Source organism: Methylophilus sp. 5 (assembly GCF_000515275.1).
In the GTDB taxonomy this organism is placed as follows: Bacteria; Pseudomonadota; Gammaproteobacteria; order Burkholderiales; family Methylophilaceae; genus Methylophilus.
The window spans coordinates 2,585,567-2,700,909 of the sequence record NZ_KI911560.1 but is presented as its reverse complement, the minus strand read 5'-3'; the positions used below and the strand labels follow the sequence as shown (position 1 = coordinate 2,700,909).

General features: G+C 49.7%; 108 protein-coding genes and 5 tRNA genes (2 of these 113 running past the window's edge). 37 read left to right on the top strand and 76 right to left on the bottom strand.

Annotation, left to right across the window (positions count from 1 at the left end):
* From METH5_RS15045 to flhD, 4 genes are all read right to left on the bottom strand, one after another.
* Positions 1-46, bottom strand: the 5' portion of a protein-coding gene (locus tag METH5_RS15045) for a bifunctional diguanylate cyclase/phosphodiesterase (RefSeq protein ID WP_051412961.1). 2,066 nt of this gene lie to the left of the window's left edge; 46 of the gene's 2,112 nt are visible here — the first part of the coding sequence; the start codon lies at positions 44-46; its stop codon lies beyond the left edge, outside the window.
* A 193-nt stretch (positions 47-239) separates the two neighbouring features.
* Positions 240-1,091: a class I SAM-dependent methyltransferase gene (locus METH5_RS0113145; protein WP_232411047.1), complete on the bottom strand. Its 852-nt coding sequence runs from the start codon at positions 1,089-1,091 to the stop codon at positions 240-242.
* Positions 1,092-1,140: 49 nt separating this feature from the next.
* On the bottom strand, positions 1,141-1,707 hold the full coding sequence (gene flhC / locus METH5_RS0113140) for a flagellar transcriptional regulator FlhC (RefSeq protein ID WP_029148944.1): 567 nt from the start codon (positions 1,705-1,707) through the stop codon (positions 1,141-1,143).
* A 41-nt stretch (positions 1,708-1,748) separates the two neighbouring features.
* Complete coding sequence (gene flhD, locus METH5_RS0113135) at positions 1,749-2,069, bottom strand: flagellar transcriptional regulator FlhD (protein ID WP_029148943.1); 321 nt, start codon at positions 2,067-2,069, stop codon at positions 1,749-1,751.
* Between the two features lie 612 nt (positions 2,070-2,681).
* On the opposite strand from flhD, the gene flhB reads away from it, so the two are divergent.
* From flhB to METH5_RS0113100, 7 genes are read left to right on the top strand one after another with little or no spacing between them, the layout of a single operon-like run.
* A complete protein-coding gene (flhB, locus tag METH5_RS0113130) occupies positions 2,682-3,854 on the top strand; it encodes a flagellar biosynthesis protein FlhB (protein WP_029148942.1) in 1,173 nt (390 codons plus the stop codon).
* A gap of 21 nt (positions 3,855-3,875) precedes the next feature.
* On the top strand, positions 3,876-5,963 hold the full coding sequence (flhA, locus tag METH5_RS0113125; protein ID WP_029148941.1) for a flagellar biosynthesis protein FlhA: 2,088 nt from the start codon (positions 3,876-3,878) through the stop codon (positions 5,961-5,963).
* Between the two features lies 1 nt (position 5,964).
* Complete coding sequence (gene flhF / locus METH5_RS0113120; protein ID WP_029148940.1) at positions 5,965-7,317, top strand: flagellar biosynthesis protein FlhF; 1,353 nt, start codon at positions 5,965-5,967, stop codon at positions 7,315-7,317.
* Positions 7,310-8,101 carry a hypothetical protein gene (locus METH5_RS0113115; RefSeq protein WP_029148939.1) on the top strand — a complete coding sequence of 264 codons (792 nt, stop codon included), beginning with the start codon at positions 7,310-7,312 and terminating at the stop codon, positions 8,099-8,101. The genes flhF and METH5_RS0113115 overlap by 8 nt, the downstream gene beginning before the upstream one ends.
* Positions 8,102-8,118: 17 nt before the next feature.
* Positions 8,119-8,853: an RNA polymerase sigma factor FliA gene (locus METH5_RS0113110; protein ID WP_029148938.1), complete on the top strand. Its 735-nt coding sequence runs from the start codon at positions 8,119-8,121 to the stop codon at positions 8,851-8,853.
* Positions 8,853-9,605: a flagellar motor protein gene (locus METH5_RS0113105; RefSeq protein WP_029148937.1), complete on the top strand. Its 753-nt coding sequence runs from the start codon at positions 8,853-8,855 to the stop codon at positions 9,603-9,605. Before METH5_RS0113110 ends, METH5_RS0113105 begins: the two co-directional genes overlap by 1 nt.
* Positions 9,605-10,501: a flagellar motor protein MotB gene (locus METH5_RS0113100; RefSeq protein ID WP_029148936.1), complete on the top strand. Its 897-nt coding sequence runs from the start codon at positions 9,605-9,607 to the stop codon at positions 10,499-10,501. The genes METH5_RS0113105 and METH5_RS0113100 overlap by 1 nt, the downstream gene beginning before the upstream one ends.
* Here the strand turns inward: METH5_RS0113100 and METH5_RS0113095 are convergent.
* From METH5_RS0113095 to smc, 9 genes are all read right to left on the bottom strand, one after another.
* On the bottom strand, positions 10,498-12,813 hold the full coding sequence (locus METH5_RS0113095) for a bifunctional diguanylate cyclase/phosphodiesterase (RefSeq protein WP_029148935.1): 2,316 nt from the start codon (positions 12,811-12,813) through the stop codon (positions 10,498-10,500). The two genes, METH5_RS0113100 and METH5_RS0113095, sit on opposite strands and share 4 nt — an antisense overlap.
* Before the next feature lie 207 nt (positions 12,814-13,020).
* A complete protein-coding gene (locus METH5_RS15550) occupies positions 13,021-13,305 on the bottom strand; it encodes a DoxX family protein (RefSeq protein ID WP_029148934.1) in 285 nt (94 codons plus the stop codon).
* A gap of 72 nt (positions 13,306-13,377) precedes the next feature.
* Complete coding sequence (locus tag METH5_RS0113085; protein WP_036308299.1) at positions 13,378-13,992, bottom strand: sulfite oxidase heme-binding subunit YedZ; 615 nt, start codon at positions 13,990-13,992, stop codon at positions 13,378-13,380.
* A 22-nt stretch (positions 13,993-14,014) separates the two neighbouring features.
* Positions 14,015-14,962, bottom strand: a complete 948-nt coding sequence (gene msrP / locus METH5_RS0113080) for a protein-methionine-sulfoxide reductase catalytic subunit MsrP (RefSeq protein ID WP_029148932.1) — start codon at positions 14,960-14,962, stop codon at positions 14,015-14,017.
* A gap of 181 nt (positions 14,963-15,143) precedes the next feature.
* The gene (locus tag METH5_RS0113075) at positions 15,144-15,737 is read right to left on the bottom strand and encodes a PEP-CTERM sorting domain-containing protein (RefSeq protein ID WP_232411046.1); all 594 of its coding nucleotides are present in this window, start codon (positions 15,735-15,737) and stop codon (positions 15,144-15,146) included.
* Between the two features lie 157 nt (positions 15,738-15,894).
* Positions 15,895-16,716 carry a hypothetical protein gene (locus METH5_RS0113070; RefSeq protein ID WP_029148930.1) on the bottom strand — a complete coding sequence of 274 codons (822 nt, stop codon included), beginning with the start codon at positions 16,714-16,716 and terminating at the stop codon, positions 15,895-15,897.
* 58 nt (positions 16,717-16,774) lie between these two features.
* A complete protein-coding gene (gene ligA / locus METH5_RS0113065; RefSeq protein ID WP_029148929.1) occupies positions 16,775-18,862 on the bottom strand; it encodes an NAD-dependent DNA ligase LigA in 2,088 nt (695 codons plus the stop codon).
* A 4-nt stretch (positions 18,863-18,866) separates the two neighbouring features.
* A complete protein-coding gene (locus tag METH5_RS0113060; protein WP_029148928.1) occupies positions 18,867-20,378 on the bottom strand; it encodes a cell division protein ZipA C-terminal FtsZ-binding domain-containing protein in 1,512 nt (503 codons plus the stop codon).
* A 52-nt stretch (positions 20,379-20,430) separates the two neighbouring features.
* On the bottom strand, positions 20,431-23,940 hold the full coding sequence (gene smc, locus METH5_RS0113055; protein ID WP_029148927.1) for a chromosome segregation protein SMC: 3,510 nt from the start codon (positions 23,938-23,940) through the stop codon (positions 20,431-20,433).
* Positions 23,941-24,030: 90 nt separating this feature from the next.
* Here smc and queF point away from each other — a divergent pair, with 90 nt between their 5' ends.
* Positions 24,031-24,477, top strand: a complete 447-nt coding sequence (gene queF / locus METH5_RS0113050) for a preQ(1) synthase (RefSeq protein WP_029148926.1) — start codon at positions 24,031-24,033, stop codon at positions 24,475-24,477.
* Positions 24,478-24,809: 332 nt separating this feature from the next.
* Here queF and METH5_RS0113045 read toward each other — a convergent pair.
* From METH5_RS0113045 to METH5_RS0113030, 3 genes are all read right to left on the bottom strand, one after another.
* A tRNA-Glu gene (locus tag METH5_RS0113045) sits at positions 24,810-24,885 on the bottom strand.
* A gap of 88 nt (positions 24,886-24,973) precedes the next feature.
* Positions 24,974-25,049, bottom strand: a tRNA-Ala gene (locus tag METH5_RS0113040).
* Between the two features lie 181 nt (positions 25,050-25,230).
* On the bottom strand, positions 25,231-25,743 hold the full coding sequence (locus METH5_RS0113030) for a glutathione peroxidase (RefSeq protein WP_036307930.1): 513 nt from the start codon (positions 25,741-25,743) through the stop codon (positions 25,231-25,233).
* Between the two features lie 240 nt (positions 25,744-25,983).
* Here METH5_RS0113030 and METH5_RS15815 point away from each other — a divergent pair, with 240 nt between their 5' ends.
* Positions 25,984-26,157, top strand: a complete 174-nt coding sequence (locus METH5_RS15815) for a hypothetical protein (protein WP_198290700.1) — start codon at positions 25,984-25,986, stop codon at positions 26,155-26,157.
* Positions 26,158-26,262: 105 nt separating this feature from the next.
* Positions 26,263-26,709, top strand: a complete 447-nt coding sequence (queD, locus tag METH5_RS0113020) for a 6-carboxytetrahydropterin synthase QueD (RefSeq protein WP_029148924.1) — start codon at positions 26,263-26,265, stop codon at positions 26,707-26,709.
* Here the strand turns inward: queD and rfbD are convergent.
* The 7 genes from rfbD to METH5_RS0112985 all read right to left on the bottom strand — a co-directional run bounded on the left by rfbD (position 26,706) and on the right by METH5_RS0112985 (position 32,224).
* The gene (gene rfbD, locus METH5_RS0113015) at positions 26,706-27,623 is read right to left on the bottom strand and encodes a dTDP-4-dehydrorhamnose reductase (RefSeq protein ID WP_029148923.1); all 918 of its coding nucleotides are present in this window, start codon (positions 27,621-27,623) and stop codon (positions 26,706-26,708) included. The two genes, queD and rfbD, sit on opposite strands and share 4 nt — an antisense overlap.
* An 18-nt stretch (positions 27,624-27,641) precedes the next feature.
* Positions 27,642-28,193 (bottom strand): dTDP-4-dehydrorhamnose 3,5-epimerase, encoded by a 552-nt coding sequence (gene rfbC, locus METH5_RS0113010; protein ID WP_029148922.1) that lies wholly within the window; start codon positions 28,191-28,193, stop codon positions 27,642-27,644.
* Positions 28,193-29,074, bottom strand: coding sequence for a glucose-1-phosphate thymidylyltransferase RfbA (gene rfbA, locus METH5_RS0113005; RefSeq protein ID WP_029148921.1), 882 nt, complete (start codon positions 29,072-29,074; stop codon positions 28,193-28,195). The genes rfbC and rfbA overlap by 1 nt, the downstream gene beginning before the upstream one ends.
* Positions 29,074-30,159 carry a dTDP-glucose 4,6-dehydratase gene (gene rfbB, locus METH5_RS0113000; protein WP_029148920.1) on the bottom strand — a complete coding sequence of 362 codons (1,086 nt, stop codon included), beginning with the start codon at positions 30,157-30,159 and terminating at the stop codon, positions 29,074-29,076. The genes rfbA and rfbB overlap by 1 nt, the downstream gene beginning before the upstream one ends.
* Positions 30,160-30,276: 117 nt before the next feature.
* Entirely contained in the window at positions 30,277-30,957 is a 681-nt protein-coding gene (gene dnaQ, locus METH5_RS0112995; RefSeq protein ID WP_029148919.1) for a DNA polymerase III subunit epsilon, read from the bottom strand.
* Positions 30,958-30,969: 12 nt separating this feature from the next.
* Positions 30,970-31,395, bottom strand: a complete 426-nt coding sequence (gene rnhA / locus METH5_RS0112990; RefSeq protein ID WP_029148918.1) for a ribonuclease HI — start codon at positions 31,393-31,395, stop codon at positions 30,970-30,972.
* Entirely contained in the window at positions 31,385-32,224 is an 840-nt protein-coding gene (locus METH5_RS0112985) for a class I SAM-dependent methyltransferase (protein ID WP_232411044.1), read from the bottom strand. The genes rnhA and METH5_RS0112985 overlap by 11 nt, the downstream gene beginning before the upstream one ends.
* Positions 32,225-32,267: 43 nt before the next feature.
* Between METH5_RS0112985 and gloB the strand changes: the two genes are divergently transcribed.
* The 8 genes from gloB to METH5_RS15040 all read left to right on the top strand — a co-directional run bounded on the left by gloB (position 32,268) and on the right by METH5_RS15040 (position 40,391).
* The gene (gene gloB, locus METH5_RS0112980) at positions 32,268-33,047 is read left to right on the top strand and encodes a hydroxyacylglutathione hydrolase (protein WP_036307927.1); all 780 of its coding nucleotides are present in this window, start codon (positions 32,268-32,270) and stop codon (positions 33,045-33,047) included.
* A gap of 236 nt (positions 33,048-33,283) precedes the next feature.
* Complete coding sequence (locus tag METH5_RS0112970) at positions 33,284-34,831, top strand: transglycosylase SLT domain-containing protein (RefSeq protein ID WP_029148915.1); 1,548 nt, start codon at positions 33,284-33,286, stop codon at positions 34,829-34,831.
* A gap of 14 nt (positions 34,832-34,845) precedes the next feature.
* Complete coding sequence (locus METH5_RS0112965) at positions 34,846-36,546, top strand: peptide-binding protein (RefSeq protein WP_198290699.1); 1,701 nt, start codon at positions 34,846-34,848, stop codon at positions 36,544-36,546.
* Between the two features lie 2 nt (positions 36,547-36,548).
* Positions 36,549-37,574 carry an ABC transporter permease gene (locus tag METH5_RS0112960; protein WP_029148913.1) on the top strand — a complete coding sequence of 342 codons (1,026 nt, stop codon included), beginning with the start codon at positions 36,549-36,551 and terminating at the stop codon, positions 37,572-37,574.
* A 14-nt stretch (positions 37,575-37,588) separates the two neighbouring features.
* On the top strand, positions 37,589-38,413 hold the full coding sequence (locus tag METH5_RS0112955; RefSeq protein WP_029148912.1) for an ABC transporter permease: 825 nt from the start codon (positions 37,589-37,591) through the stop codon (positions 38,411-38,413).
* Between the two features lie 35 nt (positions 38,414-38,448).
* Positions 38,449-39,234 carry an enoyl-ACP reductase gene (locus tag METH5_RS0112950; protein WP_029148911.1) on the top strand — a complete coding sequence of 262 codons (786 nt, stop codon included), beginning with the start codon at positions 38,449-38,451 and terminating at the stop codon, positions 39,232-39,234.
* Positions 39,235-39,460: 226 nt separating this feature from the next.
* Positions 39,461-39,847, top strand: a complete 387-nt coding sequence (locus tag METH5_RS0112945; RefSeq protein WP_029148910.1) for a VOC family protein — start codon at positions 39,461-39,463, stop codon at positions 39,845-39,847.
* Positions 39,848-39,926: 79 nt separating this feature from the next.
* Complete coding sequence (locus METH5_RS15040) at positions 39,927-40,391, top strand: DUF1294 domain-containing protein (protein ID WP_232411043.1); 465 nt, start codon at positions 39,927-39,929, stop codon at positions 40,389-40,391.
* 67 nt (positions 40,392-40,458) lie between these two features.
* On the opposite strand, the gene METH5_RS0112935 is transcribed toward METH5_RS15040, so the two are convergent.
* The 10 genes from METH5_RS0112935 to METH5_RS0112890 form a co-directional block, all read right to left on the bottom strand.
* Positions 40,459-42,357 (bottom strand): SurA N-terminal domain-containing protein, encoded by a 1,899-nt coding sequence (locus tag METH5_RS0112935; RefSeq protein WP_029148909.1) that lies wholly within the window; start codon positions 42,355-42,357, stop codon positions 40,459-40,461.
* A gap of 345 nt (positions 42,358-42,702) precedes the next feature.
* Positions 42,703-42,779, bottom strand: a tRNA-Asp gene (locus METH5_RS0112930).
* 163 nt (positions 42,780-42,942) lie between these two features.
* A tRNA-Val gene (locus tag METH5_RS0112925) sits at positions 42,943-43,018 on the bottom strand.
* A gap of 61 nt (positions 43,019-43,079) precedes the next feature.
* Positions 43,080-43,352 (bottom strand): HU family DNA-binding protein, encoded by a 273-nt coding sequence (locus METH5_RS0112920; RefSeq protein WP_019882242.1) that lies wholly within the window; start codon positions 43,350-43,352, stop codon positions 43,080-43,082.
* Positions 43,353-43,471: 119 nt separating this feature from the next.
* Positions 43,472-45,907 carry an endopeptidase La gene (gene lon, locus METH5_RS0112915; protein ID WP_029148908.1) on the bottom strand — a complete coding sequence of 812 codons (2,436 nt, stop codon included), beginning with the start codon at positions 45,905-45,907 and terminating at the stop codon, positions 43,472-43,474.
* Between the two features lie 135 nt (positions 45,908-46,042).
* Positions 46,043-47,332 (bottom strand): ATP-dependent Clp protease ATP-binding subunit ClpX, encoded by a 1,290-nt coding sequence (gene clpX / locus METH5_RS0112910; protein WP_029148907.1) that lies wholly within the window; start codon positions 47,330-47,332, stop codon positions 46,043-46,045.
* A gap of 27 nt (positions 47,333-47,359) precedes the next feature.
* On the bottom strand, positions 47,360-48,007 hold the full coding sequence (gene clpP, locus METH5_RS0112905) for an ATP-dependent Clp endopeptidase proteolytic subunit ClpP (RefSeq protein WP_036307922.1): 648 nt from the start codon (positions 48,005-48,007) through the stop codon (positions 47,360-47,362).
* 3 nt (positions 48,008-48,010) lie between these two features.
* A complete protein-coding gene (gene tig / locus METH5_RS0112900) occupies positions 48,011-49,321 on the bottom strand; it encodes a trigger factor (RefSeq protein WP_029148905.1) in 1,311 nt (436 codons plus the stop codon).
* Between the two features lie 304 nt (positions 49,322-49,625).
* The gene (locus METH5_RS0112895) at positions 49,626-50,000 is read right to left on the bottom strand and encodes a Rid family detoxifying hydrolase (protein WP_029148904.1); all 375 of its coding nucleotides are present in this window, start codon (positions 49,998-50,000) and stop codon (positions 49,626-49,628) included.
* A gap of 144 nt (positions 50,001-50,144) precedes the next feature.
* Positions 50,145-50,229, bottom strand: a tRNA-Leu gene (locus METH5_RS0112890).
* A 146-nt stretch (positions 50,230-50,375) separates the two neighbouring features.
* On the opposite strand from METH5_RS0112890, the gene METH5_RS0112885 reads away from it, so the two are divergent.
* The 4 genes from METH5_RS0112885 to METH5_RS0112870 are packed head-to-tail and all read left to right on the top strand — an operon-like array spanning position 50,376 to position 56,308.
* Positions 50,376-50,612: a hypothetical protein gene (locus METH5_RS0112885; RefSeq protein WP_198290698.1), complete on the top strand. Its 237-nt coding sequence runs from the start codon at positions 50,376-50,378 to the stop codon at positions 50,610-50,612.
* Between the two features lie 45 nt (positions 50,613-50,657).
* Positions 50,658-52,076: a TolC family protein gene (locus METH5_RS0112880; RefSeq protein ID WP_029148902.1), complete on the top strand. Its 1,419-nt coding sequence runs from the start codon at positions 50,658-50,660 to the stop codon at positions 52,074-52,076.
* Positions 52,073-53,137: an efflux RND transporter periplasmic adaptor subunit gene (locus tag METH5_RS0112875; RefSeq protein ID WP_029148901.1), complete on the top strand. Its 1,065-nt coding sequence runs from the start codon at positions 52,073-52,075 to the stop codon at positions 53,135-53,137. Before METH5_RS0112880 ends, METH5_RS0112875 begins: the two co-directional genes overlap by 4 nt.
* A 36-nt stretch (positions 53,138-53,173) precedes the next feature.
* Positions 53,174-56,308 carry an efflux RND transporter permease subunit gene (locus METH5_RS0112870; RefSeq protein ID WP_029148900.1) on the top strand — a complete coding sequence of 1,045 codons (3,135 nt, stop codon included), beginning with the start codon at positions 53,174-53,176 and terminating at the stop codon, positions 56,306-56,308.
* 19 nt (positions 56,309-56,327) lie between these two features.
* Here the strand turns inward: METH5_RS0112870 and METH5_RS0112865 are convergent, their stop codons facing one another.
* From METH5_RS0112865 to METH5_RS0112850, 4 genes are read right to left on the bottom strand one after another with little or no spacing between them, the layout of a single operon-like run.
* The gene (locus METH5_RS0112865; RefSeq protein ID WP_029148899.1) at positions 56,328-56,984 is read right to left on the bottom strand and encodes a hypothetical protein; all 657 of its coding nucleotides are present in this window, start codon (positions 56,982-56,984) and stop codon (positions 56,328-56,330) included.
* 16 nt (positions 56,985-57,000) lie between these two features.
* Positions 57,001-58,446: an aminodeoxychorismate synthase component I gene (gene pabB / locus METH5_RS0112860; RefSeq protein WP_029148898.1), complete on the bottom strand. Its 1,446-nt coding sequence runs from the start codon at positions 58,444-58,446 to the stop codon at positions 57,001-57,003.
* The gene (locus METH5_RS0112855) at positions 58,437-59,507 is read right to left on the bottom strand and encodes a hydantoinase/oxoprolinase family protein (protein ID WP_029148897.1); all 1,071 of its coding nucleotides are present in this window, start codon (positions 59,505-59,507) and stop codon (positions 58,437-58,439) included. Before METH5_RS0112855 ends, pabB begins: the two co-directional genes overlap by 10 nt.
* Positions 59,504-60,568, bottom strand: a complete 1,065-nt coding sequence (locus METH5_RS0112850; protein ID WP_029148896.1) for an ATP-grasp domain-containing protein — start codon at positions 60,566-60,568, stop codon at positions 59,504-59,506. Before METH5_RS0112850 ends, METH5_RS0112855 begins: the two co-directional genes overlap by 4 nt.
* Here METH5_RS0112850 and METH5_RS0112845 point away from each other — a divergent pair.
* Positions 60,563-61,270 carry a HisA/HisF-related TIM barrel protein gene (locus METH5_RS0112845; RefSeq protein ID WP_029148895.1) on the top strand — a complete coding sequence of 236 codons (708 nt, stop codon included), beginning with the start codon at positions 60,563-60,565 and terminating at the stop codon, positions 61,268-61,270. The genes METH5_RS0112850 and METH5_RS0112845 overlap by 6 nt on opposite strands.
* A gap of 48 nt (positions 61,271-61,318) precedes the next feature.
* Here the strand turns inward: METH5_RS0112845 and hxlB are convergent, their stop codons facing one another.
* From hxlB to tal, 3 genes are all read right to left on the bottom strand, one after another.
* Positions 61,319-61,855, bottom strand: a complete 537-nt coding sequence (gene hxlB, locus METH5_RS0112840) for a 6-phospho-3-hexuloisomerase (RefSeq protein WP_029148894.1) — start codon at positions 61,853-61,855, stop codon at positions 61,319-61,321.
* Between the two features lie 102 nt (positions 61,856-61,957).
* Positions 61,958-62,590, bottom strand: a complete 633-nt coding sequence (gene hxlA / locus METH5_RS0112835; RefSeq protein WP_019882222.1) for a 3-hexulose-6-phosphate synthase — start codon at positions 62,588-62,590, stop codon at positions 61,958-61,960.
* A 173-nt stretch (positions 62,591-62,763) separates the two neighbouring features.
* Entirely contained in the window at positions 62,764-63,717 is a 954-nt protein-coding gene (gene tal, locus METH5_RS0112830) for a transaldolase (RefSeq protein ID WP_029148893.1), read from the bottom strand.
* A gap of 274 nt (positions 63,718-63,991) precedes the next feature.
* Between tal and METH5_RS0112820 the strand changes: the two genes are divergently transcribed.
* On the top strand, positions 63,992-65,143 hold the full coding sequence (locus METH5_RS0112820; protein ID WP_029148892.1) for an aromatic ring-hydroxylating dioxygenase subunit alpha: 1,152 nt from the start codon (positions 63,992-63,994) through the stop codon (positions 65,141-65,143).
* A 7-nt stretch (positions 65,144-65,150) separates the two neighbouring features.
* On the top strand, positions 65,151-66,050 hold the full coding sequence (locus METH5_RS0112815; RefSeq protein WP_036307919.1) for a DMT family transporter: 900 nt from the start codon (positions 65,151-65,153) through the stop codon (positions 66,048-66,050).
* 75 nt (positions 66,051-66,125) lie between these two features.
* Here METH5_RS0112815 and METH5_RS0112810 read toward each other — a convergent pair whose 3' ends face one another.
* From METH5_RS0112810 to typA, 5 genes are all read right to left on the bottom strand, one after another.
* A complete protein-coding gene (locus METH5_RS0112810) occupies positions 66,126-66,746 on the bottom strand; it encodes a response regulator transcription factor (protein ID WP_029148890.1) in 621 nt (206 codons plus the stop codon).
* Between the two features lie 30 nt (positions 66,747-66,776).
* A complete protein-coding gene (locus METH5_RS0112805; RefSeq protein WP_036308298.1) occupies positions 66,777-68,078 on the bottom strand; it encodes an ATP-binding protein in 1,302 nt (433 codons plus the stop codon).
* 127 nt (positions 68,079-68,205) lie between these two features.
* Positions 68,206-69,021, bottom strand: a complete 816-nt coding sequence (locus METH5_RS0112800; protein ID WP_029148888.1) for a polyphosphate kinase 2 family protein — start codon at positions 69,019-69,021, stop codon at positions 68,206-68,208.
* Between the two features lie 152 nt (positions 69,022-69,173).
* The gene (locus METH5_RS0112795) at positions 69,174-69,431 is read right to left on the bottom strand and encodes a hypothetical protein (RefSeq protein WP_029148887.1); all 258 of its coding nucleotides are present in this window, start codon (positions 69,429-69,431) and stop codon (positions 69,174-69,176) included.
* 268 nt (positions 69,432-69,699) lie between these two features.
* Complete coding sequence (typA, locus tag METH5_RS0112790) at positions 69,700-71,505, bottom strand: translational GTPase TypA (protein ID WP_029148886.1); 1,806 nt, start codon at positions 71,503-71,505, stop codon at positions 69,700-69,702.
* Between the two features lie 383 nt (positions 71,506-71,888).
* Between typA and METH5_RS0112780 the strand changes: the two genes are divergently transcribed.
* Together METH5_RS0112780 and METH5_RS0112775 are read left to right on the top strand one after the other, a co-directional pair.
* Positions 71,889-73,466, top strand: a complete 1,578-nt coding sequence (locus METH5_RS0112780) for a DEAD/DEAH box helicase (RefSeq protein WP_029148885.1) — start codon at positions 71,889-71,891, stop codon at positions 73,464-73,466.
* A gap of 9 nt (positions 73,467-73,475) precedes the next feature.
* Complete coding sequence (locus METH5_RS0112775) at positions 73,476-74,924, top strand: DEAD/DEAH box helicase (protein ID WP_029148884.1); 1,449 nt, start codon at positions 73,476-73,478, stop codon at positions 74,922-74,924.
* A 56-nt stretch (positions 74,925-74,980) separates the two neighbouring features.
* On the opposite strand, the gene METH5_RS0112770 is transcribed toward METH5_RS0112775, so the two are convergent.
* The 8 genes from METH5_RS0112770 to dnaE form a co-directional block, all read right to left on the bottom strand.
* Positions 74,981-75,406, bottom strand: coding sequence for a group II truncated hemoglobin (locus tag METH5_RS0112770; protein WP_029148883.1), 426 nt, complete (start codon positions 75,404-75,406; stop codon positions 74,981-74,983).
* A gap of 10 nt (positions 75,407-75,416) precedes the next feature.
* The gene (purT, locus tag METH5_RS0112765; protein ID WP_198290697.1) at positions 75,417-76,613 is read right to left on the bottom strand and encodes a formate-dependent phosphoribosylglycinamide formyltransferase; all 1,197 of its coding nucleotides are present in this window, start codon (positions 76,611-76,613) and stop codon (positions 75,417-75,419) included.
* Between the two features lie 156 nt (positions 76,614-76,769).
* Positions 76,770-77,339 carry a PEP-CTERM sorting domain-containing protein gene (locus METH5_RS0112755; protein ID WP_232411042.1) on the bottom strand — a complete coding sequence of 190 codons (570 nt, stop codon included), beginning with the start codon at positions 77,337-77,339 and terminating at the stop codon, positions 76,770-76,772.
* A gap of 128 nt (positions 77,340-77,467) precedes the next feature.
* On the bottom strand, positions 77,468-78,883 hold the full coding sequence (locus tag METH5_RS0112750; protein ID WP_029148880.1) for a sigma-54 dependent transcriptional regulator: 1,416 nt from the start codon (positions 78,881-78,883) through the stop codon (positions 77,468-77,470).
* A gap of 22 nt (positions 78,884-78,905) precedes the next feature.
* Positions 78,906-81,308, bottom strand: a complete 2,403-nt coding sequence (locus tag METH5_RS0112745) for a TonB-dependent receptor (RefSeq protein WP_029148879.1) — start codon at positions 81,306-81,308, stop codon at positions 78,906-78,908.
* Positions 81,309-81,520: 212 nt separating this feature from the next.
* Entirely contained in the window at positions 81,521-82,969 is a 1,449-nt protein-coding gene (tilS, locus tag METH5_RS0112740; protein ID WP_029148878.1) for a tRNA lysidine(34) synthetase TilS, read from the bottom strand.
* A 1-nt stretch (position 82,970) separates the two neighbouring features.
* On the bottom strand, positions 82,971-83,966 hold the full coding sequence (locus METH5_RS0112735; RefSeq protein ID WP_029148877.1) for an acetyl-CoA carboxylase carboxyltransferase subunit alpha: 996 nt from the start codon (positions 83,964-83,966) through the stop codon (positions 82,971-82,973).
* A gap of 34 nt (positions 83,967-84,000) precedes the next feature.
* On the bottom strand, positions 84,001-87,480 hold the full coding sequence (gene dnaE / locus METH5_RS0112730) for a DNA polymerase III subunit alpha (protein WP_029148876.1): 3,480 nt from the start codon (positions 87,478-87,480) through the stop codon (positions 84,001-84,003).
* Positions 87,481-87,662: 182 nt separating this feature from the next.
* Between dnaE and tpx (METH5_RS0112725) the strand changes: the two genes are divergently transcribed.
* Positions 87,663-88,163 (top strand): thiol peroxidase, encoded by a 501-nt coding sequence (gene tpx, locus METH5_RS0112725; protein ID WP_029148875.1) that lies wholly within the window; start codon positions 87,663-87,665, stop codon positions 88,161-88,163.
* A gap of 95 nt (positions 88,164-88,258) precedes the next feature.
* Entirely contained in the window at positions 88,259-88,762 is a 504-nt protein-coding gene (gene tpx / locus METH5_RS0112720; protein WP_029148874.1) for a thiol peroxidase, read from the top strand.
* Positions 88,763-88,825: 63 nt separating this feature from the next.
* On the opposite strand, the gene fabF is transcribed toward tpx (METH5_RS0112720), so the two are convergent.
* From fabF to METH5_RS0112675, 8 genes are all read right to left on the bottom strand, one after another.
* Positions 88,826-90,058 (bottom strand): beta-ketoacyl-ACP synthase II, encoded by a 1,233-nt coding sequence (gene fabF, locus METH5_RS0112715; protein ID WP_029148873.1) that lies wholly within the window; start codon positions 90,056-90,058, stop codon positions 88,826-88,828.
* A gap of 52 nt (positions 90,059-90,110) precedes the next feature.
* Entirely contained in the window at positions 90,111-90,347 is a 237-nt protein-coding gene (acpP, locus tag METH5_RS0112710; protein ID WP_019882196.1) for an acyl carrier protein, read from the bottom strand.
* An 86-nt stretch (positions 90,348-90,433) separates the two neighbouring features.
* Positions 90,434-91,174, bottom strand: coding sequence for a 3-oxoacyl-ACP reductase FabG (gene fabG, locus METH5_RS0112705; RefSeq protein WP_029148872.1), 741 nt, complete (start codon positions 91,172-91,174; stop codon positions 90,434-90,436).
* A gap of 12 nt (positions 91,175-91,186) precedes the next feature.
* Positions 91,187-92,110, bottom strand: a complete 924-nt coding sequence (gene fabD, locus METH5_RS0112700; protein ID WP_029148871.1) for an ACP S-malonyltransferase — start codon at positions 92,108-92,110, stop codon at positions 91,187-91,189.
* A gap of 90 nt (positions 92,111-92,200) precedes the next feature.
* Complete coding sequence (locus METH5_RS0112695; RefSeq protein WP_029148870.1) at positions 92,201-93,142, bottom strand: beta-ketoacyl-ACP synthase III; 942 nt, start codon at positions 93,140-93,142, stop codon at positions 92,201-92,203.
* 48 nt (positions 93,143-93,190) lie between these two features.
* Positions 93,191-94,243, bottom strand: coding sequence for a phosphate acyltransferase PlsX (plsX, locus tag METH5_RS0112690; RefSeq protein WP_029148869.1), 1,053 nt, complete (start codon positions 94,241-94,243; stop codon positions 93,191-93,193).
* Positions 94,244-94,399: 156 nt separating this feature from the next.
* Positions 94,400-94,579 carry a 50S ribosomal protein L32 gene (gene rpmF / locus METH5_RS0112685; protein WP_018985326.1) on the bottom strand — a complete coding sequence of 60 codons (180 nt, stop codon included), beginning with the start codon at positions 94,577-94,579 and terminating at the stop codon, positions 94,400-94,402.
* A 189-nt stretch (positions 94,580-94,768) separates the two neighbouring features.
* Entirely contained in the window at positions 94,769-95,275 is a 507-nt protein-coding gene (locus METH5_RS0112675) for a DUF177 domain-containing protein (RefSeq protein ID WP_029148868.1), read from the bottom strand.
* A 334-nt stretch (positions 95,276-95,609) separates the two neighbouring features.
* On the opposite strand from METH5_RS0112675, the gene METH5_RS0112670 reads away from it, so the two are divergent.
* From METH5_RS0112670 to METH5_RS0112650, 5 genes are all read left to right on the top strand, one after another.
* On the top strand, positions 95,610-97,028 hold the full coding sequence (locus tag METH5_RS0112670) for an acetyl-CoA carboxylase biotin carboxylase subunit (protein ID WP_029148867.1): 1,419 nt from the start codon (positions 95,610-95,612) through the stop codon (positions 97,026-97,028).
* A gap of 39 nt (positions 97,029-97,067) precedes the next feature.
* A complete protein-coding gene (oadA, locus tag METH5_RS0112665) occupies positions 97,068-98,918 on the top strand; it encodes a sodium-extruding oxaloacetate decarboxylase subunit alpha (protein ID WP_029148866.1) in 1,851 nt (616 codons plus the stop codon).
* Between the two features lie 51 nt (positions 98,919-98,969).
* Positions 98,970-99,566: a Maf family nucleotide pyrophosphatase gene (locus METH5_RS0112660; protein WP_029148865.1), complete on the top strand. Its 597-nt coding sequence runs from the start codon at positions 98,970-98,972 to the stop codon at positions 99,564-99,566.
* Between the two features lie 90 nt (positions 99,567-99,656).
* On the top strand, positions 99,657-101,096 hold the full coding sequence (locus METH5_RS0112655) for a DUF4139 domain-containing protein (RefSeq protein ID WP_029148864.1): 1,440 nt from the start codon (positions 99,657-99,659) through the stop codon (positions 101,094-101,096).
* A gap of 100 nt (positions 101,097-101,196) precedes the next feature.
* Entirely contained in the window at positions 101,197-101,910 is a 714-nt protein-coding gene (locus METH5_RS0112650) for an SAM-dependent methyltransferase (protein WP_029148863.1), read from the top strand.
* 69 nt (positions 101,911-101,979) lie between these two features.
* Here METH5_RS0112650 and METH5_RS0112645 read toward each other — a convergent pair whose 3' ends face one another.
* Together METH5_RS0112645 and METH5_RS0112640 are read right to left on the bottom strand one after the other, a co-directional pair.
* Positions 101,980-102,561, bottom strand: coding sequence for a PEP-CTERM sorting domain-containing protein (locus tag METH5_RS0112645; protein WP_029148862.1), 582 nt, complete (start codon positions 102,559-102,561; stop codon positions 101,980-101,982).
* 188 nt (positions 102,562-102,749) lie between these two features.
* Positions 102,750-103,190, bottom strand: a complete 441-nt coding sequence (locus tag METH5_RS0112640) for a helix-turn-helix domain-containing protein (protein WP_029148861.1) — start codon at positions 103,188-103,190, stop codon at positions 102,750-102,752.
* Between the two features lie 217 nt (positions 103,191-103,407).
* On the opposite strand from METH5_RS0112640, the gene METH5_RS0112635 reads away from it, so the two are divergent.
* Positions 103,408-103,824, top strand: a complete 417-nt coding sequence (locus METH5_RS0112635; protein ID WP_232411041.1) for an ester cyclase — start codon at positions 103,408-103,410, stop codon at positions 103,822-103,824.
* Positions 103,825-103,865: 41 nt separating this feature from the next.
* Here the strand turns inward: METH5_RS0112635 and METH5_RS0112630 are convergent, their stop codons facing one another.
* The 11 genes from METH5_RS0112630 to mutL all read right to left on the bottom strand — a co-directional run bounded on the left by METH5_RS0112630 (position 103,866) and on the right by mutL (position 110,637).
* Complete coding sequence (locus METH5_RS0112630) at positions 103,866-104,168, bottom strand: type II toxin-antitoxin system RelE/ParE family toxin (protein ID WP_029148859.1); 303 nt, start codon at positions 104,166-104,168, stop codon at positions 103,866-103,868.
* A 2-nt stretch (positions 104,169-104,170) separates the two neighbouring features.
* The gene (locus METH5_RS0112625; RefSeq protein ID WP_029148858.1) at positions 104,171-104,455 is read right to left on the bottom strand and encodes a CopG family ribbon-helix-helix protein; all 285 of its coding nucleotides are present in this window, start codon (positions 104,453-104,455) and stop codon (positions 104,171-104,173) included.
* A gap of 75 nt (positions 104,456-104,530) precedes the next feature.
* Positions 104,531-104,788, bottom strand: a complete 258-nt coding sequence (locus METH5_RS0112620; RefSeq protein ID WP_157381522.1) for a hypothetical protein — start codon at positions 104,786-104,788, stop codon at positions 104,531-104,533.
* Positions 104,789-104,847: 59 nt separating this feature from the next.
* Positions 104,848-105,423 carry a hypothetical protein gene (locus tag METH5_RS0112615; RefSeq protein ID WP_029148856.1) on the bottom strand — a complete coding sequence of 192 codons (576 nt, stop codon included), beginning with the start codon at positions 105,421-105,423 and terminating at the stop codon, positions 104,848-104,850.
* A 58-nt stretch (positions 105,424-105,481) separates the two neighbouring features.
* Entirely contained in the window at positions 105,482-105,931 is a 450-nt protein-coding gene (locus METH5_RS0112610; protein WP_029148855.1) for a hypothetical protein, read from the bottom strand.
* 153 nt (positions 105,932-106,084) lie between these two features.
* Positions 106,085-106,423, bottom strand: coding sequence for a hypothetical protein (locus METH5_RS0112605; RefSeq protein ID WP_029148854.1), 339 nt, complete (start codon positions 106,421-106,423; stop codon positions 106,085-106,087).
* A 63-nt stretch (positions 106,424-106,486) separates the two neighbouring features.
* On the bottom strand, positions 106,487-106,708 hold the full coding sequence (locus METH5_RS0112600; protein ID WP_157381521.1) for a hypothetical protein: 222 nt from the start codon (positions 106,706-106,708) through the stop codon (positions 106,487-106,489).
* A gap of 117 nt (positions 106,709-106,825) precedes the next feature.
* Positions 106,826-107,260: a hypothetical protein gene (locus tag METH5_RS0112595; protein WP_036308297.1), complete on the bottom strand. Its 435-nt coding sequence runs from the start codon at positions 107,258-107,260 to the stop codon at positions 106,826-106,828.
* 79 nt (positions 107,261-107,339) lie between these two features.
* The gene (locus METH5_RS0112590; RefSeq protein ID WP_029148851.1) at positions 107,340-108,065 is read right to left on the bottom strand and encodes a hypothetical protein; all 726 of its coding nucleotides are present in this window, start codon (positions 108,063-108,065) and stop codon (positions 107,340-107,342) included.
* A 61-nt stretch (positions 108,066-108,126) separates the two neighbouring features.
* Positions 108,127-108,492: a hypothetical protein gene (locus METH5_RS15545; protein WP_081726744.1), complete on the bottom strand. Its 366-nt coding sequence runs from the start codon at positions 108,490-108,492 to the stop codon at positions 108,127-108,129.
* A gap of 264 nt (positions 108,493-108,756) precedes the next feature.
* Positions 108,757-110,637 (bottom strand): DNA mismatch repair endonuclease MutL, encoded by a 1,881-nt coding sequence (mutL, locus tag METH5_RS0112585; protein ID WP_029148850.1) that lies wholly within the window; start codon positions 110,635-110,637, stop codon positions 108,757-108,759.
* A gap of 181 nt (positions 110,638-110,818) precedes the next feature.
* On the opposite strand from mutL, the gene METH5_RS0112580 reads away from it, so the two are divergent.
* Entirely contained in the window at positions 110,819-112,342 is a 1,524-nt protein-coding gene (locus METH5_RS0112580) for a helicase-related protein (RefSeq protein ID WP_029148849.1), read from the top strand.
* Between the two features lie 609 nt (positions 112,343-112,951).
* Here the strand turns inward: METH5_RS0112580 and METH5_RS0112575 are convergent.
* Positions 112,952-114,280 carry an N-acetylmuramoyl-L-alanine amidase gene (locus METH5_RS0112575; protein WP_029148848.1) on the bottom strand — a complete coding sequence of 443 codons (1,329 nt, stop codon included), beginning with the start codon at positions 114,278-114,280 and terminating at the stop codon, positions 112,952-112,954.
* Positions 114,271-114,729, bottom strand: coding sequence for a tRNA (adenosine(37)-N6)-threonylcarbamoyltransferase complex ATPase subunit type 1 TsaE (gene tsaE / locus METH5_RS0112570; RefSeq protein ID WP_029148847.1), 459 nt, complete (start codon positions 114,727-114,729; stop codon positions 114,271-114,273). The genes METH5_RS0112575 and tsaE overlap by 10 nt, the downstream gene beginning before the upstream one ends.
* On the opposite strand from tsaE, the gene queG reads away from it, so the two are divergent.
* Positions 114,728-115,343: the 5' portion of a tRNA epoxyqueuosine(34) reductase QueG gene (gene queG, locus METH5_RS0112565; protein WP_029148846.1), read on the top strand. The gene runs 485 nt beyond the window's last position; only the first 616 of its 1,101 coding nucleotides appear in the window; its start codon is at positions 114,728-114,730; its stop codon lies off the right edge, out of view. The two genes, tsaE and queG, sit on opposite strands and share 2 nt — an antisense overlap.

Below are 115,343 nucleotides of genomic sequence, written 5' to 3'. Positions count from 1 at the left end.
AAAAGGATGTCGCTACCGGTTTTTGCTGCGAATCTGCCAATTGCATCTCTCCCACAAACCAACGTTACATGGTTATATCGGCTGTTCTTTGTATTTATGAACAGTTTTTTGCGTGGCAGGCCATACCTGGCATCAGCGCAAAGCGTCAGGCTTGCCATCTCACATGACAGGACGGTGTTGATATCAAAACAGAAATGCGTGGTGCATGTACATCACCCGCGATGTAAAGTTTAATTAAACTATTTTTTGAGGTAGACGTATAAAGCAGGCGAATGGGCGCTCGGAAACACAATATGGTCGGCATGACTGTCTGGCACCGGAAACTCGGAGGTGACGAACAAGCTGCCTGGCCGCATTTCCTGTTGCACTTTTTGCCAGACATCGGGCATGACGGCAGGCGACAGATAAGCAAAGATCACGTCTAAACTGGCAAAATCAATACCACGATAATCACCCAGGGTAAATTTGACACTGGTGCCGGAAAACACCGCGCGCACGGCGCTCACCGCCCACGGCAAGGGTGCAATTTCGATACCGGACACGTCGTCATGAATACGCTGTTTAGCTAAAAACATGGCAATATCGCCAATGCCGCTGCCAATATCCAGCACTTTGAGCGACTGGTCACCGGCATGTTGTTCAAGGATGCGCTGCAAAGCACGCCAGGTGGCAGGAAAAGATGGATAAAACGGGACGCGCGTATTGTGCACTGACCAGTAAAGGGCCAGCGTAATGACAAAGCCTGCAAAGTAAACACTGGCAGGCAAGGCAACTTGCTGCATGAACACAACCGCGAGTGGAAATATAAGGTGGATCCAGCGCCACCAGACCGGCATGCGCACGGCTTTTGCCAGCACACTCACCACGCATATATGCGGCAATAACCAGAACCATATAGAGTCGAACGCAACGCCTAAACGACTCAGTTCAAACGCAAATACACTGTTGATCACGCCAGACGCCAGGCTCGTCATCAACAGTATACTCACACACTGGATCAGCAATGCCTGACACCATAATCGTTTGGGCAAGAGACGCTGCATCCATGCTTGCGATGGTAACGCCTCTGCCGGCAATTTTATAGAGTGCATGCTAAATCCTTCATCTCACAGGTGATCATCATCCCCTGCTTGCAACCAGTTAAGCTGTCATCGACACCAGTTTGTAGCTGAGTTCTTTGGCTTTTTTGGTTTTACCGGCACGTGAAGGCACGTGGCACAGGTTGCACACATAGTTTTGGTTTAAATCGTAGCTGTTCACGATGTATTGGCCGCCGCAGCAATGACAGACTTTCGTTGTCAGCATTTTGCTTTCAATAAAACGAACCAGTGTCCAGGCGCGTGTCAGTGACAAGACTGGATCATCTTGTTGTGCAGCATCCGGGTGTTGTACTTGCTGCATGTAGAGCGTATAGGCTTTGATAATGGCCTGAATACCGTCTACGCCAGCATAATCCACCATAAAGCGATAGATATTGTAGAAAATAGAGGAGTGAATGTTTGGCTGCCAGGTCAAAAACCAGTCGGTTGAGAATGGCAACATGCCTTTGGGTGGAGAAACCCCTTTCATCTCTTTGTACAGCTTGATCAAACGCTCACGTGACAAAGTAGTTTGAGACTCTAGCAATTGCAGGCGTGCGCCCAGCTCAATCATTTTCATTGCCAGTTGAATTTGTTCTGCTTCGTTAACTACACTCTTCTTTTGCATGATAACCCTCTTTTCTCTTTTTTATCGCCAGATGGAAATGTCTAGATTGTTGACTCTGCAGCCTGGGCAGACATCAATACTGCAGTATGCAGATGCGCTTGGGCCGGATCTTTGGAGTAGCTGGTCAACATGCCGAGGATTTCGCTGTCATCAAAACGGAAGCGAGTCAGCAACATATTGGTATTACAGAGTTTGAGTAACTGCAGGTTGGTCAGGCTTTCCAGCAAATCTGCGATTTCCTTATTAATACCAAGGCGAAAAATGGCAGTGGCTTTGTCAGCGCGGATCAGTTGTTGTGCCAACATCAGATAGTTCAGATTGGCATCCTTGATTTCAGCGAGTAAATCGTTTTGCATGTTCATGATCTTTTCTCCGTTTTTTTAGCGTTAATTTAAGTCCGCCTGAGCGTTAGGCGTACTTTGCGCGTAATCATGAATAGCAACAATCAGGGTTTGTCGGTTTCTTTTGTAAGACAGACGAAAACAGCCACGTAGGTGTTTGTCTTACAAACCCCTACGTGGCAATCACCATTTCTATAAATATCAATAACTTATGGCGTAAATTTTATGTTACATCACAACAATTTCAAGTCTATGTTGGCAGCATTGCTATCAATCCAATTCAATAAATAATTAAAGTTTTCTTGTTGTATTCCGTAAACAACTGTTTTTTGCGTGTTTAGTCTGCGTTTAAGGCCTTCATAAAAACTATTTGTGCTATCCCGGTTAACGACAGCACAAACTAAAACTTTAGGTCGCCTGCTCAAAAAAAGTTAATTATTTAATTAAGTATTTGTTTTATATAAATAAATAATTTTTAGTTTTGCACTTCTTAACAAGCAACAAGCCGCAACTGATAGAAAGCGGTCAATAAGCCCTTTTATTCCAACTATAAAAAAGCCTTTTTCTAGCCAATAATCACTCACAAGAAATACAACGTGTGTGTTGTATCCGGCAAACGAGAGAGTTTAGGACATGGCAGCTGAAGACAGCGATATGGAAAAAACCGAGGACGCGTCCCCCAAGCGATTGGAGAAGGCACGCGAAGACGGCGATGTTCCGCGCTCACGCGAACTGGCTGCGTGTGCGGTGCTGTTTACCACTGGCATGGCGATCATGATGCTAAGCCGCCCAATGGGCGAAGCCATGAAGAATGTATTAAGACAAGGCTTGAGCATAGACCACGCGATGGCATTTGAGCCGCAGTTGCTGATTGTGCATACGATGAAAGTGGTCGAGCAGGCGTTATGGGGATTTTTGCCGCTGGCGGTGATTATTGTGTCAGTGGCCGTCGCCTCGCCGATTCTGGTCGGTGGCTGGGTCGTATCACAAAAATCATTGGTGCCTAACTTTGGCAAGCTCAACCCAATGAAGGGCCTGGCCAACATGTTCTCCAAGAACTCATTGGTAGAACTACTCAAGTCAGTGGCCAAAACAATTTTGGTGGCCTCGGTGGGCTACACCATTGTGAAAAAAGATTTGCAGCCAATGCTGAGCTTGTCGCAGATGCCACTGGAAACCGGCATCAGCACCATCAGCGATTATATGGTGACCGGTTTTCTGACCATTGCATCTGCCCTGGTGTTAATTGCGGTGATTGATGTGCCCTACCAGCTTTATCAATATGCGCAAAAACACAAAATGACCAAACAGGAGCTAAAAGACGAAGCCAAAGAGTCTGAAGGTAGCCCTGAGATTAAAGGCCGTATCCGCCAGCAACAACGTGAGATGGCGCGTAGAAGAATGATGAGTAACGTACCGCAGGCAGATGTGGTGATCACTAACCCAACCCACTATGCGGTGGCGATACGTTATAAAGAAGGTGAAAACGGCGCACCGATTGTGGTGGCTAAAGGTGCAGATGTGATTGCGCTAAAAATTAGAGAAATTGCAGCGGAACATGAAGTGATGACACTGGAGTCACCCAAACTGGCCCGTGCCTTATATGCACATGCAGAACTTGAGCATGAAATTCCGCAAACACTTTATGCCGCCGTGGCTGAAATTCTGGCTTATGTGTTCCAGCTACGTGTGTTTAAACAGCATGGTGGCGTGCGCCCGGTGATGCCAGCCAATGTGCCCGTGCCAGATGCGCTGGATCCACATGCACTGACTGCTGCGCCAGCAAACGCGGCAGCGATCGAATAATTGCAGTTTTAGGAGCTTAAGATGAACAATTGGCAACAATGGATGGGGAAAATGGACGGACGAGCAATCGCCGCGCCACTCATTATTGTTTTGCTGCTGGCGATGATGATCCTGCCGTTACCGGCCATCATGCTCGATGTGTTCTTCACCTTTAATATTGCACTGTCTATTCTGGTCTTGATGATAGGCCTGCAAACCACCAAGCCACTGGACTTTATTGCTTTTCCTACCGTATTGCTGATGACCACCATGCTGCGCCTGGCGCTCAACGTGGCATCGACCCGAGTGGTATTAACAGAGGGCCATGCCGGCCCGGATGCCGCCGGTAAAGTGATTGAAGCCTTTGGCCACTTTTTGATCGGCGGCAACTACGCAGTCGGTATCGTGGTGTTTGTGATTCTCACCATTATTAACTTTACCGTCATCACCAAAGGTGCGGGCCGTATTGCTGAAGTGGGCGCCCGTTTTACCCTGGACGCAATGCCAGGTAAACAAATGGCGATTGATGCCGACTTGAACGCTGGCCTGATTGGTGAAGATGAAGCCCGTCGCCGCCGTAAAGAAGTTGGCCAGGAATCAGAGTTTTACGGCGCGATGGACGGTGCCAGTAAATATGTGCGTGGTGACGCCATTGCCGGTATTTTAATTATCATCATTAACATTGTCGGCGGCCTGATTGTGGGCATGGTGCAGCACGATTTAGCCTTTGATGAAGCGGTGAAAAACTACACCATGCTGGCGATTGGTGACGGCCTGGTGGCACAGATCCCTTCGCTGGTGATTTCAATCGCGGCCGGGGTGGTGGTTTCACGCGTGGCCAACAATGAAGACATTGGCGGCCAGCTGATTAGCCAACTGTTTGAAAACCCACGCGTCCTATCGGTGACCGCAGGCATTATTGGCGGCATCGGTTTGATTCCTGGTATGCCACACCTGGCTTTTTTAGGCTTGGGCGCATTACTGGGTGGCATTGCTTACAACGTGAAACAAAAGCAGGAAAAAGCCAAACAACAAGCCGTGCTTGAACCACAGCCAGAAGACAAACTGGCCCCAGCGAGTGAAGCAGAAGAAGCCACCTGGAATGACGTATTACCTGTTGACACCATTGGCCTCGAAGTCGGCTATAGATTGATTCCACTGGTAGATAAAGGCCAAGGCGGCGAACTACTCAAACGTATTAAAGGCATTCGCAAAAAGTTTGCGCAAGAAATCGGCTTTTTGGCCCCGACTGTACATATTCGCGACAACCTGACCCTGAAACCGAATGCGTATCGCATTACGATGAAGGGCGTCGAAATGGCAACGGGTGAATCTAACTACAGCCAGATGCTGGCGATTGACCCGGGCGCGGTCACTGGCGAACTAGACGGTGCCAAAACCACAGACCCAGCCTTTGGCTTGCCTGCCGTGTGGATTGAGCCAGACCGTAAAGAATATGCGCAAGGCCTGGGCTATACCGTGGTGGACGCCGGCACCGTGATTGCCACGCACCTTAACCATATTATTTCGCTGAATGCAGGCGAGCTGCTGGGCCGCCAAGAGGTACAGCAATTGCTGGATCACCTCGGTAAGGAATCCAGCAAGTTGATTGAAGAAATCGTGCCAAAAATGATTACGCTCTCCAGCCTGCAAAAAGTGTTGCAAAACCTGTTGAATGAAGGCGTGCATATTCGTGACATGCGTTCTATTTTGGAAACGCTGGCTGACCATGCACAATATACGCAGGACACCAATGACCTGACCTCTATGGTGCGCATCAAGTTAGGCCGCGCCATCGTGCAAGACTTGTTCCCCTACAGCAATGAAATCACCGCCATGACGCTGGATGGCCAATTAGAAAGACTGTTGCTGCAAGCCTTGCAGAATAACCAGTCTAACCAGAACGTGATTGAGCCCGGCATTGCCGAGAGATTGTCACAGCAGACAGAAGTCGCCGCCAGACAGCAAGAGCAAATGGGCCTGACGCCAGTATTGCTGGTGGCTGCCCCGCTACGCCAGGCGTTGTCCAGATTTTTAAGAAGAACCGTCCCGCATCTCAGAGTGTTATCACATGACGAGCTGCCAGATAACAAATCCATTCGTGTCACCAGTTTAATCGGAGCGCAATAATATGAATATCAGAAGATTTTTTGGCAAAAATGCACGCGAAGCTTTGGCGCAAGTCAAACAGGCATTAGGTGACGATGCCATTATTGTTGCGAACCGCAGCGTGAATGGCGGCACCGAAATCATGGCCATGCTGGAAACAGACATTGCCGCCGAAGCCGGTGCAACGACGACCGAGATGGGGATGGATCAATCTCGCAGCCTGCTCGACTTTGTCACGACAAAGGATCAGCCTCGCCAGGCATCGCCACAAGCGGCCATGCCTGCCGCCAGCGCGCAACATCACACGCCAGCAGCGGATGAGCCTGTCGCGCATGAAGGCGCGATTATGGACATGCTGAAACAGCATAGCGAGCAGCAAGGCCAAGCTTACCAGGTGGCGACACAAACGCTGGAAGACAAAATGATGGGCATGATGCAGGAAATGCGTCAGATGCGTAGCCATTTTGAAACCCAGATGAGCGCCATGACCTGGCAGCATCATTTGCAACATAGCCCTGCCAAGTCAAAAGTGCTGAGCACCCTGCTCTCTGCCAACTTTAGCGCATCGCTGTCACGTCAGATTGCCGAAAAAATGCCACAGCATATTGATGTGCACAAAGCACCGCTGTGGGCAAAAGAGGTGATTAGCCGCAACCTGCATACGCTGGATGACGAAGACGCGCTGCTCGACCGTGGCGGCATTTATGCGCTGGTTGGCCCGACCGGAGTAGGCAAAACCACCACCACGGCCAAACTGGCAGCGCGCTATGTGATGAAACATGGTACGCAAAACCTGGGGCTCATCACCACCGATAGCTACCGGATTGGTGGTTACGAACAACTGCGTATTTACGGCAAGATTTTAGGCGTGATGGTGCATGCGGTTAAAGACGAAGAAGATCTGAAAATTGCACTCAATGAGCTAAAAAACAAACACATGATTCTGGTAGACACCGTGGGTGTCAGCCAGCGTGACCAGGCCGTGACCGAGCAGTTGTCGATGTTAAGTCGTGCCGATTCACCAATACAGAAACTGTTGTGCCTGAATGCGACCTCGACTGGCGACACCTTGACCGACGTCATGCGCAGCTACAAAAAACACGATATTGCCGGTTGTATTGTCACCAAACTGGATGAAGCTGCTGCCATTGGTAATGTGCTGGATGTATTGATTCGCGAACGTATGCGTTTGTTCTACACGACGAGCGGCCAGCGCGTGCCAGAAGATATTGAAGTCGCTGATAAGCAAGCCTTGATCGAACGCGTGTTAACGCCGCATCAGGCCAGCTTGCCTTATCAATACCTGGATGAAGAGTTACCGCTGGTAATTTCTAGCATGATGCAAACAGCCAGCCAGGAGCAGCAGCATGTTTAATTACCGCGACCAAGCCGATGGCTTGCGCCGCATCATGGCCAAGACCTCTGCACGCATTATTAGTGTGATTGGCGCCAATGGCCAGCCTGCTACACCGTGGATGCGCAATCTGGCATTGAGTATGCTAGCGCCCGAGCAGCGTTTGTTGTTAATACACGCCAACCGCCAGCCTGCCATTGCACACTCTTTGCAGTCGATTGTGACGCACAATACGGCACTTAAACGCGCCATGGTCAAACATCCGCAAGGCTATGACCTGGCATGTTTGACCGAAAATGACCTGTTAACCTCGCCTTTATCTCAAGATTTAAAAGCGCAACTGGACGGTATAGTGAAACAACTTTCGTACGATTACGATACCGTCATGATTGAAGCACAGCTGGATACGCAAGACCATAGTTTGATCATGCCATTGATCGCCGAGCATGAGCTGGTGATTCAAATGGATAGAACTGAAGCTGCCATTAAAGCCGCCTATGTGACGATCAAGCACATTAGCCGCCAGCATGGTCAGATTCCGTTAGGTGTCGTTGTCACAGGGGCGAATAACGATCAAGGTCAACAATACTTTATGCGTTTGAACCAGGTATGCAAACAGTTTTTGGGCGTCACGCTGGACTTTATTGGGGCCATGCCGGCAGAAGAAGCCGCACCAGCCAAAGCCAGTACCGCGCGTAGCAAGCCAGAGGTTTCCAAGCCTGCACAGACGGCGTTGGCGTTTAAATCAGTGGCACATCGACTCGAAAAACAACGGATTACCACGCCATCACTGGCCGTTGCCTAAAGTAAAAGAGGAAAAACATGTATACCGCTAAAGGCAAGACTCAAAATACAGATCAGATGCTGAAACAGCATAGCGGCTTGGTCAAAAAAATGGCTTATCAATTAAAAGCCAAGCTGCCCTCCTGTGTCGAGCTCGATGACTTGGTACAAGCAGGCATGATAGGCCTGATGGATGCCATTCAGCGCTATGAGGATAACCACGGCGCGCAATTTGAAACCTACGCCTCACAGCGCGTGCGCGGTGCCATGCTGGATGAGTTGCGCGGTGCCGACTGGCTGCCACGTGGCATTCGCAAAAACATGCGTGATATCGAAGTGGCTGTGCAGCAACTGGAACAAAAGCTTAGCCGCCCGCCAACCGAGTCTGAAATTGCCAAGCACATGAACTTCACGCTCGAAGACTACTATGATGTCTTGAGCGATTGCCAGGGTCATCAGCTGATTTACTACGAAGACTTTCAGGATGACGATGGTGGCGAGCACTTTCTCGACCGTTATGTCGATGACGACACCAGTGATCCGGTCAAGTCTTTGCTAGAGAGTGATTTCCGCGAGGCGTTGATTGACTCGATTGATCACCTGCCTGAACGCGAAAAAATGCTGATGGGCTTGTACTACGAAAAAGAGCTTAACTTAAAAGAAATCGGCGCCATCATGAGTGTCTCCGAATCTCGTGTCTGCCAGCTGCATAGCCAGGCCGTAGCCCGTTTGCGCGCGTCTATGCGTGACAAGTCCTGGACCGGAGTGGCCTGATGGATTGGGGTAGTATCGCCGGGCTTGTCATTGCCCTCGCCGGGCTTGTATTTGGGCAAGTGATTGACGGTGGTCGTCTTAATTCTCTGATGCAACCGGCTGCGTTTGCGGTGGTGATTTTAGGCACCACGGGTGCCGTGTTGTTGCAAACCGAATTCAAGCTGTTTATAAGAGGCTTGCGCATGCTGCGCCTGGTGTTTGTACACCCGCAGGACGACAGAAAAAAACTCGCCATTAAAATCAATCAATGGAGCCTGCAGGCACGCAAAGAAAGCGTGTTGTCGCTGGAGAGCTACATCAAACGCGAGCAGGATCCGTTTGTACGCAAAGGGTTGCAATTGCTGGTTGACGGCACCCCTGCCGACCGCATTCGCGAAGTGTGTGCGATTGATATGTATTACTATGAGCTGCAAGAACGCGAAGCGGCCAAAATCTGGTCGGCTGCCGGTGGCTATGCACCAACCGTCGGCATTTTGGGCGCAGTATTGGGCCTGATCCACGTCATGGAAAACCTGTCGGACCCGGCTAAAATCGGTAGTGGCATTGCGGTGGCTTTTGTCGCCACCATTTACGGCGTAGCGTTAGCCAACCTGGTTTTTTTGCCGATTTCTAACAAATTAAAAGGCCATGTGCAGCACGAAATGTCCAGGCGCGAGATGTTGCTCAATGCCTGGGTGTCGATTGCCCGTGGCGATAACCCCAAACTGGTCACCGAGCGCCTTGAGTCGTACCTGCATTTGCGGGAGTCGTAATGTACAGGCGCCGCAAGCTGGATGAAGACGATGAAAGCCACGAACGCTGGTTGATTTCTTACGCCGACTTTATCACCCTGCTATTTGCATTTTTTGTGGTGATGTATGCCACCTCGACCATTAACCTGAATAAGTACCGTGTACTGTCAAGCTCGGTGGTGACGGCGTTTCAAGGCAAGCCTGGTGAGGTCGACGCACCAGAAGCGCAAACACAAGCCACCTTGCAAAACCAGAGCGCAGTGCTTAAACCGCTGCCATTAAGCTATTTGTATCAAGAGAAAAAGCTGCGCGACCAGGAAAAGGTACGTGCTATCGGCCAGCAAGTCGCTAATGCCCTCACGCCCTGGATTGATCAAAAGCTGATCACGGTGTATCAGTCTGACTTAGGCATTGAGGTCGACATTCAAAGCAGTCTGCTGTTTAACCACAACCAGACCACTTATACCGCGCAAGCGCTAGCCGTATTAAGCGCGCTAAGTGCACAACTTAAAAATGAATATCGCACCATACAGGTCGAAGGCCACAGCGATAAACAGCTATTTAGTGGCCAGGCCGATGCCGACACCAAACGCTGGGAATTAACCGCCGCGCAAGCCGCCCATATTGCTGCCAGCCTGGTGGCGCAAGGCATTGCCAGTAAACAATTGACCGCGATAGGCATGGCAGAGACCAAACCAGTTTCTAGTAGTGACAACGCGCTGGCGCAAGCGATGAATACCCGCATGACGATACGTGTGTTAACGGCTGAAAGCAGCGCGCAACAAACCAGCAATGTTGCCAACCGGCAAGAACTCGCCGCCGCAATCGCAGAGGCCGCGCCATCAATTGAGGCTGTACCTGCTGAGGCTGTACCCGCTACATTGCCAGCAGCAGCGTCCAGCGAAACCGCACCTTAAACCAGCGCGCCTTGCAACCAGTCGTTAAACTGCTCTATGGGCATGGGTTTGCCAAACAAAAAGCCTTGATAGCGACGGCAGCCATTATTCAATAACAGTTCCATCTGCTCTTGTGTTTCTACCCCTTCTGCAATCACGCTGAGGTACATGCTCTGTGCCATGGCAATAATGGTGCGCACAATCGTGCGATCGTGGCTATCGGTGACAATATCATTGACGAACGAACGGTCAATTTTGAGTTGATACAACGGTAGCTTTTTCAAATACTGCAACGATGAATAGCCAGTACCAAAGTCATCGAGCGAAAATTGAATGCCCAATTGGCTGAGTTCGGCCATGATGCGCACTGCATCATCCACATTTTCCAATAAAACGCTTTCGGTGAGCTCTAAACGCAAGGCATTCGGATTAATCTGATGGCGCTGAATACAGGCTTTGACCATGGCCACAAAATTGGCCTGGCAAAATTGGCGCGCACTGATATTGACGGATAAACTCAGTTCGCGGGTGTTTAATGATTGTTGCCACAATGCAATCTGTGCACAAGCCTGATCTAGCACCCACATACCGATTTCAATAATCAGGCCGCTGGTTTCGGCCACGGCGATAAATTGCAATGGCGAGATCAAGCCGCGTTCCGGATGCAGCCATCTTAACAAGACCTCTGCCCCAAATGGCCGACCGGTGTGATCCACCTGCACTTGGTAATGCAAGCGCAGCTGTTGTTGCACGATGGCTTCACGCAACTCAGTTTCAAGCATGACCTGTGTCGCAATTTCAGTCTGCATGCCTGGCTGATAGACGCAGGCATGATTGCGCCCGCCCTGCTTGGCTTTATGCATGGCAATATCAGCCGCTTTCACATAGTCGGTATCCCCTATGCTGATATCATTAAAGCTGCATAAACCCATGCTGGCCGTAATAGACAGCTTTTGGCTACCTATTTTAAACGGGCGCTCAAAGACTTTTTGCAGTTTACGCTGCGCGGACAATACCTGCTGCAAGGCTTTGTCCGAAGATGCGGCGAGGCCGGAAAGCAACACCAGAAACTCGTCGCCGCCCATACAGGCAATAAAGTGTGGCTCGGCGATTTTTTGCAAGCGTTCAGCAACTTGCTGCAACAAGCTATTGCCTGCTGCATGGCCATGCGCCTCATTAATCCATTTAAAATGATCGAGGTCGATATACACCACGCCCCTATGTTCACCTGTTGCAGGCTGCGCGCGCAATTGCTGCAACACCTCATATACCCTTTTGCGATTAGGCAAGCCAGTCACAGGTTCCAGGTAAGACAAGCTTTGAATCGACTCTTGTGACAAGTGCCTATCAATCACCAGGCTCATCAATTTAGTTGCTTGCTCGATCATGGACTGCTCAAGCGCACTTGGGGTTTGTGGCTGGCGATAATAGATCGCAAACGCCCCCAGCACCTCACCATCAGCGGTTAAAATAGGCTCAGACCAACCGGCCTGTACGCCCGAGGCCAATGCTGCCTCACGATGATTGCCCCAATAAGGATGCGTCATCACATTTTCAACGATCACCCGCTGCTTAATCGCGATGGCGGTTGCCAGCGAGCCATTGCCCGCCTCCAGATGCAGTTGGCGCAATGTTTGCAGCAATGCGTGCGGCAACGAGGGCGCAATCACCGTCTGCACCAGCTTGCCCAGGTTTTGCGTCAGCACCAGCGCGCAATACACCTCTTCGTGCATGGCCTCAATATCACGCACCATTTTTTCTAAAATCCTGACGGCATCTTGTTCTTTTAAGATTAACTCCAGAATTGAAAACTGGAAGCGCTCATAGGCAATCGCGCGTAACTTCTCTTGTTGAAACACCAGTAGAGCCTGTTGCTCATGTGTCGTCTCTCGTACCAGCAACAGGCTGCGTGGCTCGCCTGAGGCCAGGCTAAAATAATGCACACTGCATTCCAGCCAGCGGCACTGGCTATCATGGCAGGCAATCTGTATGGTACGCTGAGTGATTTCGGGCGAGGGCTGGGTGAGGATGGATTGAATCGGTGCATGTGTGATGCGTGGCAGGCAGGCCCACAAGTCACAGCCAGACTCAAGTGTATGACAGACCAGCACAGACTGGCAATTGCCAAGATGATCCGTCTCTGCTGCAATATAAAAACCGGAATCATCGACCAGCGCGCGCCATTGTTCAAAGGCGCGACTTAAGTCAGAACGAGCACTCAGGTCAATCGAAGTGCTCAAACTCGCTGTAGCCTCCAAACTGCATGAAGCGCTCAAGGGCTGACCTGCCAATGCCAATGCCAATGCATTGGGCTCGAGATTTACTATAGACATCGCATACTTTCACAACCGCAGTGCAAAATCTAACTGCCGACAACTAGGCACCCTCTGCCTGTCGGTTGTTAAGATGACACACCCCCGAAGAATTTTAGTTGGGAGTCAATACAACATGGATTGCTCCCTTTTATATTTACGATGATGTGTCAAAAAGCAAATTGGTGTCAAGACAAATTCACGCCCAGACAACGACATTAACAACTGTCATCGGCGACCGTCACATAGATGTGACAATAGGCGGTCAAAACCCCACTTTCCGGCGCCTTTTGTCACCAAAGGTGACAACATCCGCAGCAGGCTAAGTCTGAAAAAACGCGTGAACAGTCCCAATAGCAAGGCCACGGCAACGACCAATTCAAAAGTCATGACCAGGTTACAGCTGACTTCTGCAGGCAACAAATTAAACGGAAAAGCAAACTGCAAACCCGTTTTGACCGTGTTCAGAAAATCAGTCTGCGATTGATAATTGCCAACGAAATGTTGAATCAAGGGTGACTGCTTTTCCGGGATTGAAGTCGTATGGCTTATTCTTCAATCTCGAAAATACCTTACATAACAGCGCTAACTTTTTCTATTTTTTATAAAAACAGGCCAGCGAAGTATGATTAACAGCGCAAATACCAGGCTGTAAATCACTGGCTCAGTCACATCTTTTTTGACCAGCCACCAGAAATGCAGCAACACCAGCACGCCAATCACATAGACCAGTTTATGCAGGCTTTTCCAGCGTTGCTTGAGGGCTTTTATTGCACGCTGGTTAGACGTGGCGGCCAGCGGCAAGGTCAGCAACAAAGCGGCTGCCCCCACTAAGACATAAGGATGTTTGACGACATCTTTGACAATGTCAGCCCAATCAAACTGGTAGTCGAGCCAGAGATAAGTCGTCACATGCAGGCAGGCATAAGCAAACATCCACAACCCAAGCAAGCGACGGGCCGCGATCAGCCAAGCTTGTTGCGTGAGATAGCGCAGTGGCGTGATGCCAAGTGAGAGCAATAAAAACACCAGCGCCCATGTGCCCGTAGAACGTTCAATAAACTCGACCGGATTTGCGCCAAGCCCGTCAGTGAACCCCAGATAAATCAAGCGTGAGACAGGAATAAATGCCCCCAACCAGATCAAGACTTTCAGCCGTTGAATCAAGGTTTTTGCGGGTTGCGCAGCTACCCATTGCATCAGAGATTGCATCCTAGGCATGTTAGAAGTTTTTCTGTAAATCCATGCCTGCATATAACTGCCCTACTTCATCATAGCCATTAAACATTTTGGTTTTAATACGTCCGGCAAACAAACCAGACCCGATACGTTTTTCTGAGGACTGCGTCCAGCGCGGATGATCCACCGCCGGATTCACATTGGCATAAAAGCCATACTCACGCGCACTGGCTTTCATCCAGCTGGTATGCGGCATGTGTTCTACAAAACGGATTGTACTAATCGCCTTGGCACCTTTAAACCCATATTTCCATGGCACCACCAAACGCACAGGCGCACCATTCTGGTTAGGCAGCACCTTGCCATACAAGCCCACCGCCAGTATCGTCAATGGCTGCATGGCTTCATCCATGCGCAGCCCCTCAATATAAGGCCAATCCAGCACTGGCATACGGGCACCCGGCATATGACGCGGATCGTTGTAAGAGATAAACTCAATATATTTGGCATTTCCCGTTGGCTGCGCCCAATCAATCAGCGCCTTCAATGGCAACCCTACCCACGGAATCACCATAGACCAGCCCTCGACACAGCGCATGCGGTAAATACGCTCTTCTAGAGGGGCGAGTTTCATCAACTGCTCAATGCTGATGGTTTTGTTTTGCTTAACCGCGCCTTCAATCTTGATCGTCCACGGTGTGGGTTTAAACAACACCGCCTCTCGTGCCGGATCCTCCTTGCCAGTGCCAAACTCGTAATAATTGTTATAACTGGTCACATCCTCAAAGCTGGTCAGTTTCTCCTCTTTGCCATACGCAGTCTTTTGAAAGTCTAGCATTTGCGCTGCCTGCACCTGTGATGGCAACCATAGGCTGGCGGCAGCGGCACCTGCCGCTTTCAGCACCGTGCGGCGTTGCTCAAATATGGCTTGTGGCGTGATCTCAGAGGGCAAAATACCGCTAGGATTACGGCGATTGTTATCGAGTAGCATAGAGTTTCCAGTCAAGTGATGATGTATGCCTATTTGTCGCATATGACAGGAAAACCTTACAGGGGATTCCAGCGAAAAGGTAAATCTTTTGCAAGTTAAGCGTTAGGGACGATAAAGCTGACCTCCAAAAACACAAAAGGCGCACCAGGCGCCTTTTGACAGAGCTTAATTCGTAATCTAGTTAAGCACGTTTGCGTTGAACTAAAGAAATGACCGCCAGGCCTGCCAGCAAAAAGCCTAAGGTATCTGGTTCAGGCACCACGCTGTTGCTCACAGTCGCCTCGGTATTAAGGCCTAATGCAATAGAGCCCAGACCAGCAGGCACTTCATTTTTCACAATCAGTGCCAGCGAATTGAATTCGCCAGAGATTGCTGCAAAGGTATAGCTCAGGTATGTCATGCCGGTACCGCTGGTGCTCGTCCAGGTCCAATCACCAACATCCACACCATTGACCAGCACATCCCAATCCACTGACGCGCCTTGTGACAATACATTCTGAGTGATATTCAACTCCAGGTCCAAACTCGTTGCGCCAAACAGGCCTGACCCGCTAAACGTTTCACTCACTTGATCACCATGTGAAACAGACCAGAAATAGCCGATATCTGTTGCAGACAGAGCACCGACAGAACTCACCACATTGGAACTGTAGCTTGGGAAATTAAAGTTGTATGTGGCAGCCTGTGCCATGCCTGTACCTGCCAGCATGCATGCAGACAACGCCGCGCCTACCATGCTTTTCATAGCGATCGCTTTGATTGCGATTGATTTCATTGAAAGTCTCCCCTGATATATATGCATTAATTAAATTGATGTGGGCGCAATGCTAGAGCATTTTAATGACGATGTCGAGTGACACGCAGACTAGTGCATATCAGCTATTTTTTATAAGAAATATGCTGAAATAACGACTTTGATTTTTGTGCCTAAATTATTTCGCTTTCGCCAGCAACGCATCCAATTCAGCATCTTTCAACTTGGCCGCGATCGTTTCAGCTTGTTGAATCAATTGGTTTGCGGCGGTTACATCGCCTTGCGCGCGTTTGTTTTCTGCCCAGTAAATGGCAGTTTTGGCTTCGTAGAATTCACCGCCATTGTCATGCGCGTACTCCATCAGGCGCTGATAGGTTTTGTCGGCACTGACGTAATCCTTTTTCTCAGAAAATAACTTGCCAAGTGTCAGGCTGGCGTCTGCATACTGGTCAGGTGTACCTGACTTGCGCAGCATCATGACGCCTTTGAGCTGATATTCAATCGCTTTGTCAGCTTGCTGCAGTTGCTGGTAAGCCATGGCTTCATGGATGCAACTATCCGCGCGCTCGTCGTCATTCATGGCGAGTTTTTCGCCTGCTTCAAACGCTTTGAGCGCATTTTCATATTGACCGATGTCAAAATAGGCTTCGCCGATCAGGTTATGTGCAACGCGTGTGTAACGGCGCATGTTTTGCTGCTCGCTAAACTTGAGCGCTTGCTGGTAGCTTTCTAGCGCAGCGTCATGCACTTTGGCTTCAAGCTGGGCATTGCCTAACAACATATGGGCAGAGATCAAGTCCAAGCCTTCCGGTTTCAAGCTAATGGCCTGCTTAAAGCTTTGCTGCGCGGCGGCATTTTGCGCTAAACCAGACTGTGCACGCCCCTTACACAACCAGAACTCAGCCTGATTGGCGTGTTTGTCAGCCACCTGTATCGCTTGTGTATATTGGCGGTTGCGCACAGCTGCATCACAAGTCTCCAATGCCGCATCTTTAGCCATAGACTCATTAATAATCAATAAATTAATCGCAACTATTAAAGTAATTTTTAAATTCATTTTAAAATAAATCCGGTTGGGTTGATGGAGCTTGTAGCGATGATTGCACGGTTTCCTGGGTCGCCACAGGTGTTTGTTTGGATGATTGCAGCATGGCGATCAACGCCGACTCGTCCAGCACGGGAACATTGAGCTGTTGTGCTTTTTCAAGCTTGCTACCCGCCTCTGCACCCGCCACAACATAGCTGGTTTTGGCTGACACGCTACCGCTGACTTTACCACCCACAGCTTCAATCATGGCTTGTGCCTGGTCGCGCTTGAGGGTGGGCAGCGTGCCAGTGAGCACAAAAGTTTTTCCGGCAAAAGCGGCAGATGCGGTGGTAATCTCTATGTCGGCCCAATGCACACCCAGCTTACGCATGGCAGCAATTACCTCACGGTTATGCGGCTCCTGAAAAAACTGATAGGCTGCCTCAGCCACAATCGGCCCCACATCATTCACTTGCATCAACGCCTCAACCTCGGCGCCCATCAAGGCGTCTAAATGCCCAAAATGCTGCGCCAGTTCTTTAGCCGTGGCTTCACCGACATTGCGGATGCCTAGCGCATAAATAAAACGTGGCAGCGTAGCCTGCTTGCTTTTACTAATGGCGGCCAGCACATTCTGCGCAGACTTTTCGGCCATGCGCTCCAGCCCACACAAGTCGGGCAAGCTTAGTTTATAAATATCATCCAGGTGATGTACCAGATCACGCTCAACCAGTTGATCCACCAGCTTTTCACCCAGGCCTTCAATATCCATGGCGCGGCGGGAGGCAAAATGCGTAATCGCCTGTTTGCGCTGCGCCGGGCAAATCAGGCCGCCCGTACAACGCGCCACGGCTTCGTCTTGTGGCCGCACCACATGCGAGCCGCACTCGGGGCAGGACAACGGCATGACAAACACGCGAGCATCTGCCGGACGTAATTCAGGCTTGGCCGATACCACCTCCGGGATCACATCCCCTGCCCGCCTCACAATCACAGTATCACCGATGTGAATATCTTTGCGTCGCAACTCGTCCTCGTTATGCAAGGTGGCATTAGTCACGGTGACGCCGCCGACAAATACCGGTTTCAGACGTGCCACTGGTGTAATAGCGCCAGTTCGGCCCACTTGCACCGTAATGTCTTCTACCACGGTGACAGCTTCTTCGGCGGGGAATTTATGTGCAATGGCCCAGCGTGGCGCCCGTGACACGAAGCCAAGCGCATCTTGCAGCGCAAAAATATTCACCTTATACACCACGCCATCAATATCAAACGGCAAGCGGCTACGCTTTTCGCCTATCTCGGCATAATAATCGCGCAAGCCCTGTGCGCCTGTTTTAACGCCACGTAGCGCAGACACCGGAAAGCGTAAATCGGCCAGGTATTGCATGGCCTCAGCATGCGAATGCAGCTCGGGCGCACCATCACTGGCTCCCAGGCCATAGGCAAAGAAATGCAGCGGCCGCTTGGCGGTGATTGTTGAGTCTAGCTGGCGTAGGCTACCGGCCGCCGCATTACGCGGGTTGGCAAACAACTTGGCACCAGCCGCAGTTTGTTGCTGATTAAGCTTTTCAAAGTCTTTTTTAAGCATCAACACTTCACCGCGCACTTCAAGTAATGCCGGCGGCTGGGCAATACTCAAGCGGCTGGGAATCGCGCGGATGGTTTTCAGGTTGTGTGTGACATTTTCGCCGGTATAGCCATCGCCACGGGTCGCCCCTTGTACAAACACACCGTGTTCATAAGTCAGGGTAATCGCCAGGCCGTCGAATTTAGGCTCAACGGCATAGTCCACTTGCGAGACGTCGGCGCCTTCACGCACGCGGCGATCAAAAGCATCTATTTCTTCGTCACTAAACGCATTATTAAGCGACAGCATGGCTTGGCGATGCTGCACGCTGTCAAACGCAGACAAAGCCAGACCGCCGACACGCTGGCTTGGGGAGTCTGCGGTAATCAGTTCAGGATATTGTTGCTCGAGATCAAGCAACTGACGGTATAAGCCATCGTACTCACTATCACTCACCAGCGGCGCATCAAGCACATAGTAGTGATAGTCGTACTCGGCAATGCGTTGCTTAAGCTGTTGTAAAAGCAGCGCAGCTTCTGGAGCAGACATAAGATCAGGAGAACAGGCGTTTAGCGTGGCTACTGCCCGGCGTGATGCCTTGCGCCGCCATGGCATTAGAGATATTTTTTAATTGCTGACGGATTTTATCCAGTTGCGCATCACCGATAGCCTTGCGGTTGACATCAATCATGCTCCCACTCAAGCTGCTTGCCATGTTTGCTGCAATATCAACCATGTGGTCAAACACTTGCAAGCTGTTAGGCGTGGTCGGAATATCCAGTTGAAAGGTGACACCAGTCATCACCGCTGTTTTCAGCATCTCGGCCGAAAACGGTTTACCTTCATAGTTACGCACAGAAAACGCAAGCTGGCCGTCTGTGTTAAATAGCTCAAAACGGCCATCCGCACTCAGTTGCATGCCGCAAGCCTCAGCCAGCCCACGCAACTTGGTCGCATGAAACATGCCCTGGTTTGCCAGCACATGAAACTCAACCGCTTTATCAACCTCAATACAAAATCCATCAATCGACTGTGCCTGCTCAGAAGGCTCATAGCCACCTTGCCAGCCTACAGTTAAGCCCAGCGCACGCGCAAGGGTCTCCATCGACTTTTGAAACCGTTTCAGTGTGTCTTCATCAACCGGGCCACCACGGTCAGCCAATTGCAAACTACAGGCAACCTGGCTGGCTGGTGTTTGGTCTTGCATCGCTTTGGCATCCAGCGCCAGCACATCTTGCCAATCGCCGCTGGTTGAGCTTTGCGCCCACAAGGTCGCATGTTGCTGAAACGTTCTGACTTCTGCTTGCATGTCTTCCAACTCTGCCAGCATCACGCCTAGCGGCGCATCAATCAAGCCTATCCAATCCATACAAGAATTCACCGCCACCGGCAGTGCTGGCTCTTCAATCTGCACAGGGTGGGCAAAAGCGGCCTCATCTTCGTCTGCTGCCAGCGCTTGGGCAAAGTCTAATGCTGGCGGTTCAAAAGCAGGGGCTTGGTCAATGTCATCAAAAGATTGTGCTACCGGGGCGGTTGGCTCTGGCCTGGCAAACATCGCTGGTTCAACCTTTTGGCGCTCAACTTTTGGCGGTTCAACGTTTACAGGCTCAGCCTTGGCTTGAGTCACTTTCGCAGCCACAGATGCTGGCGCTTGACTGGCTGGTTTATTTAAATTGAGGCCATTTTTATCGAAGGTCGCCGTGGTCGCCGCATTAATTTTCGCTTTAGCAGATTCACCCAGCGTAAAATCGGGCTCAACCTTACTGGCCTGACTGATCGTTGATTGGCGCACGCGTGGCTCAGACATCCAGCCTTCGACGTCTTCTGACACCGTATTTTTTTCAGTGCTGGCTTTTTTCAGCGGCTCTTTTTTAGCAGCATCCGTGTTGGGAGAATCGCTCGCTTTGGCAGCCGCAGACTCAGTTTCCAGCACATCACCGCGGGTATGGCTAAAACGATACTCAACGTCTCTGCGATATTTTTTCTCCTGCCACCAGTTAAAAACAACCACTGCCAGAACGATGCTGACCCCAAGCAACACCAATATCATCCACAAATCAGACATGTGACCTTACAATCCTTAATAACGCTTGCATAATAATACAGCAAAACTGGCATTAAGCCGCATGCATGCGTATCGCCTCGTCGATATCGACATCCACAATACGCGACACGCCCGACTCTTGCATCGTGACGCCAATTAACTGTTGAGACATCTCCATGGTAATTTTGTTGTGCGACACAAACAGAAACTGGGTTTTTTCTGACATCACGCGCACCAGCTGGCAAAAACGCTCAGTATTGCTGTCATCCAGCGGCGCATCCACTTCATCCATCAGGCAAAATGGCGCCGGATTTAATCTAAACAAGGCAAACACCAGTGCCATTGCTGTCAGTGCTTTTTCACCACCGGAGAGCAACTGTATCGTGGTGTTTTTTTTGCCTGGCGGCTGCGCAAAGACCTGCACGCCGGTATCCAGAATCTCATCCCCCAGCAACTCGAGCTTGGCATTACCGCCATTAAACAAGGTTTGAAACAACTCACCAAAATTGCGGTTGGCCTCATCAAACGTTGCCCGTAGCTTGCCACGCGTTTCGCGGTCTATTTTCTGGATCGCCTCTTCCAGCGTCTCACTCGCAGTGAGTAAATCGTTAAGTTGGCTATCCAGATAGCCTTTACGCTCTTTTTCAACCGACAATTCTTCAATCGCCGCCATATTGACCGCGCCTAATTGCTGTATCTGTTGCTGCAATTTTTGTGTCGTTTGCGCTAGCGCCTCTACTTGACTATCCATATTGAGGCCATGCTGTATCAAGGCATCATCCAGCCCGGTCTCTGCCAGCGCTGACTGACACTGCTCAACCTGCAAACGGCACGCTTGCTGCTTGAGGCGTCGCTGCTCAACCGCATCCCTGAGTGGATGCAGTTGTTGCTCAATCTGCAAGCGGTGGCGCTCTTGTGCCTGCAAGGTGTTTTCTTGCTCAGCGACTTGATGACGCACTTGCGCCAGCGCTTGCTCGCAGTCGTGCTGCCGCGTCAACGCATGCGCCAGATTCGCTTTGAGCGCCTCCATATTGCTAATCGCCAGCGCCTGCTCGGTCTCGACCAGGTGATGCTGTAAATTTTGAGTCTCTTGCTCGTTATTGGTTAAGCGCTGCTGTAAATCGCTAACGGCATTATTGAGTAACGTATGCTCAAACACTTGTGACTGATGCGCTTTTTCGGCTTGTTGTACGGTGTCGCGCAAATTGAAATAAGCTTGTTCGGCTTGTTGTTTTTGCGCCTGCGTGTCGCGCGCCGTTTGCTCCAAGCCTGCAAATTGCGATTGATGGCCCGCCATACTGGCTTGTGCTTGGGCGATTTCTGCATTTAAACCCGCTTGGCGACTTTCAGCCTGTGCAACATCTTGCTGTAACGCCTCTTGGCGACGCAACGCATTGTCATGCGCTTGTTGTAGGCGTGATACCTGCATTTGCGCCTCATGCATGCTACCGGTAAATTGTTTAATCTGCTGGTGAGCTTGCTGTTGTTGCTGACGTACGGTTTGCAAACCGGCCTCCAGCGATTGCACTTGCTGCTGTGCGGCGTTAACCTCTTGCTGTAAGTCACTTAAACCAGCGTGTAAGTGATCCAATTGCTGTTGCCGCTCGAGCACACCTTGCATTTGATTTTGACGGCCGTAAAAAACGGCGCTATAACGCTGGTAAACATCACCCGTTTGGGTCAGCAAACTCACACCCGCTGGCAAGTGCACCTGATAATGCGAAAGCTGCTGCACATCCTCCAGCACATAAACCCCGGCCAGCCAGTGCTGCAAAGCAGCGGCCGCTTCTGCTTGTTTAATCGTCAACAAACTATACAGGCTAGGCAAGCCATGCCATTGTGCTGGCAAGGTCTCGGTAGCTACCGCGGCCTGGGCGACGGCTAAAGCGGCCTGCGGATGCGGCAATTGCGACCAGTCAGCCAGGTTTTCGGGCAACAAAGCATTTAACTTGTGGCCAAGAAACACTTCTAAAGCCGGTTGCCACTGGCTATCCACCTGTATGGCTTGCCACAAGCGCGGTGCCGATTGCATGCCTGTTTTTTGCAGCCACGGCCCTAATTGCTGATCTTGCTTGATGCTTTGCTGCAACTTGTGCAGCGACTGAATTTCAGCCTCTAACTGATGCAAAGCCCGTTGCGCCTGCTGCCAGCGAGTGCGCGCCTGCTGTAAAGCTTGTTGCTGCGTGCTTTCCTCTGCCCGATGCTGCGTCAGTTGCAGCTCTTCGTGCTGCATAGCTGCCTGTTGCTCAACAAGCTGTTGCTGATACGCGCCCAATGCCTGCATGTCTGGCAATGCCCACTGCCGCAGCTCGTTTTGCAATTGCTGCAAGCGCTGTGCGACCTCGGCCAGATTGCGCTCAATAAAATTGATATTGTTTTGTTCCAGCTGCATGTGCTGGCGGCTTTGCTGGACAGCAAATTGCGCTTGATTGGCGGCTTGCTGGATGGCCTGCAATTGGCTAGCCTGCTCAGGCAAGCCTTGCTGCATGGTTTGTAACTGCAGCGCATGCTGCGCAACCGCACTTTCAGCGCTGCCCAACGCGGTGGTTTTTTCTGCCAATTGTGTTTTTAACTGCTGCTGTTGCTGGGCTCTATGCTCCATCTGCCGCAACAACTGATGCTGTTCTTGCAACAAACGATCGCGCCCCTCTTCAGACTGCTTCACCTGTAAACCAAGGGTAGAAACCTGGGCGTTTGCCTCGTAAAATGCCGCCTGTGCCGTATGCAACTGGCTAGAGGTTTGCTGATGTTGCTGCCGTGACTGCTCAAGTTGCAACTCGTGATGACGTAAACTCGCCATTTGTGCTTCCAGCGCATTCACCGCCTGCTCAACGGCTTGCGAAGCAGCCTCATGCTCGAGCACAGCATCACGTTTACGCAGCCACCAGCATTGCGCGTCGGCTAATTTATGTGCTTGCTGCAGCGCATGAAACTGTTGCGTGACCACGGCTTGCGCTTCCAGCTTAATAATGTGCTTGTTCATTTCACGCGAAATATCTTCTACCCGCTCAAGATTTTCGCGCGTATCGCGCAGCCGTAGCTCGGTCTCGCGCCTGCGTTCTTTATATTTGCTGATGCCGGCCGCTTCTTCCAGAAACACGCGCAACTCTTCCGGCCTTGCCTCTACAATACGTGAAATGGTGTTTTGGCCGATAATGGCATAGGCGCGGCCACCCAAACCGGTGCCCAAAAATAAATCTGCCACATCGCGGCGGCGCACAGCCATATTATTGATGTAATAAGTCGAGCCCTTGTCGCGCTCAATCACCCGCTTCACGGCAATTTCGGCGTACTGGCTCCACTCGCCATTCGCGCCGCCCAGGCTGTTATCAAAAATCAGCTCAACACTGGCACGTGAGATCGGTTTGCGATTGGCAGAGCCGTTAAAAATAACGGCATCCATGGCGTCGGCACGCATTTCCTTGGCGGATGACTCCCCCAGCACCCAACGCACCGATTCCATGACATTCGATTTGCCACAGCCATTAGGCCCAACCACGCCCACACGTTGCCCATGCAGGTGTATGGTGGTCGGATCAACAAAAGACTTGAACCCCGCAAGTTTTAAATGTGTCAGACGCAAAGTAAGAAAAACGCTTATAAGAATTTGAATAGTAGCTTAAGCGTTATAATACCCATTTTTATCAAGAAACAACCAAGAAACGTGAGTGCAATGAGCGAACATTTACTCGGTGGCAAACCAACTACCCAACCAGTGAAGACACTGGAAACTTTTGACAACCCGAATCCAAGCCGTGATTTCCATATTCATATGGAAATTCCAGAGTTCACCTGCCTGTGCCCGAAAACTGGCCAGCCTGACTTTGCGGTGATTTACCTCGACTATATTCCCAACAAATTGTGCGTGGAATTAAAAAGCCTAAAACTGTATATGTGGTCATTCCGCGACGAAGGCTGTTTTCATGAAGCCGTCACCAACCAGATTCTCGACGACCTGGTCAGCGCCATTGATCCGAAATTTATGCGCGTCACCGCCAAGTTTTATGTGCGCGGCGGTATCTTTACCAACGTCGTGGCAGAACACCGCGCCGCAGGCTGGCAGCCACAGCCCTATGTAGAGTTATCGCAATTTTCTGCGCAAAGTAATATCCGCGGATAAGCGTACACAGAAATAAAAAAACCCGGCCAGGCCGGGTTTTTTATTGCACTGGCAAATGGCTACATTAGCTGCAATGCCTAACTTGCTTTTATTGGGTTTAAAAGGCAAGGCATGTTGCGAAGGTGCCTTAATTCAACCCTAGCACTTCAACACAAAAAACTAAAGAGACTCTGCAGCTCACAATAACGGATGCTATGCGTGCAATCATTTGAATTTGGCATGGGTGTATTGCACCAATGAAAAAACCTCACATGTAACAGTTATCTGTCACATGTGAGGTTTCATATATATGAATCATTACTCCTGCCATGATTCAACCACTTAAGTGGATTTGGCGTCCCCACGGGGATTCGAACCCCGGTCGCCTCCGTGAAAGGGAGGTGTCCTAGGCCTCTAGACGATGGGGACCTAAGAAATTTAACAACCTGCGCATTATACCAGTTTTTCAAATAATTTAAATATTTATTTAACAAAAAATTCAATATTTTCAATCACTTGGTGGAGATAAGCGGGATCGAACCGCTGACCTCTTGCATGCCATGCAAGCGCTCTCCCAGCTGAGCTATACCCCCGAATCTCTGGTAATGCCGCTCTTCGTTTTGCAGTGCAATTCAAAGAAGGCGCCATATTAATGATGGCTTGAAGTCTTGTCAACGGCTTTCACCATAAATATTGAAAAAACTTCATATCGTTTTGTTTTTAATAAATGCCTGCTGCCCTCTTTAGCCGGCAACCATGGCAACGAATACAATTTTATTTGAGGTAAGGTTTGATTTTGCCCATGATGTCTTCGCTCTCGGGCCGCGTCATGCTATTAAATGAATAGACTTTTTGACCACCAGGCAGGATGACATACTTATAAAAGTTCCATTGCGGCGCTTGGCCGGTTTGTTTGATCAGCTGCTGATACAACGGATTGGCAGCACTGCCGGCCACGCTGGATTTTTCAACCATCGGAAACTTGACGGAATACGTCAGTTTGCAGAAATCACCAATCTGCTTGTTATTGCCAGGCTCTTGCCTGAAGTCATTGGACGGAAAACCAATCACGACCAGGCCCTTGTCTTTATATTGCTCATATAGCGCTTCCAGCGCTTCAAACTGGGGCGTAAAGCCGCATTTGCTGGCAGTGTTGACAATGAGGATAGGTTTGTCCTGAAATTGACAAAAATCGACAGTTTGCCCCTGTAAGGTTTTAAATTGGTGTTGATATAAAGGTAAACAGTCAGCCTGCGCCAATGAATAGCCGCCTAAGCTTAATAACATGAATATCACACCTCGCATTGCATCTCTCCTGAAACTTATGTTTATGTTATGCCTTTACAGACAGTCAGTTAGCTTGATTGTTCTGCATGAATGGCGCATATTTTACTTTTTTTAATAGTTGCCGTTAATCTAATTGTAAGAAACAAAAAGCATGATTGGCATAGTCTATGCTAATGCTTATGTTAAGAACATTAAGGACTGACATGTTTGAGTAAATTAACGATGTAATGGGAGACCACCATGTTACAAAAAGCAACGCCAACCGACAAATTTAAAAAAATTGATCAAATGCTGGAAGATTTTGCCGGTGATGAAGTCGATGATTTCGAATCCAGCTATGGCAGCTATGAGAAAAGCCACAAGCACTACTCTGCTGACGAAGATGTGTTGATGAATATCGACGACTTGTATTAATCTGCGCGACTGCTGTCATACCGCAGGCTGAACCAGCCTGATGCACTCACCACACACTGTGTGCGCCATGGTTACTGATATACGGTTGCCTGATATAATATCGGGATGGAAATTACTACACGCTTGGAGTTCGATGCCGGACATCGTATTCCTGATCATAAAAGCCAATGCCGCAATTTGCATGGCCATCGTTACGCCATAGAGATTACGCTCTCGGGCGACATTATTCACGCTGAACACGCTTCAGAAAACGGAATGGTGATGGACTTTGCCGATGTTAAGCGCATTGCCCGTGAAACCATTGTTGATCGCTGGGACCATGCCTTTCTGGTCTATCAGGGAGATGGCGCTGTTTTAGACTTTTTAAACAGTTTGCCCAATCACAAAACGGTGATTTTTCCAACGATTCCAACGGCAGAAAATATGGCGGCACAAGCATTTAAATTGCTTAAGGCACAATATACAGACAGCTTTGGCAATCATCTCAAGCTGGTAAAAGTCAGGCTGTATGAAACGCCAAACAGCTGGACAGATGCGTTTGACCAGCTTTAGCTCGCCTCAATAGACAACGCAGCCATCACTTGATTTAAAGCCACAGACCACTCAGGCAAACGCACGCCAAAATGCTGCCCAAGTTTGGCAGTAGACAGGATTGAGTTTGCAGGCCGTTTGGCAGGCGTTGGATATTCAGCCGTGGCAATGGGCTGAATCTCTTTAACCGCCAAGTCTGGCCAGCCGCGCACAGTGGCCAAGGCCTGGTATTGCGTCACGATCTCACTGGCAAACCCAAACCATGAGGTTTCCCCCGCATTAACCAGATGATAAACGCCTGTTTGGGCCTCACTTTCAGGCTGCCACACAGTGACTAATTCTGTCACTGCCTGCGCAATCGAAATAGCGGAGGTTGGCGCCCCATGCTGATCAGCCACAATGCGCAACATCTCACGCGCTTGCGCAAGCCGGATAATCGTTTTTAGAAAATTATTGCCGTAGCTACCATACACCCAACTGGTACGTAAAATGAGGTGCGGCAGGCCAACTTGCCTAATCGCCTCTTCACCGGCCAACTTACTGGCGCCATAGACGCTCACCGGGTTAGCACTGTCGGTTTCCACATACGCGGACAACTTGGTGCCGTCATACACATAGTCAGTTGAAAAGTGAATCAGGGCTGCATTGAGCTTGGCAGCCTCTTCGGCCAGTATGTGTGGCGCGGTGGCATTAATGGCATAAGCCATTTCGCGCTCAGACTCTGCTTTATCTACCGCCGTGTAAGCCGCCGGGTTAATAATCAGGTCTGGTTTAACCTCACGCACCACGCGCCTGATCTGCTCAGGCTGTGTCAAATCGAGTTGCTGACGATCACAGGCAATCACCTGCCAACCATGTGCAGCCGTTAAAGCCAGTTGTTGCTGCAAGGCATGGCCGACCTGGCCACTAACGCCGGTTAACAGAATTTTTTTCATCGCAATGGTGACAATACTTTAGAGGGCATCAAATTTAGGCGCATCTGCCCAGGACAAACCCTGCTGGTCTTTGGCCGATAGACTGGGGGGCATAGCCAGTGGCCAGTCTACGCCCACAGTTACATCATTCCACTGCAAACACGCTTCGTGCTGCGGCGCATAATAGTCGGTGGTTTTATACAAAAAATCTGCCGTATCAGACAACACAACAAAACCATGGGCAAACCCGGCAGGCACCCACAGTTGGCGGTGATTCTCAGCGCTCAAATGCGCGCCTGCCCACTGCCCAAACGTGGGTGAATTGCGCCGCATATCAACTGCCACATCGAACACTTCACCCTGCACCACGCGTACCAGTTTGCCCTGTGGCTGCTGTATCTGGTAATGCAGCCCCCGCAACACGCCTTTGCCTGAGCGCGAGTGGTTATCTTGCACAAATTGCACATCCAGGCCGGTGCAGGTTTTAAAGGTGTTAGCGTTAAAGCTTTCCACAAAAAAGCCGCGTGCATCCCCAAATACTTTAGGCTCCAGAATCAACACGTCTGGAATCGCCGTTGCCACCACCTGCATTAAAATACCCGCTCTTTAAGAATCTGTTTCAAATATTGCCCATAACCATTTTTGGCATATTTATCCGCCAACTTATCTAATTGCTCAGCCGTAATAAAGCCCTGGCGGTATGCAATCTCTTCGAGGCAGGATACTTTTAAGCCTTGGCGTTTTTCTATGGTTTGAATAAAGCCACTGGCTTCCAGCAAAGATTCATGTGTGCCGGTATCCAGCCAGGCCATTCCACGGCCCATGACTTCAACATTGAGGTCGCCCCAGGCCAGATACTGTTTATTGACGTCGGTAATCTCAAGTTCACCACGCGGTGAAGGCTTGAGGTTTTTGGCAATATCTACCACACGCTGGTCGTAAAAATAAAGGCCGGTCACCGCATAACGGGATTTAGGCTGTGTCGGTTTTTCTTCGAGGCTAATAGCAGTACCGCTACCATCAAACTCAACCACGCCGTAGCGCTCAGGGTCATTTACTGGATAAGCAAACACGGTAGCGCCCTGCTCGCGCTGACCCGCGGCCATCGCCATTTCGCCTAATTCGTGCCCATAAAAAATATTGTCGCCCAGTACCAGCGCACTAGTATCGTTGCCAATAAAGGACTCACCGAGAATAAACGCCTGTGCCAAGCCATCTGGCGAAGGTTGCACCTGGTATTCAATGCGCATGCCCCACTGGCTGCCATCACCCAGCAACTCTTTAAAACGGGGCGTATCCATAGGCGTAGAGATAATCAGCACTTCGCGTATGCCTGCCAGCATCAGTGCCGACAACGGGTAGTAAATCATCGGCTTGTCGTACACCGGTAACAACTGTTTTGAAACCACTTGTGTCACTGGATACAAACGTGTGCCGGAGCCTCCGGCCAATACAATGCCTTTTCTTGCCATTATGCGAGCTCCTCTCCACGTTCGTGGTAATTTTTGTTGAGCCAATGCTGATATTCGCCGCTGGTAACATGCGCCACCCATTCATGATGCTGCAGATACCAGCGCACTGTTTTACGAATGCCGGTTTCAAAGGTTTCTTGCGGCTTCCAGCCAAGCTCTTGCTCAATTTTGCTGGCATCAATCGCATAGCGCGCATCATGGCCCGGGCGGTCTTTAACAAACGTCATCTGGTCGCGGTAACTGCCTTGCGCTTTGGGTCGCTCCTGGTCGAGGATGTCACACAAAGTATGCACTACGTCCAGGTTGGTTTTCTCATTCCAGCCGCCGATATTGTAAGTTTCACCGGCCTGGCCATTGGCCAATACCTCACGAATCGCACTGCAATGGTCTTCTACATATAACCAGTCACGAATATTGCTGCCATTGCCATAAATAGGCAGCGGCTTGCCAGACAAAGCATTGTGAATCACCAGTGGAATCAGTTTTTCCGGAAAGTGATATGGACCGTAATTGTTGGAACAGTTAGTGGTCAGGGTTGGCAAACCATAGGTGTGGTGATAAGCGCGCACCAGATGGTCAGAGGCCGCCTTTGACGCCGAATACGGACTATTCGGCTGATAGGTATTGGTTTCTTTAAAAGCGGGGTCATTCGGCCCAAGTGAACCGTACACTTCGTCGGTAGAGACATGTAGAAAGCGGAACTGTGCTTGCTCATCCACCGGCAGCGCTTGCCAAAATGCACGCACTTCTTCCAGCAAATGAAAGGTGCCGACGACATTGGTTTGAATAAACGCATCCGGGCCATGAATAGATCGATCTACATGGCTCTCGGCGGCAAAATTAAGCACCGCGCGTGGCCTATGCGTTTCAAGCAGGGCTTTCACCGCTTCGCGATCACCAATATCGGCATGCACAAATATATGGTCAGCGTTCTGGCTAATACCAGCCAGGTTTTCCATGTTGCCGGCATAAGTTAATTTATCCAGGTTAATCACTTTGCCCAGCTTGTGCCCCACCCAGGCATTCACAAAGTTGCTGCCAATAAAACCGGCACCGCCGGTGACTACAATGGTTTCTGTGAGCATAAAAGACCTAAATTCAAAGTGATTTTACTGATTGATACATTTCATACTAGCGCATTAACAGGCCATTCAAAGACGTGATTAACACATATGACACCGCGTTAATCAGCTACTCAGCGGCTACCAGGTGCTTGCGCCAGCCTTGGCCAAGCTTGCAATATATTGCTGATGTGCGTTTAACTCTGCTTCATCAGCCGTCACCAGTTTTAATGCAGAAAAGTCTACGGCCAGATTCGCCTGCGTCGCTTGCTCCACCGGACTAGACAACTCCATGAGCAGGCTTTCCTGGCCACGCGTCATGGCGATATAGACTTCGGCCAGCAACTCCGCATCCAGCAAGGCGCCGTGCAAGGTACGCTGCGAGTTATCAATGCCAAAATGGCGGCACAAAGCATCCAGGTTATTACGTTGGCCAGGGCGCATTTCCTTGGCCATTTTCAAGGTATCTATAATGCCGCTAACATAGGTTTCCAGCTTATCCTGACCGAGCTTGGCAAGCTCCATATTCAAAAAGCCAATATCAAACGGCGCATTATGAATAATCAACTCGGCGCCACGTACAAACGCGACAAACTCTTCGGCAACACTTGCGAACAAGGGCTTGTCTTGCAAAAACTCCAGTGAAATACCATGCACTTCTTGCGCGCCGGGGTCGATTTCCCGCTCGGGATTGATATAAATATGAAAGTGGCGCTGGGTCGGCCTGCGGTTAAAAATCTCAACCGCGGCAATTTCAATAATACGATGTCCCTGGTCCGGGTATAAACCGGTGGTTTCCGTATCGAGAAAAATCTGTCTCATGCAATACCCCTCTTAACTCGCCGCAACCGTCAGCACGCCCTGATTAGCCAGTGCATCTGCGCGCTCATTGCCTTCATTACCGGCATGGCCTTTTACCCAGATCCATTCGACCTGATGCGTGACCGCCAACGCATCCAGCATTTGCCATAAATCGGCATTTTTAACTGGCTTTTTATCTGCGGTGCGCCACTGCTTCTTTTTCCAGCCTGCCAGCCACTCTGTCATGCCTTTTTGTACATAACTGGAGTCTGTATACACCTTCACCTGCGAGGGGTTTTTCAATGCTTGCAGCCCTTGAATCACCGCCATCATCTCCATACGGTTATTGGTGGTCAGTGCTTCACCGCCAAACAGTGACTTTTCGTGTTCACCCGCTTTGAGCCAAACGCCCCAGCCCCCAACGCCTGGGTTACCTTTGCAGGCACCGTCAGCGTACATTTCTATCCATTGTTGAGTCGACATCCGCGCATTCTAACTGTTTTTGCGCCTGTTTTTGTATGCTGGACTGGCCTTTTCGCACTTGCAAAGCATGGTTAAGTGGTGACTTCTTCCATTCAGGCTTGAGCAAGCGTGCATTCAATACTCTTTTCTTTGCGATCAAAAAGTACACGCCGCCGGTCATGCCACAGGTGTGCCGCCCCCAGCGCTCGAGGCAAGACTGCCTGGCCAACCATAGCGGGTCATTCACCGGCAAGGCATGAATCAAGCTCCCACTGTGTACGATTTCAAACCCCAGCACATTTAGCCAATCGCGTATCCGCCAGGCGGTGAACAGGCGTTCAAAATGTCCGGCCTGCTTAAACTGGCCAACGCGGGCGCGCATACCTAATACGCTGACTGGCGTGACGCCGGTTAGCATTAGCGTGCCTTCTGGCACCAGCACGCGAAACACTTCGCGCAGTGTCTGCTGCGGGTCTGCGCACTGCTCCAGCACATGCGGCATACACACCAAATCAACCGAGTGTTCAGCAAACGGTAAAAATTCGCTTTCACATAACAGCGAAGCATTCGGCGCGGCTGCGAGCTGCAAAGAGTGCTTATAAGGCATGCGGCAATGTTCAAGCAAATCATGTGTTGGCCAGCCAATTTGCAGGGCATGAAAACCAAACACATCGGCCACCGTTTGCGCATACAGCGGGATTTCTCGCTGCGCAATATACTGGCCCAGGGCCATGGCCTCAAAGGCTGTCGTATTTAAGCTAACAGGCTGGCTGGATTGCAAGGTAAGCTCCCAAAAATGCCAGTGATCAAACAGGCGGTTAAACACGATTGCGCCTTGACAATAATCACCAATTTTTCAATGATGCGGGATGCACGACACTTCTGCAAGCATAGACATCACCGCTTTGCCCGCTTTTAGCGATAATTACTTATGGCTGATTGCGTATAACGGCCATGCACTAATCGTTGACCCAGGCGATGCCGAGGTGGTTGAGCAAGCGTTAGCAGCGGCGCAGTTACAGCTGGATGGTATTTTATTAACCCATCACCATGCCGATCATGCAGGCGGTGCGCCAGCCCTGCAACAACACTGGCAGTGCCCGGTCTACACCCCAGACAGTGACCACCCGGCTTACCAGGCATTACAGGCAACCCGCGTTAAACAAGGTGACCACATCACGTTTACCCACTTTGGCACCCTCACCTGTGAAGTGCTGGCCTTACCAGGCCATACACTGGACCATATTGCTTATTACCTCAATCGCCAGCACCTGTTTAGCGGAGACGTGCTGTTTGGCGCGGGCTGTGGCCGCCTGTTTGAGGGCACGCCTGCGCAAATGCACGCCTCATTGCAACACATTGCCGCCCTGCCGCCTGACACACTGATCTACGCCGCACATGAATACACGGCCCACAACATTGCCTTTGCGCAAACGGTAGACCCTGATAACCAGGACTTGCAACAACGTGCGCTAGACACCGCCCGCTTGCGTGCACAGCAGTTGCCAACCTTACCAACCTCACTCGCATTAGAATTAGCCACCAACCCTTTTCTGCGTTGCGAAGCGCTGTCGCACCAACCCGCATTTCAACATTGGTCAGCCCTTGATGTCTTTACCGAGCTGCGCGCACGGCGCAATCACTTCTAGCTTCAATCCATGCCTAGGCCTTAAGGTGCAGCGCATGCACAGCGCTTGCGGCTTGGCAAGGGCTTGTCTCACTGAAAAATTAACGTAGAATGATGTCCTCCTTAAAGCGCATGTATGCGTTACGTCAATCACGTGCTGGTTGGCATGGCCACCTGGCCGCCCGGTTTCATCAATGCATGTGCAGGCTTTTTGATCTAAGGCCTTGCGCAACAGTCTCAGGATTAAGTATTACCGTCATGCGTTTTAAAAAAATACTGCTATGGTTCACTCTTTCGGCCTCGCCATTGTTGGCCTGTGCTGAATACATAGAACCGGCCACCGTGTCAGACGACAACGGCAGTTATGATGAAAGTTATGGCGCACCGGGCACAGAAAGCTATAGCTCTGGTTATCAGTTCGAAGACTCACTAACCCTGCAAGACAGCCTGTGGGATCGCGTACGCGATGGCTTTAACATGCCGGACATAGACTCCACTTACACCAACAAACACGAGCAATGGTATGCCTCGCGCCCCGACTATGTGTCACGCATGTTAGAGCGCAGTAAAAAGTACCTTTACCACATTGTGGTTGAAGTTGAAAAAAGAGGCATGCCGACCGAAATTGCGCTGCTACCGATGATTGAAAGCGGCTTTAACCCGAAAGCGTTGTCTACCAGCAAAGCGTCTGGCATCTGGCAATTTATTCCGTCTACCGGCAAAGACTTTGGCCTCAAGCAAAACTACTGGAAAGACTCCCGCAAAGACGTCACCGCCGCCACACAAGCCGCACTCAATTATCTGCAAAAACTCTACACCATGTTTGGTGCCTGGGACCTTGCACTGGCGGCCTACAATGCAGGTGAAGGCACGGTGGCGCGCGCAATTGAGCGCAATCGTCAGCTGGGTTTACCCACTGATTACCAGCATTTGTCATTGCCGGACGAAACGCGTAATTACGTGCCTAAATTGCAGGCGATTAAAAACATTATTTTTCGCCCCGAAAACTATGGTTTAACGCTTAATGAGATTCCTAACAAACCGTATTTCACTACGGTGCAAGCGCCCAACAAGATTGACGCCAAACTGGCAGCTGAGCTGGCGGGGATTTCACTAGAAGAATTTAATGCGCTGAACCCCAGCTTTACGCGCCCGGTGCTGATTACCGAAAACAGCTATCAAAAGTTACTGCTACCCACCTGGGCCGCCAGCAACTTCACTACCAACCTCAATAACTATAACCGCCCGCTCTCTAACTGGCATAGCTACCAGCCCAAGCGTGGCGAACGGCTGGGCGCCATTGCCAGCCAGTTTGGTATCAGTATTTATGAATTGAGCGCTACCAACAACCTCAAGCCCAACCGTAACCTGATTGTGCGCAGGCAGCTATTGGTCCCTGCCAGCGTGCAATCCAGCCTGACCCGGCCGATTGATGTCGCCGCCATGGCGCAATTGCCAATTGAGATGCCTGTAGAGAGGGAATCAAAATCTGTATCAGTCTCCCACAAGGTAAAACAAGGTGATACATTGGCAAAACTGGCTAAACGTTACGGCATCAGCAGCAAACAGATCATGCAGCAAAACCACTTAAAATCGAAAAGCCTGGCCGTTGGCCAAGTATTACAGCTGGAAAAACAGGAAAGTAGCGCAAGTAACAGCAGCCAGTCACGTAGCTCAAAAACCAGCGTAAAATCTAACCATCAAAAAACATCGGCTTCAAATAAAAAACAAACGAGTACGCAGTCATCCGCGCACAAAAAAACGACCACTACACACAGTAAAAAAACTAAATCGACTAAACACTGACACGGCCTGAACCCATGACCAATCGACACTTGTCCAGCCTGCATGAGATTTGCACCAAGCGGCATGCATCGACAATTCAACGAACGATCATCGGCGTGTTATGTAGTGGGCTGATGGCTTGCAGCCCAGAGAGCGAAAACCAACGTTCACCAGCACTTAACCAGGTGTACCCTGCCCAGCCTGGCGGCACCATGATCAGCGCCATGCCCTCAGACCCCGCTAGCATGATAGGCATGGTGGCGGGTGAGTCGGCCTCGCTGGCGATTGGCAGCTATTTGTTTAACTCTTTGCTTAAATACAACCAGGACCTGGACCTAGCAGGTGAATTGGCAGAGTCATGGCAGGTCTCTGACAACAAGAAAACCATTACCTTTAAGCTGAAACCTGGCTTGCAATGGGCGGATGGCAAGCCGCTCACCAGTGCTGATATTCTGTTTACCTGGCAGTTGATCACCGATGAAAAAACACATAGCCCGTATGCTTCGGATTATCAATTGGTGACCAAGGCCGAAGCACCGGATGCACACACATTTATTGTGCACTATTCACAGCCGTTTGCCCCGGCGCTCGAAAGCTGGGCCAGCCTGCAAGTGCTGCCCAAACACAAGCTGGCCGGGCAAGATGTTCACACCACCAGCTTTGCGCAAAAACCGCTGGGCAGCCACTACTACCAGTTAAAAGAATGGCGGCATGGCGAGTATATCAAGCTGGAGAAAAACCCTAAATCGGTGCTGGGACCTGCCTATATTGATCATTTGATTGAGCGTATTATCCCCGACCCGGCGGCGCAGTTTTTAGAGCTGATGGCGGATAACATAGATAGCATGAACCTGGATCCGATTACCTATGCACGGATTATCCCATCGCGCCCAACGCTACAAGCCAAGCTCAACCAATATAAAGAGCTCGGCAACAGCTACACCTACCTGGGCTTTAACCTTAAGCGCAAACCGTTTGATGACGTGCGTGTGCGCAAAGCGATTAATTACGCCATAGACAAGCAAGAGATTATCGACGGCGTGTATCTGGGCTTGGGCATTACCATTGCCTCACCCTACAAACCCGGCACGCGCTGGAGCAACCCGCACTTGACGCCCTACCCGTTTGACCCGGCCAAAGCCAGGCAGTTACTGGCCGAAGCAGGTTATACCGACACGAATGGTGACGGCATTGTCGAGCGTAACGGTAAACCACTGTCGTTTGAAATGCTGACCAACCTGGGTAATAAGCAACGTGAAAAAACCGCAGTGATTATCCAGCGCCGCTTAAAAGAAGTGGGCATTGAAACGCGTATCCGCACTTTAGAATGGGCCAGCCTGCTCACCAACTTTATTAAACCTAGTAATTTTGACGCGGTAGTGATGGGTTGGGGCTTGGGCCTGGACCCGGACCAGTATTCCATCTGGCACTCGAGCCAACAAGGCCCGGGCCAGTTTAACTTTATTGGTTACAATAACCCTGCCGTCGACAAATTATTAGAACAAGGCCGCCTTGAATTTAACCCTCAACAACGCATGCAGATCTATCACGACTTTGCCAAGGTTTTATATGATGACAGCCCGCTGGTATATTTATCTGCCGGGTATGGCCTGACCGCCATCCACAAACGCGTTCAAGGTATTATGAACCCGGTGCCCCCCGCCGGTGTGAGTTATGACTCACAAAAATGGTACATGCCTGAGCCGCTCAGACGCACGCAAATACAGGCAGAATAAGCATGCTCAATTACCTGATCAGACGTATCTTGTGGATGATTCCGATGTTAATCGGCATCAGTCTGATTTCCTTTTTAATCATGCATTTGGCACCAGGCGACATCACCAGCACCGAGGCCGCGTTTGATCCAAAGTCATCTGAAGAGTCCCGCCAAAAGCTGCGCGAACTTTATCACTTAGATAAACCGATTATTGTGCAATATGGCCTCTGGCTCGAGCGCATCGTACACCTGGACTTTGGTCACTCCTTTGCCAGCCACCAAAAGCCCGTGTTTTGGGCAGAAACCGATAAAGAAGGCAACACCACGCCCGGCATGATTCAAGAAGCACTGCCCATCACGCTAATGATGAATATGGTCGGCTTGCTGCTCACCCTAACCCTGGCCGTACCGCTAGGCGTCATCGCGGCAAAAAAGTACGGCCGCTGGCCAGACCGTAGCATTACGCTGTTTAACTTTATCGGTTTTTCTATTCCTGGTTTTTGGTTATCGCTGTTATTGATGTACTGGCTAGGCGTCATTCACCCATGGTTTCCAATTTCTGGCCTGCATAGCCTCAACTACGCACAACTAGATGGCTGGCAAAAAGCATATGACCTGTTGATGCACTTATGCCTGCCGGTGGTGATTCCCGCCCTCACTGGCCTGGCCGGTGTCACCATGTTTGTTAAAAACGGCATGTTGGACGTACTCAGCCAGGACTTCGTCACCACCGCACGTGCCAAAGGCCTGAGCGATCGCGCGGTCACCTACCGCCATGCCTTGCGCAATGCACTGCTGCCACTCATTACACTGGTCGGTTTATCGTTGCCCGGATTAATCGGCGGCTCAGTCATTGCCGAAACAATTTTCGCCATCCCCGGCATGGGCAAACTATTTTATGACGCCGTCATGATGCGTGATTTTCCGGTGGTTATGGGCATACTCACCATCGGCTCAGCGCTCACTTTAATGGGCAACCTGCTGGCAGACCTCGCTTACGCCTGGGCAGATCCGCGCCTGCGCAGAGGCATCATGCCACAACGTTAAGCAGACAACACACTATGCAAAGAATCCTGCAAAATCCTCTGGCAGTCACCGGGCTCTGTTTAATCGGCATCATTTTATTGCTGGCACTGCTCGCGCCGTGGATCGCGCCTTACGACCCCGACGCCGTGCAAGTCAAACAAATCCTGATTGGCCCCTCAGCCGAACACTGGATGGGCACCGATGGCCTGGGTCGCGATGTCTGGAGCCGCATGTTGTTTGGTGGCCGCGTGTCCTTATTGGTTGGCCTGGTCGCCGTCGGCATTTCCACCATGATTGGCGTGATTTTAGGCGCGCTGGCCGGTTATTACCGTGGCTGGGTAGACACTGTCATCATGCGCCTGGTCGACATCATGCTGTCTATCCCCAGCTTTTTCCTCATCCTCGCCGTGATTGCTTTTTTGAGCCCCTCTATCACCAATGTCATGATCGTGATCGGTCTCACCTCCTGGATGAGCGTCACCCGTTTAGTCAGGGCCGAGTTTTTAAGCCTGACCCAACGTGAATTTGTCGCGGCCTCCACCGCATTGGGTGCACCTGACTGGCGCGTCATTTTTAAACACTGCCTGCCCAATAGCTTAACACCGGTATTAGTCAGCGTCGTGCTGGGCATCGCCAGTGCCGTGCTGCTCGAATCCGGCTTGAGCTTTCTCGGCCTGGGCGTGCAGCCGCCACAAGCCTCCTGGGGCAACATCCTCACCGACGGCAAAGAGTATATCCAGTTTGCCTGGTGGCTCTCGCTCTACCCCGGACTTGCCATATTAATTACCGTGTTAGGGTATAATCTGCTCGGCGAAGGTCTGCGTGACGTGTTTGACCCACGTTCTAACACCACACGCTAGCCGATTAACTAACTACCTACCAAACAGGAACACGCATGGCATTTCTTGCTGGAAAAAAAATTCTGATTGCCGGTTTGCTAAGCAACCGTTCAATCGCTTATGGCATTGCAGCCGCGATGAAACGTCAAGGGGCCGAACTAGCCTTTACCTATCAAGTCGACAAACACGAAAAACGTGTACGCGACCTGGCTGCTGACTTTGAATCTGATATCGTCTTACCCTGTGACGTGGCCGAAGATGCTCAAATTGACAACTTGTTCGTAGAACTGGCCAAAGTCTGGGATGGCCTAGATGGCTTGGTGCACTCTATTGCCTTCGTACCAAAAGTCGCCCTTGATGGTGACTACCTGGACAATATCAGCCGCGAATACTTCCACATCGCGCACGACATTAGCTCCTACAGCTTCTCTGCCATGGCTAAAGCCGCCTACCCAATGATGCAAGGCCGCAACGGCAGCCTGCTGACACTAAGCTATCTTGGCGCAGAGCGCACCATGCCTAACTACAACGTCATGGGCGTTGCCAAAGCCAGCCTGGAGGCCAACGTCCGCTACCTGGCACAAAGCTTGGGCCCACGCGGCATCCGCGTCAACGCAATCTCTGCCGGCCCAATCAAGACTTTAGCCGCTTCCGGCATTGCTGACTTCGACAAAATGATCGGCTTTAACGAAAAACACGCCGCCCTGCGCCGCAACGTCACTATTGAAGAAGTCGGCAACGTCGCCGCCTTCTTATCCAGCGATTTAGCTTCTGGTGTCACTGGTGAAATTACCTACGTAGATGGCGGCATGAATATCACCGCTGCGGGTCAAATCGACTAAGTCTACCGCTGCAAACAAAAACGCCTGCTCTGTAAAGACAGGCGTTTTTTTATAGCTGATAGACTCTCAAATCCTAGGCGCGACCAACCGTATTTATAAAAAATAGGTGCAATAAAAATTAAAAAAATCATTGTTTTAATTCATAAAAAAATTTAAAAAATCATTTATAAAACCATATTTAATAATCATTCAGGTGTGCTTCAGCTCCCTGCAACAGGAGGCCTTCATGATAGACCATATAGGCTTAACAGTAAGTAATATTGAAAAAAGTAAGGCTTTTTACACACATGCACTTGCGCCACTTGGCTTCAAACTATTAGCAGAAGTGCCGGCGTCGATGTCAGGAGGTAAAGACTTTGCTGGGTTTGGCGAGCCGCCTAAACCCGAATTTTGGCTAGGTAGCGGTACGCCCAATCAGCCGCCAGTGCATATTGCCTTTCGGGTAAACTCACGTGCGCAAGTAGATAGATTTTACGTCACGGCCCTGGCCGCAGGTGGGCGAGATAATGGTGCACCTGGTGTGCGTGCACATTACCATCCCCACTATTATGCTGCATTTATCCTAGATGATGATGACCATAACATTGAAGTAGTTTGTCATGAGCCAGCATAAGCGCCGCAGCGACCGATCAGGCAAAACAGACTAAAGTGCACCATACCTACTTAAGCGTTATAACTTAAAGCGAGCGATTGTGGCCAATCATAAAAATATCCATAAAAAGATGCGCAATACAAATCCAGCAAGGCCTCAACAGATTGAACGACCTGCGCGATCAAATAACGACATGCTGCTACTGGTTTTTGCAATTGCTTTTCTTGCTTGCATGACGATATCCATGCTGGCTGGCCAACTGCCTGAACTGGTTTTTTGGGTATATTGGGTGGCAAGCGCTATGGCATTCATCGTTTACAAGCTAGATAAATCAGCTGCCATGCGTCACCAAAGGCGCACACCAGAGAAAACACTACATCTACTCGCATTGGTTGGCGGCTGGCCGGGCGCGATACTGGCGCAAAGACTATTTCGCCACAAATCAAAAAAGCTTTCTTTTCAAATCACCTTTTGGGCGACGATCATTCTTAACTGTCTGGCACTTGCCTGGCTGCTTTCGCCTCAAGGGGCTACTTTGATTGACTTTATAGTTCGTACCATTTAGAAAACAGCAAACACACCAATAAAAAAAGGAGGGCAATGCCCTCCTTTCTTTGTTTCAGCCAGCTCAATTATTCGTTATTTTTGGATAACAATACTTTTGCGTTGAACTGAATATCTTTTTTAGCTTTAAGTGAGCCGACATAGGCATGCGACATTTCATCACCCAAGGCTGCCTGATAGGCTTTAAAGGCTCTGTCAGCGACGTCCGGCTGGTCTTTGAGCTTCTGACTTACCGCAATCACTTTAATCACGGTGTAGCCCTTATTTACCTCGTTAAAACCATAGTAGGCTGGTAAGGCGTGTGTGTTAACTTTAAATACGTTACGCATCACGCCATCGCTTAAACCTTGTGCATTTCTGCGATCAATCGTCACTGGGGTGATCCAGTCAGTGTCGGTTGCTTTGCCTGCTTTAAGGTCTGCCAGCAGCGCTTCACCTTTTTGCTGTGCCAGTTTGCCCGCTGCTTCGGCTTTTAACACGGCTTCAATGCCACCTTTTACTTCATCAAAACTACGTGGCGCTTCTGGCGCGTATTCAACCACACGACCAGCAACCAGGTTGTTTGGGGACACTTCAACAGCCTCTGTATTGCGCTTTTCTTTCAGGACTTCGTCAGAAAATAGCAACGTCGCAAAACGATCACTCTTAAAGAACTTGGAAACTTCTTCTTTGCTCATGGCAGGAGAAGTTTGAACTTGCACATTAAACTTCTTGGCCACAGGATCCAAGCTGCCTGATTGCTCGTAAACAGTGTTACCAAAGTCGTCTGCCAGCTCTGCATATTTGGCTTGTGCTTTTTGAAACAGCAATTCGGCTTTAAGTTTGAGTTTTACAGAATTAAAGTCTGAAGACTCACCGGTTACGCCAGTCAGTTTAATGATGTGATAACCAAACTCGGATTCAACCAGCTCACTGATATCGCCCACTTTCATTGAGAAAGCAGCTTCTTCAAATGGCTTTACCATGGCACCACGGCCAAAACTACCCAAGTCGCCACCTTTACCGGCAGAACCTGTGTCTTGCGAGTTTTCAATCGCCAGTTTCTCAAAGTTCTTTGGGTTGGCTTTAACTTGTTTAAGAATAGCTTCTGCTTTTTCTTTGGCAGCAGCTTTGTCAGCAGGCGTTGCCGTGCTGCTAAAGCCGATCAGAATATGGCTAGCTTGACGCTGCTCATCACCTTGTAGCTTGGCAGCATTTTCGTCATAGAACTGCTTCACCTCTTCGTCAGTCACATTCACTTGGCCCATCAAGCCCGCGGCGGTTAGCAAAGCAAACTGCAGCTTTACCTTGGCAGGCGCGATGAATTTGGTTTTGTGCTGGTTGTAATAGGCTTGTACCTGCTCTGGTGTCACGTTTACCTGACCCATAAAGTCAGATACTTTGACATCAGCAACGGTAACGTCACGTTGCTCAAACTCTGACATCAGTGATTGCTCGGCCACTTTTTTCGGCATGAACACGAGGTTAGTCAAGCCATCCCGTACTTGTTGTACAGCCAGGTCCTTGCGCACGCTTTGTTCAAACTTGGCTGGAGTCAGCTTATTTTGCGTCAGCAGCTGATTATAAGTTTCTTCAGAAAACTTACCATTACTCTGAAACTCAGGCATACCCAATATGTGCTGGCTCAATTGCTCATCACTAATTCTAAAGCGGTAATCCTGAACAGCGGCCTCGACCAGGCGGCGGGTAATAATGCCGTCCAGCACCGACTGCTTGAATGCCGGGCTTTCCAGCATGGCTGCATCGACTTTTTGTCCTTGTGACTGCAAATAGTTACGCGCATTCTCTACCGCATTTGAATACTCTTGCAGCGAGATTTTTTGACCATCGACTTTAGCCACGGCCACTTGGCCACCAGCCTGATTTAAATAGGAGTCGATACCAAACAACGCAAACGGCACCACAATCAGCGCCAGAATGATTTTTGCCATCCATCCTTGTGTGTGTTTTCTTAATGCTTCCAACATTTTATAGTTTCCATTACCTGATTTTTGCAACAGCAAACTATACCATAAACCCGCCAATATAGACGGATTCAAGCCCTGTGATCACACGTTGAGGATGACTTTACAGGTGAGGTGAAAGCAATGTGGCACGATAGGAATTTATCAGCCCTGCGTTGATGAATGCATTCACTAGGATACGGTACACATCACTGAATGCATGATCAGTCAGATTTACCATAAACGAAATTTAATAAAGCCAAACCAGATGAAGTCATCTCATTCCAAATTTGGAATATAACGATGTTTAAAGATATTGAATTGATTAGGCAGAAAAGAAAAAAGCCCTGATAAATCAGGGCTTTAATTTGGCGGAGCGGACGGGACTCGAACCCGCGACCCCCGGCGTGACAGGCCGGTATTCTAACCAACTGAACTACCGCTCCCGGTAATCGTTAAGCTGAAATTATAACACTGTTTATTATAAAATCAACAACTATTTTTTAATTATTAACTTGTACTTAGCTTCACTTGTTAAAGTAACTTCTTAAGTACAGTGTCACTCAAAAAATTAAGAGCGCATACTTCGCACTCTTAATTTAAATTGTTTGGTGGGTGCTAACGGGGTCGAACCGCTGACATTCGCCTTGTAAGGGCGACGCTCTACCAACTGAGCTAAGCACCCGTAACAACCACTGTGTGGTGCTACTACTGGTAGAGCAACTTAGCTGCTCAACCAAAGAATGCTAGTTTACAGCATCTTTAAGACCTTTACCAGCCCTAAATTTAGGAGATTTAGCAGCTTTGATGTTAATTGTTGCACCGGTACGAGGGTTACGGCCAGAACGGGCAGAACGCTCACCTACATAGAATGTACCAAAACCAATCAAGGTTACCAGATCACCTTTTTTTAATGCGCCGGAAATAGCTTCAGTTGTTGCATCCAGAGCACGAGCCGCTGCCGCTTTAGAAATGCCAGCTGCACTTGCAATATGATCTATCAATTCTGATTTATTCACGTGTTTCCCCTATTACTAGTTAAAAAGACAGGTACATCCTGTACCGTCTTTATATCAAGCCGCAAAACGAGCTGTCAAGCGCTAATCCGGCCTTTTGACAATAATTCGCATCAATTTTACTAATGCGTGACAGCTTGCTCTGGATTTGCATCACCAGAAGCCACAATCTCCACCGCTGGCGCATCTGCTGTCAACGGCTTAGGAGCACTTTCAAGGGCCAAATCCAGCACCTGATCTATCCATTTGACGCAATGAATCTCGAGGTCTTTTTTAATATTGGCCGGAATATCCACCAAATCTTTTTCATTGGCTGAAGGAATTAGCACTGTTTTAATACCACCACGGTGAGCAGCCAACAGTTTTTCTTTCAATCCGCCAATCGGCAATACTTCACCGCGCAAGGTAATTTCACCCGTCATCGCAACATCTGCGCGCGCCGGAATCCCAGTGAGTACAGACACAATCGCAGTAGTCAGGCCAATACCAGCACTTGGGCCATCTTTGGGCGTCGCCCCTTCTGGCAAGTGAATATGGATGTCTTTCTTCTCATAGAAGTCAGTTGGAATGCCCAAGCCTTCTGACCGGCTACGGACAACGCTCATGGCAGCCGTCACCGACTCCTGCATCACGTCACCCAGCTTACCGGTGGTAATGGTCTTGCCTTTACCAGGCAACGTCACGGCTTCAATCGTCAGCAATTCGCCGCCCACAGAGGTCCAGGCCAGGCCAGTCACCTGCCCTACCTGGTTGTCTTTGGCTGCAACGCCAAAATCGTAGCGTTTCACGCCCAGGTATTGCTCAATGTTCTTGCTGGTGATATTGATTTTTTTAACTGTTTTACTCTTGCCCGTGGCCAACAATTGCTCTTTCACCGCTTTACGGCAAATTTTAGCGATTTCTTGCTCAAGGCGACGTACACCGGCTTCACGCGTGTAATACCGCACAATATCGCGCAAAACGCTTTCAGCCACGGCAATTTCTGTTGCCTTGAGTGCATGCGCTTTTAATTGCTTAGGCAACAGGTAGCGCTGCGCAATGTTAATCTTCTCATCTTCTGTGTAGCCAGACAAACGAATGATTTCCATACGATCCAGTAATGGTTCGGGGATGTTCATACTATTTGCGGTCGCCACAAACATCACATCGCTCAGATCATAGTCGACTTCGACATAGTGATCGGCAAAGGTGTGGTTTTGCTCCGGGTCCAGCACCTCCAATAAGGCAGAAGACGGATCACCACGCATGTCCTGCCCCATCTTGTCGACCTCATCGAGCAAGAATAACGGGTTTTTTACACCAACCTTGGTCATGCTTTGCAGCACTTTACCAGGCATAGAGCCAATGTAGGTGCGACGATGGCCGCGAATCTCGGCTTCGTCACGCACACCGCCCAAGGCCATGCGCACAAACTTGCGGTTCACCGCTTTAGCGATACTTTGCCCCAGGGAGGTTTTACCCACCCCTGGCGGGCCTACCAGGCATAAAATCGGCGCCTTCAGCTTACCCACACGCTGCTGCACAGCCAGATACTCGACAATCCGCTCTTTCACTTTGTCCAGGCCATAATGGTCGGCATCCAGAATCGCTTCTGCGGCTTGCAGGTCTTTGCTGATTTTGGTTTTCTTTTTCCAGGGCAAATTGAGCAAGGTATCAATGTAGTTACGCACAACCGATGCTTCGGCCGACATTGGCGACATCAATTTGAGTTTTTTCAGCTCAGCAGTGACTTTGGCCAGCGCCTCTTTAGGCATGGCGGCATTTTTGATGCGCTGCTCCAGCTCTTCCATCTCGGCATTTTCATCTTGCTCGCCCAGTTCTTTCTGGATGGCTTTCACTTGCTCATTCAGGTAGTACTCGCGCTGGCTTTTCTCCATCTGGCGTTTCACACGGCCACGGATACGTTTTTCTACCTGCAGGATGTCAATTTCAGACTCCATCAGGAACAGCAAATGCTCTAAACGCTCAATCACACTGAGCATTTCCAGCACTTTTTGTTTTTCTTCCAGCTTAAGCGTCAGATGGGCAGAAATGGTATCTGCCAAGCGACCTGGCTCATTAATCGTTGCTAATGAGGTCAAAATTTCTGGTGGAATTTTTTTGTTCAGTTTGACGTATTGGTCAAATTGGGTCATTACAGTGCGCATCAAGGCCTCAGCCTCTTTGTCGTCCTGATCAGTTTGCTCAACCTCTTCACCCAAAGCCATAAAGCAGTCATCGGTCTCTACAAAATCAGACACACGGACGCGATGCAGGCCTTCAACCAGTACTTTAACGGTGCCATCAGGCAACTTCAGCATTTGCAACACCGTTGCCAGCGTGCCGATCTCATACAGGTCTTCTGCAACCGGATCGTCCTTGTTGGCCGACTTTTGGGCAACCAGCAAAATCTTTTTATCGCCTTCAGAGGCGCGCTCTAACGCTTTGACCGACTTGGTGCGACCAACAAACAACGGAATAACCAGATGTGGGTAGACGACGACATCGCGCAATGGCAATAACGGGATTAAAGCGGATTCTTCGGGGATCTCGGAGTCAAGCAAAGTGTGTTCTGTCATAGCGTCTTTCAAAAAGTGTCAAAGGAGCCAGTCCTTTGCATTTAGATGGGAACATTCTTTGAGAATTCAAGAGAGCAGGCATCTAATGTTGTAGATGCTATCTTGCAATAGCCGGACGGCTATTGCAAGTGTGATTTAGTGTGCGTTTTCAACGCGTTTTTGCGCATCCTGATAAATCAGAATTGGTTCGGAAGTGTGTTCAATCACGCCAGCATCGACAATGACTTTAGACAAGCCTTTGAGTGATGGTAATTCGTACATGAGGTCGAGCAACGAGTGCTCCATAATAGAACGCAAACCACGCGCACCCGTTTTACGCTCAAGTGCTTTTTTAGCGATCAACAGCAGTGCAGAATTTTCAAACTCAAGTTCTACACCTTCCATCTTGAACAACTTCATATATTGCTTGGTTAAAGCATTTTTTGGCTCAACCAGAATCGTCATCAAGGCGGCTTCATCCAGAGACTCTAAGGTTGCTACCACTGGTAGACGACCAATAAACTCAGGAATCAAGCCAAACTTGATCAAATCTTCCGGCTCAACTTCACGCAATACCTCACCTACCGCACGAATATCTTCCTTGCTCTTTACTTCAGCGCCAAAACCAATGCCGCCTTTTTCTGAGCGATGACGAATGACTTTTTCCAAGCCATCAAATGCACCACCGCAAATGAACAGGATGTTAGTCGTGTCCAGTTGTACAAACTCCTGATTAGGGTGTTTGCGGCCGCCTTGTGGCGGCACAGAGGCAATCGTACCTTCGATCAGTTTCAGCAAGGCTTGTTGCACGCCCTCGCCAGAAACGTCGCGGGTAATAGATGGATTGTCAGATTTACGTGAAATCTTGTCCACTTCATCAATGTAAACAATACCGCGTTGTGCTTTTTCAACGTCGTAATCGCATTTTTGCAGTAATTTCTGCATGATGTTTTCAACGTCTTCACCAACATAACCCGCTTCAGTCAATGTCGTGGCATCGGCCATGACAAATGGCACATCCAGCAAGCGCGCCAATGTTTGGGCCAGCAAAGTTTTACCGGAGCCGGTTGGGCCAATCAGCAAAATATTGCTTTTTTGCACTTCAATATCGTCTTTACCTGTCTGGCTACCGTCAGACAGCGGGTTGTAACCCAGGCGCTTGTAATGGTTGTAAACCGCCACTGCCAGGTTCTTCTTCGCTTGCACCTGGCCAATGACGTATTGATCCAGAATCAGGCAGATTTCCTGTGGTGTCGGCAGTTTTTTATCTGCGGACTTGATTTCGTTCAGGCTCTGGATCTCTTCACGAATAATGTCGTTGCACAAGTCAACGCACTCATCGCAAATAAACACAGATGGACCAGCAATCAGTTTTTTGACTTCGTGCTGGCTTTTGCCACAAAACGAGCAATATAAAAGCTTTTCGCTATCAGATTTGTTTGCCATGCTCTTCCCCTGCTGGTTGCTCGCTGATTAAACAGCGCTACGTGCGGCAATCACCTGGTCTACCAGGCCATAAGCCTTGGCAGCGTCAGCACTCATAAAATTGTCACGATCGGTATCGTTGGCAATGGTGTCGATATTCTGACCCGTGTGATGTGCCATGATGCCATTTAACTTGTCTTTCAGATACAAAATTTCCTTGGCATGAATCGCGATATCAGAGGCCTGGCCCTGGAATCCACCCAGTGGCTGGTGAATCATCACGCGTGAGTTGGGCAGGCAGAAACGCTTACCCTTCGCACCTGCGGTCAACAGAAATGCGCCCATGCTGGCTGCCTGGCCAATACATAAGGTACTGACATCTGGCTTGATAAACTGCATGGTGTCATAAATCGACATCCCGGCAGTCACAGAGCCACCTGGAGAGTTAATGTACAAGGAAATATCTTTGTCTGGGTTTTCAGCTTCCAGAAATAACAGCTGCGCCACTACCAGGTTAGCGGTCATGTCATTGACAGGCCCAACCAGAAAAATGACGCGCTCTTTCAGTAAGCGTGAATAGATGTCATATGAACGCTCACCCCTGCCACTTTGCTCAATGACCATGGGAATATACCCAAGACCTTGCGGCTCCATTCTTTCTTGCATCATGCCCTCGTTCGCGTTCATATAATTCATGGTTTAAGCACCTGCCATCATCAATTCATCAAATTTAATTTTTTTGTTAGTGACTTTGGCCTTATCCAGCACCCAAGCCACCACGTTTTCTTCTGTTGCCAATGCTGCAGGCTCATCCAGACGTTTCACATCGGCATAATACCAGCTCACCAGTTCGTCTGGTCTTTCAAAGCTTTGTGCAAAACTGTCTACCATGGCACGCACTTGGTCTGCCGTGGCATGCAACTCGTTTGTGTTGACCAGTTCAGTCAATACCATGCGCAATTTGGCGTTGCGTTGTGCCTGTGTTTCGAACACAGCAGGTTCCATCGGTACTTGCGTTGGGTCTACACCACGCTGACGCAGGTTTTGTGCGGCAGCTTGCATCAGGCGATTAGTTTCAGCTGACACAATTGCTTTTGGCAATTCAAAACTGGTTTCATCAACCAGCGCCTGAAACACAGACTCTTTCACACGCGCTTTGATACGTTTGTCGACTTCTTGCACCAGACTTTGCTTGATTTCAGACTTCATGGTGTCGAGGTTACCGTCTTCCACACCCAGGTTTTTAGCAAATTCGGCATCAATTTCCGGGTAAACAGGTTGTGACACAGACACGAACTTCACGTCATAAGTCACTGTTTTACCAGCCAATTGCGCTGGGTTATGGTCTGCTGGATAAGTAATATCGAATGTTTTCTCGCTACCAGCTTTACCGCCAAGCAAGGCATCATCAAACTCGCTCACACGGCCAGGCTCGCCAATCACCAGGTCAATGCCACGGTCGCCGGTGCTTTCAACTTGTTGGCCATCAATAGACGCCGTCAAGGTGATGTTGATACGATCTGCTTTTTTAGATGCGCGCTTCACAGGCTCGTAACTCACGCGCTGTTTTACCAATACATCCAGTGTCTTTTCAACGTCAGCATCGGACAATTCCAGTGCTGGACGTTCGATTTTAACTTTACTCAAATCACCCACTGCCACTTCAGGAAAAATCTCAAAAGTAGCAATGTATTCAAATTCTTCGGCAGCATCTTTAAATGGCAGATGCTCAATATTAGGAAAGCCAGCAACGCGCAGTTTGTTTTGCTCAACGGCATCACCAAAGCTGGTTTCAACCGCTTTGGAGTAAACCTCGTCACGCACCTGGTCACCATAGTGCTGATTAACCAGGCCAATAGGCGCTTTACCCGGACGGAAACCAGAAAATTTGGCTGTGCGAGAAATTTGCTGTAAACGTTGTCTGATTTGCCCTTCCAGCGGAGCCAAAGGGACTTTGATAGTCATACGACGTTCCAAGTTGCTGACTGTTTCAACAGATACTGCTGCCATGCTGAACTTCCTGTAAAAATCGTTTTAATAACGATGGGTTATGTAAGTAGACGCATGCTTGTGCGTCTCAATAAATGTTTAAACACAACCTGACCACACTCTAAAGGCTTTTGAATACGATCAAATTATGAAAAAAGAGCCTAAAAATATAACACAACTCTGAATTGAAATAAACTTCAAGCCCATGCGCATGCAACAAGCCGATCACTTAGCTTCAACGAATAGACACAAGCCCACAAAAAAGCCTGCGTTTAAAATCAATATGGCGCCACAAAGCCAGACTTCAAGCACCTGCTTTATACATTTAGCTTAAAGCAACAATCGCTTCAATTTCTACCAGCACATCGCGCGGCAGCTTGGCCACTTGTACCGTAGAGCGCGCAGGCGTATGCGCAACAAACGCTTCAGCGTAAATCTGGTTCATCGCGGCAAAGTCGTCCAGATTTTTAAGAAAAACCGTGGTTTTCACCACTTGCTGCAAGTTGCCGCCTGCTGCTTCAATAATCGCTTGCAGGTTCGCCAGTACCTGACGGGTTTGCGCAACAATGTCGCCATCATTCAGACTACCATCCGGGCGCAATGCAATCTGGCCTGAGGTATACAGTATATTACCAACCACAACGCCTTGCGCATAAGGGCCAATCGCAGCGGGTGCATTTGGTGTTTGTACGATATTCATGTGCAATTTCTTTCTGCTAGCCGCCTGGCTGCCAGTCATCCAACGCTAAAAACAATAAAGGCCTCCTGCAACGGAAGCCTGTTATTTCATTCATACATCACCTGACTATTTATTTTTATATAAAACCTATCAATAAAATGCAGGTGGTGCGAAAGGAGAGACTCGAACTCTCACGCCTCGCGGCGCTGGAACCTAAATCCAGTGCGTCTACCAATTCCGCCACTTTCGCATATTGCCAGCCAAAACCAGCAATTCGCTATTATAGCCCATTTTTAGCCTCGCCCACAAACTTGTAGCGTTCACATTGACAAGCCTGGCGTTCAACTGCAAGATGCTGGATTAAATATCAACGATAAGTTGTTCATGGGACAGGATATGCATTCAGCCGAAGAAAACATGCTTAGAGCCGAGCTTGAGCTTTTAATGCGAGAGCGCGAAATTTTGCTGCAAATTACTGGTGTGGCTGCCGGTTTAATCGCAGAACTCAATACCACTGACCTGCCAATTCGTACGGTCGAAGCTGCCGACTTGTTGGCAACCACCATCAACCAGCTGCCAGAAGAACTATTGCAAGACGCGCTGGATGCGGTCCACGCGACCATCGTCGAATAAATTTTCGCTGGGTGCCGGTGCGTTTGCACCACGCCTGCCAACGCTATGCGTCTGCTCGCTTACCTTTCTCCGCTGCTGTTAACGGCGTGTGGCCTCGCCTTTCAGGCCAAGCCTATTGCGCAACAACAAAATATTGACACCATTTTGCAGGCGACGCCTGCCGCAGATGGCTTTAAAAGTTTTGTGCACACGCAATCGCCGCCAACACAGTGGCCGATTAGCGCGTGGGACTTAGATAGCCTGACACTGTCGGCGCTCTACTTTCACCCTGCCCTTAAGGTCGCCAAGTCTGACTATGCAGTGGCCTTGGCTGGCATCACCAGCGCGGGCCTGCGGCCGCAAGTAGGCCTAAATGGTCAGTTATCGCACAGTAATCGTGCCAATGGTGACATCAATCCATGGTCTTACGGTTTGCAGGTTGACATTCCGGTCATCACGGCCAACAAGCGACAAATTAATATCAACATCGCGCAATACCAGGCCGACATTGCCAAGATATTGATCTCGGAAACAGCCTGGACCTTGCGGCAACAACTGAGCCTCGATTTAATTCTGCTGGCAGAGCAACAAGCCATGCAGGCAAGCCTGACCAGACTACAAACCTCCCAGCAGACCTTGCTCGCGGCCTACCAGAAACGGCTCGATTATGGCGTGGCGGGTAAATCGGATGTACTGCCTATTCGATTACAGCATGATCAGTCTGCATGGCAATTGCAGCAGCTGACATTGCAAATCAAGCAAACCGAGCTAAAAATTTTGCATGATGCCGGCTTGACCGAACAGCATAACCTGCCGCTCAACATCGCCCCGCTACAGTTGTCGCAAATACTCAAGGCCCGCTTTGCGCAATCGCAAGCTTACGCCGATGCGCCGACGATCCAGAATACGGCCTTAACCAACCGCATGGATATTCAGCGCGGGCTGGCACAATACGCCAAAGCCGAATCGCAGCTCAGGCTTGAGATGGCCAAACGTTACCCGGACTTATCACTGAACCCAGGCATGATTTATGAATATGGCGACAAAATCTGGTCTTTAGGCATAGGCACCATGTTAAACCTGCTCAACAAGTCTTCAGACCTGTGGGCACATGCCGAGCAAGTACGGCAGAATGAAGCCGTGCGCTTTTATGCATTGCAGCATCAGGTGATCCAGCTTTCTGAACAGGCGTATATTAAATACCGTGATTCGGCCAACTTGCTGATCACACTCACACGCGAATATGAACAACAAACACGCCGTAAAGCACAGCTGGAGAACCAGTGGCACCAGGGGCTCATAGACAAAACTGAATACCTGCAAACAGAAATCCAGTTTTATAGTGCACAGCAACGCCTGATTACGCAGCAGGCCAATGTGATGCGTGCCCTGCAAGACATTGAAAATGTGATGCAAAAACCAATCGCCCTCTCACAACGGGCGACGGCATTTGCCAACCAGACACAAGAGGCGCCAGCAAAATGAATAAAAAAGCACTCTGGATTATCGGAGCTCAGATTGTTTTAATTGTGATCCTGATTTGGACCATTGTGTTTGTTGGTCGCGATGAATATGAGTCAATTCAAGAGGATAGCGAAGAAGAAATTGAAGGCCCGGTGCGCGTCACAGAACAACATGGCTTGCAGGTGGTGCAACTCAACCTGGCCACACAAAAAAATAGCGGCATCAGCGTACAGCCGCTGCAACCTTATGATTACCACGGCAATATCAAAGTACTGGGTTCAGTGATTTCGATACAAACGCTGGTCGACTACAATAGTCAATACCAGCAGTTAAAGTCACAGTTGGCGCTGGCTGAGAGTGTCCTACCGAACCACCAACTGCAATATCAGCGTTACAAACAACTCAACGAAGACGATAAAAACGTTTCTGACAAAGCCGTACAAGAGGCGCAAGCACTGCTGATTAGTGACCAGACGCAGATTAAAGCCACTCAAGCCCAGCTCAAAGCGCTCACTGACACCATTATTGCGCAATGGGGGCAGCCGCTGGCCATGCTGGTAACACAGCACCCCTCTTCCGGCCCGTTGCATGAATTGCTGATGCAAAAAAAAGTGCTGGTACAAGTCAGCTTTCCATTGAAATTTAAAGCGCCGGAGGGTAATTCCAGCCTGTATATTTCGCCGATTCAGGATGAAGTGACGCCGATTCAGGCCGATTACGTGTCGCAATCGATTCAAACCGACATCAGCAATATCGGTAAAACTTACTTTTACAGTGCGCCTGCCGATTATTTACGCGTGGGGATGCGCGTCAATGTAGTGCCTGCGCAATCCTCTTCTGCTACCCTGAAAGGCGTGATTGTGCCTAACCAGGCCATTGCCTGGCATGGCGGCATGGCCTGGATTTACGTTAAAACCAAGCCAGATACCTTTTTGCGCAAACCAGTGGCATCTGACATTGAGCTGGATAACGGCTGGTTTGATAACAGCATTGCCCCCGGCACCGAGGTGGTCACGCGTGGCGCGCAGTTGTTGCTGTCAGAAGAATTCAAGTTTCAGATTAAAAACGAAAATGAAGATTAATCTGCACCCGCTGATTAGCAAAAGAGAGCGTCAAGCATGATGTCGGCGCTGGTCAGGTTTGCTATTCGTTTTTATGGGGTGATGATAGGCCTTGCCCTGCTGGTGATTGTGTATGGCAGTTATAGCTTAACCCAGAGTGATTTAAACGTTTTCCCGGAGTTTGCACCGACGCAAGTGGTGATACAAACTGAATCTGCTGGACTCTCCGCCAGCCTGGTTGAAAAGCTGGTCACGCAGCCGATTGAGAATGTAATTTCTGGTGCCATAGGCATTAAAAGTCTGCGCTCGCAGTCGATTCCTGGCTTGTCTATTGTGACGGTCATTTTTCAGGATAAATCAGACATTTACCGTAACCGGCAAATTGTGGCTGAGCACCTGAATATGCTGGGCAGCCAGTTGCCGCCTGGCATCGTGCCCAACATCACCCCACTCACCTCCTCGGCCAGTACGGTGATGGGCATAGGCGTGACGTCGGACAAACTATCGCTGATGCAATTGCGTACACTGGTGGACTGGCACTTAACGCCGCATCTGATGGCGATTCCCGGTGTGGCAGACATCAACGTGTATGGCGGCGAAGTGCGTCAGTTCCAGATTAAAGTGGATCCACGCAAACTCATGTTGTACCAGTTAAACGTGCAAGATGTGGTAAATGCGGCCAGCCGCGCCACCGGCGTACGGGGCGCAGGCTATATTCAAAATGACAACCAGCGCATTATTTTAAATAGCCAGGGGCAAACCACTACCCCGCAACAGCTGGCCAATATCACCTTATTACGCAAACTGGGCCGCACCATTCGGATCAGCGACGTCGCTGAGGTGGCTGAAGGCGCAGCGCCCTCTATTAGCGCTGCGGCCATCAATGGCCACCCGGCGGTTTACCTGTCGGTGCAAGGCCAGCTCGGTGCCAATGTTTATGCGCTGACCAAGTTGCTGGAACGTAAGCTGTCAGACATCAAACCCAGCCTGACCGCGCAAAAAGTGACGCTGCATGAAGGTTTGTTTCGCCCGGCCAACTTTATTGAAACAGCGATTCATAGCTTGCGTACCGATATTTTAATCGGCTCATTTTTAGTCATATTGGTGTTGTTCGCCTTTTTGTTTAATGTCCGCACCGCGGTGATCTCGGCAACAGCAATTCCGCTGTCACTCCTCACCGCCATTGTCGTGCTGTATCAATATGGCGTCGGGCTCAATATCATGGTGCTGGGCGGTCTGGCCATCGCGCTGGGCGAAGTAGTCGATGATGCCATTATTGATACGGAAAATATTTTCCGCCGCCTGCGCGAAAACCGGCTGTTAGCGCACCCGCTGCCTGCAGCACAAGTGGTATTTCAAGCCTCGATGGAGGTCCGTAGCTCAGTGGTCTATGCCACCATTATTGTGGCACTGGTGTTTTTACCGCTACTGACCTTGTCTGGCGTGGCTGGTAAATTATTTGCTCCATTGGGTTACGCCTATATTGCGGCCATTCTGGCTTCACTGGTGGTTGCCCTCACACTCACGCCAGCGCTGTGCTATGCCTTGCTGGCAAAAGCACCGCTCACAAATGAAGACTCGCCCGTGTTGCGCTGGTTAAAACAGCGTTACGTCAAACTACTGCACCAGATTGAACATCGTTATCAACTCATATTAATCACCAGTTTTGTCTGTATTGCACTGGGCCTGGCCATTTTGCCGTTGTTTAGAAGCCAGTTTATTCCAGCCCTGCGCGAAGGCCATTACATTTTGCACATGACCACGGTGCCTGGCACCTCAGAAGTACAGTCATTGAAACTAGGCAATCAAGTCACCAAGGTGCTGCTAGAGATTCCGGGGGTTAAAAGTGTGGCGCAATGGGTGGGCCGTGCGCCCAATGCAGCAGATACCTTTGGCACCCATTACAGTGAATTTGAGGTCGAAATTGGCACGGTGTCTGGCAAAGAACAAGAACGTATTTTTCATGATATTCGTGAAGAACTGGCTGGTGAAACAGAGGATGACGATGGTGATGGTAAAGTCGAACTAGGCTTTGTTGGTGCCAACTTTGCTATTAATACGTTTTTAACCGAGCGCATTGAAGAAACCATCTCTGGCTACGCCGCTGGCCTGGTGATCAATATTTTTGGCCAGGACCTGGACGCCTTGGACAGAGATGCACAAAAAGTGGCCAATCTGTTGGGCACGATACGCGGTGTCCGCGATGTCATGGTGCAATCGCCGCCAGAAACACCTGAAATTGTGATCCGACTCAAGCAGGAAAAACTGGCGCTATGGGGGCTACAGCCGGTTGATGTGCTGGACACGGTGAAAGCTTGCTATGAGGGCGTGCCTGTGAATCACGTGTTTATGGGCAATCGCTCCATCGGCGTCAGCGTGTTGCTTAACGATGCCTCGCGCGATGATATTGCAGACATGCGCAATATCCCGATTTTTAACCCCGAAGGCCAAATGCTCAAGCTGTCAGATGTGGCCTATGTGGCACAAGAAGGTGGGCGCTCCAAGATTTTGCACTCGGGTGCCAAGCGCATTCAAACCATTACTGCCAACATTGTCGGGCGTGATCAGGCCTTGTTGCTTGAAGACATACGCAGCACTTTGCACAAAAAACTGCAATTAAACAGCGGCAACTACCTGGAGTTTTCGGGTGAGGCAGAAGCCAATGCACAATCGCGCCAAGATTTGATTATTCATTCACTGGTGGCAGGTGTAGCGATTTTTCTCATGCTGTATATTGCCTTTGGCCGTTTGCGTAACCTCATGCTCACCTTCGCCAACCTGCCGTTTGCCTTGATAGGCGGCGTGGTTGCCACTTTTTTTACCGGTGGCTGGATTTCTGTCGGCACATTGGTTGGCTTTGTCACGTTATTTGGCATCACCCTGCGCAACTCGATCATGATGGTGTCGCACTTTCAGCATCTGGTGGATAAAGAAGGCTATCAATGGAACCTTGAAACCTGCATTCGCGGCGCTTCTGAGCGCCTGCCTTCTGTGTTGATGACGGCATTGGTTACAGCATTAGGACTGTTGCCGCTAGCAATAGGCAGTGGTGAACCGGGGCGTGAAATTGAGGGGCCGATGGCGACCATCATTGTCGGCGGCCTCATCTCCTCGACCATCCTCAACTTGCTGATTTTGCCAACCATCATGCTGCATTTTGGCCATTTTGAAAAAAGTGACGTGACTGATTAACACTCAGCCGCTGTGCTATTTAGTCATTTTGTAATAAGTGGTGCGTTAACGCCGCCGTTTTAAACCCCTGCTGAAACAGCGCATGCTCGCTCTGATGCACGACCCATGTTTGAAATGTGGCCTGCACAAGCAAGCCTGACAACCCCTGGTCTACAATACCCATAGATTGAAGCGTTGCTAGCGCCAGGCCAGCGTGAGTTTCTAGTAGCCAGTGATCTGACTTAACCAGCAGTAAATGGTCCGCTTCGAGCTGCCACGCTAACCAGGCGGCCAGGCTGTCAGAAGTGACATCCCAGCTTTCTGGCAACACATGCTCATTGGCAAACGTGGTGTTTAACGCCATTTCACTCGGCAGCCATACCAGGCCGCGATGCTGCCAGCCGCTTTCTGCAATCTCAAGCGGGTTTCTAACCAGTGCCAGCTCAGGCACCATAGCAACCAGGCTGCGCGCCATTTGGTCCATGGCATAAATAGCCAATGCATGCGCTTGCTGATCATGAATATGGCCGTCAGGCAAAGCCGCGCGCATATGCTGAAAATCCCGCACAGCGTCAGCATACAAGCCACCACCGGGCACAATAATGACTTTGCCATCCCCCCAGCGAACAACCAGCCGCAGCCACTGCACCAGGCTGCTGTAGTGTGTCACGCTGCCCCCTAGCTTGATCACCCACATATCTATGCCCCGAGTATTAGTTTTTAGTTTTAAAGTGTGCAACCAACTTGAAAAATTGCGAAGCTTTATCAAATGTTTCTTGATACTCTTTGGCGCAATCCGAATCTGCCACCACACCACCGCCGGCAAAAAAAGTCATACGGTCATTGCATATCACGGCGGTTCTTATTGCGATATTGGTATCCATACTACCATCAAAGCCAATATAGCCAATGCTGCCACAGTAAATGCCACGCCGGTGTGGTTCCAGCGCTTCGATAATCTCCATCGCGCGCAATTTGGGCGCACCGGTAATCGACCCGCCAGGAAAGCAGCCGCGTAATAAATCCAGCGCATGAAACTTAGGGGCCAGCAAGCCACGCACAATACTCACCAGATGGTGCACATTGGTAAATCGTTGTAATTTGAACAAGGCATCCACCTTGACTGACCCGACTTCACAGACCTTACCAATGTCGTTACGCAGCAAATCGACAATCATCAGGTTCTCTGCCCTATCTTTAATGCTATGCACCAACTCCTCAGCTGCTTGCGCGTCGGCAGTTGCGTCGGCATGCCGTGGCCGGGTGCCTTTAATTGGCCGGGTTTCGACCTTGCGATCAATCACCTGCAAAAACCGCTCTGGCGACATCGACAAGACCGTCAATGGTGCCCCGGCATTATCCTCAACCTGCAGGTAAGCCATAAATGGCGCACGACTCAATTGGCGGAAGTGGTCGTAGGCCTGGCTGGCATCACCAGCCACGCTCACTGCAAACCGTTGCGCAAGATTAATCTGGTAGCAATCGCCCGCGCTGATATAGTCTTTGACTTGCTGAAACGCCTGAGCATAAGCCGCTTGATCCATATTTGGCTCAATCTCGCCGGTCACTTTAAACGCAGGTGTCTGATATGTAATTTGGCGCTCAATTGGCACTTGCAATAGTTGCTGATGTAGCGTGGTCAGCGCCTGCTGGTCAATAAAACGGCAATGCGATACCAGCTTGCTGTTACCGAGATGATGATCGACAATAATCGCCCAATCGTAAATACCAACCAGCATGTCAGGCAATGGCATGTCCGCAGCAGCCAGCGCTGGCAAGATTTCGATACTACGGCCAAGATCGTAGGCAAAATATCCCAGTGCGCCGCCTGCAAACGGAATATCCGTCACCCGTTCAACCACATGTGGCGACAACCATTGCTGAATCACCTGAAAAGGGTCTTGCTCTGTCTGTTTGACCACTTGATTGGCATGCACTTCGGTGATCGGTTGGCGGTGGATGATTTTAGCCACAGGCGCGGCAACCACGATATCGAAACGGGCGCCCAAACTGGTCTCTTCATCTACCCCGTTTTTTGCCTGCGTGTGCGGAGTCTGTACCCGCCCGCTCTCGAGCAACATTGGCCAGGCCAGATGCTTGACTTGCTGTAGCCAATGCATGCCTTCGGCATAAGGTAAATCAAACTGCGTTAATGCCATGCTTGCCATAACCTCGCAACCGCATAGGCCGGAAAACAGACCTCTGCATCTTGTTTTAATTGTAAATCGCCTGCTGGCATAAATGCCGTGGCAGGTTGATAAGCCAACGCCAGGCGCTGCGCCAACGCTGCGACCAGAAAACTGCCCGCGCCTAAACCAATCAATGTCACAGGCGGCTTTGGTGCCTGCACAATGATAGACTGTACGGCCTTTTGCAAGCTATCGAGTTGCGCGGCTTTAAACGCAAGCGCCAACGACTGCCAGACGTCATCTGCTTTATCTTCAACATCATGCCCCACCATACGCGCCAGGCGCCGCATACTGTCAACCATAGAGCGCCCTTGACCATCTGCCGTCTCAGCCAGGTCATAACTGACTGGTAACTCGCCAAGCAAGCGATAAACATCTGCGGTCGTTGCAAAATACTCTGCAGCAATATGGCGCAGCACAGGTTGCGTTTGCCCAGGTGCTGTCCAAGCAATCAACGGCCCCAGTGCCATCAATGGCGTGCGCACCACACCGGTATACAACAAGCCCTGGCTTGCCATTCTTTCGGCATCAGACCAGCCTGAGGCGAACACCTGCTGTTGGTCACAGAGTGTGATGTCACTGGTAGTGCTACCAATATCAATGACCAAAGCGGGTAAAGCCGCAACGCTGGTAGCCAGGCATTGCGCTGACGCGTGCCAGTTCATGGAGGCAATCTGCGGCTCGTGACCGATAACCTTGGCAGTAAAACCTGCGCCGTCTGTCGCTGAGGCCCAGTAAAACGCGGCCTGTGGCAAATAGGCCTGTACGGTCTCTGCAATCGCCCTTACGCCCTGCCAGCGATTATCAAACAAATCGACCAGCTCGCCAGTCATGGTGACTGCATGATCGCAATCTTCGGGCGTTATTTGCCAGCGATGCAATACATGCTTGATCGCCTCTTCAAGCAATGGCAGGCCTTTCCATAACGCACATGCCTGCTGTAACACACACACAATGTCACCTTGCGCATCCAGCATCACCGCTTTCACATGCGCGCCGCCAATATCCCAACCGATCACAGCCCGTTTCATCGTGGCAAAGACTCCTGGCTAGATGCAGTAGTTAATGTCACTGCGCATGATGACTGCGCACGAACAGAATTCAAATGATTGTTCAAAATGGTATCCAGGATCATTTCAGCAGGATTTTCTGTGAGTAATTGCGATAAGCCGATATAAGGCGTGGTTAACCGGGGATTCACCTCAACCAGCATTAATTGATTGTCTTGCGTCAGTATCATGTCAGCGCCCCAGTAGCCGACCAGGCCAGGCATGGCACGATGAATCTGCTCAGCCAGTTGTTGCATGGCTGGTAAATACATAGCAGCTTCATTCACACCCGCGCCATGAAAGTGAAAATGCCCTTCGTCGATCGCTATTTTTTGCTGATGTCCGGCCAGCACTTGCACCTGATCATGCGTCGCGACTACAGACATGCTTAAAGCGGCCCCGGGCACATAAGGTTGCAACAACAAGCGGGATAACAACAGTGCATCTTTTATAATTAATTTATTTTTAAATTCAAATACTTGAATAACACTTTTAAAGTAATAGGTAAACTCACAACCAGCCCCATCGTCAGGCTTGACCACCCAGCCGCAGTCGGCTGAAACAAAGGCTATTGATGGATCAGCCTGGGCTAAAAATACATGCGGCAAGACGGCAATGCCTGCTTGTTGGCAAATATCTGCCATCACAGATTTCGCACTCGTCTGTTGTATCGCTGCTGCCGTGCAGCCTATCCAAACCTTGCCCGCGCTTTGCACCAGTTGCTGCATCTGCGCTAACAGGCCACCGGTCTCGGGCGCAATCACCCAGCAGGCATCAATATCACTAGCGGCTAATTGTTGGTGCCAAAGGGCATAAGCATCATCCCCGGCCTGCAAAGGCTGGCTCTCAGCATGCAGGGGCGCAGCAACGCGATAATCATGGCTAGTGATACAATCAACGCCCAGCGCAGATAAGTCGGCCAGCAGCGCATTACGCATCAGCAAGCCCTCTTGTAACAAGCTGGCAGGCAGCGGCTCTGAGGCCAAGCCACCAGCGCTGACATATTCACAGACCCAGATTTTCAAGCGAGATTTATTGTGCATATTATTCCCGTCATCGACTTGATGCATGGCCAGGTAGTGCAGGCCATACAAGGGCAACGTCAACACTACAGCGCGATTCAATCGCAGCTAACAGATAGCCATGCCCTGCTCGATGTGGTGGCTGCTATTTTACAAGTTTATGCGTTTGACTGCCTGTATATTGCCGATTTAAATGCAATCACCGGCCAACATGAAATGCCCAATCATCTCTCGTTGATCAAACAAGCCATGGCGAGCTTTCCAGCCCTTACATGGTGGGTAGATGCAGGACTAAACAGCGCAGAGACACTCAAACCATGGTTAGACGCTGGTGTGACCCCTATTCTCGCCAGTGAAACGCTAGCAGACCTTCAGACCTATCAATCCATGCGCAAACTGACTGCGCGCAGTATTTTATCACTCGACTTTTTTCAGGATGGATTTCATGGCCCGGCAGAGCTGTTGACCAGCAACACACACTGGAGCCAACCAACGATTCTGATGAGCCTGCCCAAGGTCGGCGCCAATCAAGGGCCAGACCTTGAAAAAATCACCTCACTCAAGCAGCAATATCCAACACAACCGCTGTATGCCGCAGGTGGTGTGAGAAATATGGCTGATATAACCATGCTGGCACAAGCAGGTGCCCAAGGGGTATTAATCGCCAGCGCCCTGCATCAGAAAAAAATCAGCACCGAAGACCTGATGACAGTCAGGCAATAAAAAACCGGCCAACAGGCCGGTTTTTAACAGGAACGTCTCCGTAGAAACTTATTCCAGGTTCGCGTGCAATGCGCGCATACCTTCTTCAGTCAGGCCTTTGGCGTGAATCAATTCAGAAATTGCGCCTTCCAGGAACACCAGGGTAGACAATTCAAATTGACCGCCCATAGGCATGCCTTGAACCAATGGGAAGCTGTCGTCTTGACCAACTTGAACCACCAGGTCAGCCACATCCGCCATGGCTGAAGTTTTCTTCATCGAGATTACTACCAGTTTGGCGCCGACTTCTTTGGCTTTTTTCACAAATGGTAACAAGGTGGCTGTGCCGCCTGAACCTGAAACCAGAATCAGCAAGTCACCTTTTTTGATGGCTGGCGTAACTACTTCGCCGATCATGTAAACGCTATAGCCAGAATGTACCAAACGCATTGCAAAGAAACGTGACACCAACAGTGAACGACCTGCGCCACCAATAAATGTTGAACCCGCTTCTGCAACCAGCTTCAGCAATTCAGCCGCTTTTGACTTATCAGTCACGTCTAAAATACGCTTTAAGTTGTCCAGAATAAATTGTTGATGATCCATGTTTTGTCCTGTATTCAAAATGTTTAATAAAAAACCCGACACATTGCTGGGTCGGGTTTTTTGTCTCGCTGATCAATAATTACTTATTGATGCTTAAATGAATTAAGCGTGAGCGATAGCAGTGATTTCTGCAGCAGCAGCAGCTGGGTCAGCAGCGCCGTAGATAGCAGCACCAGCAACGATGATAGTCGCGCCAGCGTCACGTACTTGACCTGCAGTAGCGGCTTTAACACCACCAGCAACAGAGATTTCAACGCCCAGGTTCAAACCAGCAACAGCAGCCAGGTCAGCAAAAGGAGTTTGGCCAGCAGCTTGTTGGTCCAAACCAGTGTGGATACCGATGATGTGAGCACCAGCAGCAGCAACTTCTTTTGTTTTAGCAACTTTGTCTTCAACGCTGATCAGGTCAACTTGAGCTTTTTTGCCGTATTTGTTAGCAGCTTTGATTACGCCTTTGATTGTACCGATGTCGGATACGCCCAAAACTACGCAGATGTCAGCACCGGCTTTGTAGAATGGCTCAGACTCGTACTCACCTGCATCCATAGTTTTCAGGTCAACCAGGATCTTGTTGTTTGGGAACTTAGCGCGCAAAGTTTCCAGCAATTTGATACCGTTGTGCTTGATGCATGGTGTACCGATTTCCAGAATGTCAACGTGTGGAGCAACTTTTTCTGCCAAAGCGATAGTTGCGTCGAAATCCAATGAGTCTAATGCCATTTGAGTTAATGCCATGTTTTTCTCCAAAAATTAAAAATTTAAATGCTATTGCTAGCGTACTACCAATTCAAGCTGGTCGCTTATAGTAAGCTGGCAGCCAAAATAAGTCAATGTTGCAGGCCGATTTATGCCTGACTTAAAAGTCAAACGGGCAGGTTTCTGCCCGTTTGAATTATCGCACCGCGATATTACAGTTTTGCGGCTAATGCAGCTTCCAGTTTATTTTGGTCAGCTACGAAACCACGGATACCTTCAGCCAATTTTTCTGTGGCCATTGGATCTTGATTAAGTTCAAAACGGAACTGCTCTTCTGTCAATTTAGCAGGCACGTCTTTAGTTTTACCGCCATCTTTCAACACTTGAACCAATGTACCTTCAGTCGCAGCCAGGTCTTGCAACAGGTTTGGTGACACGGTCAAACGGTCACAACCAGCCAATGCAATCAGCTCGCCAGTGTTACGGAAAGAAGCACCCATCACAACAGTTTTGTAACCGTGCTCTTTGTAATATTGGTAAATAGCACGTACAGAAACCACACCTGGGTCTGTTTCTTGTGTGTACTCAGTGCCTGGGTTTTTAGCTTTGTACCAGTCAAGGATACGGCCAACGAATGGGGAAATCAGGAACACGCCAGCTTCAGCACATGCACGTGCCTGACCGAAACCGAACAACAACGTCAGGTTACACTGAACGCCTTCTTTTTCCAGAATCTCGCCTGCTTTGATACCTTCCCAGGTAGAAGCCAGTTTAATCAGAACGCGGTCTTTGCTGATGCCAGACTCTTGGTACAGGCTGATCAGTTTACGGCCTTTAGCGACCATCGCGTCGATATTGAAAGACAAACGCGCATCTACTTCTGTAGAAATACGGCCTGGAACCTCTTTAGTGATTTCAGCGCCAATCAACACAGCCAGTTTGTCAGCTGCGTTTTCAATTTGTTGCTCTTTAGAACCACCTTGTGCTTTTGCATAAGCAATGGCAGTTTCAATCAACGGTGCGTATTCTGGAATTTGGCTAGCCTTCAATACCAGAGACGGGTTTGTGGTTGCATCCACAGGTTTAACACTTTTGATTGCTTCAACGTCACCAGTGTCAGCCACGATGGTTGTGATTGCTTTCAACTGATCTAATAAATTTGCCATGCGATTGCTCCTAAAAATTGCAATAATCGTTTACGTATAGTTATACATAGAAACCTTCAACATTATAACTGAATTTACTCGAGTTAGTTAAGCGTCCTTTGCACATTCAAGCGTGTGTATTGCTTGCACCCAAGCCTGGAGGCAGGATGTTTTATTGATTAAAATCAAACAATTGCTGCTGTTAAGGCAGGCATTTTTGGCTGTTTTGGCTTTTCAACACCCCCCTTTTCGGGCACAATTCACCTTTTTTGCAAGTGATTAATCAGTTGGTCATATGGGTTCTGTCACCGCTTTAAATAAAGAACAAAGCCAGACTCGCTTCGCACAATTACCTGTTGACTGGTATCTCCATCCAGAGATGTATGCACTGGAGCAGGCGCATTTGTTCACCCTGCTACCCCAATACCTAGGGCATGCTTGCATGGTGCCTAACCCAGGTGACTATCGCGCACTGGACTGGCTCCACAACGCCATGGCCCTGGTCAACCAGCAAGGTCAGCCGCAACTCATCAGCAACATCTGCCGCCACCGCCAAGCAGTCATGCTCAATGGCCAAGGCAATACGCAGCACATTGTTTGCCCGTTGCATCGCTGGACTTACGATTTAAATGGCCAGTTACTGGGCGCACCGCACTTTGAACAAAACCCGTGCCTGCACCTGGAACAGCAAGCGCTCAACACATGGCAAGGCCTGCTGTTCAAAGCCAGCGACACCGCAGCCAAACAAAAAGGCCTGCACATTGGCCAGGTGCTCAAACAGCTGGGATGCAAACAGGACTTTGACTTTACTGGCTATCACTTCGACTCAGCCATTGTCGACCATTACGATTTCAACTGGAAAACCTTTATCGAGGTTTATCTCGAAGACTACCATGTTGGCCCTTTCCACCCTGGCTTAAACCAGTTTGTGGATTGTGGCGAATTAAACTGGGAGTTTGGCGAGCATTACAGCGTGCAAACGGTCGGCTACAAACCGCTACCTGATTATAGTTTGTCACCGGTGTACAAGCAGTGGCAACAAGCCGTCACCAATTACCAGCAAGGCACTGCACCTAAATATGGCGCTATCTGGTTCGTGCTTTACCCGTTTTTAATGATCGAATGGTATCCCAACGTGCTGGTGGTTTCGCACCTGATTCCAACCGGGGTTGAGTCTTGCCAAAACGTAGTCGAGTTTTACTACCCGGAAGACATTGCCTTGTTTGAGCGGGCCTATATTCAAGCCCAGCAAGCGGCATACTTTGAAACCGCCGTAGAGGACAAAGAAATTTGCCAGCGTATGCAAGACGGCCGCAAAGGCCTGTTCATGCTAGGCAAGGATGAGCGCGGCCCTTACCAGCATCCAATGGAGACCGGCCTGGAACACTTCCATCGCTGGTATCGCAGCCAGATGGAGCCGCATCTGCCCGAACATTTTCAGCGTTAGCGCCACCTTGTTCAAACATCGCAACGCTTTCAGCTGGAATCCCAAACACTGGCAACTAGGCAGCTACTGGATGCTGCTGGCCGGCCTGGGCTTTGCCATCATGGGCGCCTTTGTTAAAGCTGGCGCTGCACGCTTTAGCGCCAGCGAGCTGGTGTTTTATCGCTCTGCGTTTGGCTTTTTGATGATTGCCGCCATCGTCTGCTGGCAAGGTAAGCCCATAAAAACACCATTGTTTGCCATGCAGATGCGTCGTGCGGGTGTTGGCTTCACTGCCCTGCTGCTGTTTTTTTATGCCATTGCGCACTTACCTTTGGCCACGGCCATCACGCTCAACTACACCTCGCCCATGTTTTTAGCCCTGCTCTCGCCCTGGCTATTGCGCGCAGAGTTACCACTCAGTCGCCGTCAACGGCAGTGGCTAAATGCATGTGTGATAGGCGGGTTTGCCGGTGTCTGCCTGTTATTGCAGCCAGCTTTTCAGAGCAATCAACTACTGGCTGGTGGCATAGGCTTATTGTCAGGCATCGGTGCAGCCTTTGCCTATGTGCACGTCAAACAGCTGGGCCTGGAGGGTGAACCAGACTGGCGAACCGTGTTCTACTTTACATTGCTCTGCACTATCGCCAGCGGTTGCTGGATGCTCATCGACCACATGACCGCATTACGCTGGCAAGACTTACCCCTGTTATGCGGGCTCGGTTTATCAGCTACCTTTAGCCAGCTCGCACTGACGCGCGCCTACCGCACTGGCAACACCCTCACAGTCGCTAGCCTGGCTTACAGCACGGTCGTTTTTGCTACCTTGATTGGCGTGATTATTTGGGGCGAAACCTTAAGCGCACACGAAATTACGGGCATGTTGCTGATTGTCGCTTTTGGTATCTTAAGCGCTCGAAATTCACGATAGCATACTGCTTGAAATAAAGATGAAATAAAAAAGCCATTCTTTAAAAGAATGGCTTTTTTATTTCATTGGTGCGGCTTAAGGCTCCAGCAAGCCACATCGCATAGCAATCAAGGCAATTTCTGCCGAGTTTTGTGCGTTGAGTTTTTGCTTGATATTGTACAAATGCGTGCCGACTGTGCGCGGACTCAAAAACAAGGTTTCTGCAATCTCGTTGGTAGATTTGCCCCGAGCCAGTGACATAAATACCTCAAACTCACGCTCACTCAATACATCTACCGGGTTTTGCTCACCAGACAATTGCTGAATGGCCATTTGCTGGGCCACACTCGCTTCAATATATTTCTTACCCATCGCAACACTACGGATGGCTTTAATCAGCTCTTCTGCCGCGCTACGTTTGGTGACATAGCCCATGGCCCCTGCATTGAGTACGCGTTTGGGGTGCACTGAATCTTCATGCGCAGACAACACCAGGATGCGCGCATGGTTATCTTTGGCCAAAATACGTTCTATCGCCTCCATGCCGCCTATGCCTGGCATGGTAATGTCCATCACCACCACTTGCGGGTGGTGCTCAACATAGGCTTTAATCGCGGCTTCACCACTCTCAGCCTCAGCAATCACTTTAATTTCCTGGTCTGACTCGAGCAGCATTTTAAAGCCCATCCTGACCACTGCATGGTCATCTACCAGCATCACACTAATCACGCTTGTTTCTCCCTTGTTTTATGCTGATTGTATAGGCAATCGAATGTCCAATGTGGTTCCACGGCCAACCTCCGGCTGCGACACTACTTTAAACTGTCCATGTAAGGCCTGCACGCGCTCGCGCATACCAAGCAGGCCAAAATGCTGGGTCTGGTCAACGGCATCCAGTTGCATGCCGACGCCATCGTCACAAACCATCAGCCGCAAACCTGCGGCATCTGTCAGCATATGCACGTTGATACATTGCGCATGCGCATGCTTAATCGCGTTATTCACCGCCTCTTGCACGATGCGGTAAAGATTAATATTCACATTTTCGCCCATAGGCAGAAACTCGCCTGAGACATGCAATTGAATATTTAACTCAGGATGCTGCGTCTGATAGCCGGACACCATATCACGCAGCGTTTCTACCAGCCCCATATTGTCCATCGCCGCCGGGCGCAACTGGCGAATAATGTTATGCATGCCATCGTAGATATGATTGGCAGCAGCCACAATGGTTTGCGCATTGGCAGCAATGTCCGGCGTGCTTTGCTTGGTTTTGTTGACGATAGCCACCGCAAACGTTTTAATCGCAGTGACATATTGCCCCAACTCATCATGCAACTCACGCGCCAAACTGCGGCGCTCGTCTTCAATATGCTGTTGAATCAGCTGCGTCAATTGGCGGTTTTTTTCCAGCTCGCGCTCGGCATCCAGTGACAAAGCCATCTGGTTTAAACTGAGGCCAATTTTGTCAAACTCGGGCACCGAAAAACGCTCCAGCCGCGTGGTTAAGTCGCCCTGCTCTATGCGATTAATGGCATGCAATATATGCCTGACTGGGCGCAAAGCATGGCTCAGCAAGCCATACACCAGCAAGTTGAGCAAGACAAAAAAGCCTATACCCATAACCATTAGCTGTAAAAAACCTGACCAGGCTTCACGGATAGAGCCTTCAGCATTAGAGGTGATAATTAATACGCCATAGCGCACCCGGCGCGTGACGGTTTCAACCTTGGGTGCCACCAGCCTCACAAACCACTGCGGCGGATTAATCTCGGACTTAAAGGTGGATCCGGGGGAAATATACAAGGGGTTGTTGGCATAATCATAGAGCTCGATGCGACTACTGCGCACATAGCCCAGCGAGCGCAAAAAGTCTTGCAGCACATAATGGGTCGGACCCAGGCTAGGGTTCATCGCCGAGCTGACAATCACAGTATCCAGCAATTGCACCGTGACACGCGTGGCAGCCTCTACCCGCTCACGGATACTGTCTTTGGTATCGCGCACCAACACCACGGCAGCGGCCACCAGAAAGGCCAGCGACAGCATGGTCACCAGCAAGTTGAGTCGAAAGCGTAAGCTCATTTTGGGTAGGGAGTTAAAATCAAGCATTATTAAACTGTAAACCGGCTATCAATTCACAGCGTAAAATCATTAAAGTTTGGCTGCCCGATGACTAATCTTTAATCGTAAGCTGATCCCACGCTTTGGGTTTTTCAGGATAAGTGAGCGGCATCTGGTTTAAAGTCTCGAGCAAAATGCGGGAAACCAGCAAATTACGGTTGGTTTTAGAATCAGCCGGAATCACGTACCAAGGCGCATACTTAGTCGATGTCTCTTTCAGCGCAACCTCATAAGCATCCATATAGCGATCCCACAAGGCACGTTCGTCCAAATCTTTGGGATTAAATTTCCAGTGCTTGCTAGGGTCGTCCAGGCGTTCTTGCAACCGTTCTTTTTGCTCCTCTTTGGAGATATGCAAGAAGCACTTAATGATAGTGGTGCCGGTTTCGCTGAGCATGCGCTCAAAATCATTGATTTGCTGATAGCGACGCTTACATTCCGCGTCGTCTATCCAATCATGCACTTTCACAATCAGCACGTCTTCATAATGGCTGCGGTTAAAAATCACCAATTCGCCTTTGGTTGGCACCTGATTGTGCACGCGCCACAAGTAGTCGTGCGCTAGCTCATCGGCACTAGGCGCCTTAAAGCTAGCCAGACGAATACCCAAAGGATCACAGGCACTAAACACATGCTTCACCGTGCCGTCTTTGCCGCTGGCATCCATGCCCTGCAGCATGAGTAAAACCTTGTGCTCGCCCTGCGCATGCAGAATATCCTGCCTGAGGTTAATTTGATGCGTTAACTCAGCCAGCAAGCTGGCATCAGTCTCTTTATCGCCAGTCCGGGCTGACTTATCATCCGGCTTGATCTGTTTTAAGGAGAATTTTTTGGGGTTAACACGATACTGCGCGAGTAACTCAGTCATAGACGCGATCTAATATTTGCTGAGTGACAAGTGTATCGCAGTTAATTTGCAAATAGCAAAGCCGCGTAACAATCAAACGCCCTTATGAGCGATGATGTCCATAAAAAAACAGCCTCTGACGAGGCTGTTTTTAGTGATGTTGCGAGTCTTGATTAAAGACTGCGGCCAAACAGCAAACCAAAAACACCACCAGACAATACGCCTGACAGAGCAGAGACCACTGCTGGGCCTGACGGGCCATTTAATACCTGACCCAGCACAGAGGTCACACCCACAATGCCACCGACTGTAGCAATTAACACATTACCAGCCGCAATTGTTTCTTCTGGCGAACCAGCAAAACCAATTCCGGCAGCAAAACCGCCAGAAACCAAGTCAACTTCCATTAAATTCATGTCTTGCATTGCCATGTTACTACTCCTCATTAATGTTAAAAATAAAGCATTCACGGCGTTAACCAAAGCTGGTTTTTATTTAACAAGCTTAAAACAGCACAAGTTAACTTTAATTATTATAATTAATCAACTATTGTCAATTGTATCAATAATTAACACATGTGTGAATTATTAAAAACAGAATAAGAGAATAATTAACAGCAATATATGCATTGTAATCAATCACATAATGCACAATAAAAAAGCCAGCTTAAAGCTGGCTTTTTTATACATTGGTCAAAAACTATTTGCCGGCACGTTTACGCTCGTGCTCCAACAAGTAGCGTTTGCGCAAGCGAATGGTTTTTGGTGTGATTTCGACCAACTCGTCGTCGTCAATAAATTCCACGGCACTTTCCAGGCTGATTGAGATAGGTGGAACCAAACGTACCGCTTCATCGGTGCCGGAAGCACGCACGTTGGTCAATTGCTTGCCTTTAATCGGGTTAACAACCAGGTCATTATCACGACTATGAATACCGATAATCATACCTTCGTACAATCGGTCACCCGGGCTTGAGAACATTTTGCCGCGGTCTTGAAGTTTCCACAAAGCATAAGCAACCGCTTCGCCTTGCTCGGCTGAAATCAGCACACCGTTACGACGGCCAGGCATATCAGCTTTAACGGGTGCATATTCATCAAAAATATGTGCCATCAAACCAGTACCACGAGTCAAGGTTAAAAACTCACCTTGAAAACCAATCAGGCCTCGTGCTGGAATACGATACTCCAGGCGGGTACGGCCATTACCGTCAGACTCCATATTGCTCATTTCGCCACGGCGACGACCCAACTCTTCCATCACAGCACCCTGGTTTTCGTCTTCCAGATCTACCGTCAGGATTTCGTATGGCTCACATTTTTCACCATTAATTTCTCTGAATACTACACGTGGTTTACCTACGGCAATCTCAAAGCCTTCACGACGCATGTTTTCCAACAGAATAGTCAGGTGCAACTCACCACGGCCAGATACACGGAATACATCAGTATCTTCAGTGTCTTCTACACGCAGAGCCACGTTAACCAACAACTCTTTAGTTAAACGATCACGGATTTGGCGTGAAGTAATAAACTTACCTTCAGTGCCCGCCAATGGTGAAGTGTTGACCATAAAGTCCATGGTCAGGGTTGGTTCATCCACACCCAAGTGCGGCAAACCAACCGGTTTTTCACGGTCACAAATGGTGAAGCCGATACCAATTTCTTCAATTCCGGAAATAATAACAATGTCACCTGCTTCGGCTTCGTCAACCGGCACGCGCTCCAGGCCTTTAAAACCCAGCACCTGATTAATACGGCCTTGTGCCACTTGCTCATCTTCGCGCATGACTGCCACGACCTGGCCTGGTTTGATACGGCCATTGGTGACGCGGCCAACGCCTAAGCGGCCGGTATAAGTAGAGTAATCCAAAGCGGATATTTGCAATTGCAACGGTGCTTCGCTATCGCCTTTAGGCGGCTCAACATGGCTTAAAATCGTCTCAAACAATGCACGCATGTTATCTGAAGGTGCGCTCATATCTAAGGTTGCAAAACCATTTAAAGCTGAGGCATACACGACTGGAAAGTCTAATTGCTCATCGGTCGCGCCCAGGTTTGCGAACAAGTCAAACGTATGGTTAATCACCCAATCAGGGCGAGCACTTGGGCGGTCAACCTTATTAATGACCACAATTGGCTTCAAACCTAAAGCCAACGCTTTTTTGGTCACAAAGCGCGTTTGTGGCATCGGGCCATCAACGGCATCGACTAACAACAATACGCCATCGACCATACCCAACACACGCTCAACCTCACCACCAAAGTCAGCATGGCCCGGTGTGTCGACGATGTTAATGTGCGTGCCTTCATAAGTTAAGGCGGTATTTTTAGCTAAAATAGTAATGCCACGCTCTTTTTCCAGATCGTTGCTATCCATCACGCGCTCAGTCATCGCCTGATGTGAGGCAAAAGTGCCTGACTGTTGAAGTAGCTTATCGACCATGGTTGTTTTACCGTGGTCAACGTGTGCAATGATTGCGATATTTCTGAGGTTGCGTGCCATGTGAACTGCCATCTGTTTGGAAAGGGCGCGATTTTATCACAAATCAACTAAATGTTTGACTTTTAAAATAAAATGGCTATACTGCAGGCAACTTAAAACGCTGCTGGTTTCTTTACTAGCCATTTCGTTTTAAATTCATTGCCCTGACCTGTCGATAACTCGCGAAATTTTGAGGTTATCATCTTTAGATGAAGTCTTGATGACACCATCTTCTTTTATCGGTTAGTGGCCATGCCCAAGCGCCGGTAAAAGCATACATTCCTTAAAGTTGCTTTGGCTTAGTGATTATTGCACCACATGTATTCGTGTGTTGTGCCATATGACGAGCTTTGCTTTTTGCTTTACTAGCGCCCTTTTTAATTGTTTGATGAAAGGGACATTCCTTGTCTTTTGCAGATTTAAATCTCGACCCCTCCATTTTGCGCGCATTGACCGACGCAGGCTATGAAAACCCAACAGCTATTCAGGCGCAATCTATTCCTGATGCTTTGCAAGGCCGTGACATCATGGCTTCTGCCCAAACCGGCACTGGTAAAACAGCCGCCTTTACACTGCCAGCATTAAACCTGCTGGCAACACAACATCCAGTTCGCAGCCGTGGCCCACGTATTTTGGTGCTGACACCAACCCGCGAACTGGCCGCCCAGGTAAATGATGCTGCTCGTAAATACGGTAAATTTTTGCGCGCACGCTGCATCAGCATTGTTGGCGGCATGCCTTACCCATTACAAAACAAATTGCTGTCACAGCCACTGGATATTCTGGTCGCAACGCCTGGCCGTTTTATTGACCATCTGGAACGCGGTCGTATTGACTTGAGCCGCTTGCAAATGCTGGTGCTGGACGAAGCGGACCGTATGCTGGACATGGGCTTTATGCCAGATGTTGAACGCATCTGCGACGCCTTGCCAGCTGAACGCCAGACCTTGCTGTTCTCAGCAACGCTGGACGGCATTATGGACATTGGTAAACGCTTTTTGCGCAATCCGCTGACTATCCAGGTCGCCGGCCAAAAAGAAAGACACGCTAATATTGAGCAACGTTTGCATTTTGTGGATGACATGAACCACAAAAACAAACTGCTGGAACATTTGCTGATTGCACCAGACGTAAACCAAACCATTATTTTCACCAGCACCAAGCGTCATGCTGACTTACTGGCTGAAGATTTGTATGCCGCTGGCCATAGCACAGCAGCATTGCATGGTGACATGACACAAGGTGCACGTAACCGCACCTTGACCAAACTGCGCCATGGTGACGTTAAAGTATTGGTCGCAACAGACGTGGCGGCGCGTGGTATCGACGTGCAAGGCATTTCGCACGTGATTAACTACGACCTGCCAAAATTTGCAGAAGACTATGTGCACCGTATTGGCCGTACTGGCCGTGCAAACAACACCGGCGTGGCGATTTCATTTGCTTCTAACGCTGACCGTCACCTGCTGCGCAAAATTGAGCAATATACCGGCCACAAACTGCAAGCTGAAGTGATTGCAGGCTTTGAGCCAAAACGCGCAGTGCGCATGGATGATGGTGGTGACGGCAAACGTGGCGGCAAACGCAATAGCAACGGCAAGCCACAAGGCAAAGGCGGCTTCCGTCGTGATGAACGCCCAGGCCAGAACAAATCATTTGGTGAGCGTGTTGCTCGTGAAGGCAATCGCGACAATAACCGTGGCGATGCACAAGCGAACAAGCCACGTGCACCACGCGTGATGGAGCAAAAGCAGGACAAAGAAGTCAACGGTAACAGCAAGAGTTACAACAAAGACACCGACTTCCAGTTTGCACGCGCATTGGCTGACGAATTCGGTCAACGCCGTCCACGCCCGGCAGGCAACAACCAAGAGCGTTTTGGCAATCCAAACGCCAGCCGTGGTAACAACAAACCACGTCCGGCAGGTAAGTCATTTGGCGACGCTGCGGGTGGAATCAAACGCCCTCGCTCATTTGCCTAAGACTCGCCTATGTCTGAGCAAACTACAGTAGACTTTCGTGCGCTCGGCCTGGCCGAGCCGCTGTTAAAAGCGATTGAGGAGTCTGGCTACACCACGCCAACACCTATTCAAGCGCAAGCCATTCCACTGGCTTTACAGCGTATGGATTTGATGGCCGGTGCGCAAACGGGGACAGGCAAAACAGCGGCGTTTTCTTTGCCGATTTTGCATACCCTGCTGCCACTGTCCAGCACCAGCACCTCGCCAGCCAAGCACCCGATCCGGGCGCTGGTGCTGGCACCAACGCGTGAACTGGCAATCCAGGTATACGACAACATCAAGACCTACGCCAAGCACACTGCCTTGCGTAGCCTGGTGGTATACGGCGGCGTCGACATCAAAACACAAACGCCTGTCCTGAAAAACGGCGTGGAAATCCTGGTGGCAACACCAGGACGTTTGCTGGATCATGTCGAGCAAAAAACCTTGTCTTTGAGCCAAGTGCAGTTTTTGGTACTGGACGAAGCGGACCGCATGCTGGACATGGGCTTTATGCCTGACTTGAAACGTATTCTGGCACTGTTGCCAAAACAGCGTCAAAACCTGATGTTTTCAGCAACGTTTTCTGACGAGATCAAAAAACTGGCGGATGCCTTTTTAAACAATCCAACCTTGATCGAAGTCGCGCGTAGCAATGCGACCAACGACAATGTGGAACAAAAGGCTTACCTGGTGAATAGCGATCAAAAGCAACGCTTTTTGGTGCAGTTGCTCAAGCAATATGCCAACCAGCAAGTGATTGTGTTCACAAAAACCAAACTCTCGGCCAGTAAACTGGCGCGGGCGCTGGAGCGTGATCAGATTCCATGTAGTGCGATTCATGGTGATAAATCCCAAAAAGAGCGTATTGAAGCACTCGATGCGTTTAAAGCGGGCACCATACACGCACTGGTTGCCACAGATGTGGCTGCACGCGGTCTGGATATCTCGGACTTGCCGTTGGTGATTAACTATGAGATTTCGACTGCACCAGAAGATTATGTGCACCGGATTGGCCGTACTGGCCGCGCTGGGGCTAAAGGCATCGCAATTTCACTGATCGACGAAGATGAAACGAAATACTTCGACGAGATTGAGAAGCTGATTAAAAAGCAGGTGCCCAAAGAAAAGGCCACTGTTAGCACGACCAGCAGTCGACCAGCGCGTGCTTCTACGTCTAAAACCAAAAGCGCAGACGATGGCTGGTTCCAGCAACCGTATCAGCCAACGACGACAGCCGCAGCGCCCAAAGAGGTGTTAGCCAAGCCTTCTAGCGCCAAGCGTAAAGTCGTTGCTGCCCTCTTAGGCGGCTTTGGTTTTAAAGCTTTACCGCAATCGCGTAATCAGGCAAAGCGCGGCGCCGGCAAGCCACGACAAAAAACCGAAGGCAAAGACCTTGCTCAGGCTGATGTCATAGAAGCTGTCAGCGTTCAGTCGTAAAAAAGCCCCGTTTATCGGGGCTTTTTTCATGGTGCGAATCAACGCAATAATAAAGATTAACCTTCACGATTACGCATAAAGTCAGCCACGCCATAGAGCTGATTGGCAATATGCTTCATTAAAGACTCTTCAAACTGTAGCGTATGCATGGCTTTAATCATGCAATACATCCATTGGTCACGCGCTGACTCGTCAATCGGAAATGGCATATGCCGTGCCCGCAAACGCGGATGACCGTAACGCTCAATATACAATTGTGGCCCGCCAGTCCAGCCCATTAAAAACATAAATAGTTTTTCTCTGGCCTCGGTTAAATCCGGCTGATGAATGGCACGTAAACTGGTGGCTTTAGGATCCGTATCCATCGTGTCGTAAAAGGTCTCAACCAGGTTACGGATCGTCTCTGCCCCTTTTTCCGCCCCACCCAGCCACTCAAATAAGGACTGCTTAGCCGTGTTAGGCTCTTGTATCTCTAATGCCATAATATTTAAGTTAGCCTGCTGCTTTTGGCGTCACCAGCGCTGCTGCCTGCTTGGCAAGTGTACGCGCTGATTCTGTATCGCCTGCCGTGGCAAGAGCCACGCCCATGCGGCGACGTACAAACGACTCCGGTTTGCCAAACAAGCGGATTTCGCTATTAGGCACAGACATCGCAGCCTCCAGGCCATGATACTCAAGCGCCTGTGCATCGGCGCCACCATAAATGACCGCGCTGGCACCAGCCTCTCGTTGCGCAACATCGACCGGCAAGCCAAGAATAGCGCGTGCATGTAGCTCAAACTCATTCAGGCGCTGCGTACACATGGTGACCATGCCGGTATCATGTGGGCGCGGGCTCACTTCTGAGAACCAGACCTGCTCACCTTTGACAAATAGCTCGACGCCAAACAGACCTTGGCCGCCCAAGGCGTCAGTCACCTGTTTGGCCACATGTTGTGCATTGATTAATGCTTGTGGATGCATGGCTTGTGGCTGCCAGCTCTCGACATAATCACCGTGCTTCTGCACATGGCCAATTGGCGCACAGAAGTATGTTTCTATCTGGCCGGATGCATTTTTAGCACGCACGGTCAGCAAGGTGATTTCATAATCAAAATCTATCTGGCCCTCGACGATGACCACGCCCTGATTAACGCGACCGCCACTGGCGGCATACTCCCAGGCGGTTTTAACCTCAGACGCTTGGGTAATGCGCGACTGCCCCTTGCCTGAAGACGACATGGTGGGTTTGATAAAGCACGGGTAACCAATGCCAGCATCAATCGCGGCCTGTAGCTCGCCCTCTGAGCGGGCAAACGCATAGGGCGAGGTAGGCAAGCCTAATTCTTCAGCCGCCAGGCGACGGATCCCTTCACGGTTCATGGTCAATTGCACTGCACGCACCGTTGGCACCACCGTCACGCCGGTCGCTTCAATCTCGGCCAGGGCCTGCGTATTCAAGGCCTCAATTTCTGGCACGATGTAATGCGGTTTTACCTGATTCACCAAGGCTTTTAATGCCGTGGCATCGGTCATATCAATCGCGTAGGCATGATGCGCCACCTGATGACCAGGCGCATGCGCATAACGATCAACGGCAATGACTTCCACCCCCAGACGCTGCAAGGCAATAATCACCTCTTTACCAAGCTCACCACTGCCTAACAACATGACCTTGGTCGCATTTGCGCTCAACGGGGTACCAATCATTTTTAGCTCCACTGTAAAAACGCAATGATACCATGCGCGATTTGGCTGATAGCTGATCGCGCTTGATTTATGTCATATGAGGCTAAGCTGTATAGGGTGGCAAAAGACACAAAAAAACCTCGCATTTGCGAGGTTTTTTAGCTACGAGTGATGCCATTAACGCGATTCACGTTTTGCCAACAGACCAATTGCAGCCAAGCCAGCAAACAACATGGCGGCATTTCCTGGCTCAGGCACCGTGGTCACATTCACCGCAATCTGGCCAGCGTTATCACCAAAGTTCGAGTCCCAGTAATATAACTTAAGCACACCACTCTCAGCCGCAACCCCGCTATAACTGGTGCCTAAGGCAATATAAGTACTACCTATGCGACCAACCAGTTGGCCAAAGTTAGCAGTAAAGCCATCCATGGTGACCGGGCCATAATTAATACCAATCAAGTTGCCGACCGCCTGACCGGAATCATCGGTGGCAGTGGCATACAAATCGCCGTTGAGGCCATCGGCAGTCGAGAACCTCGGTAACGCTCCTGCGCTCCACAAATCATCAACACTGACTGAGATATTAAATACATCGCCTGCATTTAATGTGATTGTATCCAAACCACTGGCCACACCTTGCGCAATACTGTTGTCATAAGCGCTGACATTATAGGTTGCCGCTTGCGCCTGATGACTGACTGCCAATACGAGTAACATTGCACTACATAATCGACTGACTAACATACCCCGCTCCTCATCAAATATTATAGAAATGTTTGATGACGTTATGCCCAATCTACAGGGTTGTCAATAGCCCTCACCAACAGGCCACCAGCATTCACTTTTAGTGCTGAATCAAGGCGTTAGCGCGTTTAGACCGAGATGCCATGCTTGTCCATGCGGTAGCGCATGGTCATTCTGGTAATCCCCAGCAGCCTGGCAGCTTTAGACACATTATGCCGCGCCTGCTCCAGGGCATTCAACAGCATGGCTTTTTCTGCATCATCCAGCGTCACCTGCGCTTCACCCTGTATAGACGGGTTTGCATTCACAGCTGCCATTTGTGGCAGCCCCAAATCGTGCTCTGAAATCATCGCCTGCGTGCACATTAAAACAGCTCGGCTAATCTGGTGGCGCATTTCACGCACATTGCCAGGCCAGTGATAGTTTTGTATCGCCATCAGTGCCATGGCACTAAACTCATGATGCGGCAATGCATAACGCTTTTCTGTCATCTGCCTGAAGTAGTTTGCCAGCAGCAATACATCCTGGCCACGGTCACGCAGCGGCGGCATCTGCATGGTGATCACATTTAAACGGTAGTACAAGTCTGAGCGAAAACGCCCTTCGCTGGACATATGATACAAATCACGATTAGTCGCCGCAATAATACGTGCCTGCACCGGGCGCTCTTTGGTCGAGCCCAATCGGCGCACCATTCTGCGCTCCAGCACATTCAGCAATTTCGCCTGTAAGCCCAGCGGTAACTCGCCAATTTCATCCAAAAATAAAGTGCCATCTTCGGCTGACTCAATCAAGCCGGGACGAGAGGCTACTGCGTTGGTAAACGCGCCCTTCTCATGGCCAAACAATTCACTTTCAATCAACTCAGCAGGCAACGAAGCACAATCAACATGCACAAACGGCTTGTCATGATTGGCACAACTGGCGTGCAGGTAACGCGCGACTACATCTTTACCGGTGCCGGTTTCACCGGTGATGAGCACCGTTGGCTGTACAGCGTCACTCAATGCGCTCAATTGCGCAATACGCGTAATTTGCTGGCGCACACTTTGCATGGCAGCACTTTCACCAATCAGCTGCACAGACTCGTTCACAATCGTATCGCGCTGCCTGGAGTAATCAAGGCTGGTCTGCAAGTCGGTTGTTTTCTCATTTTTTTGAATAATGAGCAGTAACTCTTCAAGATCAATCGGCTTTTTCAAGTAATCAATCGCACCCATTTTGATGGCATTCACGGCATCGGTCACATCGCCAAAGGCCGTCATGACGATGGTATTGATATTTTTGGCCACAAAGTCTGATAACAAATCCAGACCATTGCCATCGGGCAGGCGCATATCCAGCAGCGCCATATCCGGTTCAAACTGTTTTACCAGCAATCTGGCATCATGCAGAGATTCTGCGTGCTCGCACTCAAAGCCTGCTTTTTGTAGCCGTTTAACCACCGCTTTGGCAAACAGGACTTCATCCTCTACCAGCAGGATTTTTTTCTTAAACGGTAAAAAAACAGATTTATCCGTCGATGATGAAATTTGAGAGAGCACGCGTCGTCCTTATTATTGTTTATTAGTCACGGTCATAGCTTGCTAACGAAGGCTTGGCGCCAAACTCGTAGCGGAAGCCCAGCCAGCCAGCACGCGGGGCGCCTACCATCAGCAATTTGGAAGGCTCTTCATTACCTGAGAACTGACCGCCCTCAATCCAGTTTTCACCCAGCAAACCACCCGTGGCGTACTCTTTGTCAAAAATGTTGATGGCTTTAGCAAAAAACTGCCAGCCACTGCTACCAAAACGATAACGCGTATCGAGGTTAACAATGGTGAATCCACCCACCTTGCCAGAGTCCTGTACGTGCTCATCATCGCCATCATTGGCGCGATGACTATTGTTTTCGTTACCACGCACATACACATCTGAGTAAGTGTTGATATTGCTGCCCACCGTCCATTGTGATGTCACCTGATATTGCAGACGCAATTTCAAGGCATGCTCAGGCAAGTTTGGCAGTCGATCACCCTTGCTGAGCTGAATCGCAGTGCCATCAGAAGATGAGTTGACTTCATTGGTGATTTCAAACGGTGTTTGATAAGTGGCACGCACAAAGCTATAGCCAACATTCCATGACAAATCACCAGTCACACCGTTCAAACCGGCATCCAGGCCCACACGGCGTGTTTTACCAACGTTATCGAAATACCCCATGCCGTTAGTCGCGTTAGTCGCAATAAACTGAATGTCATCATGGTTTTCAGTACGATACACCGCAGTAGACCAGCGGATGTTATCGGTCAGCTGGCCACGAGCACCCACTTCAAAGGTTTTAGCCACCACTTTTTTCAATGGAGGGTCACCTGCCATGGCGTTAGGCAGCTTGCACGGCACTGCCGGGTTAGCACAACCCAACTCCATCGAGGTCGGTGCGCGCATACCTTCGTTATAGCTACCATACATTGTCAACGCTTGCGTCGGTGTGAAGTTCAAGCCAACCGCAGGGTTGAGTCGGTTAAAGCTGTGATCGCCAGACAAAGACTCAGGGTCAGTGACATCAGGTGTTAAACGATCACGGTTTTCAACCTTGATGTGGTTATAGCGGCCAGACATGGTTAAATGCCATTGGTCAGTCAATGACAAAGTATCAGTCACAAATGCGCCCCAGCTGGTGGTTCTGCCATTTAATTTCACGGCAGCTTCATCACTCAACTCGCCCAGGGCATCCACCCCACGTGACGCATTAATCAAACCGAACTCGGTAGACTGCGAGAATTTTATTTTTGAAAAGTCATAACCGCCGCCAACAATAAACTGGTTTTTCTTTTCAAATAATGGCTGGCTGAAGGTTAACTGGGTATTAAAGCCATGGCCTCTTTGACGTGTATTACTGCGGTTTAATGCGCCGGAACAGGTCTCTTCAGAGTTAGTGCCTGCCTGACAGGCGGCCAGCGCTGTGGCCAACTCGGTGCTGTCAACTTCACCGTTCGCATCCAAATCAAGTGCCCCTGAACCGTTAAAATCATCATTCACATCACCGTTCAAGGTTTTGCGGTTGGATTGACGGAAATAAACATTACCGGTCAACTGCACATCGTCATTAAACCAGTGGCTACCGGTCAAATTCAAGAAATTCATGCTGTTCTTGGTTTGGTCTGGGCGCGTATTGATACTGCTGCGGCCAAAGTCCTGAATCAATTCTTTTTGAACTAACCCGTTACCGATCATATTGTTATCAGCACCGGTATAACTTAATTCAAGACGCGTGGTTTCATTTTGCCAACCCACCTTACCAAACAACTGTTTTACTGTGCTTGGTGAATAATCACGCCAGCCGTCTTCATCAAAATAATTGCCAGAAATAAAATAATCTACTGAATTATCGTCTGATACGCCGCCAAACTCGGCAGCAGTATTCTTGCGTCCCCACGAACCAAAACTCGACTCAACGGCTCCGCCCTTGTGCGTACGCCCGTTTTTGGTCGTCACCGACAAAGCGCCACCCAGCGTGTTCAAGCCATAAACCGGATTAGAGCCTGGAATCAAACTCATGTTTGCAATCGCATTCACCGGAATCAAGTCCCAGTTAACCACGTCCCCAAAAGCCTCATTGACACGCACGCCGTCAACAAAAACAGACAAGCCTTGCGGTGTTCCTAATAAAGGCGACGCTGTAAAACCACGAAATAACACATCTGGTTGAAATGGATTGTTCTGTGTCTCATTCACACTCACCCCCACCATATTGTTATTCATAAAATCAGCAATCGTACTGCTGTGCTGATTCACCATGTCTTTACCTTTGGCTGACTGCACATTCGCAGGCACCTTTTCTAGTGGCAAGCCCACACCAGGCAATGGTGTCGTGCCCACGACCTCAACTTTTTCCAGTTTCACGGCCTCAGCATTGACTATCATCGCCTGCGCTGCATAAGCAGAGACGATAGCAAGCAGTAACGGCTTGATGGTTTTTTTATTCATAACGAATGATCCTTTTTCCCGAGAATACTTTTATTGAATATCTTTTGATTTAAAAGTACTTCTTAACAGCAAAAACTGTTCCGTTTATGCCATTAATAAAAAGACCATTGAAATCAATTAAATAAGATTTTTATGGTGGATATAAACCATAAAATTGGTTTATTACAGCCAATTTTATGGTTTTAATTGGTTTATTACAACCAAATTATCAATTAGAGGGGCTGGAGAAAAACTTCGAGGCCGTAAGCATTACGGCCAGGGCGCCAGGCTTCATCGACTGCAAGTGCAGCTAAAGCGACTAGCGTTTGTGAGGTGGTCGGTTGACTGGTGCTTACTTGCACCACAGGATAAAAAGCGCGCTGCCAGGGAGGGATCGCCAGCATTTGAAAAATCACTTTTAATTCGCGTCTTGGGCGTTTGGCATCTGGCTGCAAGGCTTCGCCGCCAGTGCGGGGGGCAACCAGCAATTGAATGCCCTCAGCCAATGGAATCGGCTGCCCGTATCTTTTATTGAGCGTAATGGCGGCCGGTGAAATGCCTAGCCTGGCCAGTGCGATACCGCGGCCCTTGCTGACTTTAAACTGCACCTGCCAGTCGCCCCAGATTTGCGTCTGATGCCCCTGCCAGATGAGCGGGGTTTGCGGCAGTGCGGCGGGTTTGGCAACACAATATAAGCGCTGCTGATAATGATGCAAATAGGCCTGGTGATTGGCCGCCTGGCCTTGTAATGGCAAATGCAAATAACGATGTGGCTTGACCGAGGATAGCTGTTTCCAGTAATCCTGCAGCTGCTCAGTATTAGGCATGCGCAATTGGCGCTGCTCAAACCAGAACCGCAATAGATTTTTGGCGCGTACGTCGCCCAGCGCGTTTAGATGCGGGATGTCTATCGACTGCCCCAGCCACTCCTCCCGCACGTCGCATTGCAACAAGTCCTGTTGTGCCAGTGTGTCCAACAATATTTGCGCATCAGCCAAGTGGCTAGCACTACGCAACAAGGCTTGATCAAGTTGCGCATAACGCTCTCGCAACACAGGCATCGCCTTTTGCCGCATAAAGTTGCGGTCATAGCTTACATCGGCATTACTTTCGTCTTCTACCCATTTAAGCCGCTGCTCAGCGGCATATTGCAGCAATTCGGCTTTAGAGGCGCTTAACAGCGGCCGCAGCAACGCGCGCTCGGCATCCCACTCACTCATGGCACTGAGGCCTTTTACCCCGGCGCCTCGCATCAGCTGCAACAACAAGGTTTCTGCCTGATCTTGCATATGATGCGCTGTGACGATGGCCACCGCCGCTATTTGCTGACGCACACGCGCTAACGCCTGATAGCGCGCATCACGTGCCGTGGCCTCAACCCCCAAGCCACTTTGCAAGTTAACATGCACTTTTTCACTATAAAAAGGGATGTCTTGATCAATGCACACCTGTTGGCACAGGTTTAGCCAGGCGTCAGCATTAGGGCTTAATCCATGATGCACATGCATGGCAGACAAGCTAAACGATAACGACTTGCTCAACTGTGACAAGGTGTGCAGCAGCACGATGGAATCAACACCACCACTGAGTGCAAGCAGCAAATTTGGTGGCGTAGCGTGTGGTGTATCGACCCCAGCCAGAAAGGTCCCGATGACATTTTCTAACTGAGATAGCAAGGACATGTTATTTTTCACTGCTGGATTTAAATTTACCGTAACCCATCAGGCGTTGGTAACGCGACTCAAGCAGTTGTGGCACTTTTTTGGCTTGCAATGTTTTGAGCTGCTGGCCAATGGCCAGACCAATGCGCTCCATCACTTCTTCGTAGTTACGGTGCGCACCACCTAATGGTTCGCTAATAATGTTATCTACCAAACCTAGTGATTTCAGGCGATCAGCGGTAATACCTAATGTTTCTGCGGCGTCAGGCGCTCTGCTGGCACTCTTCCACAAAATAGAGGCACAGCCTTCTGGCGAGATGACTGAATAAGTTGAGTATTGCAGCATGTTCAAATGGTCAACCACGCCCAATGCCAGCGCGCCGCCAGAACCACCCTCGCCGATCACCACACCGATAATCGGCGTTTTAAGCTCAGCCATCACATACAAATTGCGCGCAATCGCTTCGGATTGGCCACGCTCTTCGGCACCAATACCAGGATAAGCGCCCGGTGTATCAATAAAAGTGATGATAGGCAGGTGAAATTTTTCTGCCAGGCGGAACAAACGCAAGGCTTTACGATACCCCTCTGGGCGCGGCATGCCAAAATTACGGTATTGGCGCTCTTTAATATCACGGCCTTTTTGATGGCCCATGACCATCACCGGGATGCCTTTAAAACGGGCGATGCCGCCGACAATGGCAGGGTCATCGGCAAACGCACGGTCACCATGCAACTCTTGAAAGTCAGTAAACAAGGCACTGATGTAATCAATGGTGTAAGGCCGTTGCGGGTGGCGTGCCACCTGCGAGATCTGCCAGGCGCTTAAATTTTGATAAGTATCTTGCAGCAACTTGGTGTTTTTCTTTTGCAGCAAGTCCAGCTCTTTGGAAATATCCAGCGAGTCATGCTCATCATGCGAAACCTGCAAGGCTTCAATCCGTTTTTCCAGGGCAGCAATCGGCTGCTCAAAGTCAAGATAAGTCAGTTTACTAGGCGTTAGACGTTTTGCACTCATAATGAATTCCAATATGAATTCTTAGAAAAAAAGTTCAGGCATTATAAAGGATTTTGACGTTTTCTTTTGACAACCAGCCCTGTAAATTCTGCAACAGGTCATCATGCAGGACGACTTGCCAGGCATCCCCCAACATCAGGCTCACTTGCGCCGACTGGTTATGGTAGTCGACTTTGATCGGGCAACGCTTTTGCTCCTCGCCCGCGTAGCGGTAAGGCGTCAGCACATTCATCAGCCGCTGCACATCAGAGCTGCCATTACAACTCAGCATTAACATTTGTGCAAAACGGTTACGCACAGCAGCGAGGTCATACAGTTTTCTGGCGCTGACACGAATACCGCCAGAGAACTCATCATTGCTGATGCGCCCTTCTACCACCAGCAATTGGTCCTCTTTAATCCACTGCGCATGCTGCATAAGTAACTCTGAGCCAACCACAACATCTACCCGGCCAACAGCATCATCCAGCGTCACAATCGCCATCTTCCCGCGCTGGGTCATGCGCACGCGCACCCCCATCACCACACCTGCCAACAGCCTGGGCTGCTCTTGCGGCGCAAGCTCACTCAGGTTGCCTTTAATAAACGGCCCCAATTGTGGTTTGTAGCTCAAATATGGGTGGCCACTTAAATAAAAGCCCAGCGCCACTTTTTCTTCTATTAACGCCTGCTCCGGGCTCCACGGCGCAATGCCAGGCAATGCATGCCGGGTATCAACCACGCCGCCAAACAGGCAATCTTGCCCGGCATGTGCCGCGCTTTGCTCGGCAACACTAATGGCGGTATCTAGCCCAGCCAGCAAGGCAGCGCGATTTGGCTCCAGCTTATCGAACGCGCCGGCGCGAATCAGTGACTCAATCACGCGGCGATTGACTTTGCGTAAATCCAGCCGCTGACAAAAATCAAAAATATCCTTAAATGGACCTTGCGCCTGCCGAGAAGCCATCATCAACTCAATCGCCGCCAGACCGGTGCCTTTAATGGCGCCTAATCCATACAACACCTGCTGCGCACTCAACGGCTTAAACTGATACACGCTGGTATTCACATCGGGCGGCAACACCTCAATCTGGTTGGCGCCACAATCATCAAAAAACGTATGCACGTTATCGGTATTGTTCATGTCTGCCGACATGGTTGCTGCCAAAAATGCGGCCGGGTAATGCGCTTTAAGATAAGCCGTGTGATAGGCAACCAGCGCATAAGCGGCGGCGTGCGACTTGTTAAAACCATAGCCGGCAAACTTTTCCAGCAAGTCAAACAAGTCATTAGACTGTTGCAGGGTTAAGCCGTTTTTTTGCGCACCTTCGTTAAAGATTTCGCGCTGCTGCACCATTTCTTCTGGTTTTTTCTTACCCATGGCGCGCCGTAGCAAGTCGGCGCCGCCCAGGCTAAAGCCCGCCACCACCTGCGCGATCTGCATCACCTGCTCTTGATACACGGCAATACCGTAGGTTTCCTTGAGGATAGACTCGGTGGACGCATGCGGATACTCTACCCGTTGCGTACCATGCTTACGGCGGCAAAAGTCAGGAATAAGATCCATCGGGCCTGGGCGATATAACGCAACCAGCGCAATAATATCTTCAAACAAGTCAGGCTTGGCTTGCTTGAGCATGTCCTTCATGCCGCGCGACTCTAGCTGAAAAACGGCGGTGGTATTGGCGGTTTTAAGCAGGTGGTAACTGCGTTTGTCGTCCAGTGGAATCGTCTCAAAACTCAATGGCGGCAGCTCGTCTTGCGCGCGCTGGGCATTAGCGTTATCGAGCGCCATATTGAGAATGGTCAGAGTACGCAAGCCCAAAAAGTCGAACTTGACCAGGCCAACGGCTTCTACGTCGTCTTTATCATACTGGCTGACCAAACTGTCGCCATTCGGCTGGCAATACACTGGCGAAAAATCAGAAATCTTACCCGGAGCAATCAGCACGCCACCCGCGTGCATACCGATGTTACGCACCAGGCCTTCAAGCCGCAGCGCTAAAGAAAGTAATTCTGCGACCTCTTCTTCTTTTTCTCGACGCTCCTGTAATTGCGGCTCTTTTTCCAGCGCCGACTCGAGCGTAATGCCGAGCTCCAGCGGAATCAGTTTGGCAATGCCATCGACAAAGTTAAAAGGTAAATCGAGCACGCGGCCAACATCGCGGATGACCGCTTTGGCCGCCATGGTGCCGAAGGTGGCGATTTGTGACACCGATGCCAGGCCATATTTGTGCTTGACGTAATCGATGACTCGATCGCGTCCGTCCATGCAGAAGTCAATGTCGAAGTCGGGCATGGAAACCCGCTCAGGGTTTAAGAAACGCTCAAACAGCAGGTTGTATTTGAGCGGGTCCAGATCAGTAATGCCCAGGCTGTACGCAACTAGCGAACCCGCACCAGAACCCCGGCCCGGCCCCACTGGCACGCCATTATTTTTGGCCCAGTTAATAAAGTCAGCCACAATCAGAAAGTAGCCCGGGAAACCCATCTGCACAATGATGCCGCACTCGAATTGCAAGCGCTCTTCATATTCCTGGCGCTTGATTTCGCGCTTTTTTTCATCCGGATATAAATAGGCTAGTCTATGCTCCAGCCCAAGTTTTGACTGTTCTACTAAGTAAACATCCAGGCTTTCACCGTTCGGCGTCGGAAAGTCCGGCAAATAGTTTTTGCCTAGTGTCAGCGTCAGGTTGCAGCGTTTAGCGATTTCTACCGAGTTTTGCAATGCCAGCGGCATATCAGCAAACAAGGCCTGCATCTCGGCCTGGGTTTTCACATACTGTGTCGCAACAAACTTGCGTGGGCGGCGTTTATCCGCCAGCACATAGCCTTCAGCAATACAGGTGCGCGCCTCATGCGCCATGTAGTCGTCTGCGGTTTGAAACTGCACCGGGTGCGTCGCCACCACGGGTAGATCGAGCTGCTGTGCGATGAGCACCGTGTGCTGAATCAGTTGCTCCTGTGCATAGGCTTCGCTACTGCCAGCCTCGTGAACGCGCTGCACTTCAAGGTAATAGCGGCCGCTAAACACCTGCGCCCACTGTTGTGCATATTGCAAGGCCAGCGCCTGGTTGCCAGCCTGCAAAGCCAGGCCAACATCGCCTGCTGCAAAGCCAGACAGCACCAGCAAGCCGTCGTTTTTTTCAAGTAACCATTCAGCCTTGATTTCTGCCCGCTCACGGTACTGATTATGCAAATAAGCGCTTGATAATAGCTCGCACAAATTGCGATAGCCTTGCTGACTCTGCACCAGCAACAACAAGCGGTGCGGCTGATCACGCTGCGTCGCGTTTTCAATCCAGACATCACAGCCCAGGAGTGGCTTTAAGCCTTTGCCGCGTGCGGCTTTGTAGAACTTGACTGCGCCAAACAGGTTCGCAAGGTCGGTCAGCGCGATCGCTGGCATCGCATCGTTCTTGGCGGCTTTTACATAGTCGTCAATGCGCACTGTGCCATCCACAATGGAATACTCACTGTGACAGCGCAGATGAATAAATGCAGGTTGTAGGGTGGGAATTTCGGGCGCTTCCATGGCTTTATTTTAACCGCCAACGCGGTTTTTTGTACCCATGACGGGTGCAAATAATCTGGTTGACAGCGTTAAAATCCTGGCTAGCGCACCGACCTGCCTCACCCAGGCCGTGCAATAAAAATTGAATGCCCTAGACATAATGCTCTATGATGTCAGGCGTTTTCGTGAATAAATGACTGATCATGCCTAATGCCACCGCTTTGCTGAATGACCCGATACTGGTTGAAGATGAATTACCCCGCTTAGGTCAAACCTTACCTTTTTTTCAACTGGTCAATCATGCGCTGGAAGACGTGTCATTAGAAACGTTTAGTGGTCAGCGAAAAGTTCTGCATTTTTTTCCTGGCATAGACACCGCCACCAGCGCCAACAGCGTACGCATACTAGACCGCTTGGGCGCCAATTTGGAGAACACGGTTATTGTGCATATTTCTCCTGACTTACCGTTCACCATGACGCGCTTTCTAGACGCAGAAAACCTGTCTGCCAGCATTCATTTATCGACCATGCGTGGCCGCGATATGCTCAAAAACTACGGTGTGCTGATGATGACCAGCAAACTGGCAGGCTTGCCTGCGCGTGTACTCATCGTCGCCGATGAAAATGACCAGGTTTTGCATGTAGAACTGGTGAAAGAATTAACCAGCGAACCAGACTACGACGCAGCACTCGCCGTACTGTAAAACTGATTCCCTTACTTTTTATGTGGTTGATTGACATGGGCTGACACGTTAAAGTGTCCGTTTAACACTCATCAACACCTTTTTTGGAGAAGATTATGGCAAGCGTCACGCTTAAAGGTAACCCGGTCGCCGTTGGCGGTAAATTTTTAGCAGCAGGCGAGACCGCCCCAGCGTTTCAACTGGCAGATGCCAAACGTAACCTGGTTGGTCTGGATGCCTACGCTGGCAAACGCAAAGTACTCAACATTTTTCCTAGCATTGATACACCAACCTGCGCTACCTCTGTGCGCACGTTCAACAAAGAAGCCAGCAGCGTGAACAATACTGTCGTGCTGTGTGTCTCAGCTGACTTGCCATTTGCGCAAAGCCGCTTCTGCGGTGCAGAAGGCCTGGAAAACGTTGTCACCTTGTCTACTTTCCGCGATACCACTAAATTTGCGACTGACTATGGCGTGTTGATCACCGACAGCAGCCTGGCTGGCCTGACTGCACGCGCAGTCGTTGTTCTGGATGAAAATAACCAGGTATTGCATAGCGAATTGGTTGGCGAAATTGCCGACGAACCTAACTATGCGGCGGCCCTGGCTGTATTGAAGTAAGCAATTAAACAAGCAATAAAAAAGCCAGCATATGCTGGCTTTTTTATTAGGCTATATGGCTATTTAAACGCGCTTAAACAGCAAGCTGCCGTTTGTGCCACCAAAGCCAAAGTTGTTTTTCAGGGCATATTCAATCTGCAGGTCACGTGCGGTATTGGCACAGTAATCCAGATCGCATTCAGGATCCTGATTAAACAAGTTAATGGTTGGCGGTGAAATCTGATTATAAATAGATAACACCGTGAATACTGACTCCAAGCCACCAGCGCCACCCAATAAATGACCAGTCATAGACTTGGTGGAGTTCACCACCAGTTTATAAGCATGATCACCGAAAGTCGCTTTGATCGCATTGGTTTCATTCGCATCACCCAACGGTGTCGATGTACCGTGTGCGTTCATAAACTGCACCTGGTCAGGGTTCACACCTGCATTTTTGAGGGCATTCACCATAGACCGGCGTGGACCATCCATATTTGGCGCGGTCATGTGATAGGCATCGGCACTTAAACCGTAACCAGCCACTTCGGCGTAAATTCTGGCACCACGGGCTTTAGCATGCTCATACTCTTCGAGCACCATCACCCCTGCTCCCTCACCAATCACAAAGCCATCACGGTCTTTGTCCCAGGGACGGCTAGCCGTTGCCGGGTCGTCATTGCGATTAGACAAGGCTCTCGCAGAGGCAAAGCCGCCAACACTGAGCTCGGTAATGGCCGCTTCAGCGCCACCAGCCACCATCACGTCAGCATCACCGTACTCAATCATGCGCGCGGCTTCGCCTATGCTATGTGTGCCTGTGGTACAAGCGGTGACCACGGCGATATTTGGACCTTTTAAGCCCAGCATGATCGACAGGTTGCCAGAAATCATATTGATAATGGTGCCTGGAATAAAGAATGGCGAGATTTTGCGCGGGCCACCTTCATCATAACTGTCGTTAGTGGACTCAATCAAACCCAAGCCACCAATGCCTGACCCGATGGTGACACCAATACGCTCGGCATTGGCATCAGTCACTTCAAGGCCGCAATCGCGAAAAGCCTCCAGCCCCGCTGCCAGACCATATTGGATAAAAGTATCCATACGGCGGGCATCTTTGGCTGGAATAAACTCTTCAGCGTTAAAGCCTTTCACTTCACCTGCAATTTGCGAGGCGAACGGTGTGGGGTCAAATTTGGTAATGCGGGTAATGCCTGATTGACCAGCAACCAGATTGCCCCAAGCGGTTTGGGTACCAATGCCTACTGGAGACACCACGCCCAAGCCTGTTACTACTACTCTGCGTTTCGTCATAATAGAAAATCAGCCCTCTTGCGAGGGCTGATTGAAGAATGAAGTCAATGAATTACTTGAGGTTTGCGTTGACGTAGTCAATCGCTTGCTGCACTGTTGTGATTTTTTCTGCTTCGTCGTCAGGAATTTCGCAATCGAATTCTTCTTCCAAAGCCATCACCAATTCTACGGTGTCCAGAGAATCTGCACCCAGATCATCTACGAAAGATGATGTGTTTTTAACGTCAGCTTCGTTTGCACCTAATTGTTCACAAACGATTTTCTTTACGCGTTGTTCGATGTCGGACATCTAAAATACCCCTTTGTTGATAAGTGTCGTGTTCAGTAAACCGGTATTCTAGCAAAACTTGCCCAGAATACCAAAGAAACTATGTATTAAGCGCAATACATGCCGCCATTGACATGGATGGTTTCACCCGTAATGTAGGCAGCCGCAGGTGACGCCAGAAAGGCCACCGTGGCCGCAATTTCATCCACCTGGCCCAAACGGCCCACCGCAATGCGCTCCAGCATTTTGGCTTTAATCTCTTCTGGCAGTTCGGCAGTCATGTCGGTTTCAATAAATCCCGGCGCGACACAGTTGACCGTGATACCACGGCTACCAACCTCTTGCGCCATCGACTTGGTAAAGCCTGTCATGCCTGCCTTGGCCGCAGCATAGTTGACCTGGCCTGCGTTACCCATGTGACCAACCACGCTGGAAATATTAATAATGCGACCCTGACGTGCTTTCATCATCGGGCGCAGCACGGCCTGGCTCATGCGAAAAACAGACTTCAGATTGGTGTTCAACACAGCATCCCAGTCTTCGTCCTTCATGCGCATCAGCAAGGTGTCTTTGGTAATACCGGCGTTATTTACCAGAATGGAAACATCACCATATTGCTCGGCAATTTGCTTTAACACTGCTTCAATTTGCTCTGGCTGCGTGACATCCAGCGCCAAACCAACGCCATTCACACCAGCAGCTTTCAGATGGGCTGTAATCGCTTCTGCACCGCTGGCAGAGGTGGCCGTCCCAACCACAATCGCGCCCTGCTTACCCAGGGTTTGTGCAATCGCTGCACCAATCCCGCGGCTGGCGCCTGTCACTAATACCACTTGTTGATCCAACATATTTAATCCCCCTTATTGCGCAACAAATGCTTGCACAGATTCATCACTCACCAGTGCAACACAGGTCATCTCAGCAACGATGCGCTTGGCTAACCCAGCCAGCACCTTGCCTGGCCCGCACTCGGCAGCGCTAAACACCTCTGCTGCCGCTAAATGCTGCACCGTCTCAACCCAGCGCACCGGGCTATATAACTGGCGCACCAAGGCGTCTTTAATATTATCTGCATCGCTATAAGCCGCAACATCGGCGTTATGTAACACTGGCACCACAGGCGCTTGCACAGTGACGTTTTGCAGATATTCACGCAGCTTATCTGCCGCAGGCTTCATCAGCTCACAGTGCGACGGTACGCTCACAGGCAATGGCAAGGCACGTTTAGCGCCCTTGGCTTTGGCCAGCTCCATACCGCGCTCTACAGCAGCTTTATCACCAGCAATCACCACCTGGCCTGGCGAGTTGTAATTAACCGCCTGCACTACCTGACCTTGCGCCGCCTCAGTGCATACCGCACGCACCGTGTCATCATCCAGACCCAAAATGGCAGCCATCGCCCCCTGCCCTTCAGGCACCGCTTGCTGCATGACCTGGGCACGAAATTTAACCAGCGGCAATGCATCTGCAAATGAAATCGCATTGGCAGCGACCAAGGCCGTATATTCACCCAGGCTATGACCGGCCATCGCGGTTGGCAACTGGCCGCCCAGTGCCTGATACACACGCCAGGTGGCAACCCCGGCAGTGAGCATGATGGGCTGTGTATTTTCGGTCAGGTTAATTTCATCGTTGGCTTCAGTCGCCATTTTCCAGAAATCGACACCCAACACAGCCGAGGCTTCATCAAAAGTTTGTTTAACGATGGCGTGGGCTGCTAGCCCTTGCATCATGCCAACCGACTGCGAGCCTTGGCCTGGAAAGAAAAAAGCAAATTTAGACATAATTTTTTATCACGTATTGACTAAAACAATATGCAGGCAATCACTCACGCGATGCCTGCACAACACAATTTCACCGGCATTATTTACTGTTTAATATCTGACCAGCGCAGAACCCCAGGTAAAACCGCCGCCAAATGCCTCCATCAGCAACAAATGCCCGCGCTGGATACGACCATCGCGCACTGCAGTGTCAAGCGCCAGCGGGATAGATGCTGCGGAGGTATTGCCATGCCGGTCAACCGTAATCACCACTTTTTCCATAGGCAAGTCCAGCTTTTTGGCCGTTGCTTGCAAAATGCGGATATTGGCCTGATGCGGCACCAGCCAGTCAATGTCAGACTTTTGCATCTGGTTAGCCGTCAAGGTTTCGTCCACAATCTGGTCTAGCGTATTGACCGCCATTTTGAACACGGCATTGCCTTCCATGACCACGGTATCCGGGCCATCTTCTTTGCGAGGCACATGCAAATAGGTTTCGTAATTGCCATCCGCATGAATATGGGTTGAGAGGACCCCAGGCTGTTCACTCGCCTGCAAAATCACAGCGCCCGCGCCATCGCCCCACAAAATGCAGTTGCTGCGATCGGTATAGTCGGTGATACGGGTAAAGGTATCCGCACCAATCACCAGCACGTTGCGATATTGACCAGACTTGATAAATTGATGCGCAGTGGTCAAGGCATAGACAAAGCCGCTACAAACCGCTTGCACGTCAAATGCAGGACAGCCGCTGATGCCTAGTTTGCGCTGTACCATGGTCGCCACACTCGGGAAAATCTTGTCCGGTGTGGTGGTCGCCACAATAATGAGGTCAATCTCCTGCGCCTGAATACCCGCAGCCTCAATGGCATTGCGCGCAGCATGCGTGGCCAGATCACTGGTACGTTCATCCGTAACGCGATGCCGCTGCTTGATACCGGTTCGGGCAAAGATCCACTCATCGGTGGTATCGACCATCTTTTCCAGATCGGCGTTGGTTAAAATAGTGGGTGGCAGATAGCTGCCAGTGCCTGCGATTCGCGCGTTAATCATTCGTACGATTATGCCTTAATTGGGTCAAATTACCTAGCCGCATGCAGTTCAAGACTGCTCGGAAGTCGTCAGATGCTCGATCTCAAGCTGCGCCTGAATGCGCTTTAAAACGCCGCTCTGCGCCTCTTCCATGGCCACATGAATGGCATGGTAAAAGCCGACGCTATCCGCCCCGCCATGGCTTTTCACCACAATGCCGCGCAAGCCTAAAAAGCTGGCGCCATTATAGCGACGTGGATCCAGGCGTTTTTTAAACGCCTTTAATACCGGAAAAGCACCCAGCGCCATCAATTTGGTGAGCCAGTTACGCTTAAATTCCTGAGTCAGGAACTTGCCCATCATATGCGCCAGGCCTTCTGTGGTTTTTAGCGCGACATTACCGACAAAGCCATCACACACAACGACATCGGTGGTGCCTTTGAAAATATCATCGCCTTCGACGTTACCGTAAAAATTCAAATGGCTGCCACGCAGCAACTCGGCAGCCTGTTTAGCAACCTCATTACCCTTGATATCTTCAGAGCCGATATTGAGCAGGCCAACGGTTGGATTAGGTTTATTGCTGATACAGCTCACCACCATCGCGCCCATAATGGCAAACTGGTAGAGGTGCTCTGGCGTACAGTCGGCATTGGCGCCAAGGTCTAGCATAAATGTGCTGCCATTTTCAGAAGGCAAGGTAGAAGCAATGGCAGGACGGTCAATACCTGGCAACGTTTTTAGGACAAAACGCGCCGTCGCCATTAAAGCACCGGTATTACCAGCACTCACACAAGCCTGCGCCTCACCGGTTTTCACCATATTGATCGCCACGCGCATAGAAGAATCTTTTTTATTCTTCATTGCGCTTTGTGGCGACTCATCCATCAACACTACCTCACTCGCGTGATGTACGCGCAAACGCGGGTTGGGCGTGACATGCAAGGCTTTCAGTTCAGCCTCAACGGCCTCTTGCAAGCCGACCAAAATAATATTGAGATTAGGATTTTCTTTTAAAATACGCACTGCCGCAGGCACAGTCACATGTGGACCGTGATCTCCTCCCATGGCATCAATGGCAATCACTACTTCTTGTGAGTGCGCGTGTTGACTAGTTGTCATGTCATTTCCCAAATTTACTTTCCGTACACTACACCCGTCATCAAAACGCAGCTATTCAAGCAAAGTGCCGGAAAAGTACAGGCTTGCGCCAGATACACAAACGCCGCGCATTTTACTGCGCGGCGTGTTTTAAAGCTTGACGCTTTAATGCAGCGATTATTCGCCTTTAGCTGGCATCACTTTACGGCCACGGTAAAAACCGTTTGGGCTCACGTGATGACGCAAATGCACTTCACCAGTCGTTGGCTCAATTGCCAAAGGTGGGTTAGTCAAAAAGTCGTGGGAGCGGTGCATACCACGCTTGGACGGTGTCTTTTTGTTTTGCTGAACTGCCATTTAAATACTCCAAAATCAAACCGCCACACCTCAGACAATGAAGTTAAAGGGCAGTTATAAATAAACTAAAATGCTACCTAATCCGCAATTATAAAATATTCCAGAGACAACTGCAAATAAATCCTGCAAATATCGCTTTTCATTTGCTTTTTTACAATATTGGCAATGCATTTAGCCATCATCAAGCCTTCACTTATCCAGCTTAAGCTGCTTGAGCGCCGCAAATGGGTTAGGCTTTTCACCGGCCGTCTGCTGCAAGCTAACACACGCCTGCTCATGCATCACCGCAATCGGCAATGCCATCAGCAACTCATCTTCAACCAGCGACTCAACCGTCGTTTCGCTGCCCTCTTCCAGCCAATCGACATGTTCATCCTCTAGCAACGCCTCGGGCGGCTCATTACTCAACGCGAACTCAAACTGCAAATCAAGCGCTTGCGGCAACGGCGCAAAGCAGCGCTGGCACACCAACGGCAACGCTGATTGCACATTTAACGCCAACATAGGCAAAGCAGTCTCACTAAAAAAGCGTGGCGGCAACCCTTGCAATTGATAACGTACACGTAATGCAGCCAGCGCCGCAGCATCGGTCACACCCAGCGCATGCAATGCCTCTTGCAAGCGCGGCAACGACGATAACGTCAACTCACCTTCAGTCTTTTTTTGCTGCTGGGCCAGCTCATCAAATCGCGTCATAACCAACTAAAACTCTAATATATAAACAAGCCTCACACTATAGCAAACTCGGCCAATCTTGACGACCCGGCGCGCGCGAAGCGCTTGCCTAAATGACGTCCTACTTTTTAAGACCACGGTTTGTTGTTATAATGATGTCGCATCACGCGGCGCTCTTTTCATGCGCGCGCTCATGGTGCCGGTTTGCATAATCGGCCATCCGTTCAGACGGCCTCATGACTGCAAAACCACAACCAACTCTACTCAAAGCGTTTTAAATACAAGTAGTTGCTAATTAATAAACGGTTGAGTTACTAAAAGACTCTGTCCTTTTTTCTTGCTTTAAGGGTAATGTGTGTTTAAGAAAATTTTAGTCGCGAATCGCGGTGAAATTGCGGTACGCATTGTGCGCGCCTGTTCGGAAATGGGCATCAAATCGGTGGCCATTTACGCGGATGCTGACCGTCATGCCTTGCATGTCAAAAAGGCTGACGAAGCCTATAACATTGGCTCAGACCCGGTAGCAGGCTACCTGAATGCGCATAATATCGTGAACATCGCCGTGGCTGCGGGCTGCGATGCGCTGCATCCTGGCTATGGTTTCCTGTCTGAGAATCCTGAACTGGCCGAAGTGTGCGCCCGTCGTGGTATTAAATTTATTGGCCCTGAAGCCGACGTCATTCGCCAGATGGGGGACAAGATTCAGGCACGTAACGCCATGATCAATGCCGGTATCCCTTGTGTGCCTGGCAGTGATGGCAACCTGGAATCCCTCGAAGCCGCCGTGGTACTGGCTGGTAAAATTGGCTACCCGGTCATGCTAAAAGCCACTAACGGTGGCGGTGGCCGTGGCATTCGCCGTTGCGATAGCGAGAAAGAGCTGTTAAGCAACTATGACCGCGTGATTTCAGAAGCCAGCAAAGCATTTGGCAAGCCAGAAGTCTTTTTGGAAAAGTGCGTAGTACATCCGCGCCATATCGAAGTACAGATATTGGCTGACGCACACGGCAATGTCATCCATCTGTTTGAGCGCGACTGTTCTATCCAGCGCCGCAACCAGAAGCTGATTGAAATCGCGCCGTCGCCACAACTGTCACAAGCGCAGCGTGACTATATTGGCAGCCTGGGCGTCAAAGCGGCCAAAGCCGTTGGTTATGAAAACGCCGGCACTGTGGAGTTTTTGCTCGATTCTGACAACAATTTTTACTTCATGGAAATGAACACCCGCTTACAGGTGGAGCATACCGTGACCGAAACCATTACCGGCGTTGATATTGTTCAACAGCAGATCCGGGTTGCAGCTGGTTTGCCATTACAGTACAAGCAAAGCGAAATTGCCTTCCGTGGCTTTGCCATGGAGTACCGCATTAACGCTGAAGATCCACAAAAAGATTTTCTGCCGAGCTTTGGTAAAATTACCCGCTACTATGCACCGGGTGGCCCTGGCGTGCGTATGGACGCGGCCATTTACAGTGGCTATGTGATTCCGCCCTACTATGACTCTATGTGTGCCAAACTCACCGTTTGGGCACTGGACTGGGAAGGCGTGATTGAACGTGGTCGCCGCGCACTCAACGATATGGTGGTTTATGGCGTCAAAACAACGATTCCTTACTACCAGCAAATCATGCTACACCCTGATTTTAGGGCCGCTGACTTCAACACCAGCTTTGTAGAGCAACACCCGGAGCTGACAGAATATGATGTCGGACTACCTAAAGAGTTAATGGCCGCAGCGATCGCTGCCGCAATTGCAGCCCACGAAGGCATTTGATTAACCGTATTGCAGATATTAATTTAGATCGACAAGATTATGAGCAAAATACATGTCACCGAACTCGTTTTAAGAGATGGTCACCAATCCCTGATCGCGACGCGCATGCGTACCGAAGATATGCTGCCAATTGCCAGCAAACTGGATGAAATTGGTTTCTGGTCACTGGAAGCCTGGGGCGGTGCCACCTTTGACGCCTGCGTGCGCTTTTTAAAAGAAGACCCATGGGAGCGTCTGCGCAGCTTGCGCAAGGCCTTGCCTAATACGCCAATTAACATGCTGTTGCGCGGCCAAAACCTGCTGGGCTACCGTCATTATTCAGACGACGTAGTGCATGCTTTCGTTAAGCAAGCTGCAGACGCTGGCGTCGATGTGTTCCGCATTTTTGATGCGATGAACGATATCCGCAACCTGAAAACAGCCATTGACGCAGTAAAGTCAGTTAAAAAGCATGCCATTGGTACTTTGTCTTTCACCACCAGCCCGGTGCATGACGTGGCTTACTTCGTCAACATGGCAAAAGAGCTAGAAGCCCTCGGTTGCGATAGCATTGGCGTTAAAGATATGGCCGGCCTGCTCACGCCAACCATGGCCGGTGAGCTGGTCAAGGCATTAAAATCTGCAGTGAGCTTGCCAATTCATATGCATAGCCACGCAACCTCTGGCTTGGCCAGTATGGTCATGCTCAAAAGCGTTGAAAACGGCGTCGACATTATCGACACCTGCAACTCCTCATTCTCCGAAGGTGCGAGCCACCCAACGACAGAAAGCCTGGTGGCAGCCTTAAAAGGCACTGAGTACGACACTGGTCTGGATTTAGGCAAGCTGCAAGAAATCACCGCCTACTTTAAAGAAGTGCGTAAAAAATACTGGCAGTTTGAGAGCGAATTTACTGGTGTGGATACACGCGTATTGATCAACCAGGTACCAGGCGGCATGATTTCCAACCTGTCTAACCAGTTGAAAGAACAAGGTGCACTTAACCGTATGGATGAAGTGCTGGCCGAGATTCCGCGCGTGCGCCAAGACTTAGGTTATCCTCCGCTGGTCACGCCTACCTCACAAATCGTTGGCACCCAGGCCGTATTGAATGTATTGACCGGTGGCCGTTACAAGTCCATCACCAACGAAGTGAAAAACTACCTGTTGGGTCAATATGGTAAAGCGCCAGCGGCAGTCAATGCAGACGTGCGTAAGCAGGCTGTAGGCGATGCGGAAGTCATTACCTGCCGCCCGGCTGATTTGTTACAGCCAGAAATGGTCAGATTGCAATCTGAAGCCGAGCGTTTTGCCAATAACGAACAAGACGTACTCACTTACGCCATGTTCCCGGATATTGGCCAAACCTTCTTGCAAGAGCGCAATGCTGGTTCATTGAACCCTGAGCCATTACTGAGCAAAGACGCGGTGACCCAACAAACGGCCGCTGCACGCTATGCGCCTAACGAGTTTAATATCACGCTGCACGGTGAAACTTACCATATCAAACTGACAGGTAGTGGCCACGCCGGTGAAGAGCGCAAACCTTACTACGTAAAGGTTGATGGCATCTCAGAAGAAGTGTTTGTAGAAACCCTCAACGAGATGGAAGTCAGTGGCGGTGCCAACAGCTCTGCGGGCGGCAAGAAAAAAGCCACCGTGGCTGCCAGTGGCCGCCCACGGCCTCACCATCCGGGTTGCGTCACCACAGCAATGCCGGGCACCATTGTCACTGTTAAAGTAAACGTGGGTGACAAGGTCAATGCAGGCGATGGCGTGCTGGTCATTGAAGCCATGAAGATGGAAAACGAAATTCAAGCCAGCAAGTCTGGCACCGTGGTGGCCATTCATGTGGCCAAAGGTGACAGCGTCACCCCGGATGAAACACTGATTGAAATTCAACCGGAATAAGCCAAACCAACAAAAATCCCTGAGTGACTTCAGGGATTTTTGCTTTTAGCCATGAACAAACCACTTATCCTTGCCTCCTCCTCCCGTTATCGGCGCGAAGTGCTGCAAAAACTGCATGTGCCTTTTGAGTGTATTTCACCAGAGATTGATGAAACCCCCTTGCCCAACGAGCCCCCAGAGCAGACCTCATTGCGGCTGGCTAAAGGCAAGGCGCGAAAAGTAGCTGAGCGCCAGCCCCATGCGCTAATTATCGGCTGCGACCAGGTTGCCACAGTGGATGGCTTGCAGATAGGCAAACCCGGCAACCACGAAAACGCCGTTAAACAGCTGACCATGCTCAGCGGCAAAGAAGTCGTTTTTCACAGCGCACTGTGTTTGTACGACAGCAGCAGCCAACACATGCAATCGACCATAGCGCCTTACTTTGTTAAGTTTAAAACACTCACGGCTACACAGATTGAAACCTATTTGCGGCTGGAGCAACCCTACGACTGCGCAGGCAGCGCTAAATCTGAAGGCATGGGCATCGCCCTGCTAGACTATATGCGCGGCGACGATCCTAACGCATTGATTGGTTTACCACTCATCGCGCTGGTGAGCATGTTGCAACACGCTGGCGTCGATGTATTATCACACCCACGACCATAACGCTCACCTACCAACTTGTTAACTTTTTGAACGGCTGTTGCGTTATGTGGGTCTCAAGCCTACGCGCTTAATAACAACGAGAGGATCACCATGCGACTCAGCTCCCTGCTGCTGTTTTCTTTAGGTAGTGTTTCACTGTGCAGTACGTCAATCACGCAAGCAGAAACCGCCACCGTCAGCCCGCAATCCGACCAAACCAGTGTGGCGGTCACAATCTACAACGAAGACCTGGCACTGGTAAAAGACAACCGCAAACTAAGCCTCAGTAATGGTTTATCTACGCTGTCGTTTCGCGACGTGAGTGCGCAGATCAAACCAGAAACCGCTTTACTGCGCAGCTTGCAGCCAAATAGCAGCCTGCAGGTGCTGGAACAAAACTTTGATTTTGACCTACTCACTCCGCAAAAACTGCTGGAGAAAAACGTGGGCCAGCAAGTGATTGTCATTCGCACCAACCCTAGCACCGGTGCCGAGACGCAAGAAACCGCCACCGTACTTTCGGCACAAGATGGCGTGGTGCTCAAAATCGGCAACCGCATTGAGACCGGCATCCCCGGCCGCATTGTTTACCCTAATGTGCCCGGCCAACTCAAAGATCGCCCCACACTGACCACGCAAGTGCAATACAAAGGCGCCGAACAAAGCAATTTGGAGCTCAGCTATCTTACTGGCGGCCTGCAATGGAAAGCCGACTACGTCGCCGAGCTCAGCAGTAAAGAAGATGCCATTGACCTCTCAGGCTGGGTTACGCTCAACAACACCAGCGGCACCGCCTACCCCAATGCCAAAGTGCAACTGGTGGCTGGTGACGTCAACCGCGTGCGCGAAACTATCCGCCCCAAAACCATGATGATGCGCAGTGAAGCCATGGTAGCCGATGCTGCCATGCCAAGTGAACAAGGCCTGCTCGAGTATCACTTATACACCCTGCCACGCACCACCACCATTGCCGAAAACCAAACCAAACAGGTCGCACTACTCTCTGCGCAGCATATTCCGGCGCGTAAAGAGTTGGTCTTAACTGGCGCCGACTATTACTACCAAGGCCAATACCGCGACCTTGAGAAAAAGCAAAAGGTGCAGGTATTTGTAGAGTTTGAAAACAAAGAAAGCAGCAAGTTAGGGATTCCACTGCCTAAAGGCACCATGCGCGTCTATAAAAAAGATAACGATGGTACGGCGCAATTTGTGGGTGAAGATCAGATTGACCATACGCCTAAAAACGACAGCGTACGCCTCAAACTCGGCAACGCGTTTGATGTCACGGCCGATCGCGTACAAACCGACTTTAAAAACCTGAGCAAACCCAACCAGGCGCCACTCTATGAAAGCGCCTATGCCATTACCCTGCATAACGCCAAAAAAGAAGCCGTGACGGTGACCGTGCAAGAACCACTCAATGGCGACTGGAAAATATTGAATGAATCTCAGCCACACAAAAAAACCAGCGCGCATCAGGCCACCTGGCAAGTGAGCGTGCCAGCAGAAACTGATATAACACTCAAATATCGGGTACAAGTGAAGTATTAAGCCAGCAACATCGCAAGCCCTCAAAAAGCATTCTTGCAAAAGAATGCTTTTTTTGTCCGCCAGCGTGGGATAATCCGCTTTTTACAATACATTGAACACTATGGCTACTGGTACCTTATACTTTATCCCTGCCCCTCTCGCTGAAGGCACGACGCCACAACAAGTGCTCCCGGCAGAAGTCGTGCAGCGACTGCACAGTTTGAGCCACTTCATCGTCGAAAACGAAAAAACCGCGCGTCAGATTATCGCCGCCAGTGGTCATCCAGTATCTATCCGTGAATTAAATCTCTCGGTGCTCACTAAAGATACGCCAAACAAAGAGTTGGCAAAACTATTGCAGCCCTTACAGCAAGGTGTGGACGTTGGTTTGATGAGCGAAGCGGGTTGCCCGGGCATTGCCGACCCCGGCGCGGCATTAGCCGCTGTTGCGCATCATAAAGGCATACGTGTAGTGCCGTTAATCGGCCCCAGCAGTTTGCTACTAGGCTTAATGGCCAGCGGGCTCAATGGTCAACGCTTTACATTTCTAGGCTATTTGCCCAGCGAAAAAGCAGAACGTGTTAAAACCATCAAAGGCATTGAGTTTGACTCAAGAAAACAGCAAGCCACGCAACTGTTTATTGAAACGCCCTACCGCAACCAGCACGTGCTAGAAGACCTGGTTGCCAACCTGCAACCACAAACGCGACTCTGCGTGGCATGCAATATGACAGCGCCAGATGAACTGATTGTGACTAAAACAGTGGCCGAGTGGAAAAAAGCAGCATTACCCGATGTACATAAAAAACCCACCGTGTTTTTACTACTTGCATAATCAGCATATAAAAAAGCCCCGCATCAAGCGGGGCTCTTCACAACAATCAACCAATCAGGCTAAACACTCTTAGGCTGAACGACGGCGAATTACAGTTGCCATCAAACCCAAGCCTGCCAGCAACATGCTGTAAGTGTCTGCTTCTGGCACAGGGATAGTTGGTGCCATAGTCACCCAATAAACGCCCAAACCGTTATTTTGGTAAGCCTGAAAAAACGGAAAAGTCACTAATACCTTGCCGTAGTTTCCTTCATTGGTTTTAACCGCAAATACCGAGTTAGCTGTTAACAAATTGCCCACATCACCACCGCTAATACCTGTGGAAGTGTAAGTCAGTGCCTCAAGGTCGCTCACAGTCAAAGCATTAAAGCTCAAACCAGCAACCCCTACTTGACCAACATAAGCGAGTTGCGCCGTTGAATAAGGCATCAATACACGGCTAGTAGCGGTAATTTGCTCCCACCAAACATCAGCACCAGGGCCAGCCGATAATGAGCCCGCATCAAAATCAAACAGATACGTGCCCGGAATCACCGTGACACCTTCTGACACAGTTGCCGCCTGTGCGCTGGTCGCAACACCGCCCACCATAGCCAAACTCAATAATGCAGCGGCCACACCTTGCTTATACGAATGTTTAAACAATTTCATCTTCACTCTCCAAATTAACAATAAAAGTCCACTATTATTAACTTATATTAACATTATTTGCAATGAGTTAATTGGAAAGAAGTCGCGTACGTGACTTGAGCGTGGTTTAAATGCTAAAAAGCCTTGTCATCAACAAGGCTTTTTAGAGTAGGCCATCTATACGATGCGCTATCGGTTTAGTCCCACTTTCAAAATCGAACTCTTCTGATGCCACTAATCTCCTGATTCAGCGCCTCTTGCGCAAGCTGATCATAATTACGCTGTGCTAGCAGTACCTGTTCAATATTCGCCTCTGACCATACGCGTAATGCAGCCAGCAAACCTACCAGTGTGTTACCCAATGGCGTAATCGTGTACTCCACTTTTGGTGGCACAGAGGGGTAAATTTTACGAGCTACCAAGCCGTCACGCTCCAATCCTCGCAATGTTTGCGTGAGCATTTTTTGTGAAATACCGCCGATCTCACGCTGCAAAGTACTAAAGCGTTTGGTTTCATTCTCAAGCAGGCCCAACACCAGCACCGTCCATTTATCCGCAATCCGGTTCAACATCAAGCGCGTCGGGCACTCTGCCTGATAGGCATTCCAGCTAGGTGCAATCTGCAATGGTTGTTCAATCTCTTCAAGCATAGCCACTCTCTGTGCATTCAAGGCCAATTCAGTGAATATCAATTACATAAGTTACTTTTAGGTGCCTACTTACTAAAAGTAACTATAGAAATTATCATGCGCAACACATCTACCACGCAAGCATTTTTTAACACTAAAAGGAAACGCAATGAAGCTATTTAAACCCCTGCTTACCGCTTTGCTATTCACCACCCTGATAACGAAAGGAAACCTCACCATGGCACAAGACCAAACTCAACAAAATAAACAACTGCTAGCAGATTTTGCCCAAGCCGTTTTTGTTAAAAAAGACCTGAGCCAACTGCCTAACTACATGCAGCCAGGCTATATTCAACACAACCCGCTCGTGCCACAAGGTTTAAATGGATTTCAACAGTTTTTTGCTGGATGGTTTAAAGCGGTGCCTGACTGGGAATATCAGCTGGAGAAACTGGTGGCCGAAGGTGACACAGTCTGGGCTTATGGCGTGTATTCCGGCACCCAACAAGGTGACTGGTTAGGCATTCCTGCCACAGGCAAGCATTACCGTATTTATGCCGTGGATATTTTTAGAATAGAGAACGGAAAGCTGGCCGAGCACTGGGATGTGCTGGATGCGTATGGCTTGTTTAAACAGCTAGGTGTGATTCAGTAGTTATAAACTAAAGCGGACTTGAACGAGTCTGCTTTATCTAACTAACAACCTCTATCCACATACCCCGCTTCGCGTTGGCTTCTAATTGCCAACACAAACACCGTATCAATCGCAGGCGCATATTTGTATAGCGCAATATATCCATGAGACCTTTTACCAATCACCAACTCTCTAAGGTCGGAAGTAGATGGACGACCAATCAGCGGATTGTTTGCCAGAATGCCTATGGCTTCGATAATCTCAGTGACTCTTTGCTGCGGATTGATCACTTCAAATGCGATCAGATGCTCCAGAATACGCTGAAAATCCTCTGCAATTTCAGGCGCAAGTTCAATCGCTGACATAATTAAGGCGCGAGTTTGCGACTTTTTGGCAAAGGTGCTTCAGGGTTTGAGAGCTTCAATTCGAGATAACTTTTCATCTCGTCCCAGGCAATGGATTCGCCAGAAGCCATCAAGTTAGCGTAACGTGCCTCAGCTTGCGCCTCAAAACCAGCACGTAACTCTTCTTGCGCGGTCTTGTCAGCAATAGCCTCCAAAATAAAACTGTGGGGCGTCGTACCTGCTCGCTTTGCAGCTTCGGCAACGCGCTCCTTGAGCTCAGCGGATAGTCGAATAGTCGTTGTAGTCATGATGGCACCAAAGTCGGGATCTCAACGACAACTGTAGCACGATTGTGCTACAGGTTAAAGTGGCTGAAAGTTAACCTAGACAAAGCATATTACGAAAAATACTCTGGGCTTTACAAAAGAAATACGGCGGACTGTAAACGAGTCCGCCCTACTAAGCTGGCTGAAAAATACACCTTTATGAGTAAGCTCTACAACCCCTCCAACCCATATGCCGCCGTGCTTTTTTCTGTACCTTTCGACTGCATCTAGAGCCCCACCACTCACCAGTGCTGAAGTTTTGATTTGCGCATTAAATTTATTGGCAAATTTTCTAATTCTAAACTCTTCAGTCATGCGCGCTCTAACGTTTGACATAAGGGGCGCGCTTTAGCGCGTCCCGCTTGATGGATGGGTTAGAACATGTTGCTGATAAATTTAGCATTATTTTCAATACCTACTTGGTTTGTAGCAAACTTATGCCCAATAAAGCCTATGTTTTTTATTGATAGAAATGCTGCCACTTGTGATGCCAAAAGAGCAGCTTCTGGATTTTCAGTTTCAATTTCAAGTGACCAGAATTTTTTACCACCACATGGTAAAAAACTGGATAAAAACAGACCTCGATTACCATCTGAAGTAACAAGCTCAACGATGTTTCTTGCACCTTTACCATGCGTGATGTATGACTGGATTGAGCTGAAGTTGCCTAATGGGTAGTTTTTGTATTTTTGAGTACCAAAAATAGAAAACTCAGTAATTTCGATTTTCTCGGTTGATTTGTTGATTAGAACTTGCCGTTTAGAGTGTATATGTAAATACCATAATGCAAAAAACTGTATAAATATTGTAAACCCTAGCATTGTTTGAGTTTGAGCAGAAAATCCAGAACCTAAATAACTTGAAATAGTGAAAAAAGCAAAAACCAAAAAAAACATGACAGGTAATGTTTTCAAGGTGCCTTTATTTTGCTTTATCAATAGTTCGTTCATATAGTTCTAACGTTTGAATTAAGCGGCTGGCTTTAGCCAGTCCCGCTTGAATGACGGGTTAGGCAAAATTACGCCTAGATAAAAACTTTCTCATAGCTCCGACACTTACTTTCCATTCACTAACGTAATTAGTGGTGAGAAAAAGCCTTTTAGGAACACTCTTGTGAGCATGCTCTGCATTGGGACATTTTAACCAACGCTTTCTAGAGTTATAGGATAGCAGTTGCTCACGGAAAGTTATTTGATTTCCATTTTTGAAAGCTATCCACCAACTAATATTTTTGGGATTTCTTTTAATATTTGCAGCAGTTACAAATCCAGCGGTTTTATTAGAGCGATGAAGGATATGTTTTGCGGCCCTAGACCATTGCCGCTTATATTCGATTGATTTCCAGTACTTGGCATAGCAAGCTAAATACTCAGTCTCTTGATGCAAAATTAACTTTCCCTGATAAAACTCGGTAAGCGCTTCAATCTTTGACTGGCTCTCAATAAAAATATCGAACATATTGCCTAACGTTTGAAGTAAGGGGCTGGCGAAAGTGTTGGCTCAACCCTCGTTATTAATAAACATTTCATAAAAGATCCTTTTCGCCAGTCCCGCTTGACTGATGGGTTAGACGATTTATTGGCCTCATGATGCATTTAACTTTGAATTGACTTAACTCGCAATGGAAAGCAACTCATCCTGAAGTGAACCAGCATGCTGTTGCCCTTCGATGTCTATGAGTGACAAAGACATAAACGTTCCCCCAAGCTCGGTAACGCCGTCGATACCGCCGCAAATGGTGGATATTGAATCGACGGCGACTTGCCGAGCAAACGTAAGTAGCGTTTCTCTATCTTCTTTAGATAGCGAGCGGGCAAGCAGTATGAACTTTCGCCACGTTTCATCTTGCACGGCGTCAATATCTTGCTCTTCGAACATTTGCCTGTAGAAATTGACATTGTCTGTGCACGCACTTTCAAGAATACTTTCGACGAGTTTGCGAGTTTTCATAGCGTAAGCGTCTAACGTTTGAATTAAGGGGCTGGCTTTAGCCAGTCCCGCTTGAATGATGGGTTAGAGGTTGGAAATATGCTCAACCCAAACATTTTGCCCGATATGATGCTCTTGCACTGTTTCAATTGCGGCCTCCAAAGCAGCATTGTCATTGGTGTTTATGGGCTTTAAAAACTCAGTAACATTGTAGCTGGATTTTCGAAGCTCATTGATTTCCAGCGGAGTCAAAACGCCATAATTTAGCCAAATAGATATTGGGTTTGGTTTGATTTGAGCTATCAAATCATCGTACCCTGATCTGGTGAAAATAAGAAAAAGCAACAATACCTCTAACGTTTGAATTAAGGGGCTGGCTTTAGCCAGTCCCGCTTGAATGATGGGTTGGGCGTAGCTGCAGGTTTAAGAGAAATAGCCATGAATACCTACACCCACTGTAGAAAAATAACTTCCCTCTGAACCCTTAACCCCTGGACGCCAAAAACTCAACTGAAGTGAGCGAAATATGTAACTGTACCCCAGCTCTGGATCAGTATTATCAAATGCGGCATGCTGCTCAATTAAGGAAATTAGTTGGCTCGCCTTGGTTGAGAACACAGAATGGCCAAATAGAGTTGCCTCTAGGCCATTAGATAACTCTATGTATTCGACAATAGGCTCCTGACCAGTGTAATAAACCTGAAGTTTATTATCGAACCACGAATCTGTTGGATGGGTAGCTAAAGGTGTCTTTTTAAAACTCCTGCATGGCCCGAGTATTCGACGAACTTCGGCCTGCGCAGAACCGAGCTCTATTTCACCAATGCCAATTAATGGAAATATCTCGATTTGTTTCACGATGCCCAACGTTGGAGGTAAGGGGCCGTCTGGAGGCGGCACGCTGGAAGACGGTCCCGCTTGACCGAAGGGTTGACCGTCAGTTTGCGGAGAGAACGCTGTTGGCCCATGAGTTCACAAAAGTACGGGACGATTGAATGTCTTGTGGGGTCAAGAAATGTCTATATGCAATGAGAACAACCACCTTGCCAGACACAAAACAATATGCGGTCGTCGAGATCATGTTTTGGTTGGTTTTTGATTTTTCTTGAGAAGTGCTGACTTGAGCAAGTACGGTGTGAATTAACACTCGCGAGTCGTTTCGGTCGACAGAAACGGGAATAATTTCACCAAGACGAAACTTGATATCCTCGCCCTTGGCAGTAGAGACGTTTTTCGAAATCCTTTCAAGCTCAGTTGACAATCGCGGCTCAATCTTTTCAGCTAAGTCAGCCTGAAGGGCAACCGTCCCTGACCGGAGTTTATCGAACTGAGCTTGAGTCGCTATAAGCGACTCGGCACTACGCGGTGTCTGGACAAGAAGATACTCTTTGAACGTAACTTCCTTACCTTTCTCAAATGCAGCCAGGTCTTTTTCTGTAACAAAGTGACCGATTATTCGGGCCGCACCACCTCTGTACGCCAAAGCTTTATCCCAAAGTTCTTTGGAGCGGCGCGAGGTTTCAACAAACCCTTGCGGTGTTGGGACCAGGATGGCAGCAGTACCAATCTGAAACGACGATGCGTTCCCGGGAGGTTGCGCTCGAACACCACTTGCAGCGAGGGAAGTGGCAATTACCAAAATGGCGAATCGAAGAGTGGTCATACTGACGGCCAACGTTCGAATTAACGGGCGCGACGTAGTCGCGTCCCAGTTGAATGACGGGTTAGCCATTTTTAACAATACCAACCGCGAATAATAACCAAAACAGGGCGGAAAATATGTATGGTGATAGCATTGTTAAATTAGCTATATTTTTCCAGCATCCATGACCGTCAGGTTTTTTCAGAGAATCACTTTCAAATGCAGCTTCCTGATAAAAAATAACTAGTTGTGAAATTCTGTATTGTGACAGCCCGAACAATACAGAGAAAATAATGCTAACCAAACTATACAAATAACGACTACCACAGTTTTGTAAAAGGGTTTGATGTTCAGAAGAAAATGGAAAAGCTATTAAAGCGCCAACTATTGCGGTGAATACAGTAAACATTGCAAAGCGCATATTTCCATAATGATTCGCTGCTTCCATATATCCTCTCTTCTAATTGGCTAACGTTAATTAGACCCCGAAAACGACAATAATATTTTATTTAGTCTGGGGGCTATAAAATTTATGGATTTATTTATCACAATGAAATCAACAGCTAATTTCCTAATATTACACCTATAAAAATAGGTTTTGCATCATCAAACACACCTAAATCACAAACCATATATTGATGGCTGTTTGTTGTGTGTTTTAGATTAAACATAAAAATATCCGATTGCAATTTAAATAAGACGCAAGGCCCCTTTACTGCCCACGCATAAACATCTTATCCAAGTCATTCAAACTCACCTGAAACCAGGTCGGTCTGCCGTGGTTACACTGCCCGCTGCGCTCGGTGGCTTCCATATCCCTCAGCAGCGCATTCATTTCCGTGATGGTGAGTTGTCTATTCGCACGGACGGCTGCATGGCAGGCCATGGTGCCTAACACTTCGTTTTGGCGCTCAAGCAATACACGGCTCACACCATACTCATGCAAATCACGCAACACAGCGCGCGCTAAGGCGACGGCATCGGCGTCTTGCAGCATGGTCGGTACGGCACGAATCGCAATGGTGGTGGGTGACAACGTCGCCAGATCAAAACCTAGCTGTTGCAAGGTATCGCTGCCATTTAAACTTTGCAGCGTAGCTACCTCTACTTTTTCGGCGTAGAAGCTAATCGGGATCAGCAATGGCTGCGTGGCAATGGCTTTGTCGCTCAAGGCATTTTTCAGGCGCTCGTACATAATGCGCTCGTGCGCAGCGTGCATATCGACCACTACCATGCCCTGTGTGTTTTGAGCGAGGATATAAATACCGTGCAATTGACCAAGCGCGAAACCGAGGGGATATTGCTGCGGTGCTTCTGCTGCGGTAGCGCTTGCCATCACAGGCGTGACTTCCAGCATGCTTGCTGCAGAATGACCTTCTTCCATACTCCCAGCCGTCACCGCAGGGTTTAAATCACCATAGAGCTGGCCGTAAAATTGCTGCGCTAGCGCTGCGCCATTACTCACAGCAGGTGGATAGTTGCCACCCAATGCCGGGCGGCTTTGTAGTGGCATTTCGACCTGCTCGCGCGGCATAGTGAAAGCAGGCAGATTTCCGGGCCTAAACGGGTTAAACGGCGCTTGCACAGGCTGGCTGGCCTGAATTTCGGCCGAGGTTTTACCTAGTGCTTTGTGCAGGCTATGGAAAATAAAGCGATGCACCGCTTGCGACTCACGAAAACGCACCTCAGTTTTGGCCGGGTGAACATTGACATCGACCAAAGAAGGATCAAGCTCTAAAAACAGCACAAACGCCGGGTGTTTATCGCCGTGCAACACATCTTGGTAGGCTTGTTTAATCGCGTGGGCAATGAGTTTATCGCGCACAAAACGGCCATTCACAAATACATACTGGCTATCGCGACTATGGCGTTGATACGTTGGCGAGGCTGTCATGCCCCACAGGCGCAAGCCACCACTATCCTCTTCCAGCCAAACGCTTTGCGCAGCAAACTCGCTGCCAAGGACATCAGTGATGCGTTGTTGTGGTGTATTCGCGGCCAATCGCGAGATGGCTTTACCATTATGCTGCAATAAAAATCCCACATTCGGGCGCGACAAGGCCACCCGCGTAAACGCGTCCTCACAATGTCCAAACTCGGTGTTTTCAGTTTTAAGAAACTTGCGCCGTGCCGGGGTGTTGAAGTACAAATCATGCACCTCGACAATGGTGCCGGCATCTAGTGCAGCCGGGCTGACTGCTTGCCCATGCGTGCCTTCGGCAGCAATTTGCCAGGCATGGCTGGCTGCTTGTTGGCGACTGGTGAGTACTGTGCGTGAAATAGAGGCGATACTGGCCAGTGCCTCGCCTCTAAAACCCAAACTGCCGACCTGTTCCAGGTCTTCCAGGCTTTGAATTTTACTGGTGGCGTGACGCGTCAGTGCGAGCTCAAGGTCGTCTTTGGCAATGCCGTGGCCATCATCACTCACCTTAAGCAACTTCATACCACCTTGTTGCAGTGCCACTTGAATCTGTGTACTGCCTGCATCCACGCTGTTTTCCAGCAACTCTTTAAGCGCGGAGGCCGGACGCTCAACCACCTCTCCGGCAGCAATTTGTGAAATCAGTTGGTCAGGTAGTAAATGGATTTTCATCCCGCCATTTTAAAGGAAACTCGCATTAAGTGGCTACGCGCGTAAATTACTTCGTTGCGCGGTACTCACAACCTCGCTGTATAAAGCATACTATCTCGGTTTCTGCGTTCCGTGCGCCTTGCACTTTAGCGCGCTCGCTCACTTACTCCGAGTTTCCTAAACCGTTTGGTAGAATGACTGCATGTTCGCCAACGAATTTCAGCAATATTTATCCCGCTTTAGCCTTGCGCGCCAAATGCAACGCCAGCACCACTTTTACGTTGGCCCCACCAATTCCGGCAAAACTTATCAGGCACTCGAAACCCTGCGCCAGGCTGAATCTGGCGTCTATCTGGCGCCCTTACGCTTACTGGCGATGGAGGTACGTGACCGGCTGATGCAAGCGGGCGTAGCGTGCAACTTGGTCACTGGCGAAGAGCGCGTGATAGTACCAGGCGCAAAACATACGGCCTCAACCATTGAAATGTTACGGCCAGACATGGCGGTAGATGTCGCCGTGATTGATGAAATCCAGATGCTGATGGACCCGGATCGTGGCAGCGCCTGGACGGCAGCGCTGGTTGGCGTAGCGGCCAAACAGGTATTTATCTGCGGCGCCAATAGCGTCACAAAAAGCTGCACGCGCGTACTGGATGCACTGGGCGAGCCGTATACCCTGACCCACTTGCAACGCATGACGCCACTGCTGATTGAAGACCACAGTATTTGCGGCGCCCGCTATCATGGCGCCAAACTACACAAAGCCTTGCAACCCGGCGATGCCATCATCGCCTTTAGTCGTAAAGATGTGCTGACGCTGGCCGCGCGCATCCGCCAATGGGGCTTAAGTGTCGCCACCATTTACGGCGCGCTGTCGCCAGAAGTCCGCCGTGGTGAATCTGCCCGCTTTGCCAGCGGTGAGGCGCAGATATTGGTGGCGACAGACGCCATTGGCATGGGTTTAAACTTGCCGATCCGCCGGGTTATTTTTGCCAACATTCATAAGTTTGACGGCATCGCCCCGCGCCCGCTCAATGCCACCGAAACGCGCCAGATTGCAGGCCGCGCAGGCCGCCATGGTTTGTATGACACCGGCTATGTCACCGTGCTAGAGGACGATGAACAGTGGCACTTGCAAGCCATGTTGCAAGTGGACGATACCGCACCGCTATTCGCATTGCCAATGGCGATTGGTGGTGGCGATATTGAAGCGTTGAGCCACAGAATCCCAACCTGGCGCCTGGCAGAGTGCGTGGAATACTTACAGGCGCAATATCAACGGCAATCTGACTCGGCCAGCCTGCAATGGCAAGTCACACCACTGCAACACCAGCAAGCGTTACTGATAGACGAAATGGCACCCAAACTCAGCATGCGCGACAAATACCGCCTGATGTGCGCGCCACTGGCGATACAAGTGCCAATTGCGCGGGATTATTTTGTGCAATGCGTAGAAGCCGTCGCCACACAGCAACCACGCACGTTACCGAGCATGCCGGACTGGCTCAATGGGCAGCAGGCACAATACCTGGAGCAGGCGGAGCTGATTTGCCAGCATTTGAGTTTATATAGCTGGTTGTCGTATCAGTATCCGCAGACCTTTCCGGACAGGGAGTTGATTGATGATGCTAGGAAAAAGTTGAATGCTTATATTAGCCGAACGTTGAGGGTGCAGGCGGGGTATGGGAAGACACAGCGGGAGGCGGAATTGGCCCAGTATCGCTAAATGTGCGTTTATTATTAGCTCAAACCATTTATTTCGCCTCTAGGCGAGTCACTTTCTGGTGCTTGTCCCCCAGAAAGTAACCAAAGAGGACGACACCCAGCCATCACGGCCTTACGGCTCCCTTGCGTTGCTCAACAAAGTGGGCGTCCATCGAAACTCGCCCTAGCGGCTTGCACACCCCGCAAGCCACCGCGGAACTCGAACAGCCGATGGCCGACTACCCCCACTTCGTCTCCGCTACTCAGCGTGATGGGATGGGATTTATCTCATCTAAACAGTGTCACCGCAGTTAGACAGCTCCAATTAAAACCATAAATGATGGCATTCGCATGGTGTTTGGGGTCCCCATCTGACGCGCCGAGTAGCGCAGGCAAAATAAGGAAGAAGGGAGCGACTGTTCGAATCCCGCGGTGGCCTGCGTTTTAGGCAGGCCGCTAGGATGAGTTTCGTGACCGCTTATTTTGACGAGCAACGCAGGGAACAAGCGGAAGCTGGGGTGCATTTCTTTTGGTTACTTGTTCTTTCGGCAAGCAAAGAAAAGTAACTCGCCGTAAGGGCGAAAAACACCCTATCAATAATCAAATTACCTTTCCAAACAATCCCTACAACTTATTTCTTAGCAAACGAAGGATTCGTTGCCACGTAAGACTTCACCCCCGTCAAAATCGCATTCACCAACTTATCCTGATAACCATCATCATTCAACCTGGCCTCTTCATCCGGGTTGCTAATAAAGGCAGTCTCGACCAAAATCGACGGGATATCCGGTGATTTCAACACCGCAAACGCGGCTTGTTCTACATATTTCGAATGCAGAGTATTAATTTTAGCAATGCGCCCCAGCACCGCCTTACCCATACGAATACTGTCATGAATGGTCGCGGTTTGCGATAAATCGAGCAATGTTCGCGCTAAATCCATATCGCGTGTATCCAGCGATACGCCACCAATCAAGTCTACCGCGTTTTCCTTTTTCGCCAGGTAGCGTGCGCCAGCACTGGTGGCGCCGCGTTCTGATAGCGCAAATACTGACGACCCTTTAGCGGTGCTATTCACAAACGAATCGGCATGGATAGAAATAAACAAATCGGCTTTGGCCGCGCGCGCTTTTTTAACGCGGTCACCCAGTGGCACAAAATAGTCGCCATCACGAATTAAAATCGCCTGCATATTGTCTTCAGCATCAATCTGTTGCTTGAGTTTGCGCGCGATAGCCAGAGTGATATTTTTTTCATGGCTGCCGCTTGCACCTCTGGCACCGGGGTCTTCACCACCATGCCCTGCATCGACGGCAATGGTGATCAGCTTTTGGCCTGGCTTGGCTTGCTTAGGCTTATCAATAGCTATTGGCTTATCGGCTACTTTATCAGTGCTTGTGCTGGCCACTGCGGGTTCGGCAGCGGGTTCTTTAGCCGTTGGTAGTGCTGGTTCGGCCGGTTTACCTTCGCTACTGGCTGGTGGCAACTCTTGTAATTGCTTTGATGGCGTTAACACTGGTGTTGCAATGGCAGGCTCTACACTGCCGGTCGCTGGCGCGATGCTGATGGCTAGCCGTTGTTGCGAGTTACCTGCATTCATGTCAGTCACCAGCGGCTTAATGTCAGATTTAATATCAAACACCAGGCGTGTGGTTTGCTCGGTAAACGGTGCAATACGGATTTTGGACAAATAAGGATGTTGCGCATCCAACTGTGGTGGTAAGGCTTTTAAAGTCGGGCTGATGGCGACCCCGTCCATGTCGATCACCACCCTGAACGGATTATCCAGCGTAAATACGCGGTATTTGATTTGCTGGTCTAACAGCAACTCCAGTTGCACCTGGCTGCCGTGCTGTTGCAGGTTGGCCAGAATCACTTCGGCCGCGTGGCTGACACTGCTGACCATATAGAGCAAGGCTGATAACAGCCATGCATTTAAAATCTTGCGGGTTACTGGCATAGTCCTTCCAACGCCAGCGCGTGCTGACTGGTGATATGTAGCACGCGTCCGTGCGGCAAAATATCAAACTTAATCTCTATATCGGCTTGCGGCAACACCTGCTCAGCGCACTCTGGCCACTCAACCAGGCAAATGCTGCTGGTATTAAAATAGTCTCTAAACCCGGCGGCTTCCCACTCTTCCGGGTCCTGAAAGCGATATAAATCAAAATGGTAACACGAGGCCAAGGGTAAACTGTATGGCTCGACGATGGTATAGGTCGGGCTTTTAACCTTGCCGACATGCCCAAGCGCATGCAGAATACCGCGCACCAGCGTGGTCTTGCCCGCACCGAGATCGCCATGCAGGTAGATCACCTGCCCGGGTCTTAGCTGTGTTGCTAACACCTGTGCGGCATGCAAGGTGGCTGCTTCGTCTTTTAAAATCTGTGTAGAATACGTTTCTGTCATGTCACATCAATCACATTCAAGCCCCACACCGCTGACCGACCAACCGGCTGCCGCAGAAATGGCAGCAACCATCAAAACATGGGCGAGAGAATTGGGGTTTGGCGGCATAGGCATTACCGACACGGATTTATCTGCTGCCGAACCTGAGTTTTTAAACTGGCTAAGCAAACAATACCATGGCGACATGGATTATATGGCAAAACATGGCACCAAGCGCAGCCGACCAGCAGAATTGGTGCCCGGTACGCTACGTGTGATCTCGGTCAACCTGAATTATTTGCCTGAAAAAGTGGCTGATGGCTGGCAAGTACTGGAAAGCCCTGACAAAGCATATGTGGCCCGCTATGCGATGGGGCGCGATTATCACAAGGTGATGCGCAACAAGCTACAACAACTGTGCACGCGCATTAGCGAAACATTTGGTCATTTTGAATATCGGGTGTTTGCCGACAGCGCCCCGGTGCTTGAGGTTGCTTTAGCCACCAAAGCGGGCGTCGGCTGGCGTGGTAAGCACACCTTATTGCTCAACCGGCAGCAGGGCTCATGGTTTTTTCTGGGTGAGATTTACACCAACCTGCCATTACCCATAGATCCACCCACCACAGCACACTGCG

Bases quoted from the DNA above. Each gene is read 5' to 3' on its own strand.
- METH5_RS0113145 (WP_232411047.1), bottom strand. From the start codon at position 1,091: ATGCACTCTATAAAATTGCCGGCAGAGGCGTTACCATCGCAAGCATGG.
- flhC (WP_029148944.1), bottom strand. From the start codon at position 1,707: ATGCAAAAGAAGAGTGTAGTTAACGAAGCAGAACAAATTCAACTGGCA.
- flhD (WP_029148943.1), bottom strand. From the start codon at position 2,069: ATGAACATGCAAAACGATTTACTCGCTGAAATCAAGGATGCCAATCTG.
- flhB (WP_029148942.1), top strand. From the start codon at position 2,682: ATGGCAGCTGAAGACAGCGATATGGAAAAAACCGAGGACGCGTCCCCC.
- flhA (WP_029148941.1), top strand. From the start codon at position 3,876: ATGAACAATTGGCAACAATGGATGGGGAAAATGGACGGACGAGCAATC.
- flhF (WP_029148940.1), top strand. From the start codon at position 5,965: ATGAATATCAGAAGATTTTTTGGCAAAAATGCACGCGAAGCTTTGGCG.
- METH5_RS0113115 (WP_029148939.1), top strand. From the start codon at position 7,310: ATGTTTAATTACCGCGACCAAGCCGATGGCTTGCGCCGCATCATGGCC.
- METH5_RS0113110 (WP_029148938.1), top strand. From the start codon at position 8,119: ATGTATACCGCTAAAGGCAAGACTCAAAATACAGATCAGATGCTGAAA.
- METH5_RS0113105 (WP_029148937.1), top strand. From the start codon at position 8,853: ATGGATTGGGGTAGTATCGCCGGGCTTGTCATTGCCCTCGCCGGGCTT.
- METH5_RS0113100 (WP_029148936.1), top strand. From the start codon at position 9,605: ATGTACAGGCGCCGCAAGCTGGATGAAGACGATGAAAGCCACGAACGC.
- METH5_RS0113095 (WP_029148935.1), bottom strand. From the start codon at position 12,813: ATGTCTATAGTAAATCTCGAGCCCAATGCATTGGCATTGGCATTGGCA.
- METH5_RS0113085 (WP_036308299.1), bottom strand. From the start codon at position 13,992: ATGCAATGGGTAGCTGCGCAACCCGCAAAAACCTTGATTCAACGGCTG.
- msrP (WP_029148932.1), bottom strand. From the start codon at position 14,962: ATGCTACTCGATAACAATCGCCGTAATCCTAGCGGTATTTTGCCCTCT.
- METH5_RS0113075 (WP_232411046.1), bottom strand. From the start codon at position 15,737: ATGAAATCAATCGCAATCAAAGCGATCGCTATGAAAAGCATGGTAGGC.
- METH5_RS0113070 (WP_029148930.1), bottom strand. From the start codon at position 16,716: ATGGCTAAAGATGCGGCATTGGAGACTTGTGATGCAGCTGTGCGCAAC.
- ligA (WP_029148929.1), bottom strand. From the start codon at position 18,862: ATGTCTGCTCCAGAAGCTGCGCTGCTTTTACAACAGCTTAAGCAACGC.
- METH5_RS0113060 (WP_029148928.1), bottom strand. From the start codon at position 20,378: ATGTCTGATTTGTGGATGATATTGGTGTTGCTTGGGGTCAGCATCGTT.
- queF (WP_029148926.1), top strand. From the start codon at position 24,031: ATGAGCGAACATTTACTCGGTGGCAAACCAACTACCCAACCAGTGAAG.
- METH5_RS0113030 (WP_036307930.1), bottom strand. From the start codon at position 25,743: ATGTTATTAAGCTTAGGCGGCTATTCATTGGCGCAGGCTGACTGTTTA.
- METH5_RS15815 (WP_198290700.1), top strand. From the start codon at position 25,984: ATGTTACAAAAAGCAACGCCAACCGACAAATTTAAAAAAATTGATCAA.
- queD (WP_029148924.1), top strand. From the start codon at position 26,263: ATGGAAATTACTACACGCTTGGAGTTCGATGCCGGACATCGTATTCCT.
- rfbD (WP_029148923.1), bottom strand. From the start codon at position 27,623: ATGAAAAAAATTCTGTTAACCGGCGTTAGTGGCCAGGTCGGCCATGCC.
- rfbC (WP_029148922.1), bottom strand. From the start codon at position 28,193: ATGCAGGTGGTGGCAACGGCGATTCCAGACGTGTTGATTCTGGAGCCT.
- rfbA (WP_029148921.1), bottom strand. From the start codon at position 29,074: ATGGCAAGAAAAGGCATTGTATTGGCCGGAGGCTCCGGCACACGTTTG.
- rfbB (WP_029148920.1), bottom strand. From the start codon at position 30,159: ATGCTCACAGAAACCATTGTAGTCACCGGCGGTGCCGGTTTTATTGGC.
- dnaQ (WP_029148919.1), bottom strand. From the start codon at position 30,957: ATGAGACAGATTTTTCTCGATACGGAAACCACCGGTTTATACCCGGAC.
- rnhA (WP_029148918.1), bottom strand. From the start codon at position 31,395: ATGTACGCTGACGGTGCCTGCAAAGGTAACCCAGGCGTTGGGGGCTGG.
- gloB (WP_036307927.1), top strand. From the start codon at position 32,268: ATGCACGACACTTCTGCAAGCATAGACATCACCGCTTTGCCCGCTTTT.
- METH5_RS0112970 (WP_029148915.1), top strand. From the start codon at position 33,284: ATGCGTTTTAAAAAAATACTGCTATGGTTCACTCTTTCGGCCTCGCCA.
- METH5_RS0112965 (WP_198290699.1), top strand. From the start codon at position 34,846: ATGACCAATCGACACTTGTCCAGCCTGCATGAGATTTGCACCAAGCGG.
- METH5_RS0112960 (WP_029148913.1), top strand. From the start codon at position 36,549: ATGCTCAATTACCTGATCAGACGTATCTTGTGGATGATTCCGATGTTA.
- METH5_RS0112955 (WP_029148912.1), top strand. From the start codon at position 37,589: ATGCAAAGAATCCTGCAAAATCCTCTGGCAGTCACCGGGCTCTGTTTA.
- METH5_RS0112950 (WP_029148911.1), top strand. From the start codon at position 38,449: ATGGCATTTCTTGCTGGAAAAAAAATTCTGATTGCCGGTTTGCTAAGC.
- METH5_RS0112945 (WP_029148910.1), top strand. From the start codon at position 39,461: ATGATAGACCATATAGGCTTAACAGTAAGTAATATTGAAAAAAGTAAG.
- METH5_RS0112935 (WP_029148909.1), bottom strand. From the start codon at position 42,357: ATGTTGGAAGCATTAAGAAAACACACACAAGGATGGATGGCAAAAATC.
- lon (WP_029148908.1), bottom strand. From the start codon at position 45,907: ATGACAGAACACACTTTGCTTGACTCCGAGATCCCCGAAGAATCCGCT.
- clpX (WP_029148907.1), bottom strand. From the start codon at position 47,332: ATGGCAAACAAATCTGATAGCGAAAAGCTTTTATATTGCTCGTTTTGT.
- clpP (WP_036307922.1), bottom strand. From the start codon at position 48,007: ATGAATTATATGAACGCGAACGAGGGCATGATGCAAGAAAGAATGGAG.
- tig (WP_029148905.1), bottom strand. From the start codon at position 49,321: ATGGCAGCAGTATCTGTTGAAACAGTCAGCAACTTGGAACGTCGTATG.
- METH5_RS0112895 (WP_029148904.1), bottom strand. From the start codon at position 50,000: ATGAATATCGTACAAACACCAAATGCACCCGCTGCGATTGGCCCTTAT.
- METH5_RS0112885 (WP_198290698.1), top strand. From the start codon at position 50,376: ATGCATTCAGCCGAAGAAAACATGCTTAGAGCCGAGCTTGAGCTTTTA.
- METH5_RS0112880 (WP_029148902.1), top strand. From the start codon at position 50,658: ATGCGTCTGCTCGCTTACCTTTCTCCGCTGCTGTTAACGGCGTGTGGC.
- METH5_RS0112875 (WP_029148901.1), top strand. From the start codon at position 52,073: ATGAATAAAAAAGCACTCTGGATTATCGGAGCTCAGATTGTTTTAATT.
- METH5_RS0112870 (WP_029148900.1), top strand. From the start codon at position 53,174: ATGATGTCGGCGCTGGTCAGGTTTGCTATTCGTTTTTATGGGGTGATG.
- METH5_RS0112865 (WP_029148899.1), bottom strand. From the start codon at position 56,984: ATGTGGGTGATCAAGCTAGGGGGCAGCGTGACACACTACAGCAGCCTG.
- pabB (WP_029148898.1), bottom strand. From the start codon at position 58,446: ATGGCATTAACGCAGTTTGATTTACCTTATGCCGAAGGCATGCATTGG.
- METH5_RS0112855 (WP_029148897.1), bottom strand. From the start codon at position 59,507: ATGAAACGGGCTGTGATCGGTTGGGATATTGGCGGCGCGCATGTGAAA.
- METH5_RS0112850 (WP_029148896.1), bottom strand. From the start codon at position 60,568: ATGCACAATAAATCTCGCTTGAAAATCTGGGTCTGTGAATATGTCAGC.
- hxlB (WP_029148894.1), bottom strand. From the start codon at position 61,855: ATGGATCATCAACAATTTATTCTGGACAACTTAAAGCGTATTTTAGAC.
- hxlA (WP_019882222.1), bottom strand. From the start codon at position 62,590: ATGGCATTAACTCAAATGGCATTAGACTCATTGGATTTCGACGCAACT.
- tal (WP_029148893.1), bottom strand. From the start codon at position 63,717: ATGGCAAATTTATTAGATCAGTTGAAAGCAATCACAACCATCGTGGCT.
- METH5_RS0112820 (WP_029148892.1), top strand. From the start codon at position 63,992: ATGGGTTCTGTCACCGCTTTAAATAAAGAACAAAGCCAGACTCGCTTC.
- METH5_RS0112810 (WP_029148890.1), bottom strand. From the start codon at position 66,746: ATGCTGGTAGATGACCATGCAGTGGTCAGGATGGGCTTTAAAATGCTG.
- METH5_RS0112805 (WP_036308298.1), bottom strand. From the start codon at position 68,078: ATGCTGTCGCTGGCCTTTCTGGTGGCCGCTGCCGTGGTGTTGGTGCGC.
- METH5_RS0112800 (WP_029148888.1), bottom strand. From the start codon at position 69,021: ATGACTGAGTTACTCGCGCAGTATCGTGTTAACCCCAAAAAATTCTCC.
- METH5_RS0112795 (WP_029148887.1), bottom strand. From the start codon at position 69,431: ATGGCAATGCAAGACATGAATTTAATGGAAGTTGACTTGGTTTCTGGC.
- typA (WP_029148886.1), bottom strand. From the start codon at position 71,505: ATGGCACGCAACCTCAGAAATATCGCAATCATTGCACACGTTGACCAC.
- METH5_RS0112775 (WP_029148884.1), top strand. From the start codon at position 73,476: ATGTCTGAGCAAACTACAGTAGACTTTCGTGCGCTCGGCCTGGCCGAG.
- METH5_RS0112770 (WP_029148883.1), bottom strand. From the start codon at position 75,406: ATGGCATTAGAGATACAAGAGCCTAACACGGCTAAGCAGTCCTTATTT.
- purT (WP_198290697.1), bottom strand. From the start codon at position 76,613: ATGATTGGTACCCCGTTGAGCGCAAATGCGACCAAGGTCATGTTGTTA.
- METH5_RS0112755 (WP_232411042.1), bottom strand. From the start codon at position 77,339: ATGTTAGTCAGTCGATTATGTAGTGCAATGTTACTCGTATTGGCAGTC.
- METH5_RS0112745 (WP_029148879.1), bottom strand. From the start codon at position 81,308: ATGAATAAAAAAACCATCAAGCCGTTACTGCTTGCTATCGTCTCTGCT.
- tilS (WP_029148878.1), bottom strand. From the start codon at position 82,969: ATGTCCTTGCTATCTCAGTTAGAAAATGTCATCGGGACCTTTCTGGCT.
- METH5_RS0112735 (WP_029148877.1), bottom strand. From the start codon at position 83,966: ATGAGTGCAAAACGTCTAACGCCTAGTAAACTGACTTATCTTGACTTT.
- dnaE (WP_029148876.1), bottom strand. From the start codon at position 87,480: ATGGAAGCGCCCGAAATTCCCACCCTACAACCTGCATTTATTCATCTG.
- tpx (WP_029148875.1), top strand. From the start codon at position 87,663: ATGCCTAATGCCACCGCTTTGCTGAATGACCCGATACTGGTTGAAGAT.
- tpx (WP_029148874.1), top strand. From the start codon at position 88,259: ATGGCAAGCGTCACGCTTAAAGGTAACCCGGTCGCCGTTGGCGGTAAA.
- fabF (WP_029148873.1), bottom strand. From the start codon at position 90,058: ATGACGAAACGCAGAGTAGTAGTAACAGGCTTGGGCGTGGTGTCTCCA.
- acpP (WP_019882196.1), bottom strand. From the start codon at position 90,347: ATGTCCGACATCGAACAACGCGTAAAGAAAATCGTTTGTGAACAATTA.
- fabG (WP_029148872.1), bottom strand. From the start codon at position 91,174: ATGTTGGATCAACAAGTGGTATTAGTGACAGGCGCCAGCCGCGGGATT.
- fabD (WP_029148871.1), bottom strand. From the start codon at position 92,110: ATGTCTAAATTTGCTTTTTTCTTTCCAGGCCAAGGCTCGCAGTCGGTT.
- METH5_RS0112695 (WP_029148870.1), bottom strand. From the start codon at position 93,142: ATGATTAACGCGCGAATCGCAGGCACTGGCAGCTATCTGCCACCCACT.
- plsX (WP_029148869.1), bottom strand. From the start codon at position 94,243: ATGACAACTAGTCAACACGCGCACTCACAAGAAGTAGTGATTGCCATT.
- rpmF (WP_018985326.1), bottom strand. From the start codon at position 94,579: ATGGCAGTTCAGCAAAACAAAAAGACACCGTCCAAGCGTGGTATGCAC.
- METH5_RS0112675 (WP_029148868.1), bottom strand. From the start codon at position 95,275: ATGACGCGATTTGATGAGCTGGCCCAGCAGCAAAAAAAGACTGAAGGT.
- oadA (WP_029148866.1), top strand. From the start codon at position 97,068: ATGAGCAAAATACATGTCACCGAACTCGTTTTAAGAGATGGTCACCAA.
- METH5_RS0112660 (WP_029148865.1), top strand. From the start codon at position 98,970: ATGAACAAACCACTTATCCTTGCCTCCTCCTCCCGTTATCGGCGCGAA.
- METH5_RS0112655 (WP_029148864.1), top strand. From the start codon at position 99,657: ATGCGACTCAGCTCCCTGCTGCTGTTTTCTTTAGGTAGTGTTTCACTG.
- METH5_RS0112650 (WP_029148863.1), top strand. From the start codon at position 101,197: ATGGCTACTGGTACCTTATACTTTATCCCTGCCCCTCTCGCTGAAGGC.
- METH5_RS0112645 (WP_029148862.1), bottom strand. From the start codon at position 102,561: ATGAAATTGTTTAAACATTCGTATAAGCAAGGTGTGGCCGCTGCATTA.
- METH5_RS0112640 (WP_029148861.1), bottom strand. From the start codon at position 103,190: ATGCTTGAAGAGATTGAACAACCATTGCAGATTGCACCTAGCTGGAAT.
- METH5_RS0112635 (WP_232411041.1), top strand. From the start codon at position 103,408: ATGGCACAAGACCAAACTCAACAAAATAAACAACTGCTAGCAGATTTT.
- METH5_RS0112630 (WP_029148859.1), bottom strand. From the start codon at position 104,168: ATGTCAGCGATTGAACTTGCGCCTGAAATTGCAGAGGATTTTCAGCGT.
- METH5_RS0112625 (WP_029148858.1), bottom strand. From the start codon at position 104,455: ATGACTACAACGACTATTCGACTATCCGCTGAGCTCAAGGAGCGCGTT.
- METH5_RS0112620 (WP_157381522.1), bottom strand. From the start codon at position 104,788: ATGACTGAAGAGTTTAGAATTAGAAAATTTGCCAATAAATTTAATGCG.
- METH5_RS0112615 (WP_029148856.1), bottom strand. From the start codon at position 105,423: ATGAACGAACTATTGATAAAGCAAAATAAAGGCACCTTGAAAACATTA.
- METH5_RS0112610 (WP_029148855.1), bottom strand. From the start codon at position 105,931: ATGTTCGATATTTTTATTGAGAGCCAGTCAAAGATTGAAGCGCTTACC.
- METH5_RS0112605 (WP_029148854.1), bottom strand. From the start codon at position 106,423: ATGAAAACTCGCAAACTCGTCGAAAGTATTCTTGAAAGTGCGTGCACA.
- METH5_RS0112590 (WP_029148851.1), bottom strand. From the start codon at position 108,065: ATGACCACTCTTCGATTCGCCATTTTGGTAATTGCCACTTCCCTCGCT.
- METH5_RS15545 (WP_081726744.1), bottom strand. From the start codon at position 108,492: ATGGAAGCAGCGAATCATTATGGAAATATGCGCTTTGCAATGTTTACT.
- mutL (WP_029148850.1), bottom strand. From the start codon at position 110,637: ATGAAAATCCATTTACTACCTGACCAACTGATTTCACAAATTGCTGCC.
- METH5_RS0112580 (WP_029148849.1), top strand. From the start codon at position 110,819: ATGTTCGCCAACGAATTTCAGCAATATTTATCCCGCTTTAGCCTTGCG.
- METH5_RS0112575 (WP_029148848.1), bottom strand. From the start codon at position 114,280: ATGCCAGTAACCCGCAAGATTTTAAATGCATGGCTGTTATCAGCCTTG.
- tsaE (WP_029148847.1), bottom strand. From the start codon at position 114,729: ATGACAGAAACGTATTCTACACAGATTTTAAAAGACGAAGCAGCCACC.